The 109,369-nt window shown below is 67.9% G+C and carries 120 protein-coding genes and 2 tRNA genes (2 of these 122 cut by a window edge); 63 read left to right on the top strand and 59 right to left on the bottom strand.

The window, feature by feature from the left end; all coding sequences use genetic code 11:
• From ACFCYE_RS09190 to ACFCYE_RS09175, 4 genes are all read left to right on the top strand, one after another.
• Positions 1-2,069: the final stretch of a DUF5979 domain-containing protein gene (locus tag ACFCYE_RS09190; RefSeq protein WP_376178084.1), read on the top strand. It extends 6,415 nt beyond the left edge of the window; 2,069 of the gene's 8,484 nt are visible here — the last part of the coding sequence; its start codon lies off the left edge, out of view; its stop codon occupies positions 2,067-2,069.
• Positions 2,070-2,189: 120 nt separating this feature from the next.
• Positions 2,190-3,326, top strand: coding sequence for an AI-2E family transporter (locus ACFCYE_RS09185; protein ID WP_376178082.1), 1,137 nt, complete (start codon positions 2,190-2,192; stop codon positions 3,324-3,326).
• A 37-nt stretch (positions 3,327-3,363) separates the two neighbouring features.
• On the top strand, positions 3,364-3,798 hold the full coding sequence (locus ACFCYE_RS09180) for a DUF6325 family protein (RefSeq protein WP_376178080.1): 435 nt from the start codon (positions 3,364-3,366) through the stop codon (positions 3,796-3,798).
• A gap of 1 nt (position 3,799) precedes the next feature.
• Entirely contained in the window at positions 3,800-4,153 is a 354-nt protein-coding gene (locus ACFCYE_RS09175; RefSeq protein ID WP_376178078.1) for an SHOCT domain-containing protein, read from the top strand.
• A gap of 59 nt (positions 4,154-4,212) precedes the next feature.
• Here the strand turns inward: ACFCYE_RS09175 and ACFCYE_RS09170 are convergent, their stop codons facing one another.
• Both ACFCYE_RS09170 and def read right to left on the bottom strand, forming a co-directional pair.
• Positions 4,213-4,728: a septum formation family protein gene (locus ACFCYE_RS09170; RefSeq protein WP_376178076.1), complete on the bottom strand. Its 516-nt coding sequence runs from the start codon at positions 4,726-4,728 to the stop codon at positions 4,213-4,215.
• A 115-nt stretch (positions 4,729-4,843) separates the two neighbouring features.
• Complete coding sequence (def, locus tag ACFCYE_RS09165) at positions 4,844-5,410, bottom strand: peptide deformylase (protein WP_376178075.1); 567 nt, start codon at positions 5,408-5,410, stop codon at positions 4,844-4,846.
• A 61-nt stretch (positions 5,411-5,471) separates the two neighbouring features.
• On the opposite strand from def, the gene ACFCYE_RS09160 reads away from it, so the two are divergent.
• On the top strand, positions 5,472-6,494 hold the full coding sequence (locus ACFCYE_RS09160; protein WP_376178176.1) for a DMT family transporter: 1,023 nt from the start codon (positions 5,472-5,474) through the stop codon (positions 6,492-6,494).
• Here ACFCYE_RS09160 and pgl read toward each other — a convergent pair.
• From pgl to tkt, 6 genes are read right to left on the bottom strand one after another with little or no spacing between them, the layout of a single operon-like run.
• Positions 6,488-7,267, bottom strand: a complete 780-nt coding sequence (pgl, locus tag ACFCYE_RS09155) for a 6-phosphogluconolactonase (RefSeq protein ID WP_376178073.1) — start codon at positions 7,265-7,267, stop codon at positions 6,488-6,490. The genes ACFCYE_RS09160 and pgl overlap by 7 nt on opposite strands.
• Before the next feature lie 5 nt (positions 7,268-7,272).
• Entirely contained in the window at positions 7,273-8,208 is a 936-nt protein-coding gene (locus ACFCYE_RS09150; protein WP_376178072.1) for a glucose-6-phosphate dehydrogenase assembly protein OpcA, read from the bottom strand.
• On the bottom strand, positions 8,205-9,752 hold the full coding sequence (zwf, locus tag ACFCYE_RS09145; RefSeq protein WP_376178070.1) for a glucose-6-phosphate dehydrogenase: 1,548 nt from the start codon (positions 9,750-9,752) through the stop codon (positions 8,205-8,207). The genes ACFCYE_RS09150 and zwf overlap by 4 nt, the downstream gene beginning before the upstream one ends.
• A gap of 22 nt (positions 9,753-9,774) precedes the next feature.
• Positions 9,775-11,382 (bottom strand): glucose-6-phosphate isomerase, encoded by a 1,608-nt coding sequence (locus ACFCYE_RS09140; protein ID WP_376178068.1) that lies wholly within the window; start codon positions 11,380-11,382, stop codon positions 9,775-9,777.
• On the bottom strand, positions 11,379-12,491 hold the full coding sequence (gene tal / locus ACFCYE_RS09135) for a transaldolase (RefSeq protein WP_376178067.1): 1,113 nt from the start codon (positions 12,489-12,491) through the stop codon (positions 11,379-11,381). The genes ACFCYE_RS09140 and tal overlap by 4 nt, the downstream gene beginning before the upstream one ends.
• Positions 12,488-14,590: a transketolase gene (gene tkt, locus ACFCYE_RS09130; protein ID WP_376178065.1), complete on the bottom strand. Its 2,103-nt coding sequence runs from the start codon at positions 14,588-14,590 to the stop codon at positions 12,488-12,490. Before tkt ends, tal begins: the two co-directional genes overlap by 4 nt.
• A gap of 308 nt (positions 14,591-14,898) precedes the next feature.
• Between tkt and ACFCYE_RS09125 the strand changes: the two genes are divergently transcribed.
• A complete protein-coding gene (locus tag ACFCYE_RS09125) occupies positions 14,899-15,762 on the top strand; it encodes a heme o synthase (RefSeq protein WP_376178064.1) in 864 nt (287 codons plus the stop codon).
• 62 nt (positions 15,763-15,824) lie between these two features.
• On the opposite strand, the gene ACFCYE_RS09120 is transcribed toward ACFCYE_RS09125, so the two are convergent.
• Together ACFCYE_RS09120 and ACFCYE_RS09115 are read right to left on the bottom strand one after the other, a co-directional pair.
• Complete coding sequence (locus ACFCYE_RS09120; RefSeq protein WP_376178062.1) at positions 15,825-16,226, bottom strand: hypothetical protein; 402 nt, start codon at positions 16,224-16,226, stop codon at positions 15,825-15,827.
• Between the two features lie 82 nt (positions 16,227-16,308).
• Positions 16,309-17,391 carry a heme A synthase gene (locus ACFCYE_RS09115; protein WP_376178060.1) on the bottom strand — a complete coding sequence of 361 codons (1,083 nt, stop codon included), beginning with the start codon at positions 17,389-17,391 and terminating at the stop codon, positions 16,309-16,311.
• A 234-nt stretch (positions 17,392-17,625) separates the two neighbouring features.
• Between ACFCYE_RS09115 and sufB the strand changes: the two genes are divergently transcribed.
• From sufB to ACFCYE_RS09075, 8 genes are read left to right on the top strand one after another with little or no spacing between them, the layout of a single operon-like run.
• On the top strand, positions 17,626-19,044 hold the full coding sequence (sufB, locus tag ACFCYE_RS09110; protein WP_376178058.1) for a Fe-S cluster assembly protein SufB: 1,419 nt from the start codon (positions 17,626-17,628) through the stop codon (positions 19,042-19,044).
• Positions 19,045-20,250 carry a Fe-S cluster assembly protein SufD gene (gene sufD / locus ACFCYE_RS09105; RefSeq protein WP_376178057.1) on the top strand — a complete coding sequence of 402 codons (1,206 nt, stop codon included), beginning with the start codon at positions 19,045-19,047 and terminating at the stop codon, positions 20,248-20,250.
• The gene (locus ACFCYE_RS09100) at positions 20,247-20,573 is read left to right on the top strand and encodes a non-heme iron oxygenase ferredoxin subunit (RefSeq protein ID WP_376178055.1); all 327 of its coding nucleotides are present in this window, start codon (positions 20,247-20,249) and stop codon (positions 20,571-20,573) included. The genes sufD and ACFCYE_RS09100 overlap by 4 nt, the downstream gene beginning before the upstream one ends.
• A gap of 1 nt (position 20,574) precedes the next feature.
• The gene (gene sufC, locus ACFCYE_RS09095; RefSeq protein WP_376178053.1) at positions 20,575-21,345 is read left to right on the top strand and encodes a Fe-S cluster assembly ATPase SufC; all 771 of its coding nucleotides are present in this window, start codon (positions 20,575-20,577) and stop codon (positions 21,343-21,345) included.
• A gap of 9 nt (positions 21,346-21,354) precedes the next feature.
• Positions 21,355-21,684 (top strand): metal-sulfur cluster assembly factor, encoded by a 330-nt coding sequence (locus ACFCYE_RS09090; protein WP_376178051.1) that lies wholly within the window; start codon positions 21,355-21,357, stop codon positions 21,682-21,684.
• A gap of 1 nt (position 21,685) precedes the next feature.
• Positions 21,686-22,831 carry a MalY/PatB family protein gene (locus ACFCYE_RS09085; protein WP_376178050.1) on the top strand — a complete coding sequence of 382 codons (1,146 nt, stop codon included), beginning with the start codon at positions 21,686-21,688 and terminating at the stop codon, positions 22,829-22,831.
• Positions 22,828-24,204, top strand: coding sequence for an MFS transporter (locus tag ACFCYE_RS09080; RefSeq protein WP_376178048.1), 1,377 nt, complete (start codon positions 22,828-22,830; stop codon positions 24,202-24,204). Before ACFCYE_RS09085 ends, ACFCYE_RS09080 begins: the two co-directional genes overlap by 4 nt.
• Positions 24,201-24,521: a CHY zinc finger protein gene (locus ACFCYE_RS09075; RefSeq protein WP_376178047.1), complete on the top strand. Its 321-nt coding sequence runs from the start codon at positions 24,201-24,203 to the stop codon at positions 24,519-24,521. The genes ACFCYE_RS09080 and ACFCYE_RS09075 overlap by 4 nt, the downstream gene beginning before the upstream one ends.
• On the opposite strand, the gene ACFCYE_RS09070 is transcribed toward ACFCYE_RS09075, so the two are convergent.
• The 5 genes from ACFCYE_RS09070 to ACFCYE_RS09050 all read right to left on the bottom strand — a co-directional run bounded on the left by ACFCYE_RS09070 (position 24,475) and on the right by ACFCYE_RS09050 (position 29,279).
• Positions 24,475-25,785 (bottom strand): acyltransferase, encoded by a 1,311-nt coding sequence (locus tag ACFCYE_RS09070; RefSeq protein WP_376178045.1) that lies wholly within the window; start codon positions 25,783-25,785, stop codon positions 24,475-24,477. The two genes, ACFCYE_RS09075 and ACFCYE_RS09070, sit on opposite strands and share 47 nt — an antisense overlap.
• Positions 25,786-25,887: 102 nt before the next feature.
• Positions 25,888-26,556 (bottom strand): response regulator, encoded by a 669-nt coding sequence (locus tag ACFCYE_RS09065; protein ID WP_376178043.1) that lies wholly within the window; start codon positions 26,554-26,556, stop codon positions 25,888-25,890.
• A complete protein-coding gene (locus ACFCYE_RS09060; protein ID WP_376178042.1) occupies positions 26,553-27,920 on the bottom strand; it encodes a sensor histidine kinase in 1,368 nt (455 codons plus the stop codon). Before ACFCYE_RS09060 ends, ACFCYE_RS09065 begins: the two co-directional genes overlap by 4 nt.
• Before the next feature lie 5 nt (positions 27,921-27,925).
• A complete protein-coding gene (locus ACFCYE_RS09055; protein ID WP_376178040.1) occupies positions 27,926-28,603 on the bottom strand; it encodes a DedA family protein in 678 nt (225 codons plus the stop codon).
• 58 nt (positions 28,604-28,661) lie between these two features.
• A complete protein-coding gene (locus ACFCYE_RS09050) occupies positions 28,662-29,279 on the bottom strand; it encodes a TetR family transcriptional regulator (RefSeq protein ID WP_376178038.1) in 618 nt (205 codons plus the stop codon).
• Between the two features lie 65 nt (positions 29,280-29,344).
• On the opposite strand from ACFCYE_RS09050, the gene ACFCYE_RS09045 reads away from it, so the two are divergent.
• The 5 genes from ACFCYE_RS09045 to ACFCYE_RS09025 all read left to right on the top strand — a co-directional run bounded on the left by ACFCYE_RS09045 (position 29,345) and on the right by ACFCYE_RS09025 (position 33,521).
• The gene (locus tag ACFCYE_RS09045) at positions 29,345-29,917 is read left to right on the top strand and encodes a biotin transporter BioY (RefSeq protein ID WP_376178037.1); all 573 of its coding nucleotides are present in this window, start codon (positions 29,345-29,347) and stop codon (positions 29,915-29,917) included.
• A complete protein-coding gene (locus ACFCYE_RS09040) occupies positions 29,901-30,599 on the top strand; it encodes an energy-coupling factor ABC transporter ATP-binding protein (RefSeq protein WP_376178036.1) in 699 nt (232 codons plus the stop codon). The genes ACFCYE_RS09045 and ACFCYE_RS09040 overlap by 17 nt, the downstream gene beginning before the upstream one ends.
• Positions 30,596-31,189: a CbiQ family ECF transporter T component gene (locus ACFCYE_RS09035; RefSeq protein WP_376178034.1), complete on the top strand. Its 594-nt coding sequence runs from the start codon at positions 30,596-30,598 to the stop codon at positions 31,187-31,189. The genes ACFCYE_RS09040 and ACFCYE_RS09035 overlap by 4 nt, the downstream gene beginning before the upstream one ends.
• A gap of 91 nt (positions 31,190-31,280) precedes the next feature.
• Positions 31,281-32,879 carry a ribosomal protection-like ABC-F family protein gene (abc-f, locus tag ACFCYE_RS09030; protein WP_376178033.1) on the top strand — a complete coding sequence of 533 codons (1,599 nt, stop codon included), beginning with the start codon at positions 31,281-31,283 and terminating at the stop codon, positions 32,877-32,879.
• A gap of 15 nt (positions 32,880-32,894) precedes the next feature.
• The gene (locus ACFCYE_RS09025; protein ID WP_376178031.1) at positions 32,895-33,521 is read left to right on the top strand and encodes an HAD family hydrolase; all 627 of its coding nucleotides are present in this window, start codon (positions 32,895-32,897) and stop codon (positions 33,519-33,521) included.
• An 86-nt stretch (positions 33,522-33,607) separates the two neighbouring features.
• Here the strand turns inward: ACFCYE_RS09025 and ACFCYE_RS09020 are convergent, their stop codons facing one another.
• From ACFCYE_RS09020 to ACFCYE_RS09005, 4 genes are all read right to left on the bottom strand, one after another.
• Complete coding sequence (locus ACFCYE_RS09020) at positions 33,608-34,420, bottom strand: SURF1 family protein (RefSeq protein WP_376178029.1); 813 nt, start codon at positions 34,418-34,420, stop codon at positions 33,608-33,610.
• On the bottom strand, positions 34,417-34,611 hold the full coding sequence (locus ACFCYE_RS09015; protein ID WP_376178027.1) for a hypothetical protein: 195 nt from the start codon (positions 34,609-34,611) through the stop codon (positions 34,417-34,419). The genes ACFCYE_RS09020 and ACFCYE_RS09015 overlap by 4 nt, the downstream gene beginning before the upstream one ends.
• Entirely contained in the window at positions 34,608-34,958 is a 351-nt protein-coding gene (locus ACFCYE_RS09010; protein ID WP_376178026.1) for a DUF3099 domain-containing protein, read from the bottom strand. Before ACFCYE_RS09010 ends, ACFCYE_RS09015 begins: the two co-directional genes overlap by 4 nt.
• A gap of 77 nt (positions 34,959-35,035) precedes the next feature.
• Positions 35,036-35,569 (bottom strand): DUF4190 domain-containing protein, encoded by a 534-nt coding sequence (locus ACFCYE_RS09005; protein ID WP_376178025.1) that lies wholly within the window; start codon positions 35,567-35,569, stop codon positions 35,036-35,038.
• A gap of 104 nt (positions 35,570-35,673) precedes the next feature.
• On the opposite strand from ACFCYE_RS09005, the gene fabG reads away from it, so the two are divergent.
• The gene (gene fabG, locus ACFCYE_RS09000) at positions 35,674-36,384 is read left to right on the top strand and encodes a 3-oxoacyl-ACP reductase FabG (protein ID WP_376178024.1); all 711 of its coding nucleotides are present in this window, start codon (positions 35,674-35,676) and stop codon (positions 36,382-36,384) included.
• Positions 36,385-36,400: 16 nt separating this feature from the next.
• Here fabG and ACFCYE_RS08995 read toward each other — a convergent pair whose 3' ends face one another.
• Genes ACFCYE_RS08995 through ACFCYE_RS08985 form a run of 3 tightly spaced genes read right to left on the bottom strand, consistent with a single transcriptional unit; the run spans position 36,401 to position 39,064 of the window.
• Positions 36,401-37,099 (bottom strand): alpha/beta fold hydrolase, encoded by a 699-nt coding sequence (locus ACFCYE_RS08995; protein WP_376178023.1) that lies wholly within the window; start codon positions 37,097-37,099, stop codon positions 36,401-36,403.
• Positions 37,100-37,131: 32 nt separating this feature from the next.
• Positions 37,132-37,767: a phosphoserine phosphatase SerB gene (gene serB, locus ACFCYE_RS08990; protein ID WP_376178021.1), complete on the bottom strand. Its 636-nt coding sequence runs from the start codon at positions 37,765-37,767 to the stop codon at positions 37,132-37,134.
• Between the two features lie 52 nt (positions 37,768-37,819).
• On the bottom strand, positions 37,820-39,064 hold the full coding sequence (locus ACFCYE_RS08985; RefSeq protein WP_376178019.1) for a glucose-1-phosphate adenylyltransferase: 1,245 nt from the start codon (positions 39,062-39,064) through the stop codon (positions 37,820-37,822).
• A 46-nt stretch (positions 39,065-39,110) separates the two neighbouring features.
• On the opposite strand from ACFCYE_RS08985, the gene glgA reads away from it, so the two are divergent.
• The 3 genes from glgA (at position 39,111) to ACFCYE_RS08970 (ending at position 41,435) form a co-directional block, all read left to right on the top strand.
• Positions 39,111-40,295 carry a glycogen synthase gene (glgA, locus tag ACFCYE_RS08980; protein WP_376178017.1) on the top strand — a complete coding sequence of 395 codons (1,185 nt, stop codon included), beginning with the start codon at positions 39,111-39,113 and terminating at the stop codon, positions 40,293-40,295.
• Positions 40,296-40,312: 17 nt separating this feature from the next.
• On the top strand, positions 40,313-41,095 hold the full coding sequence (locus ACFCYE_RS08975) for an ABC transporter ATP-binding protein (RefSeq protein ID WP_376178016.1): 783 nt from the start codon (positions 40,313-40,315) through the stop codon (positions 41,093-41,095).
• 85 nt (positions 41,096-41,180) lie between these two features.
• Positions 41,181-41,435, top strand: coding sequence for a type B 50S ribosomal protein L31 (locus tag ACFCYE_RS08970; RefSeq protein WP_179438025.1), 255 nt, complete (start codon positions 41,181-41,183; stop codon positions 41,433-41,435).
• Between the two features lie 63 nt (positions 41,436-41,498).
• On the opposite strand, the gene ACFCYE_RS08965 is transcribed toward ACFCYE_RS08970, so the two are convergent.
• Positions 41,499-41,795, bottom strand: a complete 297-nt coding sequence (locus tag ACFCYE_RS08965; protein ID WP_376178015.1) for a hypothetical protein — start codon at positions 41,793-41,795, stop codon at positions 41,499-41,501.
• A 41-nt stretch (positions 41,796-41,836) separates the two neighbouring features.
• The gene (locus ACFCYE_RS08960) at positions 41,837-42,559 is read right to left on the bottom strand and encodes a 3'-5' exonuclease (protein ID WP_376178013.1); all 723 of its coding nucleotides are present in this window, start codon (positions 42,557-42,559) and stop codon (positions 41,837-41,839) included.
• A 75-nt stretch (positions 42,560-42,634) separates the two neighbouring features.
• Here ACFCYE_RS08960 and ACFCYE_RS08955 point away from each other — a divergent pair, with 75 nt between their 5' ends.
• On the top strand, positions 42,635-43,549 hold the full coding sequence (locus tag ACFCYE_RS08955; RefSeq protein ID WP_376178012.1) for an alpha/beta fold hydrolase: 915 nt from the start codon (positions 42,635-42,637) through the stop codon (positions 43,547-43,549).
• On the opposite strand, the gene ACFCYE_RS08950 is transcribed toward ACFCYE_RS08955, so the two are convergent.
• Entirely contained in the window at positions 43,521-43,994 is a 474-nt protein-coding gene (locus ACFCYE_RS08950; protein WP_376178011.1) for an Lrp/AsnC family transcriptional regulator, read from the bottom strand. The genes ACFCYE_RS08955 and ACFCYE_RS08950 overlap by 29 nt on opposite strands.
• 171 nt (positions 43,995-44,165) lie before the next feature.
• Here ACFCYE_RS08950 and pdhA point away from each other — a divergent pair, with 171 nt between their 5' ends.
• From pdhA to ACFCYE_RS08935, 3 genes are read left to right on the top strand one after another with little or no spacing between them, the layout of a single operon-like run.
• Positions 44,166-45,281 carry a pyruvate dehydrogenase (acetyl-transferring) E1 component subunit alpha gene (pdhA, locus tag ACFCYE_RS08945; RefSeq protein WP_376178009.1) on the top strand — a complete coding sequence of 372 codons (1,116 nt, stop codon included), beginning with the start codon at positions 44,166-44,168 and terminating at the stop codon, positions 45,279-45,281.
• A gap of 1 nt (position 45,282) precedes the next feature.
• A complete protein-coding gene (locus ACFCYE_RS08940) occupies positions 45,283-46,293 on the top strand; it encodes an alpha-ketoacid dehydrogenase subunit beta (RefSeq protein WP_376178007.1) in 1,011 nt (336 codons plus the stop codon).
• Entirely contained in the window at positions 46,290-47,654 is a 1,365-nt protein-coding gene (locus ACFCYE_RS08935; RefSeq protein ID WP_376178005.1) for a dihydrolipoamide acetyltransferase family protein, read from the top strand. The genes ACFCYE_RS08940 and ACFCYE_RS08935 overlap by 4 nt, the downstream gene beginning before the upstream one ends.
• Positions 47,655-47,672: 18 nt before the next feature.
• Here ACFCYE_RS08935 and ACFCYE_RS08930 read toward each other — a convergent pair whose 3' ends face one another.
• Positions 47,673-48,260, bottom strand: coding sequence for a TetR/AcrR family transcriptional regulator (locus ACFCYE_RS08930; protein WP_376178003.1), 588 nt, complete (start codon positions 48,258-48,260; stop codon positions 47,673-47,675).
• Between the two features lie 98 nt (positions 48,261-48,358).
• Here ACFCYE_RS08930 and ACFCYE_RS08925 point away from each other — a divergent pair, with 98 nt between their 5' ends.
• From ACFCYE_RS08925 to ACFCYE_RS08905, 5 genes are read left to right on the top strand one after another with little or no spacing between them, the layout of a single operon-like run.
• Positions 48,359-49,912, top strand: a complete 1,554-nt coding sequence (locus ACFCYE_RS08925) for a carboxyl transferase domain-containing protein (protein WP_376178002.1) — start codon at positions 48,359-48,361, stop codon at positions 49,910-49,912.
• Positions 49,912-51,873 carry a biotin carboxylase N-terminal domain-containing protein gene (locus ACFCYE_RS08920; RefSeq protein WP_376178001.1) on the top strand — a complete coding sequence of 654 codons (1,962 nt, stop codon included), beginning with the start codon at positions 49,912-49,914 and terminating at the stop codon, positions 51,871-51,873. The genes ACFCYE_RS08925 and ACFCYE_RS08920 overlap by 1 nt, the downstream gene beginning before the upstream one ends.
• On the top strand, positions 51,866-53,014 hold the full coding sequence (locus tag ACFCYE_RS08915; RefSeq protein ID WP_376178000.1) for an acyl-CoA dehydrogenase family protein: 1,149 nt from the start codon (positions 51,866-51,868) through the stop codon (positions 53,012-53,014). The genes ACFCYE_RS08920 and ACFCYE_RS08915 overlap by 8 nt, the downstream gene beginning before the upstream one ends.
• 9 nt (positions 53,015-53,023) lie before the next feature.
• On the top strand, positions 53,024-53,500 hold the full coding sequence (locus tag ACFCYE_RS08910; protein ID WP_376177999.1) for a MaoC family dehydratase: 477 nt from the start codon (positions 53,024-53,026) through the stop codon (positions 53,498-53,500).
• On the top strand, positions 53,497-54,312 hold the full coding sequence (locus ACFCYE_RS08905; protein WP_376177997.1) for an HpcH/HpaI aldolase/citrate lyase family protein: 816 nt from the start codon (positions 53,497-53,499) through the stop codon (positions 54,310-54,312). The genes ACFCYE_RS08910 and ACFCYE_RS08905 overlap by 4 nt, the downstream gene beginning before the upstream one ends.
• Before the next feature lie 7 nt (positions 54,313-54,319).
• Here ACFCYE_RS08905 and ACFCYE_RS08900 read toward each other — a convergent pair whose 3' ends face one another.
• Together ACFCYE_RS08900 and ACFCYE_RS08895 are read right to left on the bottom strand one after the other, a co-directional pair.
• Complete coding sequence (locus tag ACFCYE_RS08900) at positions 54,320-54,904, bottom strand: histidine phosphatase family protein (RefSeq protein WP_376177995.1); 585 nt, start codon at positions 54,902-54,904, stop codon at positions 54,320-54,322.
• Positions 54,901-55,728 (bottom strand): Sir2 family NAD-dependent protein deacetylase, encoded by an 828-nt coding sequence (locus ACFCYE_RS08895; RefSeq protein ID WP_376178175.1) that lies wholly within the window; start codon positions 55,726-55,728, stop codon positions 54,901-54,903. Before ACFCYE_RS08895 ends, ACFCYE_RS08900 begins: the two co-directional genes overlap by 4 nt.
• Before the next feature lie 98 nt (positions 55,729-55,826).
• Here ACFCYE_RS08895 and ACFCYE_RS08890 point away from each other — a divergent pair, with 98 nt between their 5' ends.
• The gene (locus ACFCYE_RS08890) at positions 55,827-56,651 is read left to right on the top strand and encodes a TrmH family RNA methyltransferase (RefSeq protein WP_376177993.1); all 825 of its coding nucleotides are present in this window, start codon (positions 55,827-55,829) and stop codon (positions 56,649-56,651) included.
• A gap of 25 nt (positions 56,652-56,676) precedes the next feature.
• On the opposite strand, the gene ACFCYE_RS08885 is transcribed toward ACFCYE_RS08890, so the two are convergent.
• The 3 genes from ACFCYE_RS08885 to ACFCYE_RS08875 form a co-directional block, all read right to left on the bottom strand.
• The gene (locus ACFCYE_RS08885) at positions 56,677-57,282 is read right to left on the bottom strand and encodes a hypothetical protein (protein ID WP_376177992.1); all 606 of its coding nucleotides are present in this window, start codon (positions 57,280-57,282) and stop codon (positions 56,677-56,679) included.
• 74 nt (positions 57,283-57,356) lie between these two features.
• Positions 57,357-58,442 carry an endonuclease/exonuclease/phosphatase family protein gene (locus tag ACFCYE_RS08880; protein ID WP_376177990.1) on the bottom strand — a complete coding sequence of 362 codons (1,086 nt, stop codon included), beginning with the start codon at positions 58,440-58,442 and terminating at the stop codon, positions 57,357-57,359.
• On the bottom strand, positions 58,420-59,247 hold the full coding sequence (locus ACFCYE_RS08875) for an SGNH/GDSL hydrolase family protein (RefSeq protein ID WP_376177988.1): 828 nt from the start codon (positions 59,245-59,247) through the stop codon (positions 58,420-58,422). Before ACFCYE_RS08875 ends, ACFCYE_RS08880 begins: the two co-directional genes overlap by 23 nt.
• 126 nt (positions 59,248-59,373) lie before the next feature.
• Between ACFCYE_RS08875 and ACFCYE_RS08870 the strand changes: the two genes are divergently transcribed.
• From ACFCYE_RS08870 to ACFCYE_RS08860, 3 genes are all read left to right on the top strand, one after another.
• The gene (locus ACFCYE_RS08870) at positions 59,374-61,119 is read left to right on the top strand and encodes a DEAD/DEAH box helicase (RefSeq protein WP_376177986.1); all 1,746 of its coding nucleotides are present in this window, start codon (positions 59,374-59,376) and stop codon (positions 61,117-61,119) included.
• A 122-nt stretch (positions 61,120-61,241) separates the two neighbouring features.
• The gene (locus ACFCYE_RS08865) at positions 61,242-62,336 is read left to right on the top strand and encodes a VIT1/CCC1 family protein (protein WP_376177984.1); all 1,095 of its coding nucleotides are present in this window, start codon (positions 61,242-61,244) and stop codon (positions 62,334-62,336) included.
• Between the two features lie 39 nt (positions 62,337-62,375).
• A complete protein-coding gene (locus ACFCYE_RS08860) occupies positions 62,376-63,197 on the top strand; it encodes a shikimate 5-dehydrogenase (protein ID WP_376177982.1) in 822 nt (273 codons plus the stop codon).
• On the opposite strand, the gene ACFCYE_RS08855 is transcribed toward ACFCYE_RS08860, so the two are convergent.
• The 3 genes from ACFCYE_RS08855 to ACFCYE_RS08845 all read right to left on the bottom strand — a co-directional run bounded on the left by ACFCYE_RS08855 (position 63,191) and on the right by ACFCYE_RS08845 (position 65,080).
• A complete protein-coding gene (locus tag ACFCYE_RS08855) occupies positions 63,191-63,361 on the bottom strand; it encodes a hypothetical protein (protein ID WP_376177981.1) in 171 nt (56 codons plus the stop codon). The two genes, ACFCYE_RS08860 and ACFCYE_RS08855, sit on opposite strands and share 7 nt — an antisense overlap.
• Positions 63,362-63,452: 91 nt before the next feature.
• Positions 63,453-64,298: a GNAT family N-acetyltransferase gene (locus tag ACFCYE_RS08850; protein ID WP_376177979.1), complete on the bottom strand. Its 846-nt coding sequence runs from the start codon at positions 64,296-64,298 to the stop codon at positions 63,453-63,455.
• Positions 64,299-64,306: 8 nt separating this feature from the next.
• Positions 64,307-65,080, bottom strand: a complete 774-nt coding sequence (locus tag ACFCYE_RS08845; protein ID WP_376177977.1) for a GNAT family N-acetyltransferase — start codon at positions 65,078-65,080, stop codon at positions 64,307-64,309.
• Between the two features lie 348 nt (positions 65,081-65,428).
• On the opposite strand from ACFCYE_RS08845, the gene ACFCYE_RS08840 reads away from it, so the two are divergent.
• The gene (locus ACFCYE_RS08840) at positions 65,429-65,884 is read left to right on the top strand and encodes a hypothetical protein (RefSeq protein ID WP_376177976.1); all 456 of its coding nucleotides are present in this window, start codon (positions 65,429-65,431) and stop codon (positions 65,882-65,884) included.
• Positions 65,885-66,255: 371 nt separating this feature from the next.
• On the opposite strand, the gene ACFCYE_RS08835 is transcribed toward ACFCYE_RS08840, so the two are convergent.
• Positions 66,256-66,340 (bottom strand) — tRNA-Leu (locus tag ACFCYE_RS08835).
• Positions 66,341-66,450: 110 nt separating this feature from the next.
• Between ACFCYE_RS08835 and ACFCYE_RS08830 the strand changes: the two genes are divergently transcribed.
• Both ACFCYE_RS08830 and ACFCYE_RS08825 read left to right on the top strand, forming a co-directional pair.
• Positions 66,451-67,746 (top strand): M20/M25/M40 family metallo-hydrolase, encoded by a 1,296-nt coding sequence (locus ACFCYE_RS08830; protein WP_376177974.1) that lies wholly within the window; start codon positions 66,451-66,453, stop codon positions 67,744-67,746.
• Between the two features lie 42 nt (positions 67,747-67,788).
• Complete coding sequence (locus ACFCYE_RS08825; RefSeq protein ID WP_376177972.1) at positions 67,789-68,616, top strand: undecaprenyl-diphosphate phosphatase; 828 nt, start codon at positions 67,789-67,791, stop codon at positions 68,614-68,616.
• A gap of 13 nt (positions 68,617-68,629) precedes the next feature.
• Here the strand turns inward: ACFCYE_RS08825 and ACFCYE_RS08820 are convergent, their stop codons facing one another.
• The gene (locus ACFCYE_RS08820; protein WP_376177970.1) at positions 68,630-69,481 is read right to left on the bottom strand and encodes a PAC2 family protein; all 852 of its coding nucleotides are present in this window, start codon (positions 69,479-69,481) and stop codon (positions 68,630-68,632) included.
• A 113-nt stretch (positions 69,482-69,594) separates the two neighbouring features.
• Here ACFCYE_RS08820 and ACFCYE_RS08815 point away from each other — a divergent pair, with 113 nt between their 5' ends.
• The 9 genes from ACFCYE_RS08815 to lnt all read left to right on the top strand — a co-directional run bounded on the left by ACFCYE_RS08815 (position 69,595) and on the right by lnt (position 79,294).
• Positions 69,595-70,248 (top strand): HAD family hydrolase, encoded by a 654-nt coding sequence (locus ACFCYE_RS08815; protein WP_376178174.1) that lies wholly within the window; start codon positions 69,595-69,597, stop codon positions 70,246-70,248.
• Entirely contained in the window at positions 70,245-71,264 is a 1,020-nt protein-coding gene (locus ACFCYE_RS08810; protein WP_376177968.1) for a tRNA (adenine-N1)-methyltransferase, read from the top strand. The genes ACFCYE_RS08815 and ACFCYE_RS08810 overlap by 4 nt, the downstream gene beginning before the upstream one ends.
• Before the next feature lie 10 nt (positions 71,265-71,274).
• Positions 71,275-72,207, top strand: a complete 933-nt coding sequence (locus tag ACFCYE_RS08805) for a hypothetical protein (RefSeq protein ID WP_376177967.1) — start codon at positions 71,275-71,277, stop codon at positions 72,205-72,207.
• Positions 72,207-73,196, top strand: a complete 990-nt coding sequence (locus ACFCYE_RS08800; RefSeq protein ID WP_376177965.1) for a helix-turn-helix transcriptional regulator — start codon at positions 72,207-72,209, stop codon at positions 73,194-73,196. Before ACFCYE_RS08805 ends, ACFCYE_RS08800 begins: the two co-directional genes overlap by 1 nt.
• Complete coding sequence (locus ACFCYE_RS08795; RefSeq protein ID WP_376177963.1) at positions 73,196-74,176, top strand: helix-turn-helix transcriptional regulator; 981 nt, start codon at positions 73,196-73,198, stop codon at positions 74,174-74,176. The genes ACFCYE_RS08800 and ACFCYE_RS08795 overlap by 1 nt, the downstream gene beginning before the upstream one ends.
• Before the next feature lie 33 nt (positions 74,177-74,209).
• Positions 74,210-74,461, top strand: coding sequence for a twin-arginine translocase TatA/TatE family subunit (gene tatA, locus ACFCYE_RS08790; protein ID WP_376177961.1), 252 nt, complete (start codon positions 74,210-74,212; stop codon positions 74,459-74,461).
• Between the two features lie 61 nt (positions 74,462-74,522).
• Positions 74,523-75,287 (top strand): twin-arginine translocase subunit TatC, encoded by a 765-nt coding sequence (gene tatC, locus ACFCYE_RS08785; protein ID WP_376177960.1) that lies wholly within the window; start codon positions 74,523-74,525, stop codon positions 75,285-75,287.
• Positions 75,284-77,758: a DEAD/DEAH box helicase gene (locus tag ACFCYE_RS08780; RefSeq protein ID WP_376177959.1), complete on the top strand. Its 2,475-nt coding sequence runs from the start codon at positions 75,284-75,286 to the stop codon at positions 77,756-77,758. The genes tatC and ACFCYE_RS08780 overlap by 4 nt, the downstream gene beginning before the upstream one ends.
• A 9-nt stretch (positions 77,759-77,767) precedes the next feature.
• Positions 77,768-79,294: an apolipoprotein N-acyltransferase gene (lnt, locus tag ACFCYE_RS08775; RefSeq protein ID WP_376177958.1), complete on the top strand. Its 1,527-nt coding sequence runs from the start codon at positions 77,768-77,770 to the stop codon at positions 79,292-79,294.
• On the opposite strand, the gene ACFCYE_RS08770 is transcribed toward lnt, so the two are convergent.
• From ACFCYE_RS08770 to ACFCYE_RS08755, 4 genes are all read right to left on the bottom strand, one after another.
• Entirely contained in the window at positions 79,291-79,674 is a 384-nt protein-coding gene (locus ACFCYE_RS08770; protein ID WP_376177957.1) for an RNA polymerase-binding protein RbpA, read from the bottom strand. The genes lnt and ACFCYE_RS08770 overlap by 4 nt on opposite strands.
• 107 nt (positions 79,675-79,781) lie before the next feature.
• Positions 79,782-80,555 (bottom strand): glycerophosphodiester phosphodiesterase family protein, encoded by a 774-nt coding sequence (locus ACFCYE_RS08765; RefSeq protein WP_376177956.1) that lies wholly within the window; start codon positions 80,553-80,555, stop codon positions 79,782-79,784.
• Positions 80,552-81,475, bottom strand: coding sequence for an SPFH domain-containing protein (locus ACFCYE_RS08760; RefSeq protein WP_376177955.1), 924 nt, complete (start codon positions 81,473-81,475; stop codon positions 80,552-80,554). The genes ACFCYE_RS08765 and ACFCYE_RS08760 overlap by 4 nt, the downstream gene beginning before the upstream one ends.
• A gap of 8 nt (positions 81,476-81,483) precedes the next feature.
• Complete coding sequence (locus ACFCYE_RS08755; RefSeq protein ID WP_376177954.1) at positions 81,484-81,957, bottom strand: NfeD family protein; 474 nt, start codon at positions 81,955-81,957, stop codon at positions 81,484-81,486.
• A 114-nt stretch (positions 81,958-82,071) separates the two neighbouring features.
• Between ACFCYE_RS08755 and ACFCYE_RS08750 the strand changes: the two genes are divergently transcribed.
• A complete protein-coding gene (locus ACFCYE_RS08750) occupies positions 82,072-82,836 on the top strand; it encodes an SDR family oxidoreductase (RefSeq protein ID WP_376177952.1) in 765 nt (254 codons plus the stop codon).
• 62 nt (positions 82,837-82,898) lie between these two features.
• Here ACFCYE_RS08750 and ACFCYE_RS08745 read toward each other — a convergent pair whose 3' ends face one another.
• A complete protein-coding gene (locus ACFCYE_RS08745) occupies positions 82,899-83,492 on the bottom strand; it encodes an HdeD family acid-resistance protein (protein WP_376177950.1) in 594 nt (197 codons plus the stop codon).
• A gap of 165 nt (positions 83,493-83,657) precedes the next feature.
• On the opposite strand from ACFCYE_RS08745, the gene ACFCYE_RS08740 reads away from it, so the two are divergent.
• The 3 genes from ACFCYE_RS08740 to ACFCYE_RS08730 are packed head-to-tail and all read left to right on the top strand — an operon-like array spanning position 83,658 to position 86,834.
• On the top strand, positions 83,658-84,050 hold the full coding sequence (locus ACFCYE_RS08740) for a helix-turn-helix transcriptional regulator (protein ID WP_376178173.1): 393 nt from the start codon (positions 83,658-83,660) through the stop codon (positions 84,048-84,050).
• Between the two features lie 10 nt (positions 84,051-84,060).
• On the top strand, positions 84,061-84,468 hold the full coding sequence (locus tag ACFCYE_RS08735) for a VOC family protein (protein WP_376177948.1): 408 nt from the start codon (positions 84,061-84,063) through the stop codon (positions 84,466-84,468).
• Between the two features lie 17 nt (positions 84,469-84,485).
• On the top strand, positions 84,486-86,834 hold the full coding sequence (locus tag ACFCYE_RS08730; RefSeq protein ID WP_376177947.1) for an ATP-binding cassette domain-containing protein: 2,349 nt from the start codon (positions 84,486-84,488) through the stop codon (positions 86,832-86,834).
• A 21-nt stretch (positions 86,835-86,855) separates the two neighbouring features.
• Here the strand turns inward: ACFCYE_RS08730 and ACFCYE_RS08725 are convergent, their stop codons facing one another.
• The 4 genes from ACFCYE_RS08725 to ACFCYE_RS08710 all read right to left on the bottom strand — a co-directional run bounded on the left by ACFCYE_RS08725 (position 86,856) and on the right by ACFCYE_RS08710 (position 89,972).
• Positions 86,856-87,491 carry an HAD family hydrolase gene (locus ACFCYE_RS08725; protein WP_376177945.1) on the bottom strand — a complete coding sequence of 212 codons (636 nt, stop codon included), beginning with the start codon at positions 87,489-87,491 and terminating at the stop codon, positions 86,856-86,858.
• A gap of 11 nt (positions 87,492-87,502) precedes the next feature.
• Positions 87,503-88,660 (bottom strand): class I SAM-dependent methyltransferase, encoded by a 1,158-nt coding sequence (locus tag ACFCYE_RS08720; RefSeq protein ID WP_376177944.1) that lies wholly within the window; start codon positions 88,658-88,660, stop codon positions 87,503-87,505.
• A 146-nt stretch (positions 88,661-88,806) separates the two neighbouring features.
• Entirely contained in the window at positions 88,807-89,337 is a 531-nt protein-coding gene (locus ACFCYE_RS08715; RefSeq protein ID WP_376177942.1) for a GNAT family N-acetyltransferase, read from the bottom strand.
• A 17-nt stretch (positions 89,338-89,354) separates the two neighbouring features.
• Entirely contained in the window at positions 89,355-89,972 is a 618-nt protein-coding gene (locus ACFCYE_RS08710) for a TetR/AcrR family transcriptional regulator (RefSeq protein WP_376177941.1), read from the bottom strand.
• 80 nt (positions 89,973-90,052) lie between these two features.
• Here ACFCYE_RS08710 and ACFCYE_RS08705 point away from each other — a divergent pair, with 80 nt between their 5' ends.
• Positions 90,053-90,433, top strand: a complete 381-nt coding sequence (locus tag ACFCYE_RS08705) for a DUF1761 family protein (RefSeq protein WP_376177939.1) — start codon at positions 90,053-90,055, stop codon at positions 90,431-90,433.
• A gap of 23 nt (positions 90,434-90,456) precedes the next feature.
• Positions 90,457-90,741, top strand: coding sequence for a DUF1905 domain-containing protein (locus ACFCYE_RS08700; protein WP_376177938.1), 285 nt, complete (start codon positions 90,457-90,459; stop codon positions 90,739-90,741).
• 48 nt (positions 90,742-90,789) lie between these two features.
• On the opposite strand, the gene ACFCYE_RS08695 is transcribed toward ACFCYE_RS08700, so the two are convergent.
• Positions 90,790-91,527: a TetR/AcrR family transcriptional regulator gene (locus ACFCYE_RS08695; protein ID WP_376177937.1), complete on the bottom strand. Its 738-nt coding sequence runs from the start codon at positions 91,525-91,527 to the stop codon at positions 90,790-90,792.
• 89 nt (positions 91,528-91,616) lie between these two features.
• On the opposite strand from ACFCYE_RS08695, the gene ACFCYE_RS08690 reads away from it, so the two are divergent.
• Both ACFCYE_RS08690 and ACFCYE_RS08685 read left to right on the top strand, forming a co-directional pair.
• Positions 91,617-92,009, top strand: a complete 393-nt coding sequence (locus ACFCYE_RS08690; RefSeq protein ID WP_376177936.1) for a VOC family protein — start codon at positions 91,617-91,619, stop codon at positions 92,007-92,009.
• Positions 92,010-92,049: 40 nt separating this feature from the next.
• The gene (locus ACFCYE_RS08685; protein ID WP_376177934.1) at positions 92,050-92,652 is read left to right on the top strand and encodes an AAA family ATPase; all 603 of its coding nucleotides are present in this window, start codon (positions 92,050-92,052) and stop codon (positions 92,650-92,652) included.
• A gap of 29 nt (positions 92,653-92,681) precedes the next feature.
• Here ACFCYE_RS08685 and ACFCYE_RS08680 read toward each other — a convergent pair whose 3' ends face one another.
• On the bottom strand, positions 92,682-93,047 hold the full coding sequence (locus ACFCYE_RS08680; protein ID WP_376177933.1) for a VOC family protein: 366 nt from the start codon (positions 93,045-93,047) through the stop codon (positions 92,682-92,684).
• A 55-nt stretch (positions 93,048-93,102) separates the two neighbouring features.
• On the opposite strand from ACFCYE_RS08680, the gene ACFCYE_RS08675 reads away from it, so the two are divergent.
• From ACFCYE_RS08675 to ACFCYE_RS08660, 4 genes are read left to right on the top strand one after another with little or no spacing between them, the layout of a single operon-like run.
• Positions 93,103-93,588, top strand: coding sequence for a GNAT family N-acetyltransferase (locus tag ACFCYE_RS08675; RefSeq protein WP_376177931.1), 486 nt, complete (start codon positions 93,103-93,105; stop codon positions 93,586-93,588).
• The gene (locus ACFCYE_RS08670; protein ID WP_376177930.1) at positions 93,585-94,130 is read left to right on the top strand and encodes a GNAT family N-acetyltransferase; all 546 of its coding nucleotides are present in this window, start codon (positions 93,585-93,587) and stop codon (positions 94,128-94,130) included. The genes ACFCYE_RS08675 and ACFCYE_RS08670 overlap by 4 nt, the downstream gene beginning before the upstream one ends.
• A gap of 20 nt (positions 94,131-94,150) precedes the next feature.
• On the top strand, positions 94,151-95,476 hold the full coding sequence (locus tag ACFCYE_RS08665; RefSeq protein ID WP_376177929.1) for a nitrate/nitrite transporter: 1,326 nt from the start codon (positions 94,151-94,153) through the stop codon (positions 95,474-95,476).
• Positions 95,473-95,886 carry a GNAT family N-acetyltransferase gene (locus tag ACFCYE_RS08660; RefSeq protein WP_376177928.1) on the top strand — a complete coding sequence of 138 codons (414 nt, stop codon included), beginning with the start codon at positions 95,473-95,475 and terminating at the stop codon, positions 95,884-95,886. The genes ACFCYE_RS08665 and ACFCYE_RS08660 overlap by 4 nt, the downstream gene beginning before the upstream one ends.
• A gap of 13 nt (positions 95,887-95,899) precedes the next feature.
• Here the strand turns inward: ACFCYE_RS08660 and ACFCYE_RS08655 are convergent, their stop codons facing one another.
• The 9 genes from ACFCYE_RS08655 to polA form a co-directional block, all read right to left on the bottom strand.
• Positions 95,900-96,160, bottom strand: a complete 261-nt coding sequence (locus ACFCYE_RS08655) for a DUF6458 family protein (RefSeq protein WP_376177926.1) — start codon at positions 96,158-96,160, stop codon at positions 95,900-95,902.
• 114 nt (positions 96,161-96,274) lie between these two features.
• Positions 96,275-97,018, bottom strand: a complete 744-nt coding sequence (locus ACFCYE_RS08650; protein ID WP_376177924.1) for a formylglycine-generating enzyme family protein — start codon at positions 97,016-97,018, stop codon at positions 96,275-96,277.
• The gene (locus ACFCYE_RS08645) at positions 97,015-97,641 is read right to left on the bottom strand and encodes a YitT family protein (RefSeq protein ID WP_376177923.1); all 627 of its coding nucleotides are present in this window, start codon (positions 97,639-97,641) and stop codon (positions 97,015-97,017) included. Before ACFCYE_RS08645 ends, ACFCYE_RS08650 begins: the two co-directional genes overlap by 4 nt.
• Positions 97,638-98,393: an SGNH/GDSL hydrolase family protein gene (locus tag ACFCYE_RS08640; RefSeq protein WP_376177922.1), complete on the bottom strand. Its 756-nt coding sequence runs from the start codon at positions 98,391-98,393 to the stop codon at positions 97,638-97,640. The genes ACFCYE_RS08645 and ACFCYE_RS08640 overlap by 4 nt, the downstream gene beginning before the upstream one ends.
• Before the next feature lie 91 nt (positions 98,394-98,484).
• Positions 98,485-99,351: an endonuclease/exonuclease/phosphatase family protein gene (locus ACFCYE_RS08635; protein ID WP_376178171.1), complete on the bottom strand. Its 867-nt coding sequence runs from the start codon at positions 99,349-99,351 to the stop codon at positions 98,485-98,487.
• A gap of 157 nt (positions 99,352-99,508) precedes the next feature.
• Positions 99,509-100,858, bottom strand: coding sequence for an MFS transporter (locus tag ACFCYE_RS08630; protein ID WP_376177921.1), 1,350 nt, complete (start codon positions 100,856-100,858; stop codon positions 99,509-99,511).
• Positions 100,859-100,897: 39 nt separating this feature from the next.
• Positions 100,898-101,926, bottom strand: coding sequence for an LLM class flavin-dependent oxidoreductase (locus ACFCYE_RS08625; RefSeq protein ID WP_376177920.1), 1,029 nt, complete (start codon positions 101,924-101,926; stop codon positions 100,898-100,900).
• 72 nt (positions 101,927-101,998) lie between these two features.
• Positions 101,999-103,672: a DUF885 domain-containing protein gene (locus ACFCYE_RS08620; RefSeq protein ID WP_376177919.1), complete on the bottom strand. Its 1,674-nt coding sequence runs from the start codon at positions 103,670-103,672 to the stop codon at positions 101,999-102,001.
• Between the two features lie 36 nt (positions 103,673-103,708).
• A complete protein-coding gene (gene polA, locus ACFCYE_RS08615) occupies positions 103,709-106,339 on the bottom strand; it encodes a DNA polymerase I (RefSeq protein ID WP_376177918.1) in 2,631 nt (876 codons plus the stop codon).
• 63 nt (positions 106,340-106,402) lie between these two features.
• On the opposite strand from polA, the gene ACFCYE_RS08610 reads away from it, so the two are divergent.
• Entirely contained in the window at positions 106,403-106,807 is a 405-nt protein-coding gene (locus ACFCYE_RS08610) for a hotdog fold thioesterase (RefSeq protein ID WP_376178170.1), read from the top strand.
• Positions 106,808-106,829: 22 nt separating this feature from the next.
• Here ACFCYE_RS08610 and ACFCYE_RS08605 read toward each other — a convergent pair whose 3' ends face one another.
• A complete protein-coding gene (locus ACFCYE_RS08605; RefSeq protein WP_376177917.1) occupies positions 106,830-107,366 on the bottom strand; it encodes a GNAT family N-acetyltransferase in 537 nt (178 codons plus the stop codon).
• Entirely contained in the window at positions 107,363-107,980 is a 618-nt protein-coding gene (locus ACFCYE_RS08600) for an ANTAR domain-containing response regulator (RefSeq protein WP_376178168.1), read from the bottom strand. Before ACFCYE_RS08600 ends, ACFCYE_RS08605 begins: the two co-directional genes overlap by 4 nt.
• Positions 107,981-108,077: 97 nt before the next feature.
• Between ACFCYE_RS08600 and ACFCYE_RS08595 the strand changes: the two genes are divergently transcribed.
• Positions 108,078-108,163 (top strand) — tRNA-Leu (locus ACFCYE_RS08595).
• Positions 108,164-108,433: 270 nt separating this feature from the next.
• Positions 108,434-109,141 carry a GntR family transcriptional regulator gene (locus ACFCYE_RS08590; RefSeq protein ID WP_376177915.1) on the top strand — a complete coding sequence of 236 codons (708 nt, stop codon included), beginning with the start codon at positions 108,434-108,436 and terminating at the stop codon, positions 109,139-109,141.
• Between the two features lie 155 nt (positions 109,142-109,296).
• On the opposite strand, the gene ACFCYE_RS08585 is transcribed toward ACFCYE_RS08590, so the two are convergent.
• Positions 109,297-109,369, bottom strand: partial view of an esterase/lipase family protein gene (locus ACFCYE_RS08585; protein WP_376177913.1) — the 3' end only. It continues 593 nt past the right edge of the window; only the last 73 of its 666 coding nucleotides appear in the window; its start codon lies off the right edge, out of view — the gene reads right to left on this strand; it ends in the stop codon at positions 109,297-109,299.

Below are 109,369 nucleotides of genomic sequence, written 5' to 3'. Positions count from 1 at the left end.
ACACGGACGGCGTCTCGCTCGTGGTCGACATTCCCGGTGGTGCGACGCGCACGCTCGACGAGGCGGGCAACTGGACGACGACGTACGACCCGCTGCCGGCTGGTGCGCTCTGCATCCTGCGAGAAACGGACCCCGGTTCGGCCGCGAGCACTCAGATCCTGGATGCCGACGGCGACCCGGTCGGATTCTGGCGCGTGCAGGAGGGTGTCGAACTGCAGTTCACCGTCGTGAACACCTTCGAGGTGGGCAGCATCGAGGTCACCAAGACCACGTCGGGTGATGGAGCCGAACTCTGGGGTACGGGGGAGTTCACCGTGAGCCTGCAGTGCACGGCGGTGATCGACGGTGTCGAGTCCCCGATCGAGATCCCCGGCGGCGCAGACCGCACGCTGCAGATCACCGACGACCCCGCCACCGCCGGGACCGTCTACGACGGGCTGCCGATGGGTGCGGACTGTCGGGTCACCGAGCCGGAGGCGGCGGGCGCGAGCGCTGTGACCATCACGCCGGACGACGGCGTCGTCACGGTCGGCGGGGCGGATGAGCCCGTCGAGATAACGATCGACAACACGTTCGACCTCGGCGAGATCGTCGTCTCGAAGGAGATCACCGGAGACGGCGCGAACTGGGCGACCGGTGAGTTCGAGATCGAGCTCACCTGCACCTGGGACGGGCGGAGCATCGAGATCCCCGGCGGCGGCGTACGTGTCCTGTCTGCGGCGACAGAGATGACCACGACCTACGCCGACCTTCCGGACGGCGCAGCGTGTCAGGTCATGGAGACCGATGCGGCGAACGCGTCGGAGGTCACGATCAGTCCGGATGGCGGAGCCGTCGTCGTGGAGTCGGGTACGACTGTGACCGTGGACGTCGAGAACCGCTACGACGTCGGCACGATCGCCGTCGACAAGGTCGTCACCGGCGCCGGGGCCGAGATCGGCGGAGACACGACGTTCGAGGTCGAGCTGACCTGCGAGTGGCCGTTGCAGGGCGGTCTCGTCGCGCTGGAGATCCCCGGCGGCGCCGTGCGCGAGCTGAATGCGGACAACGGGTACCACGCGGACTACGAGGGTCTGCCCGACGGCGCCTTCTGCCGCTTGGTGGAGACCTACGACGGCGGCGCGACCTCGACCACGGTCTCTCCGGCGGGCGGGCTCGTCCGCGTCGCGGAGAACACCACGGTCGAGATCGAGGTCGCGAACCGGTTCGACTCGGGCCCGCTCGAGCTCATCAAGGTGCTCGAAGGCTCCGGTGCCGAGTACTTCGGACAGGGGCCGTTCACGCTCGAGGTGGTGTGCGTGCTCGACGATGGCAGTGACGCGGGTCGAACGGTCTACGACGGCGACGTGGTCCTCGGGGCGGACGCCGGCATGAACGCCACGATCGAGGGCATCCCGACCGGTTCCGTCTGTGCGGTCACCGAGACGGATGACTCCGTCGCCGATGCACAGGAGATCGAGGGATCGCCCGCGACCATCGGCGACGGCGACACCGTGACGGTGACGGCGACGAACACGTTCCTCACCGGAAGCGTGGCGGTTTCCAAGACGGTGACCGGCGACGGCGCAGCCGAACGCGGCACAGGACCGTTCGAGGTCACGGTGCAGTGCATCGATCCGGCGAACGGGCGGGCTCTGGTCGACATCCCCGGCGGAGCGGCGCGGGAACTGAACGACGACAACGGCTACCGGACCGAGTACGAGGTGCTCCCGGCCGGCGCGCTCTGCGGTATCGCGGAGACCGACGACGGCGGAGCGGACAGCAAGCAGTTGTTCGACGAGAACGGCGACGAGATCGGACTGATCGAACTCGACAACGGCAGCCGCGCCGGGTTCTTCGTGGTGCGGGCCGACGCGGAGCGCAGCTTCGAATTGGTGAACTCCTTCGACGCGATCCCGACACCGTCGCCGACTCCGACTCCGTCGCTGCCCCCCGGACCACCGGATGACGGCGGCACCCTGCCGACGACCGGCATGGACCCGTGGTCGACTCTGGGAATCGTGGCACTCGGACTCCTGCTGCTCGGGGGCGGTGCGTTCATGGTGATCGCGGTTCGACGGCGCTCCTAGGCGGTACGATGCATGACGCCCACCGGTCGCCGATCGGGGGCGTCATGCATCGACGGACGGCTCATCTCCCATGGGTGAGTCGCCGCAGCGCCCGCATGACCGCCGGGTAGCGTTCAGAGCGTGAGCGATCCCGACCTCGAGCCGCAGCCCGGCGGCGCGGATGCGCCGTCGCCGAGGCGATCACCTCTGCTGCGACTGGTGCCGGCGCACCCTCTGGTGTCCGGATTCACGGTCGCGGTCGGCGTCATCCTCGCGATTGCGCTGTCGGCGACGGTCGCCTCCCTCTCGACCGTGCTGATCTCGGTGTTCCTCGGCCTCTTCCTCGCTCTGGGATTGGACCCCGCTGTGCGGGCGCTCGAACGACGGGGGATCCGTCGCGGACTCGGCATCGCGATCGTCGCGGTCTCGTTCCTCGTGCTGATGCTGGTGATCCTGCTCGTCGTGATCCCCGCGACCGTCCGGCAGTTCATCGCGGCGCTGGAGGCGGCGCCCGAAGCGATCGCAGCGTTGCAGACGAGCGACTGGTACGTCTCGCTCGAGGCGAGTCTCGGAGTCGACCTCGGAGTGGTGATCGCCGAGGCACTGAAATCCATCACGAGCATCTCGTCGTTCCTGGCGATCTCCGGCGGAGTGCTGCGCGCCGGGTTCGGCATCGTCGGTGCGATCTCCAGCTTCGTCATGGTCGTCGTGCTCACGCTCTACTTCGTGTCGTCTCTGTCGGCGATGAAGCAGACGGTCGCCAATCTCGTCCCGGCGTACCAGCGCAAGCGCTTCTCAGAGCTCCTCGAGCAGATCACCGGTTCGGTGGGTTCAGTCGTCGCAGGCGGCATCACGCTGTCGACGTTCAACGCCCTCGTGGTGCTCGTGATCCAACTGATCATCGGCTCCTCCGTACCGGCCGTGATGGCGATCGCGGCCTTCTTCATCACTCTGATCCCGCTGCTCGGTTCGCTGATCTTCCTGCTGATCGGCACCGTCGGCGCGCTCCTCATCAGCCCGTGGGCGGCTCTGACCTTCCTGGTGCTGTACTTCATCTACATCCAGGTGGAGGCCTACTTCGTCACCCCGCGTGTCATGGGCAAGGCCGTGGCTGTGCCGGCGGTGCTCGTGATCATCGGCGCCATGGTCGGCGCGACGTTGATGGGCCTGCTCGGCGCACTGGTGGCGATCCCCATCACGGCATCCATCCTCATCATCATCCGCCAGGTCGTCATCCCGCGGCAGAACTCGATCACGATCGCGCCGGATGCCGATTGACCCGCAGACCATCCGCACCACCGAAGAAAGGAACCACATGGCCGACTTCCGTTTCGGTCCCGTCGAGCTCTATCTCGTCGGGTTCGAGGGCGAGCGTCCCGACCCGGCGACACTCGGAGCTCTCACAGACCTGCTCGCCAGCGGACTCGTCCGCCTTCTCGACTTCGTACTCGTCTCCAAGTCCGAGGACGGCGAACTCGAGGTCATCGAGGTGGATGCCGAGGCAGACGCGCTCGGACTCGGCGGCGTCGAGATCCACGCGGCCGGTATCGCCGGCGGCGAGGACATCGATGAGTTCGCAGACCTGATCCCGGCCGGCGGGTCCGCAGCCCTCGTCGTGCTCGAACTGAGCTACGCCCGCACGCTCGCCGAGCGCTTCAACGCCTCGGGCGGAGTGCTGCTGCGCAGCGAGCGGGTACCAGCCCCCATCGTCAACGCGATGGTCGACATCCTCGAGAACGAAGGAGAATGACATGCCTCTTCGCAGAATGGGCCGCCCTGGCCTGATCGGGCTCGCCGCACGGACCGCCGTGGTCGCAGGGACGGCGTCCGCGGTCCAGGGATCCGTCGCCCGCAACCAGCAGGCCAAGGCGCAGGCGCAGTACGAGCAGCAGCAATACGAGGCCGCGCAGCAGCAGGCGCAGATCGACGCGGCGGCTCAGTCGGCGGCCGCGCAGTACGCGCAGCCGGCGCCCGCCGTGCCGGCGGCACCTGCTCCGGCGGGCAACGACATGCTGGCGCAACTGCAGCAGCTCGCCGCGCTCAAGGACGCCGGGGTCCTGTCGGACGACGAGTTCGCGGCCGCCAAGGCCAAGCTGCTCTCCTGATCGCAGAAGAGAGAAGGCCCCGCCGAACGGCGGGGCCTCCTCTCATGCCTGGACTGAAGTCAGCGCGCCGCGCCCTTCAGAGTGCCTTCGACATCGCCTGCCGTGTCGTAGACGAGGCACTGGACGAGACGGTCGTCGCCCTCGGTCCAACTGGATTCGGTCGGCTCGTACCAGGTGATGTCCAGCGCGGACTCCTCGAAGGGCAACCCGACGAACGCATCGAATGCAGGGAGGCACTGCGCCTCGACCTCGGCCTGAATGGCGTCTGCACCGGGGAACTCGCCGTCGGCGAGTTCGAACTCGTGGTAGACCTCGTAGCCATGCGGCTCGGAGCAGGGTACGACACTCGCGTCGGTCTGCTCGGTTTCGGATATGGCGTCGGCCGGCATGCAGTCGCCGACCTTGAGTGAGAAGATGTCGATCTCGGCCTCTTCAGTGACCTGGTTCGTCTCCTCATCCCGCGGCGCATCGCCCGAGATCAGGTTGCTGATCGTGCTGCACCCCGACAGCGCGATGCTCAGCGCCACAGCCGATCCCGCCAGGGCGAGCGCGCGGCGCGTACGAAGCTTCATCATGGTTTCCCCTCCAGATTTTGGCGCGGGAAAATCCCCCCCGCCTCTGAACGCTATCCAGCACGGACCCTGTGATGCAACTCGGAGGAACTGATGAAAATGCTGAATGGCTCGGCGCTCACGCGTCCAGGTCATCGACCCCGGGTGTCCAGCTGCGGCCGGGTTTACCCCAGCCGCGCTTGCGGGCGATCTTCTGCACGGTCTTCCAGTCCCCGTCGGAGAGGCGGTCGACGTAGAGGATGCCGTCCAGGTGATCGAATTCGTGCTGCATGATCCGCGCGCGCCAGCCATCGACCTCGATGCGCACCGGCGCACCGTCGAGATCGATGCCGGTCACGAGGACACGGTCGGCACGGCGCAGGGGAAATCGCTCGCCCGGGAACGACAGGCAGCCCTCGGACTCTTCATCCGGGTCAGGCGAGCCGGGCTCCGGAGGGCTCATCCACAGCACGGGGTTGATGATGACGCCGCGCCACGGACGATCGTCATCGTCGACATAGGCGTACGTGTAGATCCGCAGGGCCATACCCACCTGGGGAGCGGCGAGACCGACGCCCGGGGCGGCGTCCATGGTCTCGAACATGTCGGCGACGAGCGCACGGATCTCATCCGTGATCTCGTCCACCTCGACGGCGGGGGAATGCAGGACGGGGTCGCCCATGATGCGAATCGGAAGAACAGCCACGCCACAACCCTAATGCGCCAAGCGCGCCCGGTAAGGTCGTACTGTGAGCGCGGGGGTGTGGATGGCGGAGATCGACGTCAGCGATCAGTTGGTCGGCGTGTTCGCCAACCCGGGTCTTCTGCTGGGCATCCCGTTGGCTCTGGCCGGCGCAGTGTTCATGTCACTGGGTGCGCAGTATCAGCACCGCGGAGTCGAGAAGGTCGAGCGGCTCAGTGGTGCCGATGGCGCCACCGGTCTGAGCATGAACCAGATCAAGCGCCTGCTGACGCGCCCGTCATGGCTGGTCGGCACTCTGATGCTCGGACTGGCCGTCATCTGCCAGTTGGCGGCTCTGGCGGTCGCGCCCCTGATCGTGGTTCAGCCGCTCGGCGCGATCGCGCTCGTCATCACGACACTGTTGAACGCCCGCATCTCGGGGCACGCACCGACGAGGCAATCGCTCACAGCCATCCTCGCGTGCGTCGGCGGCATCTTCATCTTCGTGTTCTTCGCCGCGATCTACGCGGTCGAGAAAGAGATCACCAGCACCGAGCTGTTCACGATCCTTGCGATTCTGCTCGTCGTGATCATCCTGCTCGGGGCCTGCTGGCTGATCCTCCGGCACCGCATGCGCGCGCTGTTCTACGTGATCGGCGCCGGCATCCTCTATGGCTTCGTCGCGACCCTCGCCAAGGCCGTCATCACCAGGGTCCAGGCAGGCGAGTTCGACTGGATCACCTTGGTGTGCGTGATCGCGCTGATCGCGGCGGCCGCCGTCGGTGCCTACTTCGTGCAGACCGCGTACAGCTCGGGTCCGCCGGATCTGGTGATCGCGGGCCTCACCGTGGTCGATCCGCTCGTCGCCGTCCTGATCGGCGTCATCGTGCTGGGCGAGGCGGACGCCGCGCCGACCTGGGTGATGTTCGCGTTCCTGATCTCCGGAGCCATCGCCGTCTGGGGCGTCATCGGCCTGGCGCGCTTCCACCCGCAGCTGCTCAGCGAGAGCCAGGAGCTGGGTCTCAAGCGGGGCAGCGACGGCGACAGGTCGTCGGATGCGGCCTCGGATGCCGGGGACGAACCGCCGACACCCGGGCGCGATCAGTAGCTCTGGTCGAAGAGGTCCGGTGAGACCTCGGACGCGGCGGCCTCGTCCACGAAGAACACCGTGCGCTTGCGTCCCTTCGCGCCCGCCACCGGCACATTTGCGTAGCTCGCACCGGCGAGAGCCAGGCCGAGCGCCGACGCCTTGTCCGCACCCGTGAGCACGAGCCAGACGCGCTTGGAGGCGTTGAGGACAGGACGCGTCAGCGTCACGCGCTCGGGCGGCGGCTTGGGGGAGTCGCGCACAGCGAGGGCCGCAGCATCCGTCACCGTGACCTCCGGGCGATCGGGGAACAGCGAGGCGATGTGCCCGTCGGGGCCCACGCCGAGAAAGCACACCGCGAACGACGGCCACGGCTGGTCGCCGGAACCGAATCGCGCGAGCTCGGCGGCATAGGCGTCGGCGGCCTCGTCCAGCGTCAGCCCGTCGTCCGATGCGGCGACCTCGTGCACGTTCTCGGCCGGTACCGGGAGGTGGTCGAGCAGGGCGCTGCGGGACTGCAGAGCGTTGCGGTCGGCATCCGCGCGGGCGACGAATCGCTCATCGCCCCACCAGAAGTGCACCAGCGACCAGTCGATCTCACCGACGCGCGGGTGCACGCGCACCGCACCGAGGACGGCCCCGCCCATCGAGCCCCCGGTGAGGGCGATGTGCGCGATCCGACCGTTCCTCGTCCGGGCGCGAACCCGGGCGAGGAAGCGGTCGGCGACGCGGTCGGCCAATGCCTGCGGTGTCGCCTCGACGACGACGGTCTTCTCCACGGCAGCAGCCTCCATGATGCTCACGCTGCGGTCTCGGGCGGACCCAGCTTCTCCCAGCCCTCGGTGATGACTCGACCGTACAGCACGTCGGGGTCGAGGCGGCGCAGCTCCTCCGCGAGGCACTCGCGCAGCGTGCGCCGCGGCAGGTGCAGATCGTGGTCGGGCTGCCCAGGCTGCGTCAGCACAGCGGTGCCGGGCTCCGGACGCTCGAGCAGGATGTCGCCGGATGAGCGCGTGAGTCGGACGGACTTGATGCCCTCCGACCACTCGTTCGGGTCCTCGTACGCCCAGGTCACCGGCAGATCCAGCGCGAGCCCGAGCCAGCCGGCCAGCAGCGCGGTGGACGGGGATGCGGCGGCGCCGCGGACCTCGACGGCGGTGACGGGCTCGAACGGCGGCTGATCCAGCACGGCGGCGAGCTGCTCGCGCCAGTGGGTCAGTCGCGTCCATGCCAGGTCGGTGTCTCCGGGGGAGTGCGTCGTGCCGAGCTGCGCGAGCCGGTCGCGGACGTCCGGTGCGGTCGCGGCATCCGTGATCCGGCGCTGGGCGATGCGCCCGAGCGGGGACGACGCAGGGTCCGTCGGCGCATCTTCCGGCCACCAGGCCACGACGGGTGCATCCGGCAGCAGGAGACCCGTGACGAGGCTCTCCGCGTTGCTGGCGGCATCGCCGTAGGCGCGCAGCACCACGACCTCGCTGGCACCGGCGTCGCCGCCCACGCGGATCTGCGCGTCGAGATGCGCGTCGCCGTCTCCGGTGGTGAGCACGATGACGCGCATCGGGTGCTCGCGCGACGCATCGTTGGCGGCGTCGATCGCCGCTTCGGCGACGCCGTTGCGGGCAGCGATGACGAGGGTCAGCACGCGGCCGAGGGCGACGGCGCCGCCCTCTTCGCGGACACTGACGAGCTTCTTGGCGACCTGGCTGACGGTCGTGTCGGGAAGGTCGATGATCACGGTCGTCTCCAGACTCGTCCGTCGCGTTCCAGCAGGGCGTCGGCGGATGCCGGGCCCCACGAACCGGGAGCGTACTGCTCCACGGCGCCGCTCTGCGCGGCCCAGTACTTCTCGAACGGGTCGAGGATCTTCCAGCTGAGCTCGACCTCCTCGTGCCGCGGGAACAGCGGCGGGTCGCCGAGCAGCACGTCGAGGATGAGTCGTTCGTACGCCTCGGGGCTGGCCTCGGTGAACGCGTGGCCGTAGCCGAAGTCCATCGTGACATCGCGGACGTTCGTGCCGTTGCCGGGGACCTTCGAACCGAAGCGGATCGTGACGCCCTCATCGGGCTGAACGCGGATGACCAGAGCGTTCTGGCCCAGCTCGGCAGCGTTCGAGCGGCCGAACAGGTGCTCCGGCGCGCGCTTGAAGACGACGGCTACCTCGGTCACCCTGCGGCCGAGACGCTTTCCGGTGCGCAGGTAGAACGGCACACCCGCCCAGCGGCGCGTGGCGATCTCGAGCTTGATCGCGGCGTACGTCTCGGTGGTCGACTGCGGGTGCATGCCCTCCTCGCCGAGGAAGGAGTTCACCTGCTCGCCTCCCTGCCATCCGCCGTCGTACTGACCGCGCGCCTGGGCGAGGGACAGATCGTCCGGAAGGTGGACGGCCGCGAGGACCTTCTCCTTCTCCGCCCGAAGATGCTCGGCGGACAGGCTGATCGGCTCCTCCATCGCGGTGAGCGCGAGCAGCTGCAGGAGGTGGTTCTGGATCACGTCGCGGGCTGCTCCGACGCCGTCGTAGTAGCCCGCTCGTCCGCCGACGCCGATGTCCTCGGCCATGGTGATCTGCACGTGGTCGACGTAGTTGCGGTTCCAGATCGGCTCGTAGAGCTCGTTCGCGAAGCGCAGCGCCAGGATGTTCTGGACCGTCTCCTTGCCGAGGTAATGGTCGATCCGGAAGATCGAGTCGGCGGAGAACGCGACTTCGAGAGCCTGATTCAGTTCACGCGCGGACTCGAGATCGTGGCCGAACGGCTTCTCGATCACGACGCGCCGCCAGTGATCCTCGCCGTCCTCGTCCCCGACGAGGCCCGATTCCTTCAGCTGGCGCGCCACCACGGGGAACGCCTTCGGAGGGATCGACAGGTAGAACGCATGGTTTCCCATCGTCCCTCGCTCGACGTCCAGCTTCTCGACGGTCTCGCGCAGACGCGCGAACGCCGCCGGATCGTCGAACTCGCCGGACACGAACCGGATGCCCTGCAGCAACTGCTGCCAGGTCTCCTCACGGAACGGAGTGCGCGCATGCTGCTTGACGGCGTCGTAGACGACCTTCGCGAAGTCCTGATCCTCCCAGTCGCGGCGTGCGAAGCCGACCAGGGCGAACCCCGGGGGCAGCAGGCCGCGATTGGCGAGGTCGTAGACCGCGGGCATGAGCTTCTTGCGCGACAGGTCGCCGGTCACACCGAAGATCACGAGGGCGCTCGGCCCCGCGATCCGATTGAGACGGCGATCGTCGGGATCGCGCAACGGGTTGTGCCCGCGCGTAACAGGAACAGACATCGGTGGGGGATTCTCCTGTGAGCTACTTCTGAGCGGCTTCGAAAAGGGAGAGCACGTCGGCGGAGGAGTCCGTGATCGTCAGGGACACCACCGGTCGACCGTGCTCGGCGAGAACAGCGGCATCGCCGGCGGCCTGCGCCTCGATGAGCTGTCCGAACGTGAAGGGACGCTCGGGGATCTCCAGATCCACATCCGTGCGCTCCAGGATCTGCAGGAACACGCCCTGGGCCGGTCCGCCCTTGTGGTACTGCCCGGTCGAGTGCAGGAAGCGCGGACCCCAGCCGAACGTGGTCGGACGGCCGGAGTCGGCCGCGACCAGTTCGCGCAGCCCCTGCAGCTGGGGCAGCTCCAGGCGGTTGACGTAGGCCTGGATCGACACGTAGCCGTCCTCGGGAAGCGCAGCCCACAGTGCATCCAGGACGCCCTCGACGGTTCCGGATGCCGCGAGCGCCTGATCGCTGACGCGCACCTCGACGCCGTTCTCGACGAAAGCGGGGGCAGCGGCCTCTGGGCGTGCATCGAGCAGACCGCGCGCGGCGATCTTGGCGGATTCCACGTCGGGCTGGTCGAACGGGTTGATGCCCAGCAGGTGCCCCGCGATCGCGGTCGCGTACTCCCACACGATGAAGTTCGCGCCCAGCGTGCCGCTGACGAGGATCTCACCGGGGTGGCGCTCGTGCAGGTGGAATTCGTTCGCGTCGTCGACGAGACGCACGATCTGCAGGTCGGCCGGGACGGGGTCGAGCTCGGGCGACACCGACAGCAGCACGACCGGCAGGATGCCGGTGCCCTCCTTGCCGGTCGACTCGGCGATCAGCTGCTCGATCCAGTCGGGCAGACCGTCGATGTGCGTTCCGTCCGTGATCAGACCCAGCTTGTCGCGGCGCGGCGAGGTGCCGGCGATCGCCGCAGCCAGACGCAGCGCGGGGTTGGATGCTTCATCCACGGCGACCTCGAGCAGCGACGCCTCCGCTTCATCCAGAAGCCCTGAGATGTCGACGCCTGCGAGTCCGGACGGCACGAGACCGAACGCCGTGAGTGCCGAATAGCGACCACCGACGTTCGGATCGGCGTTGAAGACGCGATAACCGGCCTCGCGGGCCGAGGCGTCCAGCGGCGAACCGGGGTCGGTGACGACGACGATGCGTTCGGCGGGGTCGATGCCGAGATCGCGGAAGGCTGCCTCGAACGTGCGACGCTGCGAGTCCGTCTCCACGGTCGAACCGGACTTCGAAGACACGACCAGGACGGTGCGCTCCAGCCCCTCGTCGAGCGCGGAGAGCACCTGACCCGGCGCGGTCGAGTCGAGGATGGTGAGCGGGACTCCGGCGGTCTGCGCGATGACCTCCGGCGCGAGCGACGAGCCGCCCATGCCGGCGAGCACGACGCGGTCGACGCCCTTGCCGTTCAGCTCGGCTCGCAGCGCGGTGATCTCGGAGACCAGCGGGCGCGAGATCGAGACGGCCTCGACCCAGCCGAGGCGGACGGAGGCCTCGGCCTCGGCGGCCGCTCCCCAGAGCGTCGCGTCGCCGGAGGTGATCCGCGAGGCGATCAGATCGCCGACGAGGCCGGGGACGACCTCGTCGATGGCGACCTTCGGCGCGCCGGTGGCGTGCAGCGAGAACGTCATCGCTGGGCCTCGAGGCCTGCGGCGACCTGGGTGAGCAGGTCGTGCCACGAGTCGATGAACTTCGACACGCCCTCGTCCTCCAGGACCTGTGTGACGTCGTCGAAGTCGACGCCGACCTCCGCCAGACCGGCGAAGACGGCCTTCGCGTCTTCGTAGCCAGCCGTGATCGTGTCACCCGTGATCACCCCGTGGTCGAAGGTGGCCTCGAGAGTCTTCTCCGGCATCGTGTTGACGACGCCCTGAGCCACCAGTTCGGTGACGTACAGCGTGTCGGGCAGCGCCGGGTCCTTGACGCCGGTGGAGGCCCACAGCGGACGCTGCAGGTTCGCTCCGGCATCCAACAGGGCCTTCGCGCGGTCGCCGGCGAACGTCTGCTCGTACAGCTCGTACGCGAGACGTGCGTTGGCGAGTCCGGCCTTGCTCTTGAGCGCGAGCGCCTGCTCGGTGCCGATCTCGACGAGACGCTTGTCGGTCTCGGTGTCCACGCGCGACACGAAGAACGACGCGACGGACTGGATGGTCGACAGGTCGATGCCCGCGGCCTTCGCGGTCTCGAGGCCGGTCAGGTATGCGTCGATGACGTCCGCGTACCGCTCCAGGCTGAAGATCAGGGTGACGTTCACGCTGATGCCGGCGCCGATCGCCTGGGCGATGGCGGGCAGGCCCGCCTTGGTCGCCGGGATCTTCACGAGCAGGTTAGGGCGGTCGATCTTCGCCCACAGCTCCTTGGCCTGAGCCACAGTGCCGTCGGTGTCATGCGCGAGGTCGGGGGAGACCTCGATCGAGACGCGGCCGTCGACGTGGCCGGAAGCCTCCCAGACCGGACGGAACACGTCCAGTGCGGCGGCGACGTCCTGCGTGGTCGCCGCGAACACGGCTTCCTCGGCGGTGGCGCCGGACGCTGCGAGCTCGGTGACCTGAGCGTCGTACGACGTGTCGTCGGGGTTGGTGATGGCGTTCGCGAAGATCGTCGGGTTCGTGGTGACGCCCGTGACGTTGCGCGAGTCGATCAGCTCCGCGAGGTTGCCGGAATTGATGCGCGTGCGCGAGAGGTCGTCGAGCCAGATGCTGACGCCCGCGTCGTGAAGCTGGGCCGTGGGGGTGCTCATGCGTTCTCCTTGATGGTCTCGCGCGCCGCCTCGACGACGGCCTCGGCGGTGATGCCGAACTTCTGGAACAGGGTCTTGTAGTCGGCGGACGCACCGAAGTGGTCGATGCCGATCGAGCGTCCCCTGTCTCCGACGATGCCGCGCCAGCTGAGCGCGGAACCGGCTTCGACGGACACGCGGGCGGTGACGGATGCCGGCAGCACCGACTCGCGGTACTCGGCATCCTGCTCAGCGAACCACTCCAGCGACGGAGCGGACACGACGCGGGCGTTCACGCCCTCGGCCGCCAGGGTCTCGCGGGCGGAGACCGCCAGCTGGACCTCGGAGCCGGTCGCGATGAGGATCACGTCGGGGGTGCCGTTCGGCGCCTCGGCGAGCACGTACGCGCCCTTGGCCGTGTGCGCGGCCGACGCGAAGACATCGCCGGATGCCGCACCGTCGCCGCGTGCGACGACGGGAACGTTCTGGCGCGTGAGGGCGATGCCGACCGGCCCGCCGTGGCGGCGCAGGATCTCCAGCCAGGCGGCAGCGGTCTCGTTGCCGTCAGCCGGACGGACCACCGTGAAGTTCGGGATGGCTCGGAGCGTGGCGAGCTGCTCGATCGGCTGGTGCGTCGGCCCGTCCTCGCCGAGCGCGACGGAGTCGTGCGTCCAGACGAAGATGCTGGGGATGTCCATCAGCGCCGCCAGACGCACCGCGGGGCGCATGTAGTCGCTGAAGATGAGGAACGTGCCGCCGAAAGCGCGCGTCGGGCCGTGCAGCGTGATGCCGTTGAGGATCGAGCCCATGGCGTGCTCGCGGATGCCGAAGTGCAGGACGCGCCCGTACGGGCTGCCCGACCAGTCGTGCGTGGACCACTCGGCCGGGATGAAGGATGCCGCTGGCGCGATCGTCGTGTTGTTCGAGCCGGCGAGGTCCGCTGATCCGCCCCACAGCTCGGGGAGCTCGGGGGCGAGGGCGTTGATGACCTTGCCGGATGCGGCGCGGGTGGACACCTCGGTGCCGCCCTCGAAGACCGGCAGCGCGTTCTCGATGCCCTCGGGAAGCGCGTGCGCCTCGAGGCGGTCGAGCAGAGCCTTGCGCTCCGGGTTCGCGGCGGCCCAGGCGTCGAAATCGGCCTGCCATGCGGCGCGCGCCTCAGCGGCGCGGCCGGCGAGCTCGCGGGTGTGGGCGATGACGGCGTCCTCGACCACGAAGCTCTTCTCGGGGTCGAAGCCGAGGACCTCCTTGGTCGCGGCGACCTCGTCCGCTCCGAGCGCGTTGCCGTGCACGGACTCGGTGCCCTTCTTGTTGGGCGCCGGGTAGCCGATTACCGTCTTGAGGATGATCAGCGTGGGCTTGCCCGTCTCGGCCTTGCCCTCGTCGATCGCGCCGAGGAGTTCCTGGACGTCTTCGACGTACTCGCCGGTGCGGGTCCAGTCGACCTCGAGCACCTGCCAGCCGTACGAGCGGTAGCGGGCCGCGACATCCTCGGTGAACGCGACGTTGGTGTCGCCCTCGATCGAGATCTGGTTCGAGTCGTAGATGGCGATCAGGTTGCCGAGCTGCTGGTGGCCCGCGAGGGACGAGGCCTCACTGGTCACGCCCTCCTGCAGGTCGCCGTCGCCGGCGATGACGTAGACATGGTGATCGAACGGGCTGGAGCCTGCGGCGGCCTCAGGGTCGAACAGGCCGCGCTCGTAGCGAGCGGCGTAGGCGAAGCCGACGGCGGAGGCGAGCCCCTGGCCGAGCGGGCCGGTCGTGATCTCGACGCCCTTGGTGTGGCCGTACTCCGGGTGCCCCGGCGTGAGCGAGCCCCAGGTGCGCAGCGACTCGAGGTCCTCGAGCTCGAGTCCGAAGCCTCCGAGGTAGAGCTGCACGTACTGAGTGAGAGAGGAGTGGCCGACGGAGAGGACGAATCGGTCCCGTCCGAGCCAGTCGGTGTCCGTCGGGTCGTGGCGCAGGACGCGCTGGTAGAGGAGGTAGGCCACCGGCGCAAGGCTCATGGCGGTGCCCGGGTGGCCATTGCCGACCTTCTGGACGGCATCCGCCGCCAGGATCCGCGCGGTGTCCACCGCGCGTCGATCGATCTCTTCCCACTGCAATTGCGACACGGTCATGCCCTTTCCGACAATTTCGAGGGCGCCCGAATTCCCTGGCGCTCCGCATCGTCACGGAGAGTTGCACAGCGCCGGGCGCGCGAGTGGTTTTCAGCATAGCGGGGTTGTTTCTCTCACAACGCGTGTCTTACGGAGTGAGGTAACAATCGTGTGACCGGTCACGGTCTGCGGGCGGAACACGCGTTGAATCGGCGTGGCGGCACGCGTGGCGTAGACTGGATCCGGTATGGCGCTTTCGCGCGGAGGAGGGGATCGAGATCTCGACGCAGACGCAGTCGGTCGCACCTAAGCACTCGCTCGGACGCACGGTGAAGGCGTACATCGCTCTCACCAAGCCCCGTGTCCTCGAGCTTCTGCTGGTGTCCACCGTCCCGGTGATGTTCCTTGCAGAAGGCGGGCTTCCCGACCTCTGGCTCGTGCTGGCGACCGTGATCGGCGGCGCGATGAGTGCGGGTTCCGCAGCCGCATTCAACATGTATCTGGACCGCGACATCGACGCGCACATGCACCGGACCGAGAACCGGCCGCTCGTCACCGGCGAGGTCACGCCCCGCGGCGCGCTCATCTTCTCGTGGACGCTGGCCGTCGTCTCGACGGTCTGGCTGTGGCAGACGACCAACTGGCTCGCAGCGACGCTGTCGGCGGTGGCCATCTTCTTCTACGTCGTGATCTACACGATGATCCTCAAGCGCCGCACCGAGCAGAACATCGTCTGGGGCGGGATCGCCGGCTGCTTCCCGGTGCTCATCGGCTGGTCCGCCGTGACCGGCTCGCTGGACTGGCCGGCGTTCATCCTGTTCGTCCTCGTGTTCCTCTGGACACCGCCGCACTACTGGCCGCTGTCGATGAAGTACAAGGACGACTACGAGGACGTCGATGTGCCGATGCTGGGAGTGACGCGTCACGCGTCGCAGGTCGGCCTGCAGGTCATCCTCTACGCGTGGGCGACGATCGCCTGTTCGCTGCTGCTGATCCCGGTCGCCGACATGGGGCTGGTCTACTCGGTGTCCGCGGTCGTGTTCGGCGGCTGGTTCATCTACGAGTCGCACCGCCTCTACAACCGCGCGGTGCGGGGGACCGAGCCGCGCCCGATGCGAGTGTTCCACGCATCGATCACCTACCTCACTCTGATCTTCGTCGCCGTCGCGATCGACCCTCTGCTGCCGTTCTGACGTCGCCGCATACGCAGAAGCGCCCGCACCGGATGTATTCGGGTGCGGGCGCTCTGCGGTGCTCAGCGGGTGGCCGCAGCCGGTTCTGCGGCATCCGATGCGAGGGCAGGCTCCGCCGTGGTCGTGGAGTCGATGTCCGGCTCGACGGCACTCGGCGCCTCGGCGCTGTTCCCGTCGATGGTCTCGACGACCTCGACGCCGGGCCGCGCGATCAGCGTCTTGGCCGCGGCGAGGGCGAGGGCGAGGAACAGCCCGATGATCCCGCCTGCGACCAGCGCACCGCCGAAGACGACCCACGCCTGACCGGCGTAGACCTCGACTCCCGTGGCCGTGCCGTCCAGGAGCGTTGTCGTCATCACCCCGATCTGTTCCGTCGTGATCCAGGCGCCGAGCCCGAGCGCGGCGAGGGAGAGGACCAGTAGAAGCCAGTACGGGATGCTGCGGATGAGTGCGGTGTTCTTCATGCCGGCCACTCTGCGCGACGCGGTGATGAGCGAGGTATGCGCTCGCTATGAGTGAGGTGTGCGCGACACCCCGCCGCCGGCCTCAGTCGGCGTCGGCAGGCTGTGTGAGGGTGAGCACGACGACCGTGTAGGCGGCGGCCGACAGGGACGCGAGCACCATGTGGATGCCGACGAGGATCTCAGGCAATCCGTCTCTGGCCTGCCAGATGCCGACGGCGATCTGGACGAGGATCGCACCGGTCAGCACGAGCAGCCATCGACGCACCGGCAGCGTGAGCAGCCACGCCGCGATGGTCAGCACCGCGACGAGCGCGGCCAGGATGTACCCCGGCCAGGAGTGCACGTGCGCGAGGATCGTCGCGTCGAAGCCGGTGCGAACGATGTTCGCGTCCCCGGAGTGCGGTCCTGAGCCGGTCGTGAGGACGCCGAAGAGGATCGTCGCCGCCAGCGCAAGGCCGGTCGCGTGCGTGAGGACGGCGAACCACCGCGGCACGGCGCGCTCGCGCGGACCGGGCGCGGCGTACAGCCGGACCAGGTAGGCGGCCGTGACGCACACCAGAAGGAGCGACGAGACGTAGTGGAAGCCGACCACGAAGGCGTTCAGGTCGGTGACGACGGCGAGCCCGCCGACCACGGCCTGCGCCATGACGCCCGCGAGCACGACCCACGCGAGGGCCGACAGATCACGACGCCGTGTCGTGCGGCGCAGCGAATCCACCATCGCGATCACCACGGCGATGAGCAGTGCGCCCGAGAAGAACCCGAAGGCGGGCAATCCGAACGGCGCCGTCACGGCGTACGCGATGACGGCGGCGGCGATGCCGCCGAGGGCGAACCACACCGCGCGCTTGACCAGCGCAGCGCCGCCGATCGCTGCGAGGGTGAGCAGCAGAACGGCCAGTGCGAGGAGCCCCACCACACCGGTCATCGTCCGGTTGCCGAACTCGATGATGCCGTGGATGCCCTGCTCGGGCAGCGGGACGAGGGACTCCGGCGTGCACAGCGGCCATTCCGAGCAGCCGAGACCGGAACCGGTGAGACGCACGGCACCACCGGTGCCGATGATGATGACCTCGGCGAGGAAGGAGAGCCAGGCGAGGACGCGCAGCGGCGTGCCGATCACGATCCGGGTGTCGACGGATGGCGTGGCGGAACTCGTGCGCATAAGGCCTCCGGCTCCCGCTGTGTTACCCGAGCGCGGCCCGGATGACAGGGGGAACCTGTAGAATCGGATTGTTGCGATGCGCGCACACAGCGCGAGATGCATCACCAACAGTTTAGGCGCGATGAACGCGTCGTGATGAGGGCTCCACAGCGGCATCCAACCCCCGGTCACTCGACGGGGCTACGGCATGCCGGAGCGGATGACACCGCCAGGGCCCTACGAGGAGAGTGTGACATGTCGGATGTGCTGATCGATCGCCCGGAGCTGGATGGCCTGGGGGTGTACGAGTTCGGATGGCACGATGAGGATGCCGCCGGAGCCATCGCCAAACGCGGCATCTCCGAAGAGGTGGTCCGTGGGATCTCGGCGCTCAAGAACGAACCCGAATGGATGCTGAAGACCCGTCTCAAGGGGTACCAGCTCTTCGGACGCAAGCCGATGCCGACCTGGGGTGCTGACCTCAGCGAGATCGACTTCGACAACATCAAGTACTTCGTCCGATCCACCGAGAAGCAGGCGCAGACCTGGGAAGACCTTCCGGCTGAGATCCGCGAGACGTACGAGCGCCTCGGTATTCCCGAGGCGGAACGCCAGCGGCTCGTCGCCGGTGTGGCGGCGCAGTACGAGTCCGAGGTCGTCTACCACCAGATCCGCGAGGACCTGGAGGAGCAGGGCGTCATCTTCATGGACACGGACACGGCCCTTCGTGAGCACCCCGAATTCTTCGAGGAGTACTTCGGCACCGTGATCCCGGCCGGCGACAACAAGTTCGCCGCCCTCAACACCGCCGTGTGGTCGGGTGGTTCGTTCGTCTACGTCCCGAAGGGCGTCCACGTCGAGATCCCGCTGCAGGCGTACTTCCGCATCAACACCGAGAACATGGGACAGTTCGAGCGGACGCTGATCATCGCGGACGAGGACAGCTACGTCCACTACATCGAAGGCTGCACCGCCCCGATCTACAAGTCCGACTCGCTGCACTCGGCCGTCGTCGAGATCATCGTGAAGAAGAACGCCCGTGTGCGCTACACGACGATCCAGAACTGGTCGAACAACGTCTACAACCTCGTCACCAAGCGTGCCGTCGCCCATGAGGGCGCGACCATGGAGTGGGTCGACGGCAACATCGGCTCCAAGGTGACGATGAAGTACCCGTCCATCTACCTGATGGGCGAGCACGCCAAGGGCGAGACGCTCTCGGTCGCCTTCGCCGGCCCCGGCCAGCACCAGGATGCCGGCGCGAAGATGATCCACATGGCACCGTACACGCAGTCCTCGATCGTCTCCAAGTCGATCGCCCGCGGCGGTGGACGCGCCGGTTACCGCGGCGAGGTGCGTGTCGACGCGAACGCGCATCACTCCGCCAACACGGTCCGTTGCGATGCATTGCTGGTCGACACGAAGTCCCGCTCCGACACGTACCCCGCCATCGACATCCGCGTGGACGACGTGCAGCTCGGTCACGAGGCCACGGTCTCGAAGGTCAGCGAGGAGCAGCTGTTCTACCTGCAGTCCCGCGGCATGCCGGAGGACGAGGCGATGGCGATGATCGTGCGCGGCTTCATCGAGCCGATCGCACGCGAGCTGCCGATGGAATACGCGATGGAACTCAACAAGCTCATCGAAATGGGCATGGAAGGATCGGTCGGCTGAATGGCGGCCCAGGCGACAGCGCCCGCTGAGGCGCAGGATACGAACGCGCACATCGACCCCGCCGCTCAGGTCGCGGACGCCGGATTCGTCCCCGTCCAGACCCGCTCGGAGCGCCCGCGGTCCTTCGAACCGGACGACTTCGGCGTCCCCAGCGGCCGCGAGGTCAACTGGAAGCACACGCCGACCGCGCGGGTGAAGCCGCTGTTCGCGGTCGCCGCGCAGAACGACGGCGTCACCTACGAGACGCTCAGCGGCGCCGAATACATCTCGGCTCCGCTGGCTGCAGGCACCGCGCCGCGCGGAGAGTTCTTCGTGCCGGAGGACCTTGTCGCCGCCGTCGCGTGGCAGGGGTCGTCCGAGGGGCTCCACGTGCGGATTCCGCGCGAGACCGAGGTCTCCGAACCGGTGGTCATCTCGATCGCCGGTCAGGGCGCCGAGCGTCGTGCCGACGCGCACATCGTGATCGAGGCGCTGGAGCACAGCGCGGCGACCGTGGTGCTGCGTCACTCGGGCTCGGCCCAGTACGCGCAGAACGTCGAGATCATCGCTCGTGCCGGTTCCCGCCTGTCGGTCATCAGTGTGCAGCAGTGGGAGGACGACGCGGTGCACGCGGCATCCCACCAGGCTCGAGTGGACGCCGATGCACAGCTCAAGCACTTCGTCGTCACCTTCGGCGGCGGAGTCGTGCGGGTGAACCCGAACCTCGAGTTGAGCGGCAACGGCTCCGAGGGCCGGATGTACGGCCTCTCCTACGCGGACGCCGGGCAGCACTTCGAGAGCCAGGTGTACCTGCACCACAAGGGCGCTCACACCGTCGGCGACGTGCTCTACAAGGGGGCTCTGCAGGGTGAGAGCGCACACAGCGTGTGGATCGGCGACGTGCTCATCGGACCGGACGCCACGGCGACGGACTCGTACGAGGCCAACCGCAACCTGGTGCTCACCGAGGGCGCGCGCGCCGACTCGATCCCGAACCTCGAGATCCAGACCGGCGATATCCTCGGCGCGGGCCACGCCAGCGCAACAGGTCGTTTCGACGACGAGCAGCTGTTCTACCTGCAGGCTCGAGGAATCACAGAGGAAGAGGCACGGCGTCTCGTCGTGCTCGGCTTCCTCAGCGACATCGTCCAGCGTCTCGGCATTCCCGCCCTCGAGGCGGAGCTGCTGGTGGCCGTCGAGGTGGAGCTCGCGGCGGTGAACGCATGAGCGCCGAACGCGTCTGCAGCGTCGGTGACCTCGAGGTCGATGCGCCCCTGCGCGTCGACCCGAGCGGCGTGCCGATCACGGTGATCAAGGACTCCGAGGGCGTCATCCACGCCATCGGAGACACCTGCACCCATGGAGACATCTCCCTCTCCGAGGGCTTCGTCGAAGGTGACACGGTCGAGTGCTGGGCCCACGGCTCCGCATTCTCGCTGCTCACCGGCAAGCCCCAGAACCTCCCCGCTTTCGAGCCCGTCCCGGTCTACGTCGTCCAGATCGACGGCGACGACGTGCTCATCGACCCGACTGTCATTAAGGAAGTCTGAAATGTCTGTTCTCGAGATCCGCGACCTGCACGTGACGGTCGAGACCGATGCCGGGACCACCCCGATCCTCAACGGAATCACTCTCACCATGAACACCGGTGAGACCCACGCCATCATGGGGCCGAACGGCTCGGGCAAGTCCACGCTGGCCTACACGATCGCCGGTCACCCCAAGTACACCGTGACCTCCGGCTCGATCACGTTCGACGGCGAGGACGTCCTGGCCATGAGCGTCGATGAGCGCGCCCGTGCCGGTCTGTTCCTCGCGATGCAGTACCCGGTCGAGATCCCCGGCGTCACGGTGACGAACTTCCTGCGCACGGCGAAGACGGCCCTGGACGGCGAAGCGCCGTCGATCCGCTCCTGGACCAAGGACGTCAAGGCCGCGATGGGAAACCTGCGCATGGACCCCAAGTTCGCGCAGCGCAACGTCAACGAGGGCTTCTCCGGCGGCGAGAAGAAGCGTCACGAGATCCTGCAGCTCGAGGTGCTCAAGCCGAAGTTCGCCGTGCTGGACGAGACCGACTCGGGTCTCGACGTGGACGCACTGAAGATCGTCTCCGAGGGCGTCAACCGCGCCAAGGAGTCCACCGGTCTCGGTGTGCTGCTGATCACGCACTACACGCGCATCCTCCGCTACATCCGGCCCGACTACGTGCACGTCGTCGTCGCAGGCAAGATCGTCGAAGAGGGCGGCCCTGAGCTGGCCGACCGTCTCGAGGACGAGGGCTACGACCGCTTCCTCGACCCCGCCGCTCCCATCGAGGCGTAGGCTGAGGGCATGACCGCGACGCTTGCACCAGAGAAGTACGACGAGGTCACCGAGGCTCTCAAGGACGTCATGGACCCCGAGCTCGGGATCAACGTCGTCGACCTCGGCCTGATCTACGATCTGGCCTGGGATGACGAGAACGATGCTCTCGTGATCCACATGACCCTCACCAGCGCCGGCTGCCCGCTGACGGATGTTCTCGAAGAGCAGACCGCACAGGCGCTGGACGACGTCGTCGAACGGTTCCGCATCAACTGGGTGTGGATGCCGCCGTGGGGTCCGGAGAAGATCACGGACGACGGGCGCGACATGATGCGCGCGCTCGGCTTCGCCATCTGAGATGAGCGTCACCGCGCTCTCGCTGGAACAGCTGCGTGAGCGCTCCAGCGAGAAGTGGCGCGAGTACCCCGGCGACGTCCTCCCGCTGTTCGTGGCGGAGACCGACTTCCCGCTGGCGCCTGAGATCACGCACGCTCTCGAGCGGGCGGTGGCCATCGGCGACACGGGCTACATCGCCTCGCGCACACCGCTGCCCGAGGCCTACGCCGGGTTCGCCTCTCGACGTTTCGGCTGGCACGCCGATCCGGCGCGCATGCGCCCGACGGCGGACGTCAGCATGGGGATCGTCGAGATCCTCCGACGCGTGACCTCGCCCGGCGATCGCGTCATCGTGAACCCACCCGTGTACCCGCCGTTCTACGAGCTCGTGGCCGAAGCGGGCGCCGTCGTCGAGCGTGTTCCCCTGCGCGACACCGGCTCGGCCTGGGAGCTCGATCTCGACGGCATCCGTCTGGCGCTGGATGCCGGGGCGCGCGCGATCCTGCTGTGCAACCCGCACAACCCCACCGGAACCGTGCACAGCGCGGCGTCGCTCGCCGCGTTGGCGGACCTGGCGGTGGAGTACGACGCCGCGGTGGTCTCGGATGAGATCCACGCGCCGCTCGCGCAGCCGGGCACGGGATGCACACCGTTCCTGGCTGTGTCGGATGCGGCGCGCGAGGTCGGATACGCGGTGGTCAGCGCGAGCAAGGCGTTCAACCTCGCCGGGCTCAAGTGCGCGCTGATGGTCACGGCATCCGACCCGACGACGCGCGTGGTCCGCTCGCTGCCGGTCGAGGTGGAGTGGCGGACCGGGCAGTTCGGCCTGCTCGCCGCGGTGGCCGCGTTCTCTCCCGCCAGCGACCCCTGGCTCGACGACCTCCTGGTGACTCTCGACCAGAACCGGCGGTTGCTCGCCGATCTGCTCGCCGAGCATCTGCCGCAGGCGCGCTTTCGCATCCCGGGTGCCGGATACCTGGCGTGGATCGATCTGAGCGACCTCGGCTGGGGCGACAACCCCTCGCGGCGGATTCTGCGCGAGGCCAAGGTCGCGCTGCACTTCGGGCCGGCTTTCGGTGCCGAGGGGGCGGGGCATGCGCGACTGAACTTCGGCACGAGCCCGGAGATCCTCACGGAGGCGATCGAGCGCATCGCGACGCTGACATGAGCGGAGCGGATGTGGCCGGCGACCTGAAGGCGTCCATCTGGGACCGCCAGCGACGCTGGGTGACGCTGGGCGCCGTCGCCCTCATCTTCCTGGGCGCTATCGAGGCACTGGCGGTCACCACCGTCATGCCGGTCGTCAGCGCGGCTCTCGACGGTGAATCGCTGTACGCCGTCGCGTTCGCCGGCACTCTGGCGACCAGCGTGATCGGGATGGTCGCCAGCGGTGCAGCCTCCGACGCGAAGGGCCCGCGCGGCGCGCTCTACGTCTCCGTCGCGCTGTTCCTCGTGGGGCTCATCGTCTCGGGCGCCGCGGTGACGATGCATCAGTTCCTGATCGGTCGGCTCATCCAGGGCCTCGGTGCCGGTGGGCAGACCGTCGCGCTGTACGTCGTGGTCGCGCGACTGTATCCCGCACACCTGCACGGACGGGTGTTCGCGGCGTTCGCCGCTGCGTGGGTCGTCCCCTCCATGATCGGGCCGTTCCTGGCCGGTGCGATCGCGGACTTTCTGGACTGGCGTTGGGCCTTCCTCGGGGTCGCGGTGCTCACTGCGGGTGCCTTCGCGATGATCGCGATCCGGCTGCGCGGCGTGGACCTCGGCGGGGGTGAGTCGTTCCGAACCGGCGTCGTGGCCGTCCGTCTGACGCTGGCGGTCGTGGTCGCCGTCGCAGCCGTCGTCGTCGCATTCTCCGCGGATGCGGTGCCGTCGATCGGATGGCCGGTCGCGATGGTCGCGGTGGTCGTGATCGGCTTCGCGATCCGCCCGCTCGTGCCGCGGGGGACGCTGCGTGCGACCCGCGGTCTGCCGAGCGTCGTGCTGATGCGCGGCGTCGTCGCCGGCGCCTTCTTCGCCGCAGAGGCGTACATTCCGTACCTGCTCATGGAGCGGTTCGACTTCTCGGCGACACTTGCGGGCGTCGCGCTGACCTTCGCGGCATTCGCCTGGGCCGGTGCCTCGGCACTGCAGGGGCGTTACGGCGAGCGCCTGGGCAACAGCAGGATCACCGCCATCAGCCTCGGGCTCATCCTCATCGCGCTCATCGCCGTCCTCGCGACCGCCGTTCTGGGACTCTCGCCGTTGATCGTGGTGATCGGATGGGCGTTCGGCGGCGGAGGGATGGGTCTGCTGTATCCGCGGTTGACCGTTCTGACGCTGGCGTACTCGGACGCGGGGAACCAGGGCTTCAATTCATCGGCGCTCTCGATCTCCGACTCGGGCGGTTCCGCCGTCGCCATCGCTCTCGCCGGGCTCGGCGTGGCGACGCTGGGGGGCGGCGCCGGTGCGTTCTGGTTCGACTTCGTGTTCGCGACAGCTCTCGTGGTGCTCAGCGCGATCCCCGGCTTCCGTCTCGGCCACGGCGCGGAGCAGCCGTGACGCGACCGGAGGTCCGCGGCGCCGTGGTAGACGGGCAGACCCGCTGTGTCCACTACCGCAGTGCGCTCGACATCGTCGCGATCCGCTTCGCGTGCTGCGACGAATGGTACCCGTGCCTGCGGTGCCACGACGAGGTCTCCGAGCACGGCATCCGCCCTTGGCCGGTCGAGGCGCGAGACGAGCAGGCGGTGCTGTGCGGCGTCTGCGGGTCGACGCTCTCGATCGGTGCGTACCTCGTGGCGCAGGCGTGTCCGCGCTGCGCCGCACCGTTCAACCCCGGATGCGCGCTGCATCACTCGGTGTACTTCGAGCTGTGACTCCTGCGCGTGCCATCCGCAGCGCGAACAGGATGAGCAGCACGGCGGCCAGCGCGGTCGCGGGGGTCGTCCCGACCACGAGCAGAAGGACGATCGCGATCAGTCCGCTCGTCGTCGCGACGGTCAGACGTCTGGCCGAGCCGGCCGCCGGCGTGCGTCGCGATTCGAGTCGGGCGAGGGGGACGGCGAGCAGCGCGGTGAGGGCCAGGACGGTCGCGAGCCAGAGCGGGCGCGTCAGCCACCACGCGAAGCCGCTCGGCTCCGGGAGTGCAGACTGCGCGGTGACCGCGAACAGCGCAGCGCCGCCGGCCATCGCCAGCAGAACGGGCATGTGCCAGAGGTATACGGTCATGGCGCGCTTGTTCACGAATCCCTGCAGCGCCGCGAGACGCGGTCGCCGGCTCCATGCCGACAGTCGGTCACGGGACAACGACAGCAGCATCGTGTGCGCGACCCCCACGAGCAGGAGTGCGGTCGTCGGAGGGTTGATGTTCGCGATGAGGTCGGGGGAGTGGATGCCCGCTGTCATGGTGCCGCCCAGGACGGCGACGGCGCCGACCGCCGTCAGAATGCGGGTGCGCCGCCCGAGCGCATCGATCCTGCCGTCTGCGAGGAAGAATCCGAGCTGCTGCAGCGTCAGCCAGACGAACGCCAGGTTCAGGAAGCCGAGCCCCTCGACACCCGTCGAAAGTCGCAGGGCGTCCACGGCGATCGAGACGAGCACCAGAGCGCCGATGGCACGCAGCGGGAACCGCTCGTGGGCGGCGGCCAGCGCCGGAAGGAGCGCCTGGCACAGCAGGAAGACCCCGAGGAACCAGAGCGGCTGAGCGTAGCGGTATCCGGCGATGTGAAGCAGATCCGCGGGGACACCGGCGATCGCCAGGGCGGCGAGGGCGCTGCCGACGACGGCGATCACCACCAGTGCGGGCACCAGCAGCCGTTGCAGCCGCCCCGCGACGAACGAGGCGGCGGTGCCGCCCTGCACGCGTGCTCGACGGTAGGCGGTCCACCCGGCAAAGCCGCCAATCACGAAGAAGAGCGGCATGACCTGAAGCACCCAGCTCAGCGGCGTGATCCACCACGAATCGTCGGACGCGTTCGCGAACACGGGTCCGGCATCGGTGACGGTCACCCCGACCATCAGAGCGTGCAGGATGACGACCGCGATCACGCACGCGGCGCGGACGAGATCGATTCCGGTGTCCCGCACGGCGGCGGGCGATGGCGATGATGCGGCAGCGACGCGCTGCGCGACGGTGGTCACAGGAGGCCTCCTCTGGTCTGTCCCAGGAGGCTATGGAGCGGGTGCGCTGCGCCACATCACCCCACGGTGTCGCCGAAGGCGATACCCCGGTGTGAGAGCGCCTCAGGCCGGTTCGACCAGGCCGGCGTCGTAGGCGAAGATGACGGCCTGCACGCGGTCGCGGGCGCCGATCTTCGCGAGCACCTTGCCGACATGCGTCTTGACGGTCTGCTCGGCGATGAACAGCTCGCGGCCGATCTCGCCGTTCGATCGGCCCTGGCCGATGAGCACGAGCACTTCGCGTTCGCGCTCGGTGAGCTCGGTGAGCCGGAGCGTCGCATTGGAGGCGCGCGGCTTCTGCGCCGCGAACTGCGCGATCATCCGCCGGGTCACGCTCGGCGCCAGCAGGGCGTCGCCGGCGGCGACCACCCTGACCGCCTGGACGAGTTCCTCCGGCAGGGCGTCCTTGAGCAGGAATCCGCTCGCGCCGGCCTGGAGCGCGTCGTACACGTAGTCATCGATGTCGAACGTGGTGAGCATGATGATCCGCGGCGCTTTGGCCGCGGGGTAGGACGTTCCCAGGATCCGGCGGGTGGCCTGGATGCCGTCGAGCTCCGGCATCCGCACATCCATCAGGATGACGTCGGGATCGAGCCTGGCCGACAGAGTGACCGCCTCAGCGCCGTTCGCCGCCTGCCCGGTGACCCGAATGCCGTCGTGCGCATCCAGGAGCGCGGCGAAACCCGCGCGCACCATGGCCTGATCATCCGCGATGAGAACCTCGATCGTCACACGGTGCCTTTCTGCGGGGAAGCGGACGGATGCCGAGGCAGCGTCGCCGCAACCGTCCATCCGCCCTGGGCATCGGGCCCGGCTTCCACGCTACCGCCGAGCAGAGCGGCGCGTTCCGTCATCCCTCGGAGGCCATGACCACCCGGTGCGGGCGCTGCTGCCACGGGGGCGTTGCGGACGACGATGGTCACGGACTGCTCGTCCGTCGTGGCCACCACTGTGATCGCCGTCCCCGGCGCGTGGCGGACGGCGTTGCTGAGCGACTCCTGCGTGATCCGGTAGGCGGCGATCTGGGTCGCGGCGGCGATGTCGCCCGAGATCGCCATCGACAGGCCGACCTCCGCCCCGGCGCGGCGCGTCGTCTCCACGAGTCCGGGGATGTCGTCGACACCGCGCTGGGGAGCGAGATCGGCGGTGTGGTCCTCAGTGCGCAGGATGCCGAGGATCCGCCGCATCTCGACGAGGGCGCCCCGCGCGGTGCCGGCGATGTCGTCGAACTCCGCCACTGCTTCGGGCGCGAGATCCGGTACGCGGTATCGGGCCGTCGAGGCCTGCACCTGGATCAGGGACATGCTGTGGGCGACGACGTCGTGCAGTTCCCTGGCGATGCGGGTGCGTTCCTCGACGAGTTCGCGCTTCGCCTGCTCCTGGGCGGTGAGGGCTCGCTCGCGGGTGAGCTCGTTCCCGACGCGCAGCCGGCCGGTGATGAGCACTGCGAGCAGATAGATCCCGCCCACCACGGACGTGGTCACGATGAGAGAGTTCCCGCTCGTGAAGCCGGGGAGCATGAGGGCCGCGGTCAGGCCGGCGGCCGTGCCGGATGCGAACATCACCAGCCCGGTGCGCCATCCGTGCTGGAACGTGGGTACCACCACAGCGACGACGAACGCCAGCAGCATCGGCACGGACCACGGCCACGGCAGCGCCAGTGAGACGTCTCGAGGCACCATGAGCGCGAGCAGCAGCGTCGAGCCGGTGAACAGGATGATCGCGAGGTTCGGATGCCGCGTCGACACCAGGGGAGCGGCGACGAGCGGAGCGGCGAGCAGCATCGTGAAGGCCACCGGGCTGCCGTAGTCGGCGGCGTGCACCGGGACGAGGACGGCGTACAGCGTGACCGCGATCGCGGCCAGCACGACAGTCGTCACGGTCATGCGATCGCGCATCCAGGCGGGAAGGCGGGCGAGGCGCTTCTCGCGCTTGCGGGCTCGGTGCTCCTTATTGGCCTGGACCTTGGCGGCCTTGGTCCGAGCCCTGTCCTGGGCGCTGGCGGAGGCCCGCTGCGCACGCTGCGCGCGGCGCTGCTCTCGGTCATCCGCCTTGGACGGTCGACCCTGCGGTTCCGCCGCCCGTTTCGCCGTCATGGGAGTCATCCTCCCACCTCGCAGAGGGCGTCCTCGGCAACAGCGGCGACAGCGGGCGCCGCTGTTGTCGTCGCGGCGAGTCTGTCGGCGCGACGCCGACGGCGGTATGCCGCGATCCGGTCGATCACGAATCCGATGATCAGGGCGAACATGACGCCGAACACCGCGCTCAGCAACGGCTGATCCTTGAGCCAGTGCCCGGCCAGCAACCCGATACCTGCGCTGTAGGCCGCCCAGCTGAGTCCACCGAGTGCGCTCAGCGGCAGGAAGCGGCGCCACGGATAGTGCAGCGCACCAGCGGTCATGTTCACGGCGACGCGACCGACAGGGATGTAGCGGGCGCCGAGGATGAGCCCAGCGCCATTCGTCGTCAGCGTGCGCCCGGCCCGGTCGAAGGCCGCGGCCACCCGCGGGCGTCGCATCCAGCGGAAGCGCTGGGTGCCCATCCCGCGCCCGATCGCGTAGGCGATGTTGTCGCCGATCATCGCCCCGAGAGCCGCGACGGCACCCAGCAGCAGGATGTTGGCACCTCCGCCGGCCGCCGCGGCCGCCGCGGCCGCCACGAGGACGGTCTCGCTGGGAATCGGCGGGAAGAAGCCGTCGATGATCGCCACGGCGAACATGACCAGCAGCAGCCAGGGGGATGCTGCAGCGGCGAGGATGAGTTCGTTGACGACGTCCATGTCACCGACGGTACGAAACCGCCGCGGGTCGGCACATCACTCCCTGGTATCGACCGCGTCATACCTCAGAGTGGTCTTCCGGTCGCTTCGCCGCCGCGTCGATGCCGTGCAGGAACAGCATCACGCCGTCGTCGAACACCGAGGAGACATCGCCGGTGGTGTCATCGCCGACGAGGTGCGTGGCGCCGAGGCTCTCGGCATGAAGGCGCTGCTGGACGAGCAGCGCATGTCCGATGACGAACTGCAGCAGCGTCGTCGCGGCCACGTCGGCACCGATCGAAGCGCGCCGTTGCAGGACGGATCGCAGACGCGCCTGGGTGCGGTCGACGCCGAAGCCGAGCGCGTAGGAGCTCAGCACGACCTCCGCCCCGTCCCGGTAGGCGAGCAGGGCATCCCGGATGCTGCGGGCCGCGCTGAGGACATCGGCATCCGTCGCGATCTCATCGTGCTCCTCGAGCGGGATGCGCGACAGGATGCGCTCGGCGATGGCGCCGAGCAGCTGCTGCTTGCTGTCGAAGTGCCAGTACAGGGCGCTGGGCTGGATGCCGAGCTCCGTGGCGAGGCGACGCATGCTGAGGTCGGGAAGGCCGACGTCATCGAGCAGGCGCAGCGCGGTGGTGGTCACGCTGTCGCGGTCGTGACGCCCCGAGCGGTCTGAGTTGCGTTCGGCCATCATGCTCTCACTATACTGAACGCCGTTCAGGTGAACAGTGTTCAGGTAGCGGGAAACCGAGGAGAGATATGACTGACAACCGAGGCGACGCCGGTCGCGATCTGGCCCGCATCGCGATCTTCGCGGCGCTCATCATCGCGCTGGGCATGGTCACTGTGCCGCTGCCGACGGGCGTTCCGATCACCGGCCAGACACTGGGGGTGATGCTCGCGGGCACCGTCCTCGGTCCGAGGCGGGGGCCTCTCGCCGTGCTGCTGGTGCTGGTGCTGGCCGCCGTCGGGCTCCCCGTGCTCGCTGGCGGGCATGGCGGAATCGCCGTGTTCGTCGGCCCCACCGCCGGCTATCTCATCGGATGGATCGCCGGCGCTTTCATGACGGGCCTCATCGCACACGGCGGGCGCATCTCGTGGTGGCGGACCGGCACCGCGACCGTGGTCGGCGGCATCGGGGTCGTGTACCTGTTCGGGATCCCGGTGCAGGCGGCCGTGACGGGCCTGGGGCTCGGCCCCACGGCGCTGTCCAGCCTGATCTTCCTCCCCGGTGACCTGCTGAAGGCGGTCGCGGCGACCGTGCTCACCCTCGCTCTGCGACGGGCCTATCCGCCGGCGTTCGGCGTGCGTGCTCGTGTCCGTGCGGCCTGAGACGCGACTGTCCGGCATCGAAGCGCGGTCGGTCGGCGTCGCGCTGGACGGCCGAACAGTGCTGACCGATGTCGAGGTCGACCTGACCGCCGCGCGGATCGCCGTCATCGGCCGAAACGGATCGGGCAAGTCCACCTTCGCTCGGCTGCTGAACGGCCTGATCGCACCGACGGTGGGGCAGGTGCGCGTGCTCGGACTCGACACCGTCCAGGATCGTGCGGCGCTGCGCCGGCGAGTCGGCTTCGTCTTCACGAACCCTGACGCGCAGATCCTCATGCCGACGCCCGCCGAGGATCTCGCCCTCTCGCTGCGCGGTCGCGACCGGCGAGAGATCGAGCAGCGGGTCGCGCAGACGCTCGCCGCGCACGGACTCGCCGGTCACGCGGATGTCCCGGCCTCCGCTCTGTCCGGCGGACAGAAGCAGATGCTGGCGCTCGCATCCGTGCTCATCACCGAACCCGACCTCATCGTCGCTGACGAGCCGACCACGCTCCTGGATCTGCACAACGCCCGACGCATCGGTGACCTGCTGCTGAGCCAGAACGCGCAGGTCGTGCTCGTGACTCATGACCTGGACCTCGCGGCGCGGTGCGACACGGCGGTGCTGTTCGAGGAGGGGCGGATCGCGGATGTCGGTGAGCCGACTGAGCTCATCCGGACCTACCGCCGGGTGAGCGCGTGAGGACGCTGTACCGCCCCGGGGCCAGCGTCGTGCATCGTCTGCCGGCCGGCGCGAAGCTCGCCGCACTGGCGGTCCTCGCACTCTTGCTCGCGCTGTACCCCCATGATGCGGTGAGCATCGCCCTCGCGTTCGGCGGCGTCGCAGGGCTCTATGGGGCGGCACGAATGTCCGTACGAGTGTTCGCGGCGCAGCTGTGGCAATTGCGCTGGATCGTGCTGGTGCTCGGCGGAATGGTCGTCGTGTTCGCCTCACCGCACGTGGCGCTGATCAATACCGGGCGTGTCGTCGTGCTCGTGCTGCTGGCGGGGCTGCTCACCCTGACGACCACGATGGGCGGCCTCCTCGATGTCCTGCATCGGATGCTGCGACCCGCGCGGCGTTTCGGCGTCGACGCAGATGCGGTGGCCATGACCGTGTCGCTGACGATCACCATGATCCCGGTCGTCGCCGGGTTCGCGGCGCGTGTGCGCGAGGCGCAGCAGGCGAGGAGCGTGCGCCTCGGCATCCGCTCGGCCGTTGCGCTGTTCGTCCTGGCGCTGCGCCATGCCGACGACGTCGGAGACGCCCTCGCGGCTCGGGGCCTGGTGTGATCGGGGTCGGGGGAGTGCACAGCAAGCCGGATCTATACTGGGAGGCTGGCCCCTTGGCCGCATCCACCCCCTGACGAAACGGACGTCCGCTGTGCTTGCCGTGCACGAACTCGAGATCCGCGTTGGCGCGCGCCTGCTGATGGAGAACGTCTCGTTCCGCGTTTCCGACGGCGACAAGATCGGTCTGGTCGGGCGCAACGGCGCCGGCAAGACCACGCTGACCAAGGTCCTCGCCGGCGATGTGCTGCCCTCGGGCGGCAGCGTGACCCGCTCGGGCGAGCTTGGCTACCTGCCGCAGGACCCGCGATCCGGTGACCCGGAGATGCTCGCGCGCACCCGAATCCTGGATGCCCGCGGTCTCGGCACGCTCGCGCTCGGCATGGCGGAGGCGACCGTCGCCATGGGCTCGGACGATCCAGCCGTCGCGGACAAGGCGATGAAGCGCTACGCCAGGCTGACAGAGCAGTTCGAAGGTCAGGGCGGATACGCGGCCGAGGCCGAGGCCGCGTCCATCGCGAACAATCTCTCGCTGCCGGACCGCATTCTCGACCAGCCGCTCAAGACGCTGTCCGGCGGTCAGCGCCGTCGCATCGAGCTCGCGCGCATCCTGTTCTCGGATGCGGACACCATGATCCTCGATGAGCCGACCAACCACCTGGACGCCGACAGCGTCGTGTGGTTGCGTGAGTTCCTCAAGGGCTACAAGGGCGGGCTGATCGTGATCAGCCACGATGTCGAACTCGTCGGCGAGACGGTGAACCGGGTGTTCTACCTCGATGCCAACCGCCAGATCATCGACGCCTACAACATGAACTGGAAGAACTACCTCCGTCAACGCGCCGCTGACGAGGAGCGTCGCAAGAAGGAGCGCGCCAACGCCGAGAAGAAGGCGACGACGCTGCAGCAGCAGGCGGCCCGCTTCGGGGCGAAGGCGTCGAAGGCTGCAGCCGCGCACCAGATGGTCGCACGGGCCGAGAAGCTGCTCGCGGGTCTGGAAGACGTTCGCCAGGTCGACCGGGTCGCGAAGCTGCGCTTCCCCAAGCCGGCTCCGTGCGGAAAGACGCCGCTGATGGCATCCGGGCTGTCCAAGTCGTACGGATCCCTGGAGATCTTCACGGACGTCGACCTCGCGATCGACCGCGGATCGAAGGTCGTGGTGCTGGGACTCAACGGCGCGGGAAAGACCACGCTGCTTCGGATGCTCGCCGGCGTGGACGAGCCGGACACCGGCCAGCTCGAGCCGGGTCACGGACTGAAGGTCGGATACTACGCGCAGGAGCACGAGAACCTGGACGTCTCGCGCTCCGTGCTCGAGAACATGGTTTCGGCCGCTCCGCACATCACCGAGACCGAGGCCCGCAGGGTGCTGGGATCCTTCCTGTTCACCGGCGACGACGTGCTCAAGCCCGCCGGTGTCCTGTCGGGCGGCGAGAAGACCCGTCTGTCGCTCGCCACACTCGTCGTGTCGTCGGCGAACCTGCTGCTGCTCGACGAGCCCACGAACAACCTCGACCCCGCGTCGCGCGAGGAGATCCTCGACGCGCTCGCGCACTACGAGGGCGCAGTCGTGCTCGTCTCGCACGACCCTGGTGCGGTGATGTCGCTGAACCCGGAGCGCGTGCTGATCCTTCCGGACGGCGTGGAGGATATCTGGAATCAGGAGTACCAGGAGCTCATCGAGCTCGCTTGAGCTCGTGTCCATGGGATGAGCGACGTCGCGATCGAAGCCGTCTGCTGGGACTGGAACGGCACACTGCTCGACGATGCCGAGATCTGCCACAGCACCATGAACGAGGTGCTCGTGCGGCGGGGCCGCGCACCGATCGCGACCTTGAAGGACTATCGCGCGCGGTTCCGCTTCCCCATCCGCGCGTTCTACGCCTCGGTCGGCATCGAAGCCGACGAGTTCGCGGAGGCCGCCGATGAGTATCTCGGTCTCCTGCCGCAGCGGATGGCCTCGGCGCGCTTGCACCTCGATGCCCGCTCCACCGTGGAGGGCATCGCGGGCCGGGGCATTCGTCAGGTGCTCGCTTCGGCGACGTTGCCCGATGCGCTGGCGGACCAGATGCGTCCGCACGGGCTCGCCGGTCAGTTCGAGGACGTCCTCGGCATCGGCGATGTCTACGCGGCATCCAAGGATGCCGTGATCGCCCGGTGGGTGCGCAACGTCGCCATCCCGCCCGGCCGGATCCTTCTCATCGGCGACACCAATCATGACCAGGAGATCGCCGCGCGCCTCGGCGCGCGTTTCGTGCATTTCACCGGCGGTCACCAGCGACTCGACGGCACCGCGCAGATCACGGCCCTGCAGGAGCTGCTCGAGCTGATCTGACCGTTGGAAAGATCCCTGCGGTCGGAGAGAATGAGCCCCTCACGTCCGACAGACGGGATCTCTCCGACGGACGTGGCGACTCGCACTCAGTGCGCGGCGTCGAGCAGCTCGTCCTCGGCGTCCGCGTCCTTGTCGCGCCGGCGCGGCTGCTTGGGCGCAGTCGGGCGACCCTCGACCTCTTCGCGGTGCTTGGTGATCTCGGTGCGGATGATGTAGGCGATGAAGATGAAACCCATGATCGCGAACAGGATCCACTGGATCGCATACGACAGATTCATCCCGGGGTCGGCCGTCGGCCTGTCGAAGCCGCCGAGCGGGTCGGATGCCGGCGATTCGCTCACCAACTGGCCGTATGCCGTCGTGATCGTGCCGTCTTCGGCGAGCCGGTCGCCGATGGTCGGGACGTGGATCGTGGGCACCTGACCCTCCGGAGCGCCCCGCCCTGACGCGGGCAGTGGCTCGGTGGGCCGCAGTCGTACGACGATCTCGACCTCGCCGGATGGCGGCGCGGGAACAGCATCGGGGGCCTCGCCCTCGCCGGGCGGCACCCATCCGCGATCGACGATGAGGATGCGTCCGTCACTGTCGCGGAAGGGGACGAGAACCTCGAACGCGCTCGTGCCGCCGTGAGGCCGATTGCGCACCAGGACCTGCTGATCTGCGAGATACTCGCCGTCGAGCGCGACGGGGCGCCACTCGTCCTGCGCGTCGAGCGCCTCATCCGTCCCGATCAGGTCGTCGAGCGGGACCGGATCGGCATCGTAGTTGCGCTCGATGAGCTCCAACTCCGCGGTTCGGCTCTCGCTGCGGTCGAACTGCCACTGCGACAGGAAGGCGCACGCGACCGCGAAGCCGATCGCGACGACGACGTAGATGCTCCAGCGCACGAACCGGCTCACTGCGGGATCCCCGTCCGCACCGTCACGGGAAAATCGCGGGCGCGCAGGTAGTCGCTCAAGAACCCGACGTGCTCGTCGCAGGCGAGCCAGACCTTCTCACGATCGGCCGCGTGGATTCGCGGGTTGCGCCACACGACCTGATGCGTCGCGATGCTGCGGCACCCGGCGCGGGAGCATTCCAGATCGGTCACGACTCGCTGTTCCGGCCGTGCTCGGTGATGCGGATGACGGTCGGCTGGACCGGCTCGGCGTCCGGGACGGTCGCCTGAGCGTCCAGCGCCTGCCGCGGTGACTCGGCGCGTGTGACCGTGCTGTCGCTCCCGGCGTTCGCGCCGACGACGGCGATATACGGGAGCACCGCCGCGGCTATCGCGAACACCCAGGTGTACCAGCCGTACGGAGTGACGAAAAGCGTCAGTGCGAAGCACACCATCCTGATGCTCATCGAGATCAGATACCGGCGCGTGCGCGAGTCAGCCTCGACCTTCGGCGCTTGCGGAAGCGAGGTGACGGATGCTGCGTCACGGGTGCGTTTCACGATGCATCAAGCCTACGCCGAGTGGGCGTGCATCGGTGCCGTGAGGCGCACCAGGTGCCCGGTCCGGGCGCAGGCGATCACATGAAGAAGAACGGAAGGAAGCTGAGCGATCCGAAGAACAGCAACGAGAAGACGAGGACGACGATCATGATGAGCAGGAACGCGAGTCCGGCGTATCCCAGCACGAGCCCCGTGATCCCCAGACCCTTGCCGCCCAACGATGGATCGCGCTTGATCTGACTGAGGCTCATGTGCCCGGTGATCACCGCGACGACCGATGCGATCAGGGGGACGAGAAACGCGGCGAGCACGAGACCGGCGATGCCGCAGATGAGTGACGTGATCGCCAGCCCGCTGTTCGGGCGAGGGGCGTAGACGGGCGCGCCATAGCCCGGCGCGGCGTATCCGGGCGTCGTGTGGCCGGGTGCCGCGTAGCCGTTCGCGGGGTACCCGTGCGCCGGGTACCCCGGCGCGGGATGTCCGGATGCCGGCGTGACAGCGGTCCCCGGCGCGGGCTGACCATAGGGCGCCGGTGTCGCGCCGGGGTGAGGCTGCGCCTGCGGCGGTGTTCCGGGTGCGGGCGGCGGCGTGGGGGTGCTGTTGTCGCTCACTGTGTGCCTTTCGTCAGGGACAGGCTCGCAGTCGGATCTGCCGGTGTCAAACGCCCCGATAGGATGGCCAACGCCCGAGATCGAACGAGCTGGAGTGCTGACACATGAGCGAAGGACGCGTCGTCCTGGTCACCGGAGGAAACCGCGGCATCGGACGCGCCATCGCCGAACGCTTCGTGCGCGACGGCTATCGCGTGGCGGTGACGGCGCGCAGCGGGGAGGGTCCCGAGGGGACACTCACGGTCCGCGCTGACGTCACGGATGCGGCGGCCGTCGATGCGGCCTTCACCGAGGTGGAGAACACCCTCGGACCGGTGGAGATCGTCGTGGCGAATGCCGGCATCACCAAGGACACGCTCTTGCTGCGCATGACGGAGGACGACTTCGACAGCGTGGTCTCGACGAACCTCGGCGGCTCGTTCCGCGTCGTCAAGCGGGCGTCGAAGGGCATGCTCCGTGCCCGCTTCGGCCGCGTGATCCTCATCTCCAGCGTCGTAGGCCTCTACGGCTCCGCCGGACAGATCAACTACGCGGCATCCAAGAGCGCTCTGGTCGGTTTCGCCCGGTCACTGACCCGCGAACTCGGCGGACGGGGGATCACGGCGAATGTCGTCGCCCCCGGCTTCATCGAGACCGATATGACGGCCGAGCTCCCCGAGGAAACCCAGAAGCAGTACAAGGCGAACATCCCTGCCGGCCGTTTCGCGACGGCGGATGAGGTCGCCGGCGTGGTCACGTGGATCGCAGGCGATGACGCCGCCTATATCTCCGGCGCGGTCATCCCCGTGGACGGCGGACTGGGTATGGGGCACTGATCCGGCTCGGCCGGATTCAGGACTGCTCTGCCACGGCATCCAGAATCAACTGCGTCAGCCGGTCGGGCACGCTGAACTGCGGCCAGTGACCGGATCCGATCCGGACCACGGTGACGTCATCGATCGCCCGGAACTCGTCGGCGAACGGCGGCCATTCCTCGAGCAGCGACTCGACCGCGCGCTGATCCATGCCGCCCATCAGCATCGTCACGGGAACGCGGTGCCGCTCGCCGCTGAGGGCGATCGGATCGGTGGGCACACGTGCCGGAACGCTGCTGGTCGTCGGAGCTGTTCGCGCGCGGACCTCCGGAGTCAGGTCGGCCACATCCTCGTCGGGGAAGAAGTCCCAACCGGGGAACGGGACGACTCCGTCGAGGACCTCGAACTCCGAGATCCCGAAGCCCGGCGCGGGCGGCGCGCTGTCGACGAACACGACACGGGCCACGCGATCCGGCCTCGCATCCGCCGCGCCCCACACGACGTTGCCGCCGCCGGAATGTCCGACGAGCACGACGGGGCCCGTGAGCTCATCGATGCGCTCGACGACGGCATCGACCCAGTCGGCGATGCCGATGTCGCCGGATTCGCCGGCCGGCTCGCCGAGTCCCGGCATGTTCAGCGCATGCACGCGATGTCCGGCGGAGGTGAGAGCGGGCGACACGTCGTCCCACGATGACGCGTCCAACCAGAGACCCGGTACCAGGATGATGTCCATGCCACGACCGTACGCGGGGCCTCGGACATCCGCTACGGCAGCAGCGGGATGACTTCGCGCAGATCGACCGGTGCGATCACCAGGTGCGCCTGTTCGCGCACGGCGGGCTTCGCGTTGAAAGCCAGGCCGAGTCCGGCGACGGACATCATCCGCAGGTCGTTCGCGCCATCGCCGATCGCGATCGTCGCACGATCGCGCACTCCCAGCTCCGCGGCCCACTCCTGCAGAGACGCAGCCTTCGCCGCGGCATCCACGATCCGACCGTCTACCCGGCCGGTCAGGGCGTCGCCGTCCACCTCGAGCCTGTTCGCGCGCCACCGGTCGACGCCCAGAGCCGGTGCGATGTGGTCGAGGATCTCATGGAAGCCACCGGACACGACGCCGACGACGCCGCCGCGTTCGTGCACGGCGGCCGTCAGCTCCCGCACACCCGGCGTCGGTTCGATCCGAGCGCGCACACGTGCGAACGCGGACGTCGGCACGCCCGCGAGAGCCTGCACGCGCGAGCGGAGGCTCTGCGCGAATTCGACCTCACCCCGCATGGCGGCTTCGGTGGCGGCCTCGACCTCGGCGCGTCGTCCTGCCTCGTCGGCGAGGAGTTCGATCACCTCGTTGCGGATGAGCGTGGAATCGGCATCGAGGACGACGAGGAAGCGCGCGGAACTCACGCGTGAAAGCCTAGGGCACGGCAGAGGTCGGATCCTTCGCCGGAGCCGGCTGTCACCGGTCGATCCGGATGCCCTTGCCTACCACAGTGATCCCCGATTCGGTGACGGTGAACCCGCGAGCGAGATCGCGTTCTCTGTCGACGCCGACCGTGGCACCGTCGTCGAGGATCACGTTCTTGTCCAGCACCGCGCGATGGATGCGCGCGCCCTGTCCGACGTGGACGTGATCGAACAGCACCGAGTCCGTGATGGTCGAACCGCCTCCGGCGAGCGTGCCGGGGCCGACGACGCTGCGTTCGAGATGCGTACCGGAGAGCACCGACCCCAGGGACACGATGGAGTCGATCGTATTGCCGATCCTGCCGACCGCATCGCGGACGAACTTCGCGGGGGGAGCGTTCACACTCTGCGTGCGGATCGGCCACAGGGTGTTGTACAGGTTGAACACGGGCAGCGTGGAGATCAGGTCCATGTGCGCGTCGAAGAAGGAATCGATCGTCCCGACATCCCGCCAGTACGCGCGGTCGCGCGGCGATGAGCCGGGAACGTCGTTCTGCTTCATGTCGTAGTAGCCCGCCTCGCCGCGCTCCACGAAGTAGGGGACGATGTCGCCGCCCATGTCGTGCCCGGAGGTGGGCAGCTCGCCGTCCGCCTCGACGGCCGCGATGAGGGCGTCGGTGTCGAAGATGTAGTTGCCCATCGACGCGAGCACCTCGTGCGGCGAGTCGGCGAGCCCCTCGATATCGGTGGGCTTCTCCAAGAATGCGCGGATGCGCCCAGAGCCGTCCGGGTCCGCATCGATCACGCCGAACTGGTTGGCCAGCGCGAGCGGCTGGCGGATCCCGGCGACGGTCGCCTTCGCGCCCGACGCGATGTGCGCCTTGACCATCTGTCGGAAGTCCATCCGGTACACGTGATCGGCGCCGATGACCACGACGATGTCCGGCTTCTCATCGTTGATGAGATTCAGGCTCTGCAGGATCGCATCCGCCGACCCGGAGAACCAGCGCTTGCCCAGCCGCTGCTGCGCGGGCACCGAGGTGACGTAGGAGTCCAGCAGGGCGGACATCCGCCAGGTCTGCGAAATGTGCCGGTCGAGGCTGTGCGACTTGTACTGCGTCAGCACCACGACCTGGCGCAGTCCGGAGTTGATGAGATTCGAGATCGCGAAATCGATCAGACGGTACTGGCCGCCGAAGGGCACCGCCGGTTTCGCCCGGTCGGCTGTCAGGGGCATGAGGCGCTTGCCTTCACCGCCGGCGAGAATGATGCCGAAGACCTTCTTGGGGACCGCCATGGCTCCACCATAGATCCCGAATGCGTCGCTGTACTAGCGTTCAGACATGCGCGTTGACATGATCACGAAGGAATATCCGCCGGAGATCTACGGCGGAGCCGGTGTCCATGTCGCGGAGCTCGTCGCGGCGCTGCGTCGCTCTGTGGATGTGCAGGTGCGCGCGTTCGGTGCCGACCGCTCCGAGCCTGGCGTGACGTCGTATCGGACGCCTCTGGAACTGGGTGCAGCCAACCCCGCGATCCAGACGCTCGGCACCGACCTCGGCATGGTCGGCGACATCGCCGGAGCCGACCTGGTCCATTCGCACACCTGGTACGCCAACTTCGCCGGCCACCTCGCCTCGCAGCTGCACGGCATCCCTCATGTGCTCACGGCGCACAGCCTGGAGCCGCTTCGTCCGTGGAAGGCGGAGCAGCTCGGCGGGGGCTACGCGGTCTCCAGCGGGATCGAGCGTCTCGCCTACGAGAACGCTGCGGCCATCGTCGCGGTCAGCGCCGGTATGCGCGCCGACATACTTCGCAGCTATCCGCAGGTGGACCCGTCCAGGGTGCGCGTGATTCACAACGGCATCGACGTGGAGCAGTGGCGGCCGGTCGAGGACCCCGCGTTCCTGGCGAGCATCGGATTGGATCCCGCCCGCCCCTCCGTCGTGTTCGTCGGCCGGATCACCCGCCAGAAGGGGCTGCCCTACCTGCTGCGTGCCGTGGCGGAACTCCCGCAGGACGTGCAGATCGTGCTGTGCGCCGGCGCGCCGGATACGCCGGAGATCATGGCCGAGGTCCAGGAACGCGTCCGGCTGCTGCAGCAGACCCGTGATGGCGTGATCTGGATCGAGCGGATGCTTCCGCGCGCCGAACTCTCGGCGATCCTCACCGCGGCGACGACGTTCGTCTGCCCCTCGGTGTACGAGCCGCTGGGGATCGTGAACCTCGAGGCGATGGCGTGCGGCGCGGCCGTGGTGGGCACTGCGACGGGGGGGATCCCGGAGGTCGTCGACGACGGCGTCACGGGTCGGCTGGTCCCGATCGAGCAGGTCCAGGACGGCACGGGAACACCCGTGGACGCCGATCGATACGTTCACGATCTCGCCGCGGTCCTGGCCGAGGTCGTCGGCGATCCGGAGCGCGCGAGGAGCTTCGGCGCGGCCGGGCGAGAGCGTGCCAGAGAGGACTTCAGCTGGGCGGCGATTGCGGACACCACGCGGGAGCTCTACCGGGAGCTCGCCGACTGAGCCGATAGGCTGATCGCATGCCGAGTGCCCTGGATCTCTCTGATGTCGTCGTGCGCCGTGATGGGCGGAACATCGTCGATCATGTGACCTGGCAGGTCGCGGATGACGAGCGCTGGGCCGTGCTCGGCCCGAACGGGGCTGGCAAGACCACGCTGCTGCAACTGGCGGACACGCTCCTGCATCCCACGTCCGGAACCGTCACCGTGCTGGGCGAGACGCTCGGCAAGAGCGACCTCTTCGAGGTGCGCCCGCGCATCGGCTTCGCTTCGTCGGCGATGGCCAAGCGCATCCCGCGCGACGAGACGGTGCTCAACGCGGTGCTCACCGCTGCGTACTCGGTCATGGGTCGCTGGAACGAGCAGTACGAGAACATCGACGAGCGGCGCGCGCTGCGGGTGCTGGGGGAGTGGAAGCTCGACCACCTCGCCGATCGCCTGTTCGGTTCGCTGAGCGACGGCGAGCAGAAGCGGGTGCAGATCGCCCGTGCCGTCATGACCGACCCCGAGCTGCTCCTGCTCGATGAGCCCACCGCTTCGCTGGATCTCGGCTCGCGCGAGGAGATGCTCACCCTGCTGAGCGGTTTCGCCTCGTCGCCGACGACACCGGCGATGGTGATGGTCACCCATCACGTCGAAGAGATCCCGGTGGGCTTCACCCACGTGCTGCTCGTGCGCGACGGCGCTGCCGTGGCCCAGGGACCGATCGCTGAGACGCTCACGTCCGAGGCTCTCACCGAGACGTTCGGTCTCTCGATCGTGCTGAGCGCGGACGGCGGCCGGTACGCGGCTCGCGCCGCGTGATCTGCTAAACTCGATCCTTGGTGCATCTGCACCCACAGACTTCCCTCGTCCCTGGCACAATCCAGGGCGCCACGTAAGGAATCCCATGAAGACTGACATTCACCCCGACTACCAGGCTGTCGTGTTCCGCGACCTCGGCTCGGGAGAGACGTTCCTGACCCGCTCGACGGTTTCGAGCGACAAGACGATCGAACTGGACGGCGTGGAGTACCCCGTCATCGACGTCGAGATCTCGTCCGCCTCGCACCCGTTCTACACGGGCAAGCAGCGCATCATGGACTCGGCCGGTCGCGTCGAGAAGTTCAACCAGCGCTTCAAGGGCTTCGGCGGCAGCAAGTAAGCAGCTTTCCGCGAAGGTCCCGGCTCCACGATGGAGTCGGGACCTTCGTCGTCGGCGGCGACGTCAGTCCTCATCGACCTCGATCACGATGCGTCCCGAGGCATCCATGACGCCAGGCCCCTTGTCCGGCGTGGGCGCCGGGACGGAGGAGCGCTGCTGACGGTCGCGCTCCTGGCCGGCCTCGTGCGCGCTCGGCGACCAGACGGCGTCGAACACCCCCACCAGACCACCACCGGCCATTCCCCGGTACTTCTCCTCGATCGGCCTGCGCGAGAACACGTGGCGCAGGCCGGTGAACAGCATCACGGGGATCATCCCGAGGACGACGGCGATGGTCATCCATCCCAGGAAATCGTTCACCCGTTCAGCCTAGGCAGATCGGATGCGCGACGGCATCCCCTTCACTCGGAGGCCGCAGCAGCGCGCACCGGCCACGTGCCATCGATGGTCTCTTCCGCGTCGATGCGGCCGATGCTGATGAAGTATTCGGTGAGACTCTCGGCCTGCGTACGCGCCCATCCGATCTGCTGAGTGTGCAGTTCGGATGCCGACGACGGAAGGTCGAAACGGCGTGCGAGCGCCTGTGCGACGCGCCCGGCCGCGATCGCGTCGGCGGAGGCCTCATGCGCGCCGTCGAGAGCCACCGAGTAGTGCTCGGCCACCACCTCGAGCGTTCGCTTGCCCCGGCGATACCGATCGACGGCCTTGTCGATGACCAATGGATCGATCACGGGGGACGGATTCTGCAACGGTTCGATGCCGTGCCGGAGGCACTCGTGGAACAGGAGGGAGAAGTCGTACGAGGCGTTGTACGCGACGACGGGCACTCCCTGCGCGAGCAGCGCCGCGAGCGAGCCGGCGATCTCCGCGACGACCTCGGACGAGGGGCGTCCGACTCGCTGGACGTGTTCGGTCGTGAAACCGTGGATCGCCGCTGCGCCGTCCGGGATCGGGATGCCGGGGTCCGCGATCCAGGATCGGGCGGCGATCTGCCTTCCCTTGGCATCGAGCACGCCGACGTGGGCGGTGACGATGCGATCGGAGCGGACGTCGACACCGGTGGTCTCGAGATCGAAGACGCCGACGCGGGTGAGCCAGTCGGGAAGCGTGGTCTCGTCGGTCATGATGTTCACGGTAGGACGAGGTTCCGACATCGCCGTGGCGACTCTCCGCGTGGAGGCGCCCGTAGACTCGGAATCATGCTGTCGCCGTATGCCGATCGTCTGAACGCCCTGCCCGTCCGGCGCCGCGAGGTCGAGGTCGGCGGAGGCTCGACCGCGTACTGGGAGTACGGGGTCGCCGACGGTGCGGATGTCGACGACACCGCCGGGCCCACTGTGATCGCCGTGCACGGATTCCGTGGCGAGCACCACGGGCTGGAGCCCGTTCTCGCCTACCTGCCCGACGTGCGCGTGATCTCGCCCGATCTGCCCGGATTCGGCGAGACGGCGCCCCTGCCGGGCGGCCGGCACGACCTCGACCGGTATGCCCGGTGGCTGACCGAGTTCGCCGAGACCGTCGCGCCGGGAGCCGTCATCCTCGGGCACTCCTTCGGTTCCATCGTGGCCGCAGCGGCCGTCGCCCGCGGTCTCGAAACGCCCCGACTGATCCTCATCAATCCGATCGGCGCGCCGGCGCTCGAAGGACCCAAGGGCCTCATGACGCGACTCGCCGTGCTGTATTACGCGCTCGGCGCGAAACTGCCGGAGCGGCTCGGCACCGCGCTGCTGCGCAACGGGATGATCGTCCGCGTCATGAGCATCACGATGGCGAAGACGCGCGATCCCGAGCTGCGGCGGTTCATCCACGCGCAGCACGACACCTACTTCTCGCGCTTCGCCGATCGCGACGTGCTCAAGGATGCGTTCGTCACCAGTGTGTCGCACGACGTCCGCGAGTTCGCCCCGCACATCTCGACGCCCACTCTGCTGGTTGCGGCGCAGCAGGACGACATCACGCCGATCGAGGCCGAGCGCCGGCTCGCCACGCTGTTCTCGGATGCCGAGATCGTCGAGATCGCCGACGTCGGCCATCTGATCCACTACGAGACGCCGGCCGAGGCCGCCGGCGCGATCCGACGCTTCCTCAGGCTTCCCGTCGTGCGAGGCCGATGAGCCCGGCGACCCGGTAGGGGATCACCTCGCCCATCGCGAGCGAGGTCTCGGTGCGGTCGACGCCTTCGATCGAGAGGATGCGCGCATCCGTGTCGAAAAGGTGGCGCGCGTCGCGGCATGCGACGCTGGCGAGCAGATCGATCGATCCGCTCAGTCCGTGCACCTGCAGGATCTCGGGGATGCGAGCGAGCTCGGTGGTGATTCGGGGGAGCTCGGTCTGACGCAGGCCGATGCTGATGAACGCCTGCAACGGGAACCCGAGGACCTCCGGCGAGTACGCGCGTTCGTACGAGAGCAGTACTCCGGTCTGCTCCAGCCGCGCCATCCGTGCCTGGATCGTGTTCCGCGAGAGTCCGAGCCGCTCGGCCAGAGCGACGATCGTGGCACGGGGATCGTCGGCGAGGACGGTCAGAAGCTCGAGGTCGATGCGGTCCAGGGTTGACATAGTGCCAAACGGTAGCACCCTCGCCGTGCGTGAATGTGCGCAACATGCTCAATACGTTCGGAGATGCTTGAGCGAGGTGATCACCGGACGTAGCCTCGAAGCAGCCGATGACGATGTCGGCGCCGTGCAGCAGCGCCCCCACAAGGGGCGGTGCGACAGAGGAGGACGAAGATGTCACCGCAGACCACTCCGATCACCGATACCGCTCAGGACCTGGAGCTCGTCGAGCGCCTGATGGCGCCGGACGGCACACGTCTGACGCACCCCGACCTGGATCGCTTCGTCGCGGACGTGGATGCGGTCCAGCTGCGTGCTCTGCACCGCGATATGGTCGTGCTCCGTCGCATCGACGCAGAAGGCTTCGCGCTGCAGCGTCAGGGACAGCTCGGCCTCTGGGCCCCGTGCCAGGGCCAGGAGGCTGCGCAGATCGGCACAGCACGTGCTCTCGCCCCGCAGGACTTCGTCTTCCCCAGTTACCGGGAGACGGGCGTCATCATGGCGCGTGGCGCGGAACCGGCCGACTTCGTGCGCACGTGGCGCGGTGAGGAGGGGGCCGCGTACGACCCCGACCGCCTCCGCTGCGCCCCCATGCAGATCATCATCGGCGCGCAGAGCCTGCACGCCGTCGGCTATGCGATGGGGATCCAGCGCGAGCAGACCGACGAGGTCGCCGTGTCCTACTTCGGCGACGGTGCGACCAGCCAGGGCGACGTCAACGAAGCCATGATCTTCGCCTCGTCGTACGGTGTTCCGGCGGTGTTCGTGTGCCAGAACAACCACTGGGCGATCTCCGAGCCGGTCTCGGTGCAGTCGCGGTATCCGATCGCCGGCCGTGCGCCAGCCTTCGGCATCCCGAGCCTGCGGGTCGACGGCAACGACGTGCTCGCGTGCCTTGCGGCGATGCGCTGGGCGCTCGATCACGCGCGCAGCGGCAAGGGTCCCGCGTTCATCGAGGCGGTCACGTACCGGATGGGCCCGCACACGACGGCGGACGACCCGACCCGTTACCGTGACCCCGCCGAGCTGGAGGCCTGGCGCACGCGTGATCCGATCGCTCGGCTGGAGGCTTTCCTGACCGCACGCGGCGAGCTCGACGACGCGCAGATCGCCGCAGCCCAGGCGGACGCCGACACCGCGGCACGCGAGATGCGGGCCGCCTGCATCGGCATGGTGACCCGTGAGCCGCTCGCTGTCTTCGACGGCGTCTACGCGGAACCGCACACCGGCCTCGCCCGCGAGCGCGACGCGTACGCGGCGTACCTGCGCTCCTTCGAGCAGGAGGCGTGAGATGACCGAGATGACGCTGGGCAAGGCCCTCGGCGCCGGCCTCGCGCAGGCCATGCGCGACGACGACAAGGTCGTGATCCTCGGTGAGGACATCGGACGCCTCGGAGGGGTGTTCCGCATCACGGACGGCCTCATCGACGAGTTCGGGGCCGCGCGGGTGATCGACACTCCACTGGCGGAATCCGGCATCGTCGGCACCGCCGTCGGTCTGGCGTTCCGCGGATACCGTCCGGTGGTGGAGATCCAGTTCGACGGATTCGTCTACCCGGCATTCGACCAGATCGTGTCGCAGGTCGCGAAGCTGCACTACCGCACGCAGGGGCGTGTGAAGATGCCGATCACGATCCGCATCCCGTGGGCCGGAGGCATCGGCGCGGCCGAGCATCACTCGGAATCGCCGGAGGCGTATTTCGTGCACACCGCAGGCCTCAGGGTCATCGCCGTGTCGAACCCTCAGGACGCGTATCGATGCCTGCGTCAGGCGATCGCGAGCGACGATCCGGTGATCTTCTTCGAGCCCAAGCGGCTGTACCACCACAAGGGCGAGGTGGACCTGGACTCGCCGCTCGCGGACACCGTCCCGATGGGGCTCGCCCAGGTCGTGCGCCAGGGGTCGGATGCCACCGTGCTGACGTACGGCGCCATGGTCTCGACGGCTCTGGATGCCGCGGCCGCCGCCGAGGAAGACGGCATCGACCTCGAGATCATCGACCTGCGGTCTCTGTCTCCCGTCGACTACGACACGGTCGCGGCGTCCGTGCGGCGGACCGGCCGCGTCGTCGTCGTGCACGAGGCATCGCGGGAGGCCGGTGTCGCCGCCGAGGTGATCGCGAGCGTCACCGAGCGCTGCTTCGAGTACCTCGAGGCCGCGCCGCTGCGCGTCACCGGACACGACATCCCCTACCCGCCGGCGAAGCTGGAGAAGCACCACCTTCCGGATCTCGACCGCATCCTGGATGCTGTCGATCGCGTCCTCGACAGGCCGAACAGCATGACGGAGGCGGGCGCATGACCACCGATTTCCGGCTCCCCGACCTGGGCGAGGGCCTCACCGAAGCAGAGATCGTGCAGTGGCTCGTCGCTCCGGGCGATACAGTCACGCTCAATCAGACGCTCGCGGAGGTCGAGACGGCGAAGGCGATCGTCGAGCTGCCTTCTCCGTACGACGGAATCGTCGCGACGCTGCACGCGGAAGCCGGCGACACGGTCGCCGTCGGGGCGCCGCTGATCGCGTTCGACGTCGACGGTGAGGACAGCGCCTCGGATGCCTCGACGCCCGCGGAGGGCGGCGCCGCCGCATCCGCTGCCGAACCGGCGACCCAGGCGAACCTGGTCGGGTACGGTGCGGCACCGTCCGGCGGAGCGCGGCCGGCCCGGCGTGCGCGGCGCGCGGCGGGAACCGCGGCATCCATCGTCGACACCGCCGTCCTCGAGGCGGCCCCGCACGACGCGCTGCCGACGGGACCCGTCGAGACCGTCCAGGGCGAACGGCCCCGTTCGACGCCCCCGGTACGCGCTCACGCCAAACAGCTCGGAGTCGATCTCGTGCTCGTGGCTGCGGAGGTGGGCGACCGCCCGATCACCAGGGCCGATGTCGATGCGTATGCCGAGCGCGTCGCACCGGCCGTACCGTCGCCGCCGACGGCGCGGCCCGCCGCAGAGCTCGACGGTGAGCGCGAAACGCGGATCGCGATCCGCGGGGTGCGCAAGCACACGGCGGAGGCCATGGTGCAGAGCGCGTTCACGGCGCCGCATGTCACCTGCTTCCACACCGTCGACGTCACCGAGACGATGGACCTCATCGCCTCCCTGCGCGAGGACCGAGCGCTGTCCGGGCATCGGATCGGCCCGCTCGTCGTGATCGCGAAGGCGGTCTGTCTCGCGCTGGGGCGCACGCCGGGTCTCAATTCGCGATGGGATGCCGAGGCCGGCGAGATCGTCCAGCACCATTACGTCGACCTCGGCATCGCTGCGGCGACCGAGCGCGGACTGATCGTGCCGAACATCCGGGATGCCGATCGGATGTCGCTGATCGGACTCGCGGATGCCCTCACGGCGCTCACCGAGACGGCGCGGTCCGGGCGCACTTCGCCGGCGGAGCTGGCCGGCGGAACCTTCTCGATCACGAACATCGGCGTGTTCGGGATCGATGCAGGAACGCCGATCCTGCCACCGGGGCAGTCCGGCATCCTCGCCGTCGGCGCGGTCCGACCGCAGCCGTGGGTGCACCGCGGCGACTTGGCCGTGCGTCAGGTCATGACGCTGAGCCTGTCCTTCGATCACAGGGTCGTCGACGGCGCCGAAGGAGCTCGATTCCTGAAGGACGTCGCCGACGTCCTTCAGGAGCCGGGGCGCGCGATGCTGATGGCCTGACCGCTCCGGGGGGTCCGGTCAGGCCGTCAGCGCCGCGTACGCCATGTCCGTGAGGACGGCGGCGGTGGCGGCCTGGGCGCGGGCAGCCGAGCGCGTGCTGTGCGGTGTCGAGTTGATCAGCCCGAAGCCCGCCTGCACGCGCAGGCGGAGCTCATCGGACGGGACCGAGCGCAGCGCGGCGAGCGCCGTCATCCACAGGTCGATGTACGCGCGCTGAAGTCGTCGGACGTCGGCGCGGTCCGCATCCGACAGATGGGCCAGGTCACGGTCCTGGACGCGGATGACGTCGGCGTGCCCGAGCGCGAAGTCGACATGGAACCGGATCAGGCAGCGGATGCGGTCTTCGTCGTCTGATGAGGCTTCGAACACGGCTGTTCCCCCGGCGACGAGGTCACGGCTGACGCCGACGAGCAGAGCGCCCAGCAGCGCCTGCTTGCCGGCGAAATGCCGGTACACGGCCGGCCCGGAGACGCCGACGGCCGCGCCGATGTCCTCCAGACTCACGCCGGAGAAGCCGCGTTCGGCGAACAGCGTCGCGGCGGCGGTCAGGAGGGCATCGGAGCGCTCCGCTTTGGCGCGATCGCGCGCGGTGATCGGGGTTGCCATCTCAGTTAATGCTCGCTAACCTAAATGAACGGGTTAGTGAACACTAACCGACCCGGATGGTCGGGCACCAGTTTTCGTGTGTCGAGGAGGACGTCACGATGTCAGAGACGCAGCGCGAGCTGGCCGAGCGCCTGCGCGACAGACTCGCCGAGGCCGCTCTCGGCGGACCGGAGGCCTCTCGGCGCCGTCATGTCGAACGGGGCAAGCTGCTGCCGCGGGATCGGGTCGCGCGGCTGCTGGACGAGGGCAGCCCGTTCCTGGAGGTCGCACCGCTCGCAGCCCACGGTCTGTACGACGCCGAGGTACCAGGAGCAGGCGTCATCGCCGGGGTCGGACTCGTGCACGGTCGGCACGTCATGGTGGTGTGCAACGACGCGACGGTCAAGGGCGGCAGCTATCTGCCGATGACGGTCAAGAAGCATCTGCGGGCCCAGGAGATCGCGCTGGAGAATCGTCTTCCGTGCCTCTATCTCGTCGACTCGGGGGGCGCCTTCCTGCCGAAACAGGACGAGGTGTTCCCGGACCGCGACCACTTCGGTCGGATCTTCTTCAACCAGGCCCGGCTCTCCGCCGCCGGCATCCCGCAGCTGGCGGCGGTGCTCGGCTCGTGCACGGCAGGCGGCGCCTACGTGCCGGCCATGAGCGACGAGACCGTGATCGTGCGCGGCCAGGGGACCATCTTCCTCGGTGGTCCGCCTCTCGTGAAGGCCGCCATCGGCGAGATCGTCTCCGCCGAGGACCTCGGCGGAGGAGAGCTGCACGCCCGTCGCTCGGGTGTCGTCGATCACCTCGCCGAAGACGATGAGCATGCGCTCGAGATCCTCAGAGACATCGTCTCGACGCTGCCGGCCGCGCAGACGCCGGCATGGGACACCATCGAGACGGTCGCGCCGGAAGAGAGCGGAAGCCTCTACGACGTCGTTCCGGTGGATGTGAACGCGGCCTACGACGTGCACGAGGTCATCGTGCGGCTCATCGACGGCGGATCCTGGTTGGAGTTCAAACCCGAATACGGTACGACCCTGATCACCGGGTTCGCGCGGCTGCACGGGCATCCCGTCGGCATCGTCGCGAACAACGGGGTGCTGTTCAGCGAATCGGCGCTCAAGGGCGCCCATTTCATCGAGCTGTGCGACCAGCGCGGCATCCCGCTGCTCTTCCTCCAGAACATCACCGGCTTCATGGTCGGCTCGGAGGCCGAGGCCGGGGGCATCGCGAAGGACGGCGCGAAGATGGTCACCGCTGTCGCCACCACCCGCGTTCCGAAGCTCACCGTCATCATCGGCGGGTCCTTCGGCGCAGGCAACTACTCGATGTGCGGGCGCGCGTACTCGCCGCGATTCCTGTGGACCTGGCCGGCCAGCCGCATCTCGGTCATGGGCGGCAATCAGGCGGCATCCGTGCTCGCGACCGTCAAAGAGGATCAGCTCACCGCACGAGGAGACTCGTGGACCGCAGACGAACGGACGGCGTTCGAGGAGCCCATCCGCGCGCAGTACGACAGCCAGGGGGAGCCGTACTACGCGACCGCCCGGCTCTGGGATGACGGCATCGTCGACCCTGACCGCACCCGCGACCTGCTCGGCCTCGCTCTCGATGTCGTCGCCCTTACTCCACTGCCCGCGCCGGGCTTCGGCGTCTTCCGGATGTGATGCCCGTGTACTCGTCAGTGCTGATCGCCAACCGCGGAGAGATCGCCCGCCGCGTCATCCGGACGCTTCGCGCGCTCGGCATCCGCAGCGTCGCGGTGTACTCCGATGCGGATGCCGCGTCTCCCCACGTCCGAGAGGCGGATGATGCCGTCTGGATCGGCGCTTCGCCGGCAGGGGAGTCGTATCTGCGTGTGGATGCGATCATCGATGCCGCACGCGAGAGCGGGGCCGAGGCCATCCACCCGGGGTACGGTTTTCTCTCCGAGAGCGTCGCTCTCGCTCGGGCGTGTGCGTCGGCCGGGCTGGTGTTCATCGGTCCGGGCGTCGACGCACTGGAGATCATGGGGGACAAGGCCCGATCGCGGGCGCATGTCTCGCAGCGCGGTGTCCCGGTGGTCCCGGGGTTCGACGCCGCGGGTCTCTCCGATGCCGAGATCGCGGATCGCGCGTCCGACATCGGATACCCCCTCCTCGTGAAGCCCAGTGCCGGTGGCGGAGGAAAGGGGATGGAGATCGTGCGGGATGCGGCTGGTCTCGCGCCCGCTCTCAGCTCGGCGCGGCGGGTGGCTGCGGCATCCTTCGGCGACGACGCGCTCATCCTGGAGCGACTGATCGGCCGTCCACGCCACATCGAGGTCCAGGTGTTCGGCGACACGCACGGGAACACCGTCGCGATCGGCGAGCGCGAGTGCACGCTGCAGCGCCGGCATCAGAAGGTCATCGAGGAGGCGCCGGCGCCCGGCATCTCCGACGCACTGCGCGACCGGCTCTGGGGCGAAGCGGTACGCGTCGCCGCGAGCGTCGATTACGTCGGGGCCGGGACGGTCGAGTTCCTGATCGACGCGGATGCCTCGGACGAGGTGTTCTTCATCGAGATGAACACGCGCCTGCAGGTGGAGCATCCGGTGACGGAGGCGGTCACCGGACTGGATCTGGTCGAACTGCAACTGCGCGTCTCGGCGGGGGAGCCACTGCCGGAGATCCCCCACGCGAGCGGGCACGCGATCGAGGCGCGGGTATACGCAGAGTCGCCGGAACGCGGGTTCCTGCCTTCGACGGGAACGGTGCTGCGCTTCGCTGCGCCGCAGGGCGTGCGCGTGGACGCCGCGATCGGGAGCGGCTCCGAGATCAGCGGTTACTACGATCCGATGATCGCGAAGGTCATCGCGCACGGTACCGACCGTGCCGCGGCCCTCGAGCGACTCGACGGCGCGCTCTCGAGGACGATCGTTCTCGGTGTCGAGACCAATGTCGCGTTCCTCCGGGCGCTGTGCAGCGACGAGCGTGTCGTCGCCGGTGACCTGGACACCGGTCTCATCGAGACTCTGCTGCCGTTCCCCGCCGCACCGCCATCGCGGGCCATGCTGGACGCCGCGAGATGTGCTCTGCGGGGTGAGACCGCGGCGACGAGCTCAGGTCTCGCCCCGCAGAGCACGTCCCGCGCTGGCTCGGCGTGGGCCGCGCTGGGCGGATGGCGCCTGAGCGGGACGGATTCCGCGGGCGACACGGGCTCGTTCCTGACCGATGACGGGGACGTGGTCTCCGCAACGCCGTCCGCCGCGACGGGCGGGTCCGCGCCCTCTCGGCCGGCGACTCGCATTCCCACGGCGATCGCCGCGGACGGCGCCGTCTGGGTCACCGAGGCGGGGCGCACCACCCGCGTGCGCCCACTCAGTCGGCGGCAGGTGATGCAGCGGCGTCTGGCGGCACAGCATCCCGAGACGGCCGCGACGCACCCGGAGGCCCGCGCGTCCATGCCCGGCAGCGTCGTCGCGGTGCACGTCTCCGACGGGGCGCGGGTGAACGCAGGACAGGTGATCGTCTCGATCGAGGCGATGAAGATGGAGCATCCGGTGCTCGCGCCGCATGACGGCACGGTGCACCTCCTGGTCGCACAGGGCGACCAGGTGCGACGCGACCAACCGGTCGCGCGCGTCGAGGCGGAGGAGAGCCATGACTGACCTGACCGAAGAAGAGCGCGAACTCGCCGCGATGGTGCGCGATTTCGCCGACACCGTCGTCGCGCCGCAGTCGTACGAGGCCGACCGGACGCACACCCTGAACATGGACGTCGTCCGGCAGATGGGGGAGTTGGGGCTGTTCGGACTGCCCTTCCCGGAGGAGGTCGGCGGCCAGGGCGGCGATCTGATGGCGCTTGGCATCGCGATCGAGGCGCTCGGGCGGGTCGACCAGTCGATCGCCATCACGCTCGAAGCCGGTGTCAGCCTCGGAGCGATGCCGGTCTTCCGATTCGGAACCGACGCGCAGCGCGACGAATTGCTGCCGGACCTCCTCAGCGGTCGCGCTCTCGCCGGCTTCGGGCTCACCGAGCCGGAGGCGGGCAGTGATGCCGGCGCGACCCGCACGACCGCGCGGCGCGACGGCGGCGAATGGGTGATCAACGGTGCGAAGCAGTTCATCACGAACTCCGGCACGCCGATCACGAAGTTCGTCACTGTGACGGCCGTCACCGGTGAACGCGACGGTCGCAAGCAGATCTCGACGATCATCGTCCCGAACGGTACGCCCGGTTTCACGGTCGAGCCTGCATACGACAAGCTCGGATGGCGCGCATCGGACACTCATCCGCTGACCCTCGCCGACGTCCGCGTGCCGGAGGGGAACCTGCTCGGCGAAGAAGGGCGCGGTTTCGCGAACTTCCTCAGCATCCTCGACGAGGGGCGGGTCGCGATCGCCGCCCTCTCCACCGGTGCCGCGGAGGGATGCCTCGAGCAGGCGACCGCGTACGCCCGCAGCCGCACGGTGTTCGGCGCCGCACTCAGCACGCGCCAGAACGCCCAGTTCACGCTGGCCCGCATGCGGGCACGGGTGCACACCGCGCGGCTGGCCTGGCATCACGCCGCGCGGCTCCGCGACGCCGGCAAGTCGTTCGGCGAAGAGGCGGCCATCGCAAAGCTGGTCGCGGGCGAGGCCGCGATGGACAACGCACGCGATGCCACGCAGATCTTCGGCGGCAACGGCTTCATGGACGAGTTCCCGGTCGCCAGGCACTACCGCGACTCGAAGATCCTCGAGATCGGCGAGGGCACGACCGAGGTGCAGCTGCTCGTGATCGCCAGGGCGCTCGGCGTCGCCGGGTAGCGTGGAGCCATGACCGTGATCGTGCAGCGAGGGCTGTACTACGAGGAGTTCGACCTCGACGCGACGTACCTGCATCGGCCGGGTCGTACCGCGACCGAGGCGGACAACGTGCTGTTCACCACGCTCACCATGAACACGCAGGCGCTGCATCTGGATGCCGCGTATGCCGCCACCCAGGAGTTCGGCCGTCCGCTGATGAACTCGATGTGGACGCTGTCGACCATGGTCGGCTCCTCGGTCGCGCAGCTGACGCAGGGGACTCTCGTGGCGCAGCTCGGTCTGGGCGACATCCGCTTTCCACGGCCGCTGTTCGCCGGTGACACTCTCTACACCGAGAGCGTCGTGACGGACAAGCGGCTGTCGTCCTCACGGCCGGGGCAGGGCATCTGCACGATCGCGCACACCGGCCGGAATCAGGAAGACGAGGTCGTCGCGACGGCGACGCGCACGGTGCTCGTGCAGTGTCGTCCGGAGGGAGAAGGATGACGTTCGACCTCGGACCCGCGCTGTTGTTCTGCCCCGCCGATCGGCCAGAGCGCTTCGCGAAGGCGCTCGACCGCGCGGATGCCGTCATCCTCGATCTCGAGGACGCCGTCGCGCCCGCGGACAAGGCGGCGGCACGAGAGAACCTCATCGACGCGCATCTGGATCCGGACCGGGTGATCGTCCGGGTCAACGCGGCGGATTCGGCGGAGTTCGCGAGCGATCTGGCGACGCTGTCGCAGACGGACTTCCGCACCGTGATGGTCGCGAAGGCCGAGGACCCGGCGGCGCTGGACGCTTTCGATCCGCGGTTCTCGCTCATTGCGCTGTGCGAGACGGCGCGCGGAGTGGCGACGGCCGATCGGCTGGCGGATCATGAGCGCGTGGTGGGGCTCATGTGGGGAGCCGAGGACTTGGTGGCATCGCTCGGCGGTACGTCGAGTCGAGGACAGGACGGACGGTATCGGGACGTCGCGCGATTCGCCCGCTCGCGCGTCCTGCTCGAGGCGGGCGCGCGCGGGAAGGCCGCGGTCGACGCGGTTCACATCGCGATCGACGATCTCGAAGGGCTGACGGCCGAGGCGACGGATGCCGCGGCCAGCGGTTTCTCGGCCACGGCATGCATCCACCCCGGTCAGGTGGCGGTGATCCGCGAGGCGTACCGGCCCGATGCGGGTGCCGTCTCCTGGGCCGAGGGCGTGATCGCGGCGGCTGTCGGCGAACGCGGCGTGTTCCGTTTCGAGGGCCGGATGATCGACGAGCCGGTGCTGCGGCATGCGCGCAGCGTGCTGCGCCGCGCGCAGCAGAGCACCTGAGCGCCGCTCAGACCTCGACGGTCTCCAGGAGCCGCAGTACGTCGGGCGAGGCTTCGAACCGATGGACCGACCCATTGGCCAGCGGCACGCCCACCAGCGGCATCGTCCCGCCGGACGCGTGGTCGAGCAGCGAACGGATCACGCCGCCGTGGGCGACGACGATGACCGACTCGGCCACGGGAGCCGAGCGACGACGTGAGTCCCTGGCGATGACATCCAGGGCACTCAGGGCACGGTCCCGCACCTGCGCGAAGGTCTCGGCGCCCGGGACGTCGGCGTGCCAGTCGCCGTATTTCTCGATGTAGTCGGCGACCAGCATTCCCTCCGCTTCGCCGAACTCGCGCTCGCGCAGATCGGCGACGAGTTCCGGCTCGCCCAGGCCGATCTCGCGGGCGATGATCCGCGCCGTCTCGTGCGCGCGCACGAGCGGGCTGGCATAGATCGCGTGGTGAGATCCGCCCGCCAACGCGGCGGCGGCCTCCCGCGCGTGTCCTCGGCCGGTCTCGTTCAACGGGATGTCCGTCGAGCCCTGGATGCGGCGGTCGAGATTCCAGTCGGTCTGGCCGTGTCGGACGAGGGTGATGAGGGTCACGTCAACTGCTCCTGGATCGCGGGGATGATCTCGCTCGTTCCGCCCGTGAGCGTCACATCCGCCCAGGCATCCGCCCTGGTCGGTTCGCGATTGATGATGACGAGGGGGATGCCGCGGCGTCTGGCGCGCTCGACGAGGCGGACGCCGGAGTTCACGACGAGGGACGAACCGGCGACGATCATCGCGGAGCTGGCCCGCAGCATCGATTCGGCAGCGCGGAAGCGATCAGCAGGGACGTACTCGCCGAAGAAGACGACGTCGGGCTTGAGCATCCCATCGCAGACCGTGCAGGACGGCACGATGAAACCGTCGGCCGTCTCGGGGGTCACATCTCCATCCGGGTTCAGCGGGATGTTCTCGGGGATCGTGATCCACGGATTCCGCTTCTCGATCTGCGAGGCCACGTCGCGCCGGTCGAAGACCTGCCCGCACCGCAGGCACAGGACACGGCGCATCGTGCCGTGCACCTCGATGACGTGCGAGCTGCCGGCGCGCAGGTGCAACCCGTCGACGTTCTGCGTGATGACTCCGCTGACGACCCCGTCGCGCTCCATCTCGGCGAGCGCCACGTGACCAGCGTTCGGCGCCGCCTGTGCGAATGCCCGCCAACCGAGATGCCCGCCGATCCAGTAGCGGCGGCGAGCTGCTTCGTCGGCGAGATAGCGTTGCGCGGTCATCGGGTCGGAGCGCACGGGGGCGCCCTCGCCGCGGTAGGCGGGGATGCCGGAATCGGTCGAGATCCCGGCTCCGGTGAGCAGCGCGATGCGCTTGCCCTGCAGCAGTTCCACGGTGCGCGCGACGCCGTCGGCCAGATCGGCAGTCATCGTCACGCTCACGGAACCTCCCTGAGCGAGTCTAAAGCGTGCCGGGCGGAGAGGAGGCCACCGCCTGACACGCGTGCACGAGATGGCAGAGTGGACGAGTGGACCTCCAGCACGTGACCGACGCCGACGACCCGCGGCTCGACGACTACCGGAACCTCACGGACACGGCACTGCGACGGGTGCAGGAGCCGGCCCGCGGTCTCTACATCGCCGAATCGGCCAAGGTGATCGAGCGCGCGTGCGTCGCAGGGCACGAGCCGCGCTCGGTGATGACGCAGCGTCGCTGGGTCGCCGGCATCGCGGCGATGCTCGGTGATCGCGACGTGCCGGTCTATCTCGTCCCGGACGAGGTGGCAGAGCAGGTCACAGGGTATGCCGTGCACCGAGGGGCGCTGGCCGCCATGCATCGGCCGGTGCTCGCGTCGCTGGGGGAGATCATCGAGCGGATCGCGCCGGATCGGTCCGATCCGAAGCGCTCCCGCATCGCGATCCTGGAAGGGCTGCTCGATCATACGAACGTGGGCGCGTGCTTCCGGTCAGCGGCCGCGATGGGCGTGGACGCGGTCCTCGTCACTCCCAATTGCGCGGACCCGCTCTACCGGCGCTCGGTGCGTGTATCGATGGGCACGGTCTTCCAGGTGCCGTGGACGCGGATCGAAGACTGGCCCGGCGGGATCGACGAACTCAGGGACTCGGGATTCATCGTCGCCGGCATGACGCTGGGCGAGGGCGCGATCACGCTCGACGAACTGGTCGAGGAAGGACACGAGCGCATGGCGCTCGTGTTCGGCAGTGAAGGACATGGTCTGAAGCAGGGCACCGAGGAAGTCGTGGATCGCCGTGTAACGATCCCGATGACGGGCGGCGTCGACTCGCTGAACGTCGCTGCTTCGTCGGCGGTGGCGTTCTACGCGACGCGCTGACGGCCCAAACTGGCTGCCCGAGCGGTCATGAGAGTCCTCGGCGCCCGTCTGCGCCGGGAATCCCTTCGTACCCGTAATCCCGCAGGTCGTCGGGGTCGAGCGTGTTGTGCCGGAATCGGATGGGGCCGCCGATCAGTCGATGAGGGTCGTTCCCGTCATCGGGCCAGTGCAGCGTTCGACGCAGGACGGCGCCGCGCTGCTGCTCGGCGCTGATGTCCACCTGATACCAGGTCTGATCATCGCCGCTGCCAGGATGCTCGATCACACGGTCGACCGTCCCGATCGACTCATGCCCGTCGGCGTAGCGTGCCTTGTCCAGTTGCTCGCTGCTGATCGTCCCCGCGATCGCTCCGCCGATCGACAGGCCGGCACTCGATCCCCATATCCACCAGTAGATGTCCGTGCGTTCGATACCGGCCATCCCGAGCACGATGAGCAGCGCGACGGTCGCGAAAGGCGCGATCGCCAGGAGCACGACGCCGAACAGAGTCACCAGCATGCTGATGTTCTCCGCCCGTGACCACCGCCGGATTCGCGCCCTGGTCTTCTGCGTCTTCGCGCTGGCCGCCCACCTGGCCGTGTCCCGATCGGGGAACACGCCGGGAAGCCAGAGCCACCGCCACCTGCCCATCACACGACCTCCTGCCGGAGAGAGTGCTCCGGGTCGCCGCGCTCCCGATCACAGGAACATCCGAGGCGATCTCGTCAGCGCGCGTCCAGGACGGCGACGACCGCCCGGTGATCGCTGCCGCCGTCTGTCGAGGGGACGGTCGTCGTGCGACGCACGGTCCAGGACCTGCCGACCAGTACGTGATCGATGCGCGCGCCGATCCACGCCGGTGCATCGGCCGGCCAGGTCCCCGCGGGGCCGGCCGTCGTGCCGGTCGGCGCGTCATCGCAGCGCCCGACAAGTGCGTCGTCGACTCCGAGCCCGGCCAGATGATCGACTGTGGCGTTGAGATCGCCGGCGACGATCGTATCGGTCGCGTCGCACGCGTCGGCGATCCAGCGCAGCCCGGCATCCCAGTCGTCCATGCTCCCGGGCAGAGGAGGCGATGTGTGAGCCGCGACGATCGTGGGGCCTTCTCCGTCCACGGGGCGCCACACTCCGCTCGGCAGCCCTGGCGTCGACCCGGCGTCCGGATCGGGGCTGTACTCGCCGAGTTCTTCGGCGATCAGCACCGAGGTGGGGATCCACGAGTACTCGTTGTTCGAGTGCACAGTGCCCGGCGTCATCCGCACTGCGCGCGCAGCCAGGAGCCGGACGATCTCAGCGGTCGCTTCCGCGTCCGTCTCCGGCAGGCTGACGATGTCAGCGCCCACCTCGACGACGAGGTCGGCCACATCTGCGGGCGGTGCCGCTCCACCCTGAGTGTTCCAGACGAGTACGGTCAGATCGCCCTCGGGCAGCTTGCCGCTCGCGTCACCCCCTCTGTGCATCAGCACGGCCCCGTTGAGGACGGCCGTGGACGCCAGAACGAGCGCCACCGCCGCTGCGACGGCCCATCGCCGTCTGAGCCGAGCGATGACGGCGGCGGTGATCGCGAGAACGGCGAGTCCGAGCGCGAGCGGCGCCCGGAAGGCGATGAGCTGTGCGATCACCGGGGCGCGCTGGGCCCCGAGGGCCTGCGGCCACGCGAGGAGCAGCAGCACGGGGATGCCGAGCAGAAGCGTCAGGAGGAAGCCGGTGAGACGCAGGCCGTGCCTCGTGGACGGCGTGCGCTCGGCGAGGGAGCTGTCGGTGAGGTCCCTGTCGGTCTCCGCGGAGCTATTCGGCCGCGCGGATCTCATACGGCACGGCATCGGGCCGCTTGGCGGCGACGTCATCACCGGAGGACTGGTGGCGCAGGCGCCGCAGGACCCACGGCATGAGGTGCTCGCGCGCCCAGCCGAGGTCTTCGGAGCGCGCCTCGCGCCATGTGCGCAGCGGCAGCGGGTCGGGCTGCATGGCCTGAAGGTCGTTCGCCACGTTCAGAGCGCGCAGCACCATCCGAGCCACCTCATGGTGGCCGAGCGCGTTGTAATGCAGGCGGTCGTCGTCGAAGAAGCGCGGATCCTGCACGGTCTTCAGCGCCCACTGGTCGGCGACGATGCAGTCATGCCGTTCCGCGATCGCGCGCACGTTCTCGTTGTAGATCGCGACCTTGCCACGGAACCGTCGGAACACCGGCGTGAAGCCGGTGTCGATGCCGGTGAACACGACGATGGCGGCGCCGGTCGAGGCCAGTCGCGTGACGGCGTCTTCGAGCTGGACCGCGATCGCGTCCGGATCTGTTCCCGGTCGGATCACATCGTTGCCTCCGGCGCAGATCGATACGAGGTCGGGGTGCAGCGCCACGGCCGGCTCGATCTGATCGGCGACGATCTGGGCGATCAGCTTGCCTCGGACGGCGAGGTTCGCGTAGGCGAAGTCGTCGACCTGCCGCGAGAGGACTTCGGCGACCCGGTCGGCCCAGCCTCGGTGCCCGCCAGGGGCAGCAGGGTCCGGATCGCCGATGCCCTCGGTGAACGAGTCTCCGACGGCGACGAAGCGACGCCACGGGTGCGGTCCCTCGTTCGGTATGAAGGGGGTCCGGGATGATTCCAGATCGGTCATCGCATTCTCCTCAGAAGCTCGCGAAGCCAGGGATCGCGGCCCCGCAACCAACGAGCCTACCCGCCGATGCGCGCAGACGGGAGCGTCTGGCATCCGGTGTCCGCGGGAGCGATTATCGTGGAGGCGATGCTCTCTCCGTCCTTCCCTCAGCGTGCGCCTTGGGGTACCGCGAACAAGCTGAGGGCCTGGCAGCAGGAAGCGCTCGAGCAGTACTTCCACGACGACAAGCGCGACTTCCTCGTCGCGGCGACGCCCGGTGCAGGCAAGACCACGTTCGCGCTGACACTCGCGGTCGAGCTTCTGCGCATGGGCGAGGTGAACCGCATCATCGTGGTCGCACCGACCGAGCACCTCAAGACGCAGTGGGCGGACGCCGCGGCTCGCGTGCACATCCGCCTCGATCCGCGTTTCCGCAACAGCCACTGGGCCCCGGCATCCCACTACCACGGCGTCGTCGTGACGTATGCGCAGGTCGCGGCCAAATCCTCCGTGCACCGGCACCTCACGGAGGATGCGAACACGCTCGTCATCCTGGATGAGGTCCATCACGGCGGCGACGCGCTCAGCTGGGGTGACGCGATCCGGGATGCCTACGGGCCGGCGAAGCGGCGCCTGCTGCTCTCCGGAACTCCGTTCCGCAGCGATACCGCCCCGATCCCTTTCGTCGAATACCTGCCGGACGAGTCGGGCTCACGCATCTCGAGCACCGACTACGCATACGGCTACGGCCGGGCTCTCGCGGATGGCGTCGTGCGACCCGTGCTGTTCCACATGTACTCCGGCAAGATGCGCTGGCGCACCAGCGCCGGCGATGAGCTCGAGGCGCACCTGGGCCAGGACAACACGAAGGACGTGAACTCGCAGGCCTGGCGGACGGCGCTGGATCCCGAGGGGGAGTGGATGCCCGCGGTGCTGTCCGCCGCCGATCGACGGCTGACCGAGATCCGCCACCACGTCCCGGACGCCGGAGGACTGGTGCTCGCCACCGACCAGACCGTCGCGCGCGCATACGCCAAGATCCTGCACGGCATCACGCGGCAACAGCCCACCATCGTCCTCTCCGACGACGCGGCGGCCTCGGAGCGGATCGAGAAGTTCAGCCAGAACGATTCGCGCTGGATGGTCGCGGTGCGGATGGTCTCCGAAGGCGTCGACGTGCCGAGGCTGGCGGTGGGGGTCTACGCGACATCATCGTCCACGCCGCTGTTCTTCGCGCAGGCGATCGGTCGTTTCGTGCGCGCGCGGCGCCGTGGTGAGGCCGCGAGCGTCTTCCTGCCGAATGTGCCGGTGCTCATGGGGCTTGCGAACGAGCTCGAGAAGCAGCGCGATCATGCGCTGGATCGGCAGTCGAAGGACGACGACGGGCTCGAGGACTCGCTGCTCGAGAGCGCGAACCGCGAGGACGACGCGTCGGATGCCCTGACGCAGGAGTTCAGCTATCAGGCGATCTCTTCGCTGGCGCACTTCGACCGGGTCGTGTTCGAAGGCAAGGATTTCGGGCAGCTGGCCGAGCCGGGGACGCCGGAAGAGGAGGAATTCATCGGGATTCCCGGACTCCTCGAGCCGGAGCACGTGCATGAACTGCTCATGCAGCGAACGGCACGGCAATCGAAGCTGCGCGAGGCGCGCGAGGCCGAGCAGGGACCGGAAGCGGTGACGACACTGCCGGCGCCCCTGCACCGGACTCTGCGTGAGCAGCGCCAGCTCCTGAACAGTCTCGTGGGCCTGTACGCACGTCAGGCCGGTGAGCCGCACGGTGCTGTGCATGCCGAGCTGCGCAGGATATGCGGCGGTCCGGCCGTCGCGCAGGCGACAGTGACTCAGCTGCAAGCGCGGATCGACGTGCTGCGCAAACGCGTCAAGAGCCGCTGACCCGCATCGAGCTCGTCGGACGTTCGGGGCCCCGAAATGCTGTCAATCCGCGGATTTCGACGGGTCGGCCGGCGCAGCGTCGATAGCGTTGAAGCATCCCACCCACCGAATCAGGAGATCCGATGAGCGCGCCCGTTTCCGCCGAGCCGACGCCCGCAGACCGCCGCCGTTGGGCCCGGTATCTCGTGGAGGAGCGCGCCGAGGGGATGGTGTACCAGAAGCTCGCCGGTCGCCGGACGGGCGAGGAGCGAGACATCCTCCTGAGCCTTGCCGACGCCGAGCGGCGACACGAGCAGCACTGGCTCGACCTGCTCGGCGGAGAGCCGAAGAAGCTTCCTCATGCCGGCATCCGCTCCCGCATGCTCGGTTGGATGGCCGGGCGATTCGGGTCGATCTTCGTCCTCGCGCTCGCGCAGAGCGCCGAGGCGCGGTCACCGTACGACACCGAGCAGTACGCCACACCGGCGATGCGGGCGGACGAGAAGGTCCACTACGAGGTCGTTCGCGGGCTCGCCGCCCGGGGACGTCGTCGGTTGTCCGGCTCTTTCCGCGCGGCCGTCTTCGGCGCGAACGACGGGCTTGTGAGCAACCTGGCGCTGGTGCTCGGCATCGGCGCGACGGGGGTGAGCTCGAGCTTCGTCCTCTTCAGCGGCATCGCAGGGCTCCTGGCGGGTGCGCTGTCGATGGGCGCGGGCGAGTTCGTCTCCGTCCGCTCGCAGCGGGAGCTGCTGGCATCGACCGAGGCGAACGACGACGCGCACGACTCCGCGGCGGATCTCGACATCGACGAGAACGAGCTGGCGCTGGTCTACCGAGCGCGAGGGATGGACGAGGCCGAGGCTCTGCGAAGGGCCCACCGGATCGTCACAGCCGCGCAGGCCGGCGTGCGTGCGGCATCCACGGGGCCGATCCGGACGCCGGGCGCCGACCACGAGATCGTCGGCAGCGACTGGACGGCAGCGGTGTCCAGCTTCCTGCTGTTCGCCTCGGGAGCGATCATCCCTGTGCTGCCGTGGATCTTCGGGCTGCAGGGCGCGACCGCCGTCGTGGTCGCTCTCATCCTGGTAGGCATCGCGCTGCTGTCCACCGGCGCCATGGTCGGCATTCTGTCCGGCGGTCCGCCGCTGCGCCGGGCGCTTCGTCAGCTGGCCATCGGCTTCGGGGCGGCCGCCATCACGTACCTGCTGGGGCTGTTGTTCGGCGTCGGCGCGGTCTGACCGCTCGGCGCGAGCTCTCGCGCGGCGTAACCTGTTGCAGTGACCATGCTGAACAAGGACATGACGCTGTGCATCTCGCTGTCGGCGAGGCCGAGCAACAACGGCACGCGCTTCCACAACCACCTCTACGAGGCGCTCGGGTTGAACTGGATCTACAAGGCGTTCGCCCCGACCGATCTCGCTCAGGCCATCGCCGGCGTGCGGGGGCTCGGCATCCGCGGATGCGCGATCTCGATGCCGTACAAAGAAGATGTGATCTCCCTCGTGGACCGCATGGATCCGTCAGCGACCGCGATCGATTCCGTGAACACGATCGTGAACGAAGACGGCGTGCTCACGGCCCACAACACCGACTATTCGGCGATCGCACAGCTCATCGAGCGCAATGGACTGGATCCGGCATCCTCGGTTCTGCTGCGCGGATCCGGCGGCATGGCGAAGGCGACCGCGGCCGCCTTCCGCGACGCCGGCTTCCGCGACGTCGCGATCGTGGCGCGCAACGAGAAGGTCGGCCGTGCACTCGCCGAGCTGTACGGCTTCGCATGGATCCCGGAGCTGGGCGGACACACGGCGCACATCATCGTGAATGTCACCCCGATCGGCATGGCCGGTGGTCCGGACGAGCACACGCTGTCGTTCCCCGAGCCGACCATCGGATCGGCGTCCGTCGTGTTCGACGTGGTGGCGCTTCCCGCTGAGACGCCGCTCGTCTCCACGGGGCGCGCGGCCGGCAAGACGGTCATCAGCGGCTCCGAGGTGGCGACGCTCCAGGCGCTGGAGCAGTTCGTCCTCTACACCGGTATTCGACCGTCGGACGAGCAGGTTCGCGCGGCCGAGGAATTCATGCGGGCGGGTCAGTGACCTTGCGCGTCGCCGTCGTCGGCGTCGTCGGCGTCGTCATCTGAGCCGGTCGCCTCCTCGTCATCCGGGGACGTGCCGTCGACACGCTCCGGAGCACCGCCTGACGCGGTGTCGGCCTCTTCGTCCTCGCCGGGCACGCCCTGCGTGTTCTGCGGATCGCTCATGAGTTCATCCTCTCGTCGGTGTCCGAAGACTACGTGCGCGTGGACGCGCGTTCGAACCCCTTGACATCGGTGTCGACTGCCGTCGGTATCCCTAGAGAGGACGCCAGGTGTGAAGCCGGATGGTGCACACCTGGCGAAATCCCACGGACTCGTACAGCGCACGCCCCGCGGTCGACGAGGTGAGGACGGCATGGTGCATGCCGGCGTCGCGTGCGACGAGCATCGCGGCCCGAGTGATCGCCGCGCCGATGCCCTGCCGCCTGGCGTCGGGCACGGTCATCACGAAGAACAGACCGCCGACACCGCTGGCGACGAGCACCGTGGCCGTACCGACGACGCGGTCGTCGCGCCGAGCGAGAAGGTGGTGCCAATCGGGGTGGTCGAGACCGATTCGGCGGAACATCTCGCCGACCCACGCCGCTTCCCGAGGTCCTTCGCCGAATCCGCTTCCCAGCGCGTGAGTCCATTCGTCGAGGCGCGCCGTATCGCGGACGATCTCGATGGTGACGTCTGAGGGTGGCCGGACGCGGTCGTCACCGGGTCTGTGGCCGCCGAGGCTCGCGACCATCCCCGGTTCCTCTCCGTCCGACACGAATCCCGCGCGCTCCAATCGCGCACGAAGGTCCTTCGGACGCATGGACGGGCCGACGTGCCACGAGCCGGACAGCCCGGCGGCTGCGAGTCGGTCGCGGCTTTCGAGGATGACGCCGTCGGCGGTGTCGCTGCGGAGCTGGGCTGCCACGACGGCATTGTGATAGTCGAGCGGCGACCCGCCCATCGTCCAGGTCACGTCGTCGTCACGCCGCACACCTCCGCCGGCGTCGCCCATGCGGAGGAGCATCTCGGCAGTGTTGCGTTCGACGGCGTGCACGAGTTCGGCGTCGTCGGCGTCGGCGGGCACAGCCGGGATGCCTCGTGGGTCGCTGGCGTCGCTCATGCGCCGCCTCAGATCTCGTTCCGCTGCCATACCCAGGGCACGGTCTCGGTGATCTTCACGAGCCCTGCGCGTTCGAGGATGGGCCGGGAACCTTCCGTCGAGTCGGAATGGATCCAGCGCACGCCCTGCGCGACCGCCGAGCGGGCGCGGGCCGCGGTGAGCGCCCGGTAGATGCCGCGGCCTCGGTATTCGGGAAGCGTGGCTCCGCCCCAGATGCCCGCGAACGCTGTGCCGGGGATCCGGTCTATCCGGCCGGCACTGACGATGCGGCCGTCGGCCTCCGCCGCCCAGACCTCGATCGACTCGCCATCGGTCTGCTGACGAAGGATCGCGGCGAGCATGCTCTCGGCCTTGAACGGCTCGCCGAACACGGCATCCTGCATGTCGAGCGCTGCGCGGATCTCCGACGGCGTGGTCAGCCTTCGCACCGTGACGCCGGCCGGAGGATCCATGTCGACGAGGGTCGTCGCTTCACCCAGCATCACGGATTCCGGCTCGTCCGGTTCGAAGGCGGCCGCAGTCAGCGCACTCTCCAGGCCGGGAGCACGGTCGTGGGTGCGGGTCTTCCACTCCGCAGTGCGAACGGTCGTGTCTGCGGCCAGGATTGCGGACACCTCGCCGACGCGGGCCGATGTGTCATCCAGTTCTCGATAGGTGACGAAGAGGTGATCCCCGTCGAACCTGGCGATCCACAGAGGGCCGGCGCGCCGGACCTCGACGGCACCATGCATCTCGGCTTCGGTGCGGAGCCGGGCGTCGTACTCAGCGAGAAGATCGGCCACCGCAACAGCGTAGTCGCCGAGGCGCCCTGGCCACAGGGCTCCTCGTTCTTGAGCTTGCACCGAGGCGAACGTGTCGCCTTCGGCGGTCGGTGCAAACATCGACGGCAGTCACCATGGCTGGACACCGAAGACGAGACGCAGGATCGAAGGCGAGCCCGAATGCGGTCGGTGCTCATCGACATTTCGACACGCGTTCGACGAAGGAGTCAGTCCTGTCGCCGGAACTCGAATCCTCGGTTCGCGGCCTGAGGGTCGGCGGCTTCGACGCTGCCGAGGTCCTCGCGACGATGCTGTGCCGCTCCTCATCACCGGAGGGAAGGCCGCAGACGGCACGCTAACGTGGTGCACGTGCACGACGCTGCCAGGTACGAGGCAACCGCAGCGGTGCTGCGGAGCGAGCAAGTCTTCCCGAGCGGATTGCGCTCCCTGGCGCATTGGGTCACGGATGCCTACTCGACTGACGTCGTGAACATCGTGGCGGACGAGGTCGATGACGGGCGCCCGTGGCTGTGTCTGTGGTCGCGCACATCGGCCCAGCGTCAGGAATTCAGGACCGGCGGCGATGACGACGTCGCGAAGCAGAGCGTGATCGCTGATCGAGCCAGGCACGAGCTGTCCAGCTCCGAGTCGTTCCTGGTGATCTTCGAGGACTTCGAATCCCGGGCACGAGAGCGCGCCATGGCTTTGCCGTCGGATGAACTCGATATGCTCCGGACCCGCCTCAGAGCAGGGCGATTCCCCCTCCGACCGCTCGAGCAGCTACTGCACGCGCGCGTTCCTGCCGATGCTGCTCGACGCGGATGAGGGCGCCGTCGTCAACACGGCCTCGGTCGATGCACTGTGGGCCAGCCTCGCAGCCGGCGTCGCGTGCTCGGCGCGCTCGGCGCCGACGACGAGCCGGTGTCGAGCGCTTCGCCGCGCAGACGGTAGTGGATGCGGTCGCGCGTGGACAGCGGCGAGTCGTCATCGCAATGACGCCGACGCGATCGATCCGCGCTTCAGAGAAGATCCCCGGTCGGCATCCGTCGAACATCACTCAGTCGGACGACCCGCAGGCAGGCGAGCGAGCGCTTCTTCGATCGCGTAGCCGTTCGCCGAGCATCGATCGGGAGATGAGAACAATCAAGGCCCCGGATAATCCCTGGTCAAACCAGGAAAAATCCGGGGCCTATCTGTGCGCGAGGGGGGACTTGAACCCCCACGCCCTATTCGGGCACTAGCACCTCAAGCTAGCGCGTCTACCTATTCCGCCACCCGCGCAGGTGATGAAAAGTCGTTGCCGACCGAAGAATGAGATTAGCACGTTCTCGCAGGTGCTTCGAACCAGGGCGACCGCCGGGCGTGCCGTGGCCGTTCGATAGCCTGGGGGCATGTCCGATTCGCAGCTGCCAGAGGTCGTCCGCGTCGCGCAGGACCTGATCCGCCTCGACACGTCGAACTTCGGCGGCGGCAACGCGAAGGGGGAGCGCGAGGCAGCCGAGTACGTCGGCGCCTACCTCGAGGCGCTCGGACTCGAGACCGCCTACTACGAGCCGATCCCTCGTCGAACGAATGTGATGGCGCGCGTCCCCGGCCGCGACCGCACCAAGCCGGCGCTGGTTCTTCACGGTCACCTGGATGTCGTCCCCGCGATGGCCGAGGACTGGAGCGTCGACCCGTTCGCCGGCCTCGTCCGCGACGGGATGCTGTGGGGGCGCGGGGCAGTGGACATGAAGAACATGGATGCGATGATCCTCACCGCTGTCGCCGACATCCTGCGCGCGGGGGAGCAGCCTGAGCGCGACCTCGTGCTGGCCTTCTTCGCGGACGAGGAGAACGGCGGGGTCGAGGGTTCGGCGCTCGTCGTCAAGGATCGACCAGAATGGTTCGACGGCGCGACGGAGGCGATCAGCGAGGTCGGTGGGTACTCCATCACGGTCGACGACCGCCGGGCGTACCTGCTTCAGGTGGGGGAGAAGGCGTTGATCTGGATCCGCCTCGTGGCGAAGGGTCGCGCAGGCCACGGGAGCCGCGTTCACGACGAGAACGCGATCACGCGCCTCGCCGAAGCGGTTGCGAAGATCGGCCGCACGCGGTGGCCGATCCGGCTCACGCCGACGACCGAGGCTCTGCTGCAAGGGCTCAGCGAACTGAGCGGGCGAAGCGTCGACGACCCGGATGCGCTGGCCGCGGCATCCGGACCCGCCGAGGCATTCCTGCGTTCGACCTTCCGCACGACCGCCAACCCGACCGTCCTGAGCGCCGGCTACAAGCACAACGTGATCCCGGAGCGGGCAGAGGCGCTCATCGACGTCCGGGTCCTCCCCGGCACGGAGGATGACGTGCTGGCCGAACTGCAGCAGATCATCGGCGACGACGTCGTCATCGAGACGGTCGTTCGAGACATCGGCATGGAAGTGCCTTTCGAGGGACCGCTGGTGGATGCGATGGTCGCAGCTCTGGGCCGGCATGACCCCGGCGTCCCCGTGATCCCCTACCTGCTCGGCGCGGGAACGGACAACAAGGCGCTCTCCAACCTGGGCATCACGGGTTACGGGTTCGCCCCGCTGCGCCTGCCGGCGGACCTGGACTTCACGGGCATGTTCCACGGAGTCGACGAGCGCGTTCCCGTAGAATCGCTTGTCTTCGGTCAGCGGGTTCTGACCGACCTGCTGCGTTCGTACTGAGCGTCGCGCCGACCTGAGCCTGTCTGACCAGAAAGTCCCTTCATGCACCTGCTCGAAGCGCTGTTCCTCGGCGTCGTCCAGGGACTCACCGAGTTCCTCCCGATCTCGTCCAGCGCCCACCTGCGCATCGTCGGCACGTTCACGGGCTCGGGCGAGGACCCGGGGGCAGCGTTCACGGCGATCACGCAGATCGGCACCGAAGCAGCCGTCGTGGTCTTCTTCTGGCGCGACATCGTCCGCATCATCGGACACTGGTTCCGTTCGCTGACCGGGAAGCTTCCTCGCAACGATCCCGATGCGAAGATGGGCTGGCTGATCATCATCGGCAGCATTCCGATCGTGGTCCTGGGGCTGCTCTTCCAGGACCAGATCGAGACCGTCCTGCGGTCGATGTGGATCGTCGCGATCATGCTGATCCTGTTCGGCATCCTGCTCGGTGTCGCCGACTACGTGGGAGCCAAGCGGCGCAGGCTCGACGACCTCACCTACCCGCACGGCATCCTGTTCGGCCTCGCGCAGGCGCTGGCCCTGGTGCCGGGGGTCTCCCGATCAGGCGGCACGATCACGATGGGCCTCTTCCTCGGTTACGAGCGCGCCGCGGCCGCCCGCTACGCGTTCCTGCTCGCGATCCCCGCCGTGTTCGGCAGCGGCTTCTTCCAGCTCTTCAAGAGCTGGGACGAACCGGACCAGTACTTCTCGCTCGGGGAGACGCTGGCGGCGACGGGCATCGCGTTCGTGGTGGCGCTCGGCGTGATCGCGTTCTTCATGAGCTGGATCTCCAAGCGCAGCTTCCTGCCGTTCGTGATCTACCGCATCCTGCTCGGCACGACGCTGCTGATCCTGCTCGGCACGGGCGTCATCGCGGCCTGAGCCGGCCGCGCGGTCAGCGCTTGTGGTCGCCCGGTCCGTCGCCGCGGCGACGGAGGTAGCGCTCGAAGGCCTGGGCGATGGCGTCGCCGGACGCTTCGGGGGAGTCCCAGGTGTCCCTGGTGCGCTCCAGCTGACGGATGTACTCGGTCATGTCCTCATCGTCGGCGGCTGCGGCATCGATCGACGCCTCCCAAGCGGCGGCCTCGGTGCGCAGGTGCGTACGCGGGACATCGATTCCGGTGAGCTCCTCGAGCCGGTCGAGCAGAGCCAACGTCGCTTTGGGCGACGGCGCCGCCGAAGCCACGTAATGTGGCACACTCGCCCAGAGCCCGGCCGTAGGGATGCCGGCGCGCTCGGCGAAGTGCTCGAGCACGCTGAGGATCCCCACCGGTCCCTCGTACAGCGAGCGCTCGAGGCCGTGCGCCTCGCGGATCTGCTCGTTCGGGCTGGAGGAGAAGATCGAGATGGGGCGGGTGTGCGGCACATCCGAGAGCATCGCCCCCAGCGTGAGGAAACCCGTGACGTCATCCCGCAGCGCCACGTCGATGAACTCGGTGGCGAAAGCCTGCCACGTCCGGGCGGGCTCCGAGCCGGTCAGAAGCCAGAACTCCGGACCGATCTGAGCTGCCGGTACCGGCCGCCACAGCGCGGCGCCGGGCCACTGCAGCTCGCGATGTCCCTGAGCGTCCATGCGCGTGGCCGGCCGCGTGTACTGGTAGTCGAAGTACAGCTCGGGATCGACCTCGTGCACGAGCTCGTAGTCGCCGGATTGACGGATCGCCTCGATGGCGCCGCTGGCGGCTTCTCCAGCATCGTTCCAGCCGTCGAATGCGGCGACGATGATGCGGGGTCCCAGTGCATCCATCCCTCAAGGCTAGTCCCCGCGGGTGGGGACGGCGCAGGCGCACGGGGAATGTCGGATCCTGCGCCGGATAGCATGGTGCAGTGAGTGAGACGCCGAGCGCAGTCCTGTGGGACATGGACGGGACCCTCGTCGACACCGAGCCGTACTGGATGACGGCCGAGACGGAGCTGGTCGAGTCCTTCGGCGGCACCTGGACGCATCAGGACGCGCTGCAGCTGGTCGGCAACGGTCTGGCCGACAGCGCAGCGATCCTGCGCGACGCGGGTGTCGACATGACGAACGACGCCATCATCGACCACCTCACCGATCGGGTGCGGGGCATGCTCGCAACGCACGGTGTGCCGTTCCGTCCCGGCGCGCGGGAACTGTTGCGAGACCTCCAGGATGCCGGGATCCCCACGGCGCTCGTGACGATGTCGTTGCGGCGGATGGCCGAGGGCGTCGCCGAGCTGATCGACTTCGACGCGTTCCGGCTGATCGTCGCCGGGGACGATGTCGAGAACCCGAAACCGCACCCCGAGCCGTATCTGCTGGGCGCAGCGCTGCTCGGCATCGAGATCGCGGATGCCGTCGTCATCGAGGATTCGCCCACCGGACTCCGTGCGGGTCTCGCAGCCGGTGCGGTGACGCTCGGCGTTCCGCATATCGTGGCGCTCGACGACGTCGGAGCGCACGATCTGTGGCCGACGCTGCACGGCCGCACCGCACAGGACATCATCGCGCTCCACCGGGCGCACCGCACCTCTCAGACGGAGATCCCTTCATGACCGACGCGCAGACCACCCGCCCCAGTGGGCCGTTCCGCGAGGGCGATCGCGTCCAGCTCACCGGCCCGAAGGGCCGGATGCACACCATCAGCCTGCGCGCCGATGGCGAACTTCACACTCACCACGGCGTGCTGCGTCACGCCGACCTGATCGGTCAGCCCGATGGCACGGTCATCGCGAACAGCTCGGGGCACGACTACCTGGCCCTGCGACCGCTGCTGCGCGATTTCGCGATGTCGATGCCGCGCGGCGCCGCGATCGTCTACCCGAAGGATGCCGCGCAGATCATCATGCAGGCCGACATCTTCCCCGGCGCTGTCGTGGTCGAGGCCGGCGTCGGCTCGGGAGCGCTCTCGCTGTCGCTGCTGCGGGCGATCGGTCCTGCAGGCCAGCTGGTGTCGTTCGAGCGGCGGGAGGACTTCGCCGAGGTCGCCTCCGCGAATGTGGAGACCTTCTTCGGCGGACGCCCTGACACCTGGCGCGTCGTCGTGGGGGATCTCGTGGAGTCGCTGCCCGACGAGCTGCCGGCCGGCGGGGTCGACCGGGTCGTGCTCGACATGCTCGCGCCGTGGGAATGCATCGATGTCGTCGCTGACGCGCTGACACCCGGCGGCGTCGTGCTCTGCTACGTCGCCACGGCCACTCAGCTGTCGCGGGTCGCCGAGTACATCCGCGGAACGGGTCTGTTCACCGACCCGGATGCATCCGAGACGATGGTGCGCGGCTGGCACGTCGAGGGACTCGCGGTGCGCCCGGATCACCGCATGGTCGCGCACACCGGCTTCCTGATCACCGCACGCCGTCTGGCGCCCGGTGCGATCGCCCCCGAGGTCAAGCGCCGCGCCTCCAAGAGCAGCTACGGCGATGAGGATGTCGAGCTGTGGACCCCCGGGGCCGTCGGTGACCGTGAGATCACCGACAAGAATCTGCGCAAGCGCGTGCGCGAAGCCGAGAAGGCCGCGGCCGCGGCGCGCGTCGCCGCCGAATCGCGCGTAACCGAGCGGACGACGGAATAGACTGGAGCGCGTGCGTAAAACGTCCGCTGCCCTTGCCAGCCTCAGTCTCGCCGTCATCGCTCTGACCGGGTGCACCACCGCCCCGACTTTCGACGGCGAGGCCTGCGATCGCGCCGCGTCGTCGAGCGGGATCGATGATGCGGTCACGGTGACCGGTGACTTCGGCGTCGCGCCCGATGTCGAGCTGTTCTCGCCGTTGCACGTGGAGAAGACCTCGTACACGGACCTGTCGACCGGCGAGGGCACGCCGCTGACATCACCGCAGCAGCTGACCGTTCTGGACATCGCGCTCTACGACGGTTCCACGGGCGAGCAGGTCGTGCAGACCGAGTTCGACGGCGACATGGCCAGACTCTCGAACATCGCGTCGTGGACGCAGCAGATCCCCGGCATCGGCGAGGTCCTCGAGTGCGCCACTCCCGGGACGCGCATGGTCGCGGCGATCGCACCGGCCGACTTCGGCGAGGCTGCGCTCAGCGGCTTCCAACTCGATGAGGACACCACCGTCGTCGCCGTGATCGATGTGCTCGACACGCAGCTCGCCCGCGCGACAGGTCAGCAGCAGTTCAACAACGCCAACGATCTGCCCACCGTCGTGCGTGCGCCCGACGGCCGCCCTGGCATCATCGTCCCGGACGGCGCGGCCCCGACCGAGCAGGTCGAGCAGGTCCTGATCAAGGGCGATGGCGAGGCGATCGAGAAGGACACGATCGCGTGGGTCAATTTCACCGCCGTCGGCTGGGACTCGAAGACCGTCAGCAGCACCAGCTGGGACTCGAACCCCGTTTCGAACCTCGCCCAGACGGCCCCGACGGTCGCGGATGCGGTGGTCGGGGAGACCGTCGGATCCCAGCTGCTCGTCGTGGTCCCCGCCGCCGACGACGGCGAGGCGATGACCTACGTCGTGGACATTCTCGGCACAAGTCCCGCAGCGGCGCAGTGATGGCGGTCCAGATCCCCGCGGAGGAGCGCCTGACGAATCTCGTCGTGGCGCTCATGGCCACGGAGGTCGGACTCACCAAGCAGCAGATCCTCGACAACGTCTCCGGGTACCGCCAGCGCGCCGATGCCGGAACGCGCGCCGATGCGCTGGAGAAGATGTTCGAGCGGGACAAGGACGAGCTTCGTTCGCTCGGCATCCCCGTGGAGACCATCGGCGATGCGTCCGATCCCAACGATCTGCGTGAAGCCCGCTACCGCATTCCGCAGGCGGAGTACGACCTGCCTTCCGATATCGTCTTCACTCCGGCCGAGCTGGCAGTGCTCCAGCTGGCGGGAAGCGTGTGGAGTGCGGAATCCGTGTCCGGCGATGCGCAGGCCGGCGTGCGCAAGATCCGGGCGCTGGGAATCGACGGGGATGAACCGATCATCGGCTTCGCCCCGAGGATCACCACGCGGGATCCGGCCTTCGGGCCGCTGCAGGACGCGATCGAATCGGGCCGCGTCGTCCGCTTCGACTATCTGAAGCCAGGGGAGGAGACGGCGCGATCGCGCCGCGTCCGTCCGCTCGCGCTGGTCGATTACGAGGCGCGCTGGCACGTGTACGGCATCGATGCGGACGTCGAGGAGGAGCGCACCTTCCTGCTCAGCCGCATCGTGGGCGACGTACGCGCGACGAGTCAACGCTTCGACCCCGCGCTGCGCGACGGTGCGGGGGAACGCGCCATGGCGGGACTGGAAGAAGTCGCGCGACGCAACCGCGCTCTTCTGGAGGTGACTCCGGGAACAGAGGCCTCCCTGCGCCTCGGGCGCCGCGCCGTGCCCGCACCGCAGGGGATTCATGTGCACTACGTCGATCGGCACATCTTCGCCGATGAGCTCGCCTCGTACGGACCGGAGGTGCGTGTGGTGGAACCGGCAGAGCTTCGAGACGCCGTGATCGATCGCCTCCTGAAGATCATCGACGCCCACCAGGACGAGAAGGGTCAGTGATGGCCAAGCCCAAGCCACTGCTCGCCTCGGAACGGGTCCGCCTGTATCTGACGCTCGTGCCGTATCTTCTCGAGCGCGGCCAGGTGTCCCTCGCAGAGGCCGCCGAGGAGTTCCAGGTCACGCCGGACCAGTTGCGGGCGATGGTCGAGAAGCTCACCGTGATCGGTCTCCCCGGGGATTCGGGATACTGGCAGCAGCCGCATGAGCTGTTCGACATCGACTGGGATCTGCTCGACGAGCAGGACGTCATCGAGATCACCAACGACGTCGCCCTGCGCCGTGTGCCGCGCTTCACCGCGCGGGAGGCTGCCGCTCTGCTGGCCGGCCTGCAGATGGTCGCCGCCGTCCCGGAAGTGGCAGGCTCAGGGCTGGTGTCCGGGCTCATCGCGAAGCTGTCCCGCGGTGCCGCGGATGCGCCAGCCGCTGTCGTCGTCGCGACGGATGCCGTGGACGAGGTGCGCGAGGTCGTCTCGCGCGCGCTGCGCGAAGGCGTCGCGGTCTCGTTCAGCTATCAGGCGCCGGATGCCGAGCCGACGACGCGCACGGTCGACCCCGTGCAGGTCATGATCACGAACGGCCAGTGGTACCTGCAGGGGTGGTGTCATATGCGCGAGGCCATGCGCACCTTCCACCTCGATCGTGTGAGCGAACCACGTCTCACCGTTATCGCCATCACCCACCAGGGCGAGAGCGTCCCCGATCTGTTCACCGACGGTCTCGCCGACGGAAGCGTGTCTGTGCGCCTTTCCCCGCAGCTGCTGCCGTTGCTGAGCGGATTCGCGGCAGACGGTGAGCCGGAGGGCGGCCACGTCGCCGCACACGTGCGCCTCTCCGATCCCCGCGGCATCAAGCGCCTCGCGGGCAGGTTCGGCGGACGCATGGAGGTTCTCAGCCCTGCTGTGGCACGCACAGCGACTCGGGAATGGGCCGCAGCAGGACTTGCGCTCTATCATCAACCGGACGACCACATCGATGGTTAGACTGATACGACCCCCCGAACCGAGGAGAACCACATGGCCGGTTTGACCGGATGGCACCTGCTCATCGTCCTTGCTGTCATCCTGCTCCTTTTCGGCGCAGCGAAGCTTCCTGCACTCGCGAAGAGCGTCGGGCAGTCCGCGCGTGTCTTCAAGGGTGAGATGTCCGCGATGAAGGACGAGGACGCCTCCCGCAAGACCAACACGACTGCTGCAGAGCCGGAGACGCCGTCGTCTTCCACGACGACCGACAACGGAGCCGCGTCCGGCACTGACCGCACCACCTGACCCCGTGTCAGAAGGTGTGACGTCCCCGATCGAGGGGGACACTAATCGGCGTGAGCGCAGAATGTCCCTCGGGGCTCACCTCGTCGAACTTCGAAAGCGTCTGCTGATCTCGGCCGCGGCGCTGGTCGTCGCGATGATCATCGCGTTCTTCATCACGGACCCGATCATCGACTACATCACGCGGCCTTTCGAAGTCGTCGACAAGGCGAAGGGCGGTCAAGGACTCACGGGCCTGACCTTCTCGTCCGTGACGGCGCCGTTCGATCTCCGAATGCGCATCGCCTTCTCGATCGGCATCTTCTTCGCCGCCCCGGTCTGGTTGTGGCAGATCTGGGCGTTCCTCATGCCCGGCCTCACCCGCAAGGAGATCAAGTTCACGCTCGGCTTCGTGGCGGCAGCGGTGCCGCTTTTCTTCGCGGGCTGCTATGTCGCGACCTTCCTCGTCCCGCATGTGATCGAGCTGATGGCGACGTTCACACCCGAGGGTGGGAACAACCTCTATGAGGCGTCCAAGTTCTACGACTTCGTCTTCAAGCTGATGATCGTGGTCGGCGTCGCCTTCGTGCTCCCGGTCTTCCTCGTCGCCCTGAATCTCGCCGGGATCATGTCGGGCAAGGCGATTCTCAAGGGATGGCGCATTGCGATCCTCATCGCGACGCTGTTCGCCGCGCTCACCACGCCGGCTGCTGATGTGGTCAGCATGCTGATCCTCGGCGGCATCCTGATCGTGCTGTTCTTCGCGGCCGCGCTGCTGTCGATGCTGTTCGACCGGCGCAAGCGCAAGCGCGACGCCGCAGCCGGTCTGCTGCCGGACGCGGGCGTATGAGCTCGCCGGCCGACCGATACGCGGCTGCCCGCGCGGCGGCCGATTCTCCCGAGACCGCGGCGTTCGCCTCACGACAGGCATTCGATCTCGACCCCTTCCAGCTGGCCGGGTGTCATGCGCTCGAACGCGGACGCAGCGTCCTGGTCGCCGCTCCCACCGGTGCGGGAAAGACCATCGTCGGTGAATTCGCGATCCATCTGGCGATGCGCACGCCCAACCACAAGGCGTTCTACACGACGCCGATGAAGGCGCTGTCGAACCAGAAGTTCCGCGAACTGGTCGAGGTGTACGGCGCCGACCAGGTCGGTCTGCTCACGGGTGACACGAACATCAACGGCAACGCGCGGATCGTCGTCATGACGACCGAGGTGCTGCGCAACATGCTCTACGCGGACTCGTCGGCGCTGACCGACCTCCGCTACGTCGTGATGGATGAGGTGCACTACCTCGCCGATCGCTTCCGCGGCCCGGTGTGGGAAGAGGTCATCCTTCACCTGCCGGCGACCGTGCGCCTCGTGTCCCTCAGCGCCACGGTGTCGAACGCGGAGGAATTCGGCGATTGGCTCGACACCGTCCGCGGCGACACCGAAGTCATCGTCTCCGAGATCCGGCCGGTGCCGCTCGAACAGCACGTGCTGGTGCGCGACGACCTGCTGCCGCTGTTCGATGACCGCGCGGGAATCGCGACGGCACAGGTCAACCAGGAACTGCTGCGCATCCGCTCCTTCACCGGTTCTCGCTATGACAGCAATCGCCAGGCGCAGAGTTACGTCAGCAACCGACACGCCGGACGGCAGGCGCAACGCCCGCCCCGCGGCGGAAAGCGCCCTGTACGCGCTGCCAACGCCCGCCGCATCGAGCGCATGGATCGCCCTGATGTCGTCGGCCTGCTGGCGCGCTCGAACCTGCTTCCCGCGATCTTCTTCATCTTCAGCCGCGTCGGTTGCGATGCCGCTGTGCAGCAGGTGAGTCGGTCGGGCATCCGCCTCACGACCCCCGAGGACCGAGCCGAGATCCGAGCGATCGTCGAGGAGCGAACCCGTGCACTCCAGGACGAGGACCTCGGAGTTCTGGGCTTCTGGGAGTGGCGCGAGAACCTCGAGCGGGGGGTCGCGGCGCACCACGCAGGCCTGCTGCCCGCCTTCAAGGAGATCGTCGAGGAGCTCTTCCGGCTCAAGCTCGTCAAGGTCGTCTTCGCGACCGAGACTCTGGCGCTCGGCATCAACATGCCCGCGCGAACGGTCATGCTCGAGAAGATGGAGAAGTTCAACGGCGAGGCGAGGGTCGCGATCACGTCGGGGGAGTACACCCAGCTCACCGGCAGGGCAGGACGCCGCGGCATCGATGTCGAGGGCCACGCCGTCGTGCAGTGGACCGAAGGCATGGACCCGCAGGCCGTGGCAGCGTTGGCTTCACGGCGCACCTACCCGCTGAACTCGAGCTTCCGACCGACCTACAACATGGCGGTCAACCTCGTCGACAGATTCGGGCGTGCACGGGCGAGGGAGATCCTGGAGCGCTCGTTCGCCCAGTTCCAGGCCGACCGCGCGGTCGTCTCGCTGGCCCGCGAAGTGCGCGAGGCCGAGGCATCGCTGACCGGTTATCTGTCGGCGATGGAGTGCGAGCACGGCGACTTCGCCGACTACGCGGCGATCCGGCGCGAGCTCAGCGATCTGGAGAAGAAGAACCGCCAGGACGCGCACGGACCGAGGGCCGCGCGCGACAAGCGGGTGAAGAAGATCGAGAGCCTGCGCCGTCGGATGCAGCGCCACGGCTGTCATAAGTGCCCCGACCGCGAAAAGCATGCGCGGTGGGGTGAGCGCTACTACAAGCTCAAGCGCGACACCGATCGCAAGAGGCGTCAGATCGAGACCAGAACCGGCACTGTGGCGCGCATCTTCGACCGCGTGCTGGACGTGCTCGCTGCCCTGGAGTACGTCACGGGTGACGGGGACGAACTTGTCCTCACGGATGCCGGTCGCACCATGCGCCGCATATACGGCGAGCGTGATCTTCTCGTCGCCGAGAGCCTGCGTCAGGGCCTCTGGAAGGGCCTCGACGCGCCCTCGCTTGCCGCGATGGCCTGCTGCCTCGTGTACGAACCGCGTCGGGATGAGGCGAACGCGGGGGAGCGCGGGCTGCCTCGCGGGGCGTTCCGCGCCGCGTACGAGAAGACCACCGACCTGTGGGCGCAGCTCGATGACCTCGAACGCGACCACCATCTGCCGGGCTCAGAGCCGCTTGCCGCCGGGCTCGCCGGTGCGATGCACGCCTGGGCCAGGGGAGGCATGCTCGATCGTGTGCTGATCGACGCCGACATGGCTGCCGGTGACTTCGTCCGTTGGGCCAAGCAGACGATCGATCTGCTGGATCAGCTCTCGATCGTCGCGGAAGACGGCGACGTCGCACGCACCGCCAGACGAGCCCTCGAGGGCGTGCGCCGCGGCATCGTCGCCTACTCCGGGATCTGAGGCGTCAGGATGCCTGAGCACATCCCGCGCCCGCGTGCCCTCATGCCTCTGTGGCTCGCCGTGCTCGTGGCAGCAGCGAGCGGCTGGCTCATGGACCTGTCGTATCCCGATGTGGCGGCATGGATCCTCGCCTTCCCGGCGACCGGGCTGCTGCTTCTCGCGCTGATCGGTCGCCGCGCCGGTGGGGCGCTGCTCGTGGGGCTGGTCCATGGTCTCGTCTTCTACCTGCTGCTGGTCTCCTGGACAGCGCGCTACCTCGGTCCGATCCCGTGGTTCGCACTGGCGGGCCTGGAAGCTCTCATGACCGCGGTCGCGGTCATCCCGATCGCGCTGGCGTATCGCTGGCTGCCGCGGGCCTTCCCCGGTGCGCTCACGCGTCTGGTCGCGCTGCCGGCGGCCGTGGCGGCGCTGTGGGTCGGGCGCGAGCTCGTGGTCGGCGCGTTGCCGTACAGCGGCTTCCCCTGGGCGCGGCTCGGGATGACGCAGTCGGCGAGTCCGTTGGCGGCCGTGTCCTCCTGGGTGGGTGTGAGCGGCCTGAGCTTCCTGATGGTCTTCGTCGTGGCGGTGCTCATCGAATCGATCCGGATGCGACTGCGGCGCCGGCCGGTGCGGCTGCTGATCCCCGTAGCCGGGGTGGTCCTGCTCTTCGTCGTGCCGGCCTTCCCGACAGCCGCGACCGGCAGTCTCCGCATCGGCGCCGTCCAGGGCAACGGCCCTTCGGGCTACTTCGATGACCGGGCGCCGTATTCGATCATCGATGCACAGACCGACGCCACCAGACCGTTGTACGGCGAGGACGTCGACCTGCTCGTCTGGCCGGAGGGATCCGTCGACGGCGACCCCTTCCAGGACGCCAATCTCGCCCGCCGCCTGACACTGGTCACGAACCGTGCGGACGCGCCGCTGCTCGCCAACGCCGCGACCGAGCGCGACGGCGAGTACTTCAACACGTCGATGCTGTGGTTGCCGGACGGGACGGCGGAGCAGACGCACGACAAGCGGCATCCCGTCCCGTTCGGGGAGTACGTGCCCGACCGCGCGTTCTACAACGCGATCGTCCCCGATCTGATCGGGCTGATCCAGCGCGAGTACACCCCAGGGACGAACTCGCCGATCATGGATGTGGACGGCGCGCTCGTCGGGCTCGCGATCTGCTTCGACGTGATCTATGACGACGTGATCAGTGAGGGCGTGACCGGCGGCGCCGAAGTCCTGGTGCTGCAGACCAACAACGCCGACTTCCGCGGCACGGACGAGAATCTTCAGCAGCTCGCCTTCGCCCGCATGCGCGCGATCGAGACCGGCCGCTCCGTCGTGAACATCTCGACCGTCGGCACCAGCCAGATCATCCGCCCCGACGGGTCGGCCGTCGCGTTCCTGGACGCAGATGAGGCCGGGGCGATGCTCGAGGATGTCGAGCTGCGCTCCGGCCTCACGGCGGGGGTCGTCCTGGGCCCCTGGGTGCAGCAGGTGCTGCTCTGGGGCGGGCTCGCGGCGCTCCTGGTCGGGTGGTGGAGCGCACGCAGACGCGCTTAGGCGCCGATCTTCTCGCGGGTCGGGTCCTCACCTGCGCCACGTCGGGCGCGGAGGAAGGCGAGGCGCTCCTCCAGGAGCTCCTCGAGTTCGGCGCGCGTGCGACGCTCCAAGAGCATGTCCCAGTGGGTGCGGGCGGCCTTCTCGTCGCTCTCGTCGAGCGTGACGGACTTGCCGTCGACCTGCAGGACAGCGTCGGCGCCGCACGTGCGGCACTCCCACTTCTGCGGGGGCTCGGCGTCGGCCGCGAACATCAGGGTCGTGACGTGTCCGCACGCGTCACAGGTGTAGGTGGTCTCGCGGCGTTCCATGAAAACGACGCCCTCTTCGCTCTGTAGGCTCTGGGCGCCGAGTCGGATGCCGCGCAGGCTGCGATCTGCCATTGTGTGGTCCTCTCGTCGCTCTCAGGTATAACGCTCAGACCTGTGCGCTTCATCCACGGCGTTGATTCCTCGGCGCGATTCACAGTGGAATCCCAGCGGGACATGCTTCAGGGCTGCGAGAGCGCCTTGAGGGCGACGTCGGCGCGATCGGTGACGACGCCGTCGGCGCCCGCCGCGACGAGGCGTCGCATGTCATCCGGATCGTTCACCGTCCACACATGCACCTCGACACCCGCTCGCTGTGCGGCGCGGACGAGGGAGGGCGTGAATACCCTGATCGGTCCCTGTCGCTCGGGGATCTGCACGGCATCCACGTCCTGCAGAGCACGTGCGGGGGACAGGCGCAGCGCCGACAGCATCCTCAGCGCGATGATCGTGCGACGGCCTGCGGAAGTCGCCGGTCGTATCGCCGCGCCGGCGGCCAGTGCCGCGTCGACCGCCTGTCGACGTCTGGTGTCGGAGAAGCTCGTGATCAGCACGCGGTGCGCGTGCGGAGCGACCAGCGGGCCGATCGGCGCGGCGGCGTCATCCACCTTCACATCGATGTTGAAGCGGATCTCCGGGAATCCGGTGAGCGCCTCGGAGACGGTGAGCAGGCCTCCGTGCGGGGCGAGCATCTCGGCGAGCTCGAATGTGCGGACCGCGACGACCGGACGGGGATCGCCGAAGAGGCGTTGGAGTGTCTCGTCGTGGAACAGCACCACGTCGCCGTCCGCCGTGACCCGGCAGTCGGTCTCGATGTACTCGGCACCCGCCGCGTGGGCGGCCGCGAACGCGGCTGCGGTGTTCTCCCACACCGTCGAGTCCTCGCCCGTCGCGGACAGACCGCGATGGGCGAGGACTCGAGGATGCAGGGACCCGGTGAAGTACGGGTGCGTCACGCGCCGGGCGTACCGGCAGGCGGCGGCCCCTGGCGGGGCGTGAAGGCGCTGCCGATTCCCTTGAGGGCTTCGGTGAGCTCGCTGGGGATGATCCACAGCTTGCTGGACGGGCTCTCACTGATCTTCGGAAGCATCTGGAGGTACTGGTACGCGAGCAGCTTGTCGTCCGGTCGGCCCTGGTGGATGGCGTCGAAGACGTTCTGGATCGCCTCTGCTTCACCCTGGGCGCGCAGCACGGCTGCCTGCTTGTCTCCCTCGGCCTGAAGGATCGCAGCCTGTCGCTGACCCTCGGCTTCGAGGATCTGGGACTGCTTCGATCCCTCGGCGGTGAGGATCGCGGCGCGTCGGTCTCGCTCGGCGCGCATCTGCTTCTCCATGGAGTCCTGGATCGAGATGGGCGGGTCGATCGCTTTCAGTTCGACACGCCCGACACGAATGCCCCACTTGCCGGTGGCCTCGTCGAGCACGACGCGCAGCTGGCCATTGATGTTGTCACGACTGGTGAGCGCCTCTTCGAGGTTGAGGCCACCGACCACGTTTCGCAGCGTCGTCGTCGTCAGCTGCTCGACGGCGCCGAGGTAGTTGGCGATCTCATAGGTCGCGGCGCGGGCGTCGGTGACCTGGAAGTACACGACGGTGTCGATCGAGACGACGAGGTTGTCCTCGGTGATGACCGGCTGCGGTGGGAACGAGACGACCTGCTCGCGCATGTCGATGAGCGGACGCAGCCGGTCGATGAACGGCACGAGGATGTTCAGCCCGGGAGCGAGGGTCTTGTGATAGCGCCCCAACCGCTCGACGACGCCGGCCGTGGCCTGCGGAATGATGCGGATCGCACGTGCGACCGTCACCACCACGAAGATGATGACGGCGATCGCGAGGATCCATCCGATCGCGGCCGGAATGAACGAGTCGTCCACTGGGTCTCCTATTCACCTGCGGGGCGTACGACGGCGACGGCGCCGTTGATGGAACTGACGGCGACCGTGGCGCCCTGTGGGATCGGCGTCGCGGTCGCACTGCGTGCGGTCCAGGTGTCGCCGTTCGCGAGCTTCGCCTGTCCCGTGAGCTGAGTGATGTCGGTGAGCGCGAATCCTCGCAGGTCGATCAGCGCTTCGACATTGGATCTGGCCGGATCCTCGCCGCGTCGGAGTCGTTTGAGCAACGGGGGCCGCAGGAAGAGGATGAAGAGGGCTGCCGCGAGGGCCGCGGCGAGCACCTGCACCCAGACCGGGGCCCCGACGAGATCGGTGATGAGACCCACGGCGCTTCCCAGCGCGAGCATTAGGAACGTGAAGTCCAGCGAGAGCATCTCGATCACGAGGAACGTCGCGATGAGGACGAGCCAGCCGATCCAGGCCCACTGATCCACGAGTTCGACGAACGCGTTGAAACCGTCCATGCACCCTCCTTTGCGGTCAACCTATCACGCGGTCGCGACGCGGAAGGAGAGGGGCCGATTGGTAGGCTGGACCGACCGCGCGAACGCGGTCATCCCGCATCTCAAGGAGTCATCGTGTCCGACGTTCTGCCCGCAGAATCCCTCACCGGCAAGGTCGCGCTCGTGACCGGCTCGTCGCGCGGCATCGGCGCCGACACGGTCCGCTACTTCGCGGAGGCCGGCGCGGACGTCGTGATCAACTTCCGCAACAAGGCTCCGCGCGCGGAGAAGCTGGCCGCCGAGCTGCGCGAGCTCGGGCGACGGGCACTGGTGGTCGGTGCGGACCTCACGGATCCGGCATCCGTCGCGGAGATGTTCGAGCAGGTTCGGGCGGAGTTCGGTCGCCTCGACATCCTCGTGCTCAACGCCTCCGGCGGCATGGAATCCGGCATGGCCGAGGACTACGCGCTGCTGCTGAACCGCGACGCGCAGCTCAGCGTCCTGAACACCGCGCTGCCGCTTCTGGGCGAGGGGTCGCGCGTCGTCTTCGTGACGAGCCACCAGGCGCACTTCATCCGAACCACGCCGACCATGCCGGAGTACGAGCCGGTCGCGCTGTCCAAGCGTGCCGGCGAGGACGCGCTGCGCGAGCTGATCCCGTCGCTCTCGGAGAAGGGGATCGGATTCACGATCGTCTCTGGCGACATGATCGAGGGCACCATCACGGCGACCCTGCTCGAGCGCGCCAACCCCGGCGCCATCTCGGCACGTCGCGAGGATGCCGGAAAGCTCTACAACGTCTCGGAGTTCGCGGCTGAGGTGGCGAAGGCCGCCCTCGACGAGGTGCCGGCGGACAACACCCGGCTCGTCGGGGACACCTCGTCGTTCATCGCTGACTAGTCAACTGAAGAATGGCCCCGCCTGCGGACGCAGGCGGGGCCATTCTCTTCGTCAGAGTCGGCTCAGGCGAGCTCGGCCCTGATGTCGTTCGTGATCTCCTTCTGGTCCTTGCCGAGGGTGATGGCGCGGACGATCTGGACGATGCCGATGACGACGAGGGCGATCCCGAGGATCCACCACAGCACGAGCACGGTGTACAGCGGCGCGAACAGCACGATGACACCGGCGATGATGCTGATGATCGCGAACGTGATCGTCCAGCCCTTGGACGCGGCCTGCTTGATGAGCGTGAGCGAGACGATGCCGTCGACGATCCAGCCGACGCCGATGAAGATCCCGACGATGATCGCGAGGGTCGCGGTCGTGGCCGCGAGGTTTGCGAACGCGATCACGCTGACGACGATGTAGAGAAGGCCGAGTGCGATGTGACCGACCCGGGCCCATCCGCCGCCCTTGCCGGAGAAGATGCCGATCGCGATGTTCACGAGACCGGCGATCAGGAAGAACAGGGCGAGGATCCAGGTCAGGACGCCGGCGGACTTGCCCGGCCAGACCAGCAGCAGAATGCCGACGATGAGAGCGAGCACGCCCGAGACCGCGAGCGCGACACGCAGAGAGGTGAATACGGATTTGGCTTCGGAGAGTGCATCCGACATGAGAGTGCCTTTCTGGGAAGAGCCTGTGAAGGTCGTTCCCCAGGGTAGCGCGCCGTATCCCCGGCGGTGCGAGGCGCACGCGCGCGGTGTCATTCTTCTTCACGACCTGGAATGATCGGTGCAGTGAGCGATGCCGCGGCCAGAACCCTTCAGGAGCTCAGCCTGATGCGCCGAGTGCGAGACCGGATCGATCGCGAGTATGCGCAGCCTCTCGATGTCGAGGCGCTCGCGCGCGGCATCCACATGTCGGCCGGCCATCTGAGTCGGCAGTTCAGGCAGGCATACGGGGAGTCTCCCTACGCGTACCTCATGACGCGCCGCATCGAGCGCGCCATGGCGCTGCTGCGGCGAGGCGATCTCAGCGTGACGGAGGTGTGCTTCGAAGTGGGGTTCTCGTCGCTCGGTACGTTCAGCACGCGGTTCTCGGAACTGGTCGGCGTGCCGCCGAGTGCGTACCGCGAGAATCCGGGTCTCGGACCGGGCATCCCGTCGTGGGTGGAGAAACAGGCGACGAGACCGATCAGGAATCGAGAAGCGAAGGCGCCGTCGCGTCCGTAGCGTCGAAGCCATGAACATCACCATCAACGCAAGTTTCCTTCCGCACACCGACGCCGAGGCGTCGCTGTCGTTCTACCGCGACATACTCGGCTTCGAGGTCCGCAAGGACGTCGGCTACCAGGAGATGAGGTGGATCACGGTGGGACCGGCCGGGCAGCCGGATACGGCGATCGTGCTGACACCGCCCGCGGTCGACCCGGGGATCAACGACGCCGAGCGCGCCACGATCCTCGAACTCATGGCGAAGGGCAGCTTCGGCGGTATCGTTCTGGCGACGGAAGATGTCGACGAGGCGTTCGCAGCGATCGAGGCGAAGGGCGCCGACGTCGTGCAGGAGCCGATCGACCAGCCGTACGGCATCCGTGACTGCGCCTTCCGCGATCCTGCGGGCAACATGGTGCGTCTGCAGCAAGCCTGAACCACGAGAGGACGACGATGGCCAGCATCGCCGATTCGCACGACAGCATCCGGGTCGCCGGTGCTCGTGAGAACAATCTGAAGGACGTCAGCGTCGTCCTCCCCAAGCGCAGGTTGACCGTGTTCACCGGTGTGTCCGGCTCGGGCAAGAGCTCGCTCGTCTTCGACACGATCGCCGCCGAATCCCGCCGCATGATCGACGAGACGTACAGCGCGTTCGTGCAGGGCTTCATGCCCTCGGTGCCGCGACCGGATGTCGACGTCCTGGAGGGACTGACGACCGCGATCATCGTGGATCAGGAGCGACTCGGCGCGAACCCGCGCTCGACCGTCGGAACGGTGACGGACGCGAATGCGATGCTCCGGATCCTGTTCTCGAAGCTCGGCGAGCCGTACATCGGCGGGCCGACGGCGTTCTCCTTCAACATCCCGACCCAGAAGGCCAGCGGCGTCATGACCGGGCCCAGCGGCGAGAAGAAGATCGTGAAGGATGCGATCTACCTCGGCGGCATGTGCCCGCGGTGCGAGGGCAGGGGAGCGGTGTCGGATCTGGATCTCGCTCAGATCGTCGACGAGTCCAAGTCGCTGGACGAGGGCGCGATCATGGTTCCGGGCTACACGGCCGACGGGTGGATGGTGAAAGGCTTCTCGCAGTCAGGGTTCTATCCGGCAGACAAGCCGATTGCGGATTTCACGGAGAAGCAGCGTCACCTCTTCCTCTACGGCGAGGTGACGAAGGTCAAGATCAGCGGCATCAACATGACCTACGAAGGCCTGATCCCGAAGATCACCAAGGCCATGCTGTCGAAAGATCTCGACGCGCTGCAGCCGCACATCCGTGCGTTCGTCCAGCGCGTCGCGACGTTCAAGACGTGTCCGGAGTGCGACGGGACCCGCTTGACGGAGGGCGCCCGTTCCTCCAAGATCGCCGGAAAGAGCATCGCGGACGCATGCCGGATGCAGGTCACGGACCTGGCCGAGTGGGTGGCGGACCTCGATCTGCCGGGCGCCGGTCCGTTGCTGGACGCGCTGCGCGCGAACCTGAATGCCTTCGTCACCCTGGGGCTGGGCTATCTCAGTCTGGAACGCCCGAGCGGGACGCTGAGCGGGGGAGAGGCGCAGCGGATCAAGATGCTGCGGCATCTCGGCTCGTCGCTCACGGACATCACCTACGTGTTCGACGAGCCGACGATCGGCCTGCACCCGCATGACATCCAGCGCATGAACTCGCTGCTGTACCAGTTGCGCGACAAGGGCAACACCGTGCTCGTCGTGGAGCACAAGCCCGAGACGATCACCATTGCCGACCATGTGGTCGACCTCGGTCCAGGCGCGGGCGCCGCCGGTGGTGAGATCTGCTTCGAGGGGACGGTCGAAGGTCTTCGTGCGAGTGACACGATCACGGGTCGCCACCTCGACGACCGCGCAACCCTGAAGGATGCCGTGCGCGAACGCACCGGCGTCATCGAGGTCCGTGGTGCGAACGAGAACAACCTGCAGGACGTCGACGTCGACATCCCCACCGGAGTGCTCACCGTCGTCACCGGCGTCGCCGGTTCGGGCAAGAGTTCGCTGATCCATGGATCGGTCACCCCGCGCGAAGGCGTCGTGTCCATCGATCAGAGCGCGATCAAGGGGTCCCGACGCAGCAACCCGGCGACGTACACCGGACTGCTCGAGCCGATCCGCAAAGCGTTTGCGAAGGCCAACGGTGTCAAGCCGGCGCTGTTCAGCGCGAACTCCGAAGGCGCCTGCCCGTCCTGCAAGGGATCCGGCGTGATCATCACGGAGCTCGGTTTCATGGACACGATCGAGACCCCGTGCGAGGACTGCGGCGGCAAGCGCTTCCAGGCGGCGGTGCTCGAGTACAAGCTCGGTGGCAAGGACATCACCGAGGTGCTGGATCTTCCGGTCGCCGAGGCGCGGGTGTTCTTCTCCGAGGGCGAGTCGAAGATTCCGGCGGCCATGGCGATTCTGGGGCGGCTTCAGGACGTGGGCCTCGGCTACCTTTCACTCGGTCAGCCGCTGTCGACGCTCTCGGGCGGTGAGCGGCAGCGCGTCAAGCTCGCGATCCAGATGGGGGAGAAGGGCGACGTCTACGTTCTCGACGAGCCGACGACCGGTCTGCACCTGGCGGATGTCGATACGATCCTCGGACTGCTCGACAGACTGGTGGATGCCGGGAAGACCGTGATCGTCATCGAACACCACCAGGCGGTCATGGCGCATGCGGATTGGATCATCGATATCGGGCCCGGGGCCGGTCATGACGGTGGCCGAGTCGTGTTCGAGGGGACACCCGCAGAGCTGGTCGCCGGCAAGTCGACCGTCACGGGGGAGCACCTGGCCGAGTACGTCGGGGCGTGAGGAAGTGCGTTGATCTTCAGATCAACGCCGCACGATCTCTGTGAGCTCCGACAGCGCGCGGATTCGGTAGGTCGCGTCCGAGAAGTCCTGCGCCTGCGTGAACTCGTTGTGTACGACCGCGCAGTCGATACCGGCTGCCACGGCGGAGCGGAGCCCGCGAGCGGAGTCTTCGACGACGAGCGTCTCGGCTCTGTCGGCCCCGAAGCGCTCGAGCGCAGTCACGTACGGCTCGGGATGGGGTTTCGGCCGCACATAGTCGTCGCGGGCCAGCACGAAATCCATGAAGCGAAGGATGCCGCGGTCCGCGTGGATCAGCTCGAAATCGGATCTCTTCGAGGTCGTCACGATCGCCATCCGGGCGTGCTTCGACAGCTCGTCGAGCACATCGAGGACGCCATCGATCTCGATCGGTTCGGTCCGGAGGGAATCCTGGTAGTACACGTTACGCACGATCTTCAGGCGATCGATCGTCACGTCATCGACGCCCGCGAGCGCGGCCTGATGCCAGGTGCCCAGCCCGTGCGCCATGTCCTTCAGGTACTGCTCGAGATCGAGTGCCACGCCGACCTCGGCCAGCGCGCGTTCGCCGGCCTCGTAGTACCAGTATTCGGTGTCGACCAGTACGCCGTCGTTGTCGAAAAGGATGAACTTCTTCATCGGCTGAGCCTTCAGTCGCGTCGCGCGACGAGCGTGTACGTGCACGGAATCAGGTTTCGCTCGGCTTCCGGCCAGGCGAAACCACCGTCGACTTCGACCATGCGCGGGCTGAAACGCCAGGGGAGGGTCTTGCCCTCATCGAAATGCACCAGGCGGAGTCCAGCGCGCAGGAGCGAACCGATGACCTCCGACAGCGGGTGCGGCCACTCGTAGGTGCGTGCATGGGCGACCGTGCCGCTGCCGGCGTACGTGGAGTCGTCGTCCCATTGCTGAGCGCGGCCGTCGCCGAAGTACCCGTATCGAGTCGTGAGCGATGGAGCGTTCTCGTCGAGTGCGTACAGCGCCGGATGCCCATCGCGGATGAAGAAGGTCCCGCCCGGCTTCAGCAGTGCATGGACCTGCTCCGCCCAGCGGTCGAGGTCGTTCAGCCAAGTGATCGTGCCGATGCTCGTGTAGACGACGTCGAATTCACCCTCGACGGCAGCCCGAGCATCCAGGACATCGGACTCGACCCATGTCGCCGATGCTCCGACGCGATCGGCCAGCCGAGCCGCCGTGCGCAGGGCTGCGGGTGAGAAGTCGATGCCTGTGACCGAGGCGCCCCCACGTGCCAGGGAAATGGTGTCGGTGCCGATGTGGCACTGCAGGTGGCAGACGTCGAGACCGGTGATCGATCCGTTCGCGACGAACCGCGACAGGACGGGAAGATCTTCGCGCACGACGTCGCTGAGATGGTCTGGATCGTCGAAGGCATCGAGTCCGTATGCCTGCTCGTGCAGGGCCGCGCGATCGTCCCAATTCTCGCGATTCGCCTCCCGCGCTGACGCCCAGTCGATCTCGACCACGCCGCTGATCATCGCGAGGGACCGCGCAGGCACGGTGACGGGAAAGAGTTCGGTGCGGGCGACGACGCGGTCGCGTTCATCCGCGAGCTCGAGGCGTCTCGGGTCAGTGAGGAATCCGTCCAGCGCAGCCTGATCGGGAAACGAGTAGAGCTGCACCTCGTGCGGATGCTCGGCGCTGCCGGCGCCGAACGCGCGTTGCACGATCTTCGCGCCGTGATCAGAGAGCAGCCCGATCACAGCATCCTCGTAGGCGTTCAGCGCTGAGGTGAGACCCGGACGCGCCCAGAGCAGGCAGCACAGGGTCACTGGAGTGGAACTCGCCATCCTCCGATCATGCCAGGCGTCCCGGGAAGCAGCTCTCCCGGACTCATGAGTGATATCCGATAATGCACATTATGTCAGTACGAGAATCGAGGGCGGTGCCCCACCCGTGACGCGGCGGAGATCGAGCGCGTGTTTCTGACGCGCGGTCATAGCGTTCGGACTGTCAACAGCGAGCGTCCGTGTTCACTCGCTTTGTTCACGACCCCGGTCTCCGTAAATCCCAGCTTCTCGAGGGCTCGCCGGGACGCGACGTTCCAATCCCAGACGCTTGCCCAGATGCGGCGATAGCCTGCCGATCGCGCCCACGAGAGCACTGCTCGCCCTGCCTCGGTAGCATATCCGCGGTTGTGCACGGCGCGCAGCAGTTCGAATGCCAGTTCGGGTTCGTCCGGGTCGCCGTTGCCGTCGAACACGACGCCGCAGTAGCCGATGACGTCGCCGAAGCCCCGGCGCACCACCGTGAGCAGCCCGGGCTTCGTGTCTGCGCTCTTCGCCCGAAGATTCGCGGCGATCTCCTCGGTCGTCGGATGTCCGGCCTCGTCGATCCTTCGGTGCGGCGGAACCCGTTCGTCGCGCTCGGTCCAGAGCTGCCGGAAGACGCGTGCGTCCTCTTCCAGCGATCGGCGCAGGACAAGTCTGTCCGTGTCGAGGGCATTCAGTGCGGCATCCGCTGGCATGGGGCGATTCTCTCAGCTCATGCGCCGTAGCGCGCCAGGAACAGATCGACGGCGCCGGTGATGCTCGGCATCGTGCGCGCTTCTCCCCCGAGCATGTGCGCGTTCAGCGGCGAACCGATCACAAGCCAGGTGAACTGCTCGGCTGCCTCTTCCGGATCTTCGATGTACAGGCGTCCCGCTGTCGCCATCTCGCCCAGGGTGCTCGCGAGGTTGTGGATGTTTCGCTGCCAGCTCTGCTCGAGGTAGGTGGCAGCCACCTCCGGGTGCGCGTCGGCTTCGGCTGTGACCAGTTTGCGCATCGCCATCACGGGCAGACTCAGGATGCCGGTGCGCATCGTCTTCGCGAGCGCGATGAGCCCGGACTTCGGATCCTCACTCCCCCGCAGCGCATCCAGCGCCGGCCGCATGGCGTCACGTCCCGCCGCTGCCCAGTGCTCGACGACGGCTGAATACAGGGCGCTTTTGGATGGATGCTCACGATAGAGCGATGCTTTCGAGATGCGTGCGCGCTTCGCGATCTCCTCCATCGATGTTCCTGCGTATCCGGACTCGAGAAACGCGTCGCGTGCCACCGCGAGGAGGTTCTCGCCGGTCAGGCCGGCCGGGCGGCCGCGAGTTCGCAGGTCGGATGTCATGAATCCCACTTTAGTACTTGACGGTTTTAAATCTCCAGCCTACATTGAGTACCAGTAAGTACTAAAGGAGCAGTAGTCGGATGATCATTCTCGGAGTCGCCTTCGCCACGCTGGTCTCGTTCCTCGCATCAGCCCTTCTTTACGCGCTCCCGCGGGTGGGAAGGCTGGTCGCGCAGAACAGCACCCCACGACCAGGACTTCCCTTCGCGGTGCAGATCGGCTCGGTCGTCCTGCGCGGTCTGATCGCTTCCTGTCTTGTCGCCGGGTTGATGCTGGCGACTGGGTGGCAGGGCGCGGGAGCAGGCGCCGCGCTCGGGCTGAGCCTGTCCGTGCTGCCGTTGATCCTGCTCATGGGTGGCGTCGTGCACGAGAACACCGCACTCCCGGTGGCTGTCGTGCATCTGGCCGACTGGGTCATCAAACTCGTCGTGATCGGCACCATCGTCGGCATCTTCGTCTAGAGAACGACAACTGGAGGACTGAAATGGGCATTCCCACTCCCCTCGACATCACCTTCACCGCGACACTCGGGAAGGTGCGCGAAGGCGACACCTGGACCTGCGTTCAACTCGGCGATTCCGCAACGGTCTTCGGCACTCGCGGTCTTGTGAAGGTCGCCGGCACCGTGGACGGCGAACCTTTTCGCGGCGCTTTCATGGCTCTCGGCGACGGCACCCACAAGCTGCCGATCTCGGCGTCCATTCGGAAGAAGATCGGACGCACCGACGGCGACGAGGTCACCGTCCATCTCACCGAGCGTCTGAACTGATCTCCTCGTCCGCGCGGTGGCGATCTCGTCGAGTCGCCTGATCCGTCGTCATGCGTGGTCGTGCGCTCGTTCCGATTCGATCACGGCAGACAGCCCGTCGAGCACGCGCTCGAGGCCGAACGTCCAGGCGTGATCGGGGCTGTACGCCATCTGCATCGACGCACCGGCCGCGGCGCCCACCCGTGTCGCCATCGGAAAGTCTCCGCCGACATAGTGTTCGAGGCGAGCGCCGAGCGTCGCCCAATCCTCCCCCAGATCCTCTGGTGGCGCCGTGCTGGCACGCGCGGCGGCCCTGACGAAATCCAGCACGAAGGTCAGAGCGGCGTCGCGCGTGACGTCGTCGAGCGCGACACCATCGAACGCATGCAGTTCATGGTCGTATCGGCCTATCGTTCCTGGTCCCAGGTTGAGCCGTGGATCGACCACGTCGAGGAGCCAGGAGTGCGAGGTGTACTGCGCGAGCTCGGCTTCGGCGACGGCCCTGACACGTGCCCGCCATCCTGCGGGCGAGAACTCGGGCCTCGGCATCCGCTGGTGCACGGCATCCGCCATCAGCACGAGCAGGTCGTCGCGACTGTTCACATGCGTGTAGACCGACATCGCGGAGATGCCGAGGCGCTCCCCCAGACGACGCACGGTGAGCGCCGCCAGCCCATCGACGTCGGCGATCGCGATGCCGGCGTCGACCACCTGTGTGACGGAGAGACGCGACCGCGGCCCGCGGGCGCCGGTGCGGGGCGCGTCGGCATGGTCGCGCCAGAGCAGGTCGATCAGGTCCTGGGGCATCGCCTTCTCGATTTCGATTGCGGTCGCGGGAATATCTCTGTAGCTTATAACGCTGTACGTCGTACAACGTATCGATTGAGAGGCTCAAGATGCAGACCACCGCCACCGCACTGTCCCTGAACGTCCCGGACGAGCGCGCCTCCGCGGCGTTCGCCATCGCACACTTCGGCTTCACCGAGGCCATGTCCGCTGAAGGGTTCATCTCGCTGGAGCATCCGACGGCGGGCATGAACGTGATCTTCCTCCGCACGGGGCTGGTCACGTTCACACCGGAGCGCATCGCCGGATCTGCGGGGCAGGGTCTGCTGATCGCCTTCGTCGTCGACGACATCGACGCCGAATTCGCGCGCATCTCCGCTGCCGGCGCCGAGGTGATCACCCCGCCGGAGACAGAGCCGTGGGGCGAACGCTACTGTCAGTTCGCCGACCCGAACGGGCTGGTGTGGCAGCTCGTGACCTGGGTGGACACGCCAGACGCATGAGCCCACAGGATCCTGATCAGCACGGCCTAGGCTGAGGGCCGTGCTGATCTGGATCAACGGGGCCTTCGGCTCCGGGAAGACCCACACCGCGTTCGAGCTCCGACGTCGAATTCCCGACGCGCACGTCGCGGACCCGGAGGTGCTCGGCTTCGCGCTCCACCGGATGCTCCCCCGCGCCGCACATGGCGACTTCCAAGATCTGCCGCAATGGCGGGCATCGGTCGTCGACACTCTGCAGCACGCGGAGGCTGCCCATCCCGGACCTGTGCTCGTGCCCATGACCCTTGTGCGCGACGACTACTTCGACGAGGTCGTCGGCGGGCTGCGCGCACGCGGAGTCGATGTGCGTCACTACGCCCTGACCGCGAGTCCCGCGACGCTCCGGAAACGACTGAACACCCGCGTCCCCTTCGTGCCGGCGGGGCTGCATCGGGAGAGCTGGGCGATCGAACAGATTCCCCGGTGCGTCACCGCGCTCGCACAGGACCGCTATGCGACGCATGTCGCGACCGATGAACAGACGACGGACGAAGTCGTGGAGTGGATCGCTCAGGATGCCGGACTGACGCTGGTAGCGCCGCGGCTCGCACCGTGGCGCTACCAATTGAGGCGTCTGAGCGTCGGCATCCAGCACATCCGCTGACGGCCGCGGGACCAGGGCGGCGTGGTCGTTCAGGCGCCCCACACGCCGAGTTCGTTGCCCGCCGGATCCGTGAAGTGCAACCGACGGCCGCCGGGGAACGGATATGCGGGCACCGTCACGACGCCACCGGCGCGCGTGATGGCGTCCGCCGTCGCGTCGAGCGCGTCGGAGTACAGGAGCACGAGCGGCCCGCCGGAAGATCGTGGCGTGGAGGCGAGCAGCAGCCCACCCACCTCCGAACCGTCACCCAGACGAGACGCGATGCCGGCATACTCGGGCCCGTAGTCGACGAATCTCCAGCCGAAGGCCGCCGCGTAGAAATCCTTCGCGGCGTCCAGATCGGTGACGGTCAATTCGACGTAGTCGATGGAATGGTGCACTGGTGTCGTGGTCATGGCCCGACGGTAGCGCCGACAGCGGACATCGGGACGCGACGCTAGCGTGGAGCACATGGCGGCTGACGCGGGTGATGTGGATATCCGGACTGCGCGCGACGATGAGCTCGAGCGGGTGGTCCGGCTCCGCTGGCTGTGGACGGTGAACGACCGCGGCGAGCATCCGAGCATGTCAGAGACGCAGTACGTGTCGGCAGCGGTCGACTGGGCGCGTGAGCACGCGGCTTCTCATGTCCCGTTCGTCGCTGTGGCGGATGCGGAGATCGTCGGGATGGCGTGGCTCGCACTCGCGCCGCGTGTTCCGACGACGCACAGCATCGATCGCCTCTCGGGCGATCTGCAATCCTGTTACGTGCTTCCATCGCATCGAGATCGTGGGATCGGAGGGCGCCTGGTGGAAGCGGTGATCGCCGCCGCGCGTGATCGAGGAGCCGAGCACGTGACCGTGCACACCTCGCCGGATTCCATCGCGATGTATGCGCGCAACGGCTTCGAACTCCATCCGCGGTTGCTCTTCGCCGACACCACCGGCAGCGCATGACCGGCGTCCTGATCACCAAGTGGGACGGCGACGAAGCGGAGCTCACACGCGCCGCCGAGCTGTATGCGCGCGTCTTCGCTGAGCAGCCGTACCGCGAGGAGGTCGAGGCCAGCCGCACATCGTTCATGGAGCGCATCCGACGCTACGGGGCGAGCAAGCCGCACCTGCGCCTGGTGCTCGCAAAGGACGGTGCGGATGTCGTCGGACTGGCCCTGGGAACAGGCATCGCCGCCGGTGACTGGTGGCGCGACCGAATCGCGCCGCTTCTCGAGCACGATGCGCGCGCCAGGTGGTTCGGCGACGGCTGCTTTTCCGTGATGGAACTCGCGGTCGCCCTGGCGCACCGCCGCTCCGGCATCGCCGCGAACCTCATGGACGCGTTGTTAAAGGACCTGCCGTACGCGACCGCCGTCCTCAGCCGATACGCGGAGGCGGAGGATGCCGGGCGGTTCTATGCCTCGCTCGGCTGGCGCGAGATCGCCACCGGCATCCGCATCGGCGACTCGCCGGCGCTGTGCGTGCTCGCGCGAGACCTGCGGTGAGCGAGGAGTAGCGTAGAGAGGTGCCCTCGACCTCCGTCTCCCCCGCCGCGCCGGGGTGGCGGGCCTGGCTGATCTGGTCGGTGGGCGTCGCCGCCTACACCCTCGCGATCACGAACCGCACCTCACTCGGGGCCGTGGGCGTCGATGCCGCGGAGCGCTTCCAGGCGGATGCGTCGACGCTTTCGCTGTTCGCGGTCGTGCAGCTCGCGGTGTACGGAGGCATGCAGATCCCGATCGGCGTTCTGCTGGACAAATACGGTTCTCGTCCGATCATCACGATCGGGATGCTGCTGATGGCGGCGGGGCAGCTGGTCATGGCGATCTCGCCGAGCATCGGCATCGCCCTGATCGCACGCATCCTGCTCGGTGCCGGCGACGCCGCCGTCTTCCCGGCCGTCCTCCGATTGGTCGCGACCTGGTTCCCCGCGCAGCGTGGCCCCGTGATGGTGCAGTACACCGGTCTCGTGGGTCAGACCGGACAGCTCGTCGCCCTCATCCCCCTCGCGGCGCTGCTGCACACGACGACGTGGACCATCACCTTCGGCAGCGTGGCCGGCCTCGGCATCCTGTTCGCGATCCTCGTGTTCGCCGTGATCCGCAACCGTCCTCCGGAGCTCACTGCCGACGTGAGCGTGAACACCGACACCGGCGTGGTGCGCGTCGTGACGAGCGCGATCGACACCGGTGTCGGAATTCGCGCGGCCTGGGCGCACCCCGGCACCCGCCTCGCGTTCTGGTCGCACTTCACCACGCCTTTCGCGGGGACCGCGTTCGTGATCCTCTGGGGTATGCCGTTCCTGACCGCCGGCGAGGGGCTGTCGACTGCCCAAGCCGCGACGATCATCTCGGTATATGTCATTTCCGGAATGCTTCTCGGGCCTGTTATCGGAGACCTCTCGCGGCGCATCCCCAACTACCGGTCCGTCGCTCTCGTGCTTCCTGCTGTCGCGACGCAGATGGTGGCGTGGTCGGTGGTCATCGCGTTCCCAGCACCGGCTCCGCTCTGGTTGCTCTACGTGCTCGCCGTCGCCCTCGCCACCGGTGGTCCTGCGTCCATGATCGCGTTCGACCACGCCCGAACCCACAATCCCTCGCACCGGTTGAGTACGGCGACGGGAGTGACGAACGCCGGCGGCTTCATCGCCGCACTGATCGCGATCTTCCTCATCGGCCTCGCGCTCGATCTTCAGGGCGCAGGAACACCCGAGACGTATTCGCTTGATGCCTTCCGCATCGCTTTCCTCGCCCAGATGCCGCTGTGGCTGCTGGGCGCCGCCTTCATCATGATCGAGCGGAAGCGCACCCGCATCCGCATCGGATTGGACCCGGAACGGAGACGCTCGTGACCTTCGACTTCGCACAGGATGATGCTCGGATCGATCGCGCCAGGGTGCATTCCTGGTTGAGTGAGCAGTCGTACTGGGCGGCCGGGAGACCGCGACCGACTCAGGACGCCGCGATCGACGGGTCACGCAACTACGGCGTGTGGGATGACGAATCCGGCGTGCAGGTCGCCTACGCGCGTGTCGTGACCGATCGGGTCACGTTCGCGTGGCTCTGCGACGTGTTCGTCGATGACGCCGTCCGCGGACGCGGCGTCGGCAAGATGCTCGTCGAGGGGATCATCGCAGACCTGCAGCCCCTCGGGCTCACCCGGATGCTTCTGGCGACCGCCGACGCGCACGGTCTGTACGCGCAGTACGGTTTCGAGAATCCGGATGATCCGAGGCGCTACATGGTCCGGTCGATGTCCTGACCTCGCCGTCGGTTCAGAGCGTTCCCGGGTCGTCCGTCCGGGTCGAGCGGCGCGAGACCTGCTCCCCCGCTGCCGGATCGGTCGCGGTGCGCGTCACGACGTCCGTGCGACGACGCTTGGCGAGCAGGATCAGTCCGATGATGAAGACGACCGCTCCGGCGCCCATCAGGATGTAGCCGATCAGATCGAGGTTCGCCCACTCGACCTCGACATTGACGGCGAATGCGAGGATCGCGCCGATGACGAACAGCACGACTCCGGTTCCGATGCTCATGAGAACTCCTTCCGGGACCCGCAGGTCCGGTGGGGGCGCAGGAGCGCCTGGGATCCCTCACGATCCAGGACCCGGCGTTTTCGGACCAGGGGGTTGACACGCGGGGACGGAGGCTCAGCGCCGTGGCGTCCACCCGATCGGCCGCGCGTCATCGGTGACGGCTCGTTCCGCATCCGCTCGCGCTGACCAGCCTTGAGCTTCGTCGACGGCGTCGAAGGCCCCGCGCGCGAGTCGCATGCCGACATCCGCATGATGCATGCGGGGCGCTCCCCCGCGACGAACGGATGCTCTGACGCTCCACGCATCATCGTCGAAGCCCCCGCCGCGGAACACCCGATAGTCGTCGTATCGGGCTGGATCGAGCAGGTCCCAGCACCACTCCCACACGTTTCCGAGGGTGTCGAACAGTCCGTGCAGGTTCGGCATCTTCCCCCCGACGTCCTGGGGATGGCGCAGACCGTCCGCACTCGTCCACGCGATGTCGCTGAGCGGTCCGTACTGAGGCCCGGTCGACCCAGCCCGGCAGGCCAGTTCCCACTCCGCCTCCGTCGGCAGTCGGTATCCGTCGCTGTCGACATGCCAGGTGACCTGCTCGCCGTCGAACGAGTACGCGGGGTCGAGGCCCTCCCACTCGGATGCCGCATTGCAGAACCGCACCGCGCGCAGCCAGCTGAGGTCGGCCGCCGGGCGGCGGGGGTGCTGAGAGGCGATACCGAGCACCTCGGCAAACTGCTCCTCGGTGACCGCGAAGACGCCGATCTCGAAGGCTTCGAGCGCGACAGTGCGGTGTTCTTTCCGACGCGCGTCATGCAGGGTCACTGATCCGGCGGGGATCCGTGCGAGCTCGAGATCCGTCACCGCGCGGGCGCCGCATCTCGAACCGGCAGCCGGATGGCGAAGACCCGCATGAAGTACTGGCACAGTGGACCCACGAGCAGCGCGAAGGCCAAGGTGCCGATGCCGACGTTGCCGCCGAGCAGCCATCCGATCAGCACGACCGTGACTTCGAGAGCCGTTCGCACGATCCAGATGCGCCAGCCGGTGACGCGATGCAGGCCCGTCATGAGGCCATCGCGTGGGCCGGGTCCGAAGTGGGCACCGATGTAGAGCCCGGTCGCGGCCGAGAGGACCACGAGCCCGATCACGAAGAAACTGATGCGCACCCACAGGTCTTGCCCCGTAGGGATCAACGCCAGTCCGATGTCCGCCGCCGGGCCGACGAGCAGCGCGTTGAGCAGTGTTCCGATGCCCGGCTTCTGCCTGATCGGGATCCAGAGCAGCAGCACCACGACACTCGTGAGGATGGTGATCACGCCGAAACTCAGCGGGATGTGATTGGCGATCCCCTGCGTGAGCACGTCCCATGGCGCCGCGCCGATCTCGCCGCGGACGATGAATGCGATCCCGATGCCGTACAGGAACAGGCCGACGAGCAGTTGCGCGATGCGCCGCGGCATCCGCCGCCCGACACGCGCGGTCACTGCGGCACCAGTTCGATCCAGGCCGGATGCTTCGGCTCGCGGCCATCGCCCGACGAGGTCCGAGTGACACGGCGCCTCACCCACGGGCCGACGTGCTGACGGTAGTACGCGAACCCGCTGGGTCCGGCCGGCGGATACGCTGTCGGCGACCACCAGGCCGCCGGCGGCTCGAAGCCGAGGCCGTGAAGTACGCGTGCGGCGACGCGGTGGTGACCGGCGGCATTCATGTGCAGCCGGTCCTCGGACCAGTACGGCGACGTCGAGAGCTCCTTGTCCGGCCAGTTCAGGGCGCGGATCACATCGGGCCGCGTCTGGATGCGCCGGATCACGGCATCCGAGAGCTCGTCTCCCCTCCGCTGCACGAGCGAGCCCATCGGCAGCTGACCCGAGGGGTTCGCCCCCGAGAGCAGGATCAGGGTGACGCCCTCCTCGTCGCAGCGACGCAGCACGCGCGAGAAGGCATCGGCGATGTGTTCGACGTCGGTCCTGGGGCGAAGCATGTCGTTGCCGCCGCCGTTGAAGGACAGGTGGGTCGGTCGCAGTGCGAGTGCCGGCTCCAGCTGCTGCTCGACGATCGGCCAGGCGAGCTTCCCGCGGATCGCGAGGTTCGCGTACTCGATCGGGTGACCTGCAGCATCCGCCCAGCCCTGCGCGGCGATGTCCGCCCACCCGCGTACGCGCCCGTCCGGGAGCTCGTCTCCGACACCCTCGGTGAACGAATCACCGATCGCCACGAATCTCACTGCACTCACCGCTCCAGCCTATTGCTCGCTGTCGCGGCGAAGCACGCCTGAGCGGGTTCCTGTCCTCCGAGTCACGGAGGACAGGAACTACCCAGGCCGATCAGCGGCGCGCATCGCCGTTCGACGACGGATGCGGCAGCGCCAGTTCGACCAGCACCGGCATGTGATCGGACGCGAGAGTGGCGACCACCTCGGCGGCGAGCGGCGTCACGTCCGGCGAGGTGAGCACGTAATCGATGCGACCGATGGGGTTGTCGCTGTCGAAGGTGTATCCGGGGCCCTCGCCCACCACCGGCCAGGCATCGGCGAGCTCCTGTGTGAAGACGTCGTACTCGGCGGAGTCGGGGCGGGCATTGAGGTCGCCGACGAGCACGACCGGCATGCCGGCGGACCGGACCATCTCGTTGAAGACGGCGGCCTGATCGAGGCGGCCCTGCGCGCTTTCGTGAGTCAGGTGCGTGTTGTACACGCGGAGCTCGACGCCGCGCACGTGCACGTCGGCCTGGGCGAGCCCGCGCTGCTCGCCGCCGACGTGATTCGGCAGCGGCGTGTTCGCGCAGTCGTCCATGGGATGGGCCGACAGGATCGCCGTCCCGTATTGGCGGCGATCCGTGGCGCCTTCCGCGGGGTCGAGATCGAGATTCGCTGCGTAGCAGTACGACATGTCGAGCCGTTGCGCCAACCAGGCGGCCTGGTCGACGTAGCCGGAACGCGCGCCGAAGTGGCGATCGACCTCCTGAAGGCCGATCACGTCGGCGCCGCTGCTCTCGAGCACCTGCGCGATGCGTTCGAGGTCGAGCACGCCGTCGGCGCCCTGCGCGTGATGAATGTTGTACGACACGATCTTCAGGCTGCGCTGGGCTGCATCGGGCAGGGGCGCCGTCGTTGCGTTGGCCGCGGACGAGCCGAGCAGAGCGACGGTCGTGGCCATGAGCACGCAGGTGAGCAGAGAGGCAAGACGTTTCATCACTGGGGAGATCCTTTCGGCCCGTGCTCGGAGTGCACGGTCCTGAAAAGCCAATCGTCTGCCGATGACGGGAACATGACGCGCAGATGAGCGTGACGCGCTGCGACAGATGTTCTCGGATGCAGCGCGAGTGAATTCTCCGTGTCGCCCTCGGTCTTCAGCGGTCGTCGAGTGCTTGACCTCGGCGGTCGACGAGACCCCACGCTGCCACGGCCGCCACGACGAACACAGCCGCGAAGACGACGAACAGCAGCGGAGCACCGCCGGCGACCAGGAGCACGGGGACGAGCAACGGCGCGATGATCGAAGCGATCCGGCCGACGCCCGCCGCCCACCCTGTCCCCGTCGCCCGAAGCGACGTCGGATAGATCTCAGGAGTCACGGCGTAGAGCGCGCCCCACGCACCCAGGTTGAAGAAGGACAGCGCCATGCCCGTGGCGATGATCGCGGTCTCGCCCGTCGCCGTCCCGAACAGGACGGCGGATGCCGCCGATCCCACGAGGAAGACCGACAGCGTGAGACGCCGACCCCAGACCTCGATGAGCCACGCCGCGACGGCATAGCCCGGAAGCTGCGCGAGCGTGATGAGCAGCGTGAATCCGAACGAGCGCACGAGGTCGTATCCGGCGTCGACGAGGATGCTGGGGATCCAGATGAAGGCACCGTAGTAGGAGAAGTTCACGCAGAACCACACCAGCCAGATGCAGACCGTCCGCACGCGGAACTCCGCGTGCCAGAGCGTACCCAGCCGTGCCCTGGTCGTCGACGCAAGCGCACGGGACGGCGGCTCCTTGCGGATCGCCGGGGCCGTGACGATCCCGGCATCCGTTTCGAAAGCCGAGACGATGCGCTCGGCCTCCGAGATGCGTCCGCGCCCTGCGAGCCAACGAGGCGACTCGGGAAGGCCCCAACGGACCACCAGAGCGTAGACGGCAGGGACGGCTCCCAGCGCGAAGGCCCAACGCCAGCCGTCCTCGGACGCCGGGATCACGAAGTATCCGATGAGGGCGGCGGCGGTCCATCCGACGGCCCAGAAAGCCTCGAGGATGACGATCAGTCGTCCGCGGATGCGGCTCGGAGCGAATTCGCTCACGTATGTCGAAGCCACCGGCAGCTCGGCGCCGAGGCCGAGACCGACGAAGAACCGCAGCACCAGAAGCGCGGCGACTCCGCCGACCAGCGCGCTCGCGCCCGTGGCGACTCCGTAAATCAGCAGCGTCAACGCGAACACCTGGCGTCGACCGAGTCTGTCGGCGAGCAGGCCGCCCAGGCTCGCGCCGATCGCCATCCCGATGAAGCCCACCGATGCGATCCAGCCCGTCTCGGTCTTCGTCAGGTCCCACTGCTGCGCGAGAACCGCGATGATGAACGAGATCAGCCCCACGTCCATCGCGTCCAGCGCCCACCCCACCCCCGAGCCGGTCAGCACCTTCAGGTGACGACGCGTGAACGGGAGAACGTCGAGTCGACCCCCGAGGGAGGCGCGGCTCGGCAGAGTATCAGCCATGATCCTCATCGTAGAGCCGGGCGGCGCCTGCCCCGTGCATCAGTCCGCGAGCAGCTCGCGCACGCGCGGGATCACTTCGGTGCCGTACAGCTCGATGCTCTGCATCATCTGCTCGTGCGCGAGGGTGCCCGTGGCGTACTTGAGGTCGAAGCGCCCGAGTCCGAGCGTGCGGACCGTCTCCGCGATCTTCTGCGCGACGCGCTCCGGGGACCCGGCGTAGATCGCCCCGGCAGGACCGACGTCGTTCTGAAAGCGTGCCCGGCTGTACGGCGGCCATCCGCGCTCGGCGCCGATGGTGTTGTTCATCGCCTCGAAGCCCTCGTAGGCGGCATCCCACGCCTCGGCATCCGTGCGGGCGATGTGTCCGGGCGAGTGCACCGAGATCGGGTGCGCCTCGGTGCCGAAGCTCGCCACCGAGCGATGGTAGAGGTCGACGAATGGCGCGAAGCGGCTGGCGGGGCCGCCGATGATGGCGAGCATGAGTCCGAGACCGTGGCGCGCGACGCGGACGACGGACTCCGGGCTTCCGCCGACACCGACCCAGGTACGCAGTCCCCGCTCGGTCTTCGGGAAGACGTCGGCGTTCTCCAGAGCCGGCCGCATCGTGCCGGACCACGTCACCGGCTTCTCCTTCAGCAGCTCCACGAACAGCTCGAGCTTCTCTTCGAAGAGCGCGTCGTAATCGCGCAGATCGAAGCCGAACAGAGGGAACGACTCGACGAAAGAACCCCGTCCGAGCACGACCTCGGCGCGGCCGTTCGAGACGGCATCCAACGTGGCGAACCGCTCGTACACGCGCACGGGATCGTCCGAGGACAGCACGGTGACGGCGGTGCCCAGCCGGATGCGCTCGGTGCGCGACGCGATCGCCGCGAGCACCATCTCGGGCGCGGAGACGGCGAATTCCGTCCTGTGGTGCTCCCCCACGCCGAAGAAGTCGACGCCGACGCGATCCGCCAACTCGGCCTGTTCGACGATGTTGCGGATCGTCTGCGCGGCCGAGATCAGATTCCCCTCGGAATCGCGCGTGATGTCGCCGAAGGTGTCCAGCCCGAACTCGATGTCCATGTCAACCCTTTCCTATTCAGGTGAATGAACCACGGTGGTCGCCGCGGCATTCCCCCGACGACCACGCGATGTTCAGCGCAGCAGTGCGGTCCGCAGCGTGTCGAGTCCGACGCCGCCCAGGTCGAGAGCGCGCTTGTGGAAGTCCTTGACGTCGAAAACGTCACCCTGGCGCGCCTGGTACGCGTCGCGCACCTGCTCCCAGATGCGCTGACCGACCTTGTACGACGGCGCCTGCCCCGGCCAGCCGAGGTAGCGGTTGACCTCGAACTGCACGAACTCGTCGGACATGTTCACGTTCTTGCGCATGAACTCGAGCGCGTACTCGGCATCCCAGGTGCCCTGTCCGTCCAGGCGGGGCTTGTGCAGATGCACACCGATGTCCAGCACGACACGGGCCGCGCGCATACGCTGACCGTCCAGCATCCCGAGTCGATCGGCCGGGTCGTCGAGATAGCCGAGCTGCTGCATGAGGCGTTCGGCGTACAGGGCCCAGCCCTCGGCGTGCCCGGAGGTGCCCGCCAGCAGCCGCCGCCAGGAGTTCAGTTCCGTGCGGTTGTAGACGGCCTGTGCGATCTGCAGATGATGGCCGGGAACGCCCTCGTGATAGACCGTCGTGAGCTCGCGCCAGGTGTCGAACTCTGTCACGCCCTCCGGTACCGACCACCACATGCGTCCGGGGCGCGAGAAGTCGTCCGTGGGGCCGGTGTAGTAGATCCCGCCCTCCTGGGTCGGTGCGATCATGCACTCGAGCGTGCGGATCTCCTCGGGAATGTCGAAGTGCGTGGCACCCAGTTCGGCGACGGCCCGGTCGCTGGTCTCCTGCATCCAGCGCTGCAGCGCGTCGGTGCCGTGGAGCTTGCGCGTCTGATCGGCCTCCAGATGGGCGACAGCCTCCTCGACGGTGGCACCGGCGAGGATCTCGTTCGCGATCGCGGTCTGCTCGTCGACCATGCGCCGCAGTTCTTCGATGCCCCATTCGTACGTCTCGTCGAGGTCGATCGTGGCGCCGAGGAAGCGGCGGGAGCTCAGCGCGTACAACTCGCGACCGACGCCATCCATTTCGCCGGCGGCGCCGGCGAGGTCGGTGGAGAGAAATGACCGGAGCTCGTCATAAGCGACTCTGGCGGCGGAGGCATTGTCGGCGAGAGTTCGCGCGAGGGATGCAGGCAGCTCGCCTTCGGCGGGCGTGGCCTCGGCGACGAAGCCCGCGAAGAAGCCGTCGTCGGCCGTGTACCGCTCTATCTGCTTGGCCACCTCGACGGCCTGACGTCGAGCGGGGGTCACGCCGCGGGCCATGCCCTCTCGGAGCGTGGCGGTGTATCCGCGCAGCGCCGCCGGGATCGCGCCGAGACGTGCGGCGACGACCTCCCAGTCGTCGGTGGAGGCGGTGGGCATCAGGTCGAACACCGATCGGATGTCCTGAGGGGCCGATGCGATGACGTTGAGATCCCGCAGATGCCACTGGGCGTCATGGAGCTCGAGCTCGAGACGCAGTTCGTTGCCCAGGTCCGCCTTTGTGACTTCGTCGACGGCGTCGGCCGGCTCGAGGGCGTCCAGTTTCGCCAGAGTGCGGCGGACTTCGGATGCGTAGTTGTCCTGTCCTTCGGGACTCAGGTCGGCGTAGCGGTCGTTCGCCTCATTGCGTCCGATGTAGGTGCCGAGTGTCGGCGCAAGGAGGGTGAGGTCGTCGACCCATTCCTCGGCGACGTGATCGATCGCGGTGGGTGTGCGCGGAGTTGTGGTCATCCGCCCAGCGTACTGCGCACCCCACCGCCACCGCCGTCAGTGCGCGGCCTCGTTCCAGTCCCTGCCGCGCCCGACCTGGACATCGAGCGGCACTGTCAGTTCGGCTGCGCCCGCCATGCGAGTGCGCACGATCTGATCGGTGGCGTCCCACTCCCCCGGTCCGACTTCGACCACGAGTTCGTCGTGGATCTGGAGCAGTACGCGGGAACGCATGCCGGCGCTCACGAGGTCGTCGTGGATGCGGAACAGCGCGATCTTCATGATGTCGGCCGCACTGCCCTGAATCGGCGCGTTGAGCGCCGCACGCTCCGCATTCTCCCGCAGTACGCGGTTCGGGCTGGTGAGGTCGGGGAACGGCCGACGGCGTCCGAAGATCGTCTCGGTGTATCCGACCTCCTTCGCCGCCAGGACCGACGCGCGCAGGTAGTCGCGCACAGCACCGAAGCGGGCGAAGTACTCCAACATGAGCTGCTTGGCCTCGGCCTGCTCGATACGCAACTGCTTGGACAGGCCGAAGGCGCTGAGTCCGTAGACCAGACCGTACGACATCGCCTTGACCTTCGTGCGCATCGCGGAGGTGACATCGGTCGGATCGACGCCGAACACGCGGGCGCCGACGAAGCGGTGCAGGTCCTCGCCGCTGTTGAAGGCTTCGATGAGACCTTCATCGCCGGACAGGTGCGCCATGATGCGCATCTCGATCTGCGAGTAGTCGGCGGTCAGCAGTGTCTCGTACCCTTCGCCCACTTCGAAGGCGCTGCGGATACGTCGCGACTCCTCCGTGCGGACGGGGATGTTCTGCAGGTTCGGGTCGGTGCTGGACAACCGGCCCGTCTGGCTGCCGGTCTGCACGTATGTCGTGTGAATGCGGTGGTCATCCTTGATCGCGGTATCGAGCGACTCGATGATCTGCCGCAGCTTGGTCGCCTCGCGGTGCTGCGACAACTGCTCGAGGAACGGGTGCGGGCTCTTCTCCTGGATGTCGGCCAGCGACGCGGCATCCGTCGAATACCCGGTCTTGGTCTTGCGCGTCTTGGGCAGCTGGAGTTCTTCGAACAGCACCTCCTGCAACTGTTTGGGCGAACCGAGGTTGACCTCACGTCCGATGGTCGCGTAGGCGTCCTTGGCGATCAGGTCCGCTCGCGCCGCGAGCTCGCCGGAGAACATCGAGAGCACATCGTGTGACACGGCGACGCCGGCGATCTCCATGTCCGCAAGAGTCAGCAGTGTGGGCAGCTCGATGTCGGTGAGCACGGTGGCCACTGATTCAGCGATGTCGTCGCGCAGGGCCGCGGCGGTACGTCTGGTGAACCACGCCTCCTGAGACGGCGTGGCCCCGTCGGTCTCAGGGACGAGCTGGGTCGGATCCGCCTCCGGCAGCTTCTCGCCGAGATAGCGTTCGACGAGGTTCCCGAGCGTCTTGTCGGGGAAGCTCGGCCGCAGCATCCAGCCGGCGAGGATCGTGTCGTACGCCAGGCCGCCGATGCGGATGCCGGAGCGCAGCAGCGCCTTCACCTGAGGCTTGGCCTCGTGCATGATCTTCGGCGAATCGGACTCCAGCCAGGAGCGAAGGGCCTCGGCTGTCGCCTCGTTCCAGTCGGCCTCGCGCAATTCGTCGGCAGCGGCGACGCCGATCCGGATCGGCAGACCCGACGCCAGGACCAGCGTGACGGCGAGCTCGTCGCTCTGGGATGCGAGCCAAGTGGCGATCTCAGCGGCAGAGGATTCCACCGGGGACGGCAGCACGACCGCGGGCGATTCATCAGCGACTGCCCCGGCTCCGACGGCCTCGAAAACGCGTGGCAGCAGCGTGCGGAACTCCAGCCGGGCGAAGATGTCGCGAACGGCCTGCGCATCGATCGGTGCGACCGTGAGATCGGCCGGTCCGAACGGCAGTTCGACGTCGGTGAGCAACCTGTTGAGCTTGCGGTTGCGTCGGACGTCTTCGATGTGATCGCGAAGGTTGCCTCCGACGACGCCCTTGATCTCGTCCGCGCGCTCGAGCAGTTCATCGAGGCTGCCGAACTGCGTCAGCCACTTCACCGCTGTCTTCTCGCCCACCTTGGGCACGCCGGGAAGGTTGTCGCTGGTCTCACCGACCAGCGCTGCGATGTCGGGGTACTGCTCCGGACGGACGCCGTAGCGCTCCTGCACCGTGGTCGGATCGTAGCGCTTCAGCTGCGACACGCCCTGCACCGACGGATACAGCAGCGTGACCTCGTCGTTCACGAGCTGGATGGTGTCGCGGTCCCCGGAGACGACGAGGACGTCGAACCCCTGCGCGGAGCCCTGTTCGGCCAGGGTCGCGAGAATGTCGTCGGCCTCGATGCCCTCTTTCGTGAGCACCGGGATGGACATCGCGGCGAGGCAGTCCTGCAGCAGCGGGATCTGCCCACGGAACTCCTGCGGCGTCTCGGACCTGGTGGCCTTGTACTCGGGATACTCGTCGGTTCGGAACGAATGCCGTGACGTATCGAAAGCGATCGCCATGTGCGTCGGCTGCTCGGCCTTGATGAGGTTCACGAGCATCGAAAGGAAGCCGTAGATGGCGTTCGTGTGCTGATTGTCCTTCGTGGTGAAGTTCTCCACCGGGAGGGCGAAGAAGGCACGATAGGCGAGCGAGTGGCCGTCGACGACCATGAGGGTAGGCTTTGCGGAGTCCGTCACGCTGTCAGCCTAACGAGGACGACAGACACGCGCTGAGGAGGATCGGTGAGCGACAGCATCCAGATGAACGGCCTGGAGTGGGCGACCGCCCGCGGCATGGGAGCCCTGGCCGAGAAGATGGGGATCGAGTTCACCGAGTTCGCAGTGGAGCGAGCCGTCGCGACCATGCCGGTCGAAGGCAACACGCAGCCTGTCGGTCTCGTGCACGGCGGCGCCTATGTCGTGCTCGGCGAGTCGCTCGGATCGATGGCCGCGAACCTGCATGCCGGTCCTGGAAAGCTGGCCGTCGGGGTCGACATCAATGCGACGCACACGCGTTCGGCCACGTCGGGCGTCGTCACGGGGGTGTGCACCCCGTTGCATCTCGGACGCAGCATCACCGTTCACGAGATCGTCGTGTCCGACGATCAGGGCCGTCGCTGCTCGACGATCCGGATCACGAACATGATCAAGGACCTGCCGGCCTGACCAGCTCCCGCTCCCGGGGGACTCAGTGGGAGAGGATGCGCTGGAACAGCAGGTGATCCTGCCACTCCCCCGCGATCTTCAGGTACTTCGGCGCCATGCCGATCTGCTCGAAGCCGTTGGCGGCGAGCACCCGCTGCGATGCGGCATTGTCGAGCAGAGTCGCGGCTTGCAGGCGATGCAGAACGAGCTCGGAGCGTGCGTGCTCGATCACGCGCGCGATGGCGCGGCTCATGATGCCGCGACCGGCGAGCGACGCGTCGATCCAGTAACCGAGATCTGCGCTGTGGAACGCGCCGCGAACGATGTTCGAGATGTTCGCCACGCCCACGATTCGTCCGTCGTCGGCGAGGACGAAACGCGCTGCGCGACCGTCCGCCTGGTCACGCAGATGCTGTGCGACCAGGGCCTCATGCCACTGGACCGTGTAGAAGCTCTCATCGCGCACCGGATCCCACCGGGCCAGATGCGCACGGTTGGCGTCGTACGCGGCGGCATAGGCCGCCGCGTCGCCGGACTCGACCGGACGAAGGCGGATGCCGTCGCCGAGGTCGAACGTCACTTCTTGGGTGCGAGCTGCTCGATGATCGCCTTGGCGACGTCCTGCATGGTCAGGCGACGGTCCATCGACGCCTTCTGGATCCAGCGGAACGCCTCGGGCTCGGAAAGGCCCATCTTCTCGTTGAGCAGGCCTTTGGCGCGATCGACGAGCTTGCGGGTCTCGAAGCGCTCGACCATGTCGGCGACCTCGGCCTCGAGCGTGATGATCTGCTCGTGGCGTGCGAGGGCGATCTCGATCGCCGGCAGCAGGTCGTTCGGTGTGAACGGCTTCACGACGTACGCCAGGGCGCCCGCCTCACTCGCGCGCTCGACGAGCTCCTTCTGGCTGAACGCGGTCAGCAGCACCACGGGCGCGATGTTGCCCTTGTGCAGCTTCTCGGCGGCGCTGATGCCGTCGAGCTGCGGCATCTTGACATCCATGATGACCAGATCCGGACGCAGCTCGGTCGCGAGTGCGACGGCCGTCTCGCCGTCCCCGGCCTCACCGACCACGTCGAATCCGTTGTCTCGCAGGATCTCGACGATGTCGAGACGGATCAGCGATTCGTCTTCGGCGACGACGACGCGTCGCGGAGCGGATGCCGTGGACTGTTCAGCCTGTTCTTCGGTCACCAGTTCATTCTACGGGAGAGCGGGCGATGTCCGGACGACGGCGCGTCGCCGGCGATGGATCGCCCATGATCCTGCGCTACAGTCGTAGACGCGATACAGGGCCGGCGTGGCGGAATGGCAGACGCGGAGCACTCAAAATGCTTTGTCCGAAAGGGCGTGTGGGTTCGAGTCCCACCGCCGGCACCAGAATTGAGAATCACCAGAACGCAGCGGCGTGGTCACGCTGTCTGCGTTTCGTTGGCGGCTCCGCGAGCCTCTCGCGTCGACCGGCCGCCGTCAGCACGCGGCACGGGCCGGTGCAGCCTCGCGTCCGCTCCCGCGATCGGCGCCGCCGGTAGCCGCTGGGGCATCTGTGTCGTGCGTTTCCGCATGCGCGTGAATTTGTTCATATCCCTCGCGTAAGATCACCCCGGAAGACGAGCTGGGGGGTTCGCGGCGATCAGGAGAGCCGAGGACATGAAATCAGAACGCGCGCGGTTGGACCAGATCCTGCGCCTCCCCACGAGCAGCCAGCACACGCTCGGCGACCTCGTTCACGAAGAGCTCAGCGCAGCGATCGTCGACGGCCGCCTCGCCGCCGGTGAGCGAGTGAATGACAAAGGGATCGCCGAGGCCCTCGGGATCTCCAGGACCCCGGTTCGCGAAGCGCTGCAGAGACTCACGCTGGCCGGACTCGTCGAGGTGTCGGCCAGCCGCTACACCCGGGTCACCGAGGTGACCGACGAGATGGCCGCGAGCACGCTCGAGTTCGCCGTCCTGCAGGCCGGCAACGCTCTGCAGCTCGCCGTGAGCCGGATGGATGATCGTGGGCTCGCCGGCGCCGTCGCGCTGCTGGATCGCATGATCGAGGCATCCGAACTCGACGAGACCGACACGCTCGTTCAGGCGACTCGCGAGTTCGTGATCTACATCATCGGTCAGGCGCGCAACGCCGACCTGCTGAGGGTTCTGCGCAACGAGAACGCCGTGATCGAACGCAACCTCCGATACTCCGCCCGCTCGTTCGACCTCGGGACCCCTGCCGTCCGCCGCGGCCCGTACCGTCGCATACGCATGGCGCTGTCGGCGAGGGATGCCGACACGGCAGAGCACTGGTTCCGCGTGCAATGCCGCCTCCTCGGCGCGGCCGGCATGGGGGTCGCCGCGGTCGCCGCAGCAGCGTGATCCCGCTCTGCATGGCCGGATCAGGGCGCGCCCATCGTGCCGCAGCGCAGCGGATCGCGCACTCCTGTGCTGGATGCACGCGCGCGGCACCTCGACGCGCGCACTCGGGGCCCGGTCCGTCGGCGCCGCGAGTGGGCGGTGACCTGCAGCGCCCGTCACTCGGCGAGAACAGCGAGCTCGGCGAGAACGCGAGGATGTTCGAGCACCCAGAAGTGGCCGCCGACGTCG

This window comes from Microbacterium sp. NPDC056234 (assembly GCF_042267585.1).
Classification (GTDB): domain Bacteria; phylum Actinomycetota; class Actinomycetes; order Actinomycetales; family Microbacteriaceae; genus Microbacterium.
Note: the sequence above shows the minus strand (reverse complement) of the source record. Positions and strands in the feature narration are given on the sequence as shown.

Bases quoted from the DNA above. Each gene is read 5' to 3' on its own strand.
- tatA (WP_376177961.1), top strand. From the start codon at position 74,210: ATGGCCGGTTTGACCGGATGGCACCTGCTCATCGTCCTTGCTGTCATC.
- ACFCYE_RS09080 (WP_376178048.1), top strand. From the start codon at position 22,828: ATGAGCGGAGCGGATGTGGCCGGCGACCTGAAGGCGTCCATCTGGGAC.
- ACFCYE_RS09090 (WP_376178051.1), top strand. From the start codon at position 21,355: ATGACCGCGACGCTTGCACCAGAGAAGTACGACGAGGTCACCGAGGCT.
- tkt (WP_376178065.1), bottom strand. From the start codon at position 14,590: ATGACCGTGTCGCAATTGCAGTGGGAAGAGATCGATCGACGCGCGGTG.
- ACFCYE_RS08975 (WP_376178016.1), top strand. From the start codon at position 40,313: ATGCCGAGTGCCCTGGATCTCTCTGATGTCGTCGTGCGCCGTGATGGG.
- ACFCYE_RS08720 (WP_376177944.1), bottom strand. From the start codon at position 88,660: ATGGCGAGTTCCACTCCAGTGACCCTGTGCTGCCTGCTCTGGGCGCGT.
- ACFCYE_RS09180 (WP_376178080.1), top strand. From the start codon at position 3,364: ATGGCCGACTTCCGTTTCGGTCCCGTCGAGCTCTATCTCGTCGGGTTC.
- ACFCYE_RS09045 (WP_376178037.1), top strand. From the start codon at position 29,345: ATGACTGACAACCGAGGCGACGCCGGTCGCGATCTGGCCCGCATCGCG.
- ACFCYE_RS08655 (WP_376177926.1), bottom strand. From the start codon at position 96,160: ATGAGCATCGGAACCGGAGTCGTGCTGTTCGTCATCGGCGCGATCCTC.
- ACFCYE_RS08780 (WP_376177959.1), top strand. From the start codon at position 75,284: ATGAGCTCGCCGGCCGACCGATACGCGGCTGCCCGCGCGGCGGCCGAT.
- ACFCYE_RS08810 (WP_376177968.1), top strand. From the start codon at position 70,245: ATGACCGACGCGCAGACCACCCGCCCCAGTGGGCCGTTCCGCGAGGGC.
- ACFCYE_RS08795 (WP_376177963.1), top strand. From the start codon at position 73,196: ATGGCCAAGCCCAAGCCACTGCTCGCCTCGGAACGGGTCCGCCTGTAT.
- sufB (WP_376178058.1), top strand. From the start codon at position 17,626: ATGTCGGATGTGCTGATCGATCGCCCGGAGCTGGATGGCCTGGGGGTG.
- ACFCYE_RS08770 (WP_376177957.1), bottom strand. From the start codon at position 79,674: ATGGCAGATCGCAGCCTGCGCGGCATCCGACTCGGCGCCCAGAGCCTA.
- ACFCYE_RS08620 (WP_376177919.1), bottom strand. From the start codon at position 103,672: ATGACCACAACTCCGCGCACACCCACCGCGATCGATCACGTCGCCGAG.
- ACFCYE_RS08680 (WP_376177933.1), bottom strand. From the start codon at position 93,047: ATGACCACGACACCAGTGCACCATTCCATCGACTACGTCGAATTGACC.
- ACFCYE_RS08730 (WP_376177947.1), top strand. From the start codon at position 84,486: ATGGCCAGCATCGCCGATTCGCACGACAGCATCCGGGTCGCCGGTGCT.
- ACFCYE_RS08925 (WP_376178002.1), top strand. From the start codon at position 48,359: ATGTCAGAGACGCAGCGCGAGCTGGCCGAGCGCCTGCGCGACAGACTC.
- ACFCYE_RS08725 (WP_376177945.1), bottom strand. From the start codon at position 87,491: ATGAAGAAGTTCATCCTTTTCGACAACGACGGCGTACTGGTCGACACC.
- ACFCYE_RS09115 (WP_376178060.1), bottom strand. From the start codon at position 17,391: ATGCGCACGAGTTCCGCCACGCCATCCGTCGACACCCGGATCGTGATC.
- fabG (WP_376178024.1), top strand. From the start codon at position 35,674: ATGAGCGAAGGACGCGTCGTCCTGGTCACCGGAGGAAACCGCGGCATC.
- ACFCYE_RS08905 (WP_376177997.1), top strand. From the start codon at position 53,497: ATGACGTTCGACCTCGGACCCGCGCTGTTGTTCTGCCCCGCCGATCGG.
- ACFCYE_RS08955 (WP_376178012.1), top strand. From the start codon at position 42,635: ATGCTGTCGCCGTATGCCGATCGTCTGAACGCCCTGCCCGTCCGGCGC.
- pgl (WP_376178073.1), bottom strand. From the start codon at position 7,267: ATGGAGGCTGCTGCCGTGGAGAAGACCGTCGTCGTCGAGGCGACACCG.
- sufD (WP_376178057.1), top strand. From the start codon at position 19,045: ATGGCGGCCCAGGCGACAGCGCCCGCTGAGGCGCAGGATACGAACGCG.
- ACFCYE_RS08865 (WP_376177984.1), top strand. From the start codon at position 61,242: ATGAGCGCGCCCGTTTCCGCCGAGCCGACGCCCGCAGACCGCCGCCGT.
- ACFCYE_RS08885 (WP_376177992.1), bottom strand. From the start codon at position 57,282: ATGGGCAGGTGGCGGTGGCTCTGGCTTCCCGGCGTGTTCCCCGATCGG.
- ACFCYE_RS08850 (WP_376177979.1), bottom strand. From the start codon at position 64,298: ATGAGCGACGCCAGCGACCCACGAGGCATCCCGGCTGTGCCCGCCGAC.
- ACFCYE_RS08635 (WP_376178171.1), bottom strand. From the start codon at position 99,351: ATGAAACGTCTTGCCTCTCTGCTCACCTGCGTGCTCATGGCCACGACC.
- ACFCYE_RS08745 (WP_376177950.1), bottom strand. From the start codon at position 83,492: ATGTCGGATGCACTCTCCGAAGCCAAATCCGTATTCACCTCTCTGCGT.
- ACFCYE_RS09085 (WP_376178050.1), top strand. From the start codon at position 21,686: ATGAGCGTCACCGCGCTCTCGCTGGAACAGCTGCGTGAGCGCTCCAGC.
- ACFCYE_RS08995 (WP_376178023.1), bottom strand. From the start codon at position 37,099: ATGGACATCATCCTGGTACCGGGTCTCTGGTTGGACGCGTCATCGTGG.
- ACFCYE_RS09060 (WP_376178042.1), bottom strand. From the start codon at position 27,920: ATGACGGCGAAACGGGCGGCGGAACCGCAGGGTCGACCGTCCAAGGCG.
- zwf (WP_376178070.1), bottom strand. From the start codon at position 9,752: ATGTCTGTTCCTGTTACGCGCGGGCACAACCCGTTGCGCGATCCCGAC.
- ACFCYE_RS08630 (WP_376177921.1), bottom strand. From the start codon at position 100,858: ATGGCTGATACTCTGCCGAGCCGCGCCTCCCTCGGGGGTCGACTCGAC.
- ACFCYE_RS08970 (WP_179438025.1), top strand. From the start codon at position 41,181: ATGAAGACTGACATTCACCCCGACTACCAGGCTGTCGTGTTCCGCGAC.
- glgA (WP_376178017.1), top strand. From the start codon at position 39,111: ATGCGCGTTGACATGATCACGAAGGAATATCCGCCGGAGATCTACGGC.
- ACFCYE_RS08670 (WP_376177930.1), top strand. From the start codon at position 93,585: ATGACCGGCGTCCTGATCACCAAGTGGGACGGCGACGAAGCGGAGCTC.
- ACFCYE_RS08675 (WP_376177931.1), top strand. From the start codon at position 93,103: ATGGCGGCTGACGCGGGTGATGTGGATATCCGGACTGCGCGCGACGAT.
- ACFCYE_RS08715 (WP_376177942.1), bottom strand. From the start codon at position 89,337: ATGCCAGCGGATGCCGCACTGAATGCCCTCGACACGGACAGACTTGTC.
- ACFCYE_RS08910 (WP_376177999.1), top strand. From the start codon at position 53,024: ATGACCGTGATCGTGCAGCGAGGGCTGTACTACGAGGAGTTCGACCTC.
- lnt (WP_376177958.1), top strand. From the start codon at position 77,768: ATGCCTGAGCACATCCCGCGCCCGCGTGCCCTCATGCCTCTGTGGCTC.
- ACFCYE_RS08695 (WP_376177937.1), bottom strand. From the start codon at position 91,527: ATGCCCCAGGACCTGATCGACCTGCTCTGGCGCGACCATGCCGACGCG.
- sufC (WP_376178053.1), top strand. From the start codon at position 20,575: ATGTCTGTTCTCGAGATCCGCGACCTGCACGTGACGGTCGAGACCGAT.
- ACFCYE_RS08815 (WP_376178174.1), top strand. From the start codon at position 69,595: ATGGACGGGACCCTCGTCGACACCGAGCCGTACTGGATGACGGCCGAG.
- ACFCYE_RS09175 (WP_376178078.1), top strand. From the start codon at position 3,800: ATGCCTCTTCGCAGAATGGGCCGCCCTGGCCTGATCGGGCTCGCCGCA.
- ACFCYE_RS09140 (WP_376178068.1), bottom strand. From the start codon at position 11,382: ATGACGTTCTCGCTGCACGCCACCGGCGCGCCGAAGGTCGCCATCGAC.
- ACFCYE_RS08985 (WP_376178019.1), bottom strand. From the start codon at position 39,064: ATGGCGGTCCCCAAGAAGGTCTTCGGCATCATTCTCGCCGGCGGTGAA.
- ACFCYE_RS08930 (WP_376178003.1), bottom strand. From the start codon at position 48,260: ATGGCAACCCCGATCACCGCGCGCGATCGCGCCAAAGCGGAGCGCTCC.
- tal (WP_376178067.1), bottom strand. From the start codon at position 12,491: ATGAGCACCCCCACGGCCCAGCTTCACGACGCGGGCGTCAGCATCTGG.
- ACFCYE_RS08710 (WP_376177941.1), bottom strand. From the start codon at position 89,972: ATGACATCCGACCTGCGAACTCGCGGCCGCCCGGCCGGCCTGACCGGC.
- ACFCYE_RS09055 (WP_376178040.1), bottom strand. From the start codon at position 28,603: ATGGACGTCGTCAACGAACTCATCCTCGCCGCTGCAGCATCCCCCTGG.
- ACFCYE_RS09025 (WP_376178031.1), top strand. From the start codon at position 32,895: ATGAGCGACGTCGCGATCGAAGCCGTCTGCTGGGACTGGAACGGCACA.
- ACFCYE_RS08755 (WP_376177954.1), bottom strand. From the start codon at position 81,957: ATGGACGGTTTCAACGCGTTCGTCGAACTCGTGGATCAGTGGGCCTGG.
- ACFCYE_RS08690 (WP_376177936.1), top strand. From the start codon at position 91,617: ATGCAGACCACCGCCACCGCACTGTCCCTGAACGTCCCGGACGAGCGC.
- ACFCYE_RS08915 (WP_376178000.1), top strand. From the start codon at position 51,866: ATGACTGACCTGACCGAAGAAGAGCGCGAACTCGCCGCGATGGTGCGC.
- ACFCYE_RS08800 (WP_376177965.1), top strand. From the start codon at position 72,207: ATGGCGGTCCAGATCCCCGCGGAGGAGCGCCTGACGAATCTCGTCGTG.
- ACFCYE_RS08935 (WP_376178005.1), top strand. From the start codon at position 46,290: ATGACCACCGATTTCCGGCTCCCCGACCTGGGCGAGGGCCTCACCGAA.
- tatC (WP_376177960.1), top strand. From the start codon at position 74,523: ATGTCCCTCGGGGCTCACCTCGTCGAACTTCGAAAGCGTCTGCTGATC.
- ACFCYE_RS08870 (WP_376177986.1), top strand. From the start codon at position 59,374: ATGCTCTCTCCGTCCTTCCCTCAGCGTGCGCCTTGGGGTACCGCGAAC.
- ACFCYE_RS08590 (WP_376177915.1), top strand. From the start codon at position 108,434: ATGAAATCAGAACGCGCGCGGTTGGACCAGATCCTGCGCCTCCCCACG.
- ACFCYE_RS08895 (WP_376178175.1), bottom strand. From the start codon at position 55,728: ATGACTGCCGATCTGGCCGACGGCGTCGCGCGCACCGTGGAACTGCTG.
- ACFCYE_RS08820 (WP_376177970.1), bottom strand. From the start codon at position 69,481: ATGGATGCACTGGGACCCCGCATCATCGTCGCCGCATTCGACGGCTGG.
- ACFCYE_RS08825 (WP_376177972.1), top strand. From the start codon at position 67,789: ATGCACCTGCTCGAAGCGCTGTTCCTCGGCGTCGTCCAGGGACTCACC.
- pdhA (WP_376178009.1), top strand. From the start codon at position 44,166: ATGTCACCGCAGACCACTCCGATCACCGATACCGCTCAGGACCTGGAG.
- ACFCYE_RS08940 (WP_376178007.1), top strand. From the start codon at position 45,283: ATGACCGAGATGACGCTGGGCAAGGCCCTCGGCGCCGGCCTCGCGCAG.
- ACFCYE_RS08855 (WP_376177981.1), bottom strand. From the start codon at position 63,361: ATGAGCGATCCGCAGAACACGCAGGGCGTGCCCGGCGAGGACGAAGAG.
- ACFCYE_RS09170 (WP_376178076.1), bottom strand. From the start codon at position 4,728: ATGATGAAGCTTCGTACGCGCCGCGCGCTCGCCCTGGCGGGATCGGCT.
- ACFCYE_RS08735 (WP_376177948.1), top strand. From the start codon at position 84,061: ATGAACATCACCATCAACGCAAGTTTCCTTCCGCACACCGACGCCGAG.
- ACFCYE_RS08950 (WP_376178011.1), bottom strand. From the start codon at position 43,994: ATGTCAACCCTGGACCGCATCGACCTCGAGCTTCTGACCGTCCTCGCC.
- ACFCYE_RS08880 (WP_376177990.1), bottom strand. From the start codon at position 58,442: ATGAGATCCGCGCGGCCGAATAGCTCCGCGGAGACCGACAGGGACCTC.
- ACFCYE_RS09100 (WP_376178055.1), top strand. From the start codon at position 20,247: ATGAGCGCCGAACGCGTCTGCAGCGTCGGTGACCTCGAGGTCGATGCG.
- ACFCYE_RS08610 (WP_376178170.1), top strand. From the start codon at position 106,403: ATGAACGGCCTGGAGTGGGCGACCGCCCGCGGCATGGGAGCCCTGGCC.
- ACFCYE_RS08920 (WP_376178001.1), top strand. From the start codon at position 49,912: ATGCCCGTGTACTCGTCAGTGCTGATCGCCAACCGCGGAGAGATCGCC.
- ACFCYE_RS08740 (WP_376178173.1), top strand. From the start codon at position 83,658: ATGCGCCGAGTGCGAGACCGGATCGATCGCGAGTATGCGCAGCCTCTC.
- ACFCYE_RS09160 (WP_376178176.1), top strand. From the start codon at position 5,472: ATGGCGGAGATCGACGTCAGCGATCAGTTGGTCGGCGTGTTCGCCAAC.
- ACFCYE_RS08625 (WP_376177920.1), bottom strand. From the start codon at position 101,926: ATGGACATCGAGTTCGGGCTGGACACCTTCGGCGACATCACGCGCGAT.
- ACFCYE_RS09120 (WP_376178062.1), bottom strand. From the start codon at position 16,226: ATGAAGAACACCGCACTCATCCGCAGCATCCCGTACTGGCTTCTACTG.
- ACFCYE_RS08875 (WP_376177988.1), bottom strand. From the start codon at position 59,247: ATGACCGATCTGGAATCATCCCGGACCCCCTTCATACCGAACGAGGGA.
- ACFCYE_RS08700 (WP_376177938.1), top strand. From the start codon at position 90,457: ATGGGCATTCCCACTCCCCTCGACATCACCTTCACCGCGACACTCGGG.
- ACFCYE_RS08960 (WP_376178013.1), bottom strand. From the start codon at position 42,559: ATGACCGACGAGACCACGCTTCCCGACTGGCTCACCCGCGTCGGCGTC.
- ACFCYE_RS09050 (WP_376178038.1), bottom strand. From the start codon at position 29,279: ATGATGGCCGAACGCAACTCAGACCGCTCGGGGCGTCACGACCGCGAC.
- ACFCYE_RS08830 (WP_376177974.1), top strand. From the start codon at position 66,451: ATGTCCGATTCGCAGCTGCCAGAGGTCGTCCGCGTCGCGCAGGACCTG.
- ACFCYE_RS08705 (WP_376177939.1), top strand. From the start codon at position 90,053: ATGATCATTCTCGGAGTCGCCTTCGCCACGCTGGTCTCGTTCCTCGCA.